Genomic DNA, 109,945 nt, shown 5'->3' on the forward strand with positions numbered 1-109,945 from the left:
AACGGCCTCATCGAGCTCCACCGCCGCGTCGCCCGCGGCTTCCGCAACTACAACAACTACCGGCTACGCATGCTCCTCATCGGCGGAGGACTCGACACCCTCATCCCCACCTGAAGTACGAAGAGCCCCTTTGGGCCACTCCGGTCCAAAACCCTTCCGGCTTTGCGCAAACGAGCGCAACCTGTCATCTGTGCACCGGTCTGGGAGGGCCGAGCACGACCCGTCGGTCAGGGAGGGCCGGCGGAGGGGAGCAACTGAGGGAGGCCCGCGTGGACAACGACGCGTGCAGCAGCAACGACTCGACCGGCGACGGACACCGCGACGACGACCCGATGCGTGAGGGGCTCGTCGTCGAGCACATGACGCTCGTGTCCCACATCGTCCGCGAGACCATGACCCGCGTCCCGGCCCACGTGAGCCGCGACGACCTGCAGTCCGCCGGCCTGACCGCCCTGGTCAAGGCGGCCCGGGCCTACGAGCCCGACCGTGGGGTGCCGTTCACCCGGTACGCCGCCAGCCGCATCCGCGGCGCGATCCTCGACGAGCTGCGTCAGGTCGACTGGGCCTCGCGCTCGGTCCGCCGCCGCGGCCGCGACCTCGACGCCGCCCGCAGCGCCCTGGCAACAGCCTGGGCCGGGCACCGGAGAACCACGAGGTGGCCGCCGCGCTCGGCATCTCGGTCGCCGAGGTCGAGAACAACGACGGCGACGTCGCCCGGGCCAACGTCTTGTCGCTGCAGGGCTCGGAGGTCTCCTTCGAGGAGATGCTCGTGAGCACCGCCCCGGCACCGGCCGACCTGGTCGAGCACCGCGAGAAGCTGGAGTACCTCGTCGACGCGATCGCCGAGCTGCCAGAGCGGCTGCGGATCGTGGTGCAGGAGTACTTCCTCGCCGAGCGACCGATGGCCGAGATCGCCGAGACTCTCGGGGTCACCGAGTCCCGGGTCTCCCAGATCCGCGCCGAGGCGCTGGTCCTGCTGCGCGACGCCCTCAACAGTGCGCTCGACCCCAGCCTGGTCGCGCCGCACGCCCGACCCCACGGCTGCGCCGCCCAGCGCCGCAACGCCTACTTCGAGGCCGTGGCCGCCCGCCATGCCGCCGGTCGGGTCAGCGTCCGGATCCCCCAGGCCGGCACCGCCTAGGAGAACCGCACCTCTGCTCGGCGCCGCGTCGGCCCCGGACGGAACTGCTCGAGAAAACTCCTCAAGCAGCTCCGACCGGGGCCGATGTGCTTCGTCGAGGCCCATGGACGGGCCGACCGACTCACATCCAGGAAGGGATCCATCATGAGTCTTCGCATCAACCAGAACATCGACGCCGTCAACAGCTACCGCAACCTGTCGGTCACGCAGGGCCAGATGAGCAAGTCCCTGGAGAAGCTCTCCAGCGGCTTCCGCATCAACCGTGCCGCCGACGACGCCGCGGGCCTGGCGATCTCCGAGGGCCTGCGCTCGCAGATCGGTGGTCTCAAGGTCGCGGTCCGCAACACCCAGGACGGTGTTTCGGTCGTGCAGACCGCTGAGGGTGCGCTCACCGAGACGCACTCGATCCTCCAGCGCATGCGCGACCTGGCCGTGCAGTCGGCCAACGACTCCAACGACACCAACTCCCGGAGTGCGATCAACGCGGAGGCAACTGCGCTGAAGGAGGAGCTGACCCGCATCGCGGACAAGACCACCTTCAACAACGTCAAGCTCCTCGACGGCTCGTTCACCGGCAAGGAGTTCCAGGTCGGCTACGCCGCCGGTGACACCATCACCGTGGACATCCAGGGTGGTCGCACGGCCGCTCAGAACCTCTTCACCGACAGCACGGTGTCGACAGCGAGCACCTTCACGTTCAACCAGGCGGCCGACACGACGGGGCCCGTCACCAGCGCAGCCATCGAGGTCACGACGGGAACGATCGGCGTGACGAACACGGCTCAGGAGACGGCGGACGCCCTCAACGCCGACACCGCGTTCAAGACCGCGTTCTCGGCGTCGGTCGACGGGGCGACGGGTCAGCTCCTCGTCACCGCCAAGTCGGGTAACGGCTCCGCGGTGACGGTTAGCGCGGCCGCGACGGGCACCACTGCTGGCGCCGGCACTGCCGAGGCCGCTACCGGTGGCGGCTTCTCCGCGGCCCACTTGGGTGTCGACACGCAGGTGGACCTGACCAGCCAGACGGCCGCCAACGCCTCGATCTCCGTCATCGACACCGCCATCAAGAACGTGTCGACCGCCCGCGCCAACCTCGGTGCCCTGCAGAACCGGTTCGAGCACACGATCAACAACCTGAACGTGACCGCCGAGAACCTCTCCGCCAGCGAGAGCCGGATCCGCGACACCGACATGGCCCAGGAGATGATGAGCTTCACCCGGGCTCAGATCCTCTCCCAGGCCGGCACGGCGATGCTCGCCCAGGCCAACCAGGCGCCCCAGGGCGTCCTGAGCCTGCTGCGCTGATCCACCCCAGCAGCACCTGAGTCCCGGTGACCGGGGCCCGACGGCGACCCCGTCGTCGCCCCGGTCCCCGGGACTCCCAGCACCACCCCGTACCACCAGCAGCACGGCACCACCCGGGAGCGCGAGAGGAGGCGACCTCGATGGCAGCAAGCATCTCCGGCCTGGCCAGCGGCCTGGACACCGCGACGATCATCAACCAGCTCATGCAGCTGGAGGCCGCCCCGCAGAACCGGCTCAAGACCCGCATCTCCGACGAGAAGCTGGTCCTCACCAGCCTCCAGGCGCTCAACAAGACCGTCGCCGGCCTGGCCACGAAGGCCGAGGCCTTGGCCAAGGACACCGCCTGGCGGCCGCTGACCGCCACCAGCTCGAACGCCGCCGTCGGCGTCAGCGCCACCAGCTCGGCCTCGCCCCGCTCGCTGACGGTCACCGTCACCGGGGTGGCGGCCACCCACCAGCTTGGCTTCGCGAACGCTGCCGGCCTCTCCGACGTCGTCACCGGCGCCTCCACCAAGGTGCGCCTGGACCGCTTCGACGGCTCGCCGGTCGAGCTCGAGAGCGGCGACGGCACGCTCCAGGGCCTGGTCTCCGCCATCAACAAGCCGGAGAACGCCACGGGGCTCACGGCCACCGTCGTCAAGCAGGCCGACAACAGCTACCGGCTGCTCGTCGAGTCGACCAAGACCGGCGCGGTGGAGGACTTCGACCTCACCGCGCTCGACGGCTCCCCCCTCCTCGGCGGTGCCACCGTCCGGGCCGGCAGCAACGCCTCGATCGACCTCGGCGCTGGCATCACGGCCACGAGCGCGACCAACACCTTCGCCGAGGTGGTCCCCGGCACGACGATCACCCTGGGGGCCGCCGCCACCACCGGCACGGTCTCCACCATCACCGTCGCCCGCGACACCAGCGGGATGTCGGCCAAGGTCAAGGACCTCGTCGACTCGATCAACGCCGCCCTCGGCGAGATCGACGTGAAGGCCGCCGCCGGTGGCGCGGGCAAGACCGCCGGACCGCTCGCCGGCGACGGCGCGGCGCGCCAGCTGCGCACGGCCCTGCTCGACACGATCCGCGGCGACGCCGGCGGCACCAGCCTGGCGGCGTACGGCATCCAGGTGACCCGCTCGGGACGCCTCGAGCTCGACGAGACGACGTTCAAGGCGGCGTACGCCGCGGACCCGGTCGGCACCGCGGAGATGTTCACCACGACGGGCGACGGCTTCGCCGCCCGGGTGGCCGCGGTCGCGAAGGGTGCCAGCGACTCGACCGAGGGCACGCTCAGCGCGGCCATCACCGGTCGGCAGTCCGGCATCGACCGGATGGAGGACTCCATCGACGAGTGGGACCGCCGGCTGACGCTGCGCCGGACCGCTCTCGAGCGGCAGTTCACCGCGCTGGAGACGGCGCTCTCACAGATGTCCAGCCAGTCCAGCTGGTTGGCCGGTCAGCTCAGCTCGCTTCCGTCGAGCAGCAGCTGACACCCACGGGAAGTCAAGGAAGGCACCCCATCATGTACTCAGACCCTCGCGCCGCATACATGGATGCATCCGTCGCGACCGCCAGCCCCGCCCGCCTGCTCGTCATGCTCTACGAGCGTCTCGTGCTCGACGTCCGCAGGGGCATGGCCGCCCAGCAGCAGGGCGACCACGCCGAGGCCCACACCCAGCTGCTGCACGCCCAGGACATCGTCCTGGAGCTGCGCGCCACGCTCGACGTGGACGCCTGGGAGGGTGGCCCCGGCCTGGCCTCCATCTACGACTTCCTGCACCTGCAGCTGGTCCGCGCCAACATCGGCCGCGACGCCGCCACCACCGAGGGCTGCCTCCGGCTGGTCGAGGACCTCTGCGCCACCTGGCGCGAGGCCGCCCTCGCCGCGGCCCAGGTCGCATGAGCGCCGTCCACGCCACCCATGCCGATGTCGACCACGCCACCGCACGTCTCCTCGACGTGCAGGTCGGCGACCCGACGGTCATGGCCCACGCCGACGTGACCGCGTGGGAGATCGTGCTCGACCGGATCGAGCTCGACGTGATGCGAGGTGAGCGCAACCTGGCGCGCGGCCTGGAGTTCCGCACCGACCCGTGGGACCTGCCCGACGACGACATCGGCCCGATCCCCGCGGTCCTCGTGGAGCGGGCGCTCGGCATCCACCGCCGCCAGCACGACCTCATCGAGAAGATGAGCCAGACCCTGCACCACACCTGGCGCCAGCAGGCGGTGGCGGAGGCCAACAGCCGGGACCAGGCGGTCACGCCCTACCCGGTGTACGTCGACGTCACGATCTGACGTCGTCTCCCGCTGCCGGCCGGCACGACCCGCCGCACCGCGCCGCCCGCGTCCGTGGGCAGCGCCCCAGGTCGACCCTCCACCTCCCCCCGGTCACCGCGACCCCTGCCCACTCTCCCGGGCAGGGGTCGCGGTGTTCCTGCGTCCGGGCGCGGCTGCCGGCGGGCCGGAGTGGGCCTGTGGACAGAGGGGACCAAGGTCCCGAGCCGTCCCACCCGCACCACAACCGGCTCCTACCGCTCAGGTCCTCGCCGGCCGCGCCGATGGGGGTCATCGACGCGCCGAGCCGCGACCGGGGTCACCCGGGTCCGCGGGCCGCTCGGGCAGGCGCTCCACTGACCGGCACCGGTCAGCACCGCAAGCGAAGGGGGAGGGATGGACGACGACGCCGAGATCGTGGCCGAGTTCCTCGTGGAGAGCCACGAGAACCTGGACCAGCTCGACCGCGACCTCGTGGAGCTCGAGCGCACGCCCGACTCCCGCGAGCTGCTGTCCAGCATCTTCCGCACCATCCACACCATCAAGGGCACCAGCGGCTTCCTCGCCTTCAACCGGCTCGAGGCGCTGACCCACGTCGGCGAGAACCTGCTCTCCCGCCTGCGCGACGGCAAGATGACGATGACCACCGCCACCACCGGCGCGCTGCTCACCATGGTCGACACCGTCCGGGCCCTGCTCGAGGCGATCGAGCACGGCACCGGCGACGCCGACCCGGCCGTGGACGTGGAGTCGGTCGTCGCGATGCTCGAGCGCGTGCTGGCCGGCGAGGCCGACGGCGACGCTGCGCCCGAGCCCGTGGCCCAGACCGCCGCCGAGGCGGTCGAGGAGCCTGCCGCCCCGGTCGTCGCCGAGCCCGCAGCCCAGGTCGTCGAAGCGGTCGAGGCGGTCGAGGAGGTCGTCGAGCACGTCCGGCCGGAGACCCTCGAGGACGCTCCGGCCGCGGAGGTCCAGCCCGTCACCGAGGAGGTGGCCGCCGTGGCCGCACCCGCACCGCCCCAGCCGGTCGAGCCGGTCGAGCCCCCGCCGGTCGTGCAGGAGGCGGCGCCTGCCGTCGAGCCGCCGGCACCCGTCGTACCCACGCCGGCGGCGACCGCCGCCGAGCCGGCGGTCGACGCCGAGCCGGAGGAGGGCCGCCGCGGGGTGGTCGACTCCTCGGTCCGCGTCGACGTCGACCTGCTCGACGGCCTGGTGCAGCTGGTCGGCGAGCTGGTGCTGACCCGCAACCAGATCCTGCAGCGCACCGAGACCGCCGACGACGTCGAGCTGGTGCGGGCCTCGCAGCGCCTGGACCTCGTGGCCAGCGAGCTGCAGGAGAGCGTGATGCGCACCCGCATGCAGCCGATCGGCCAGGTCTGGTCGAAGATGCCGCGGATCGTGCGCGACCTGGCCCACCAGCTCGGTCGCGAGGTCGACCTGGACATGCAGGGCCACGAGACCGAGCTCGACCGCTCGCTCCTCGAGGCGCTCAAGGGGCCGCTGACCCACCTGGTGCGCAACTCCCTCGACCACGGCATCGAGCCGCCGGCCGACCGGGTCGCCCAGGGCAAGCCGGCCGCCGGCAAGCTCTCCCTGCGCGCCTACCACGAGTCCGGTCAGGTCGTCGTCGAGATCACCGACGACGGCAAGGGCATCGACCCCGCGAAGATCGGCGACGTCGCCGTGAGCCGCGGCGTCGTCTCGCGCGAGCAGCTGGCCCGGATGGAGCCGCGCGCCGTGCTCGACCTCATCTTCAAGCCCGGCTTCTCCACCGCCGAGACCGTCACCAACGTCTCCGGTCGCGGCGTCGGCATGGACGTGGTGCGCACCTCGATCGAGCGGATCGGCGGCAGCGTCGACATGACCTCGACCGTCGGCGCCGGCACGATGATGCGCATCCGCATCCCGCTGACGCTGGCGATCATCCCGGCGCTCGTGGTCGGCCAGGGCGGGGAGCGCTACGCCATCCCGCAGGCCAACCTCGTGGAGCTGGTGCGCCTGGAGGGCCAGGACCTCCGCGACAACGTCGAGACCCTGGCCGGGGCCCCGGTGCTGCGCCTGCGCGGTCGCCTGCTCCCGCTGGTCTCCCTCTCCGAGGCGCTGGGTGGCGAGAAGGCGGCCCCCGACGGGCTGACCATCGTGGTCGTCCAGGCCGACGAGGTCCGCTTCGGCCTCTGCGTCGAGGAGGTCCACGACACCCAGGAGATCGTGGTCAAGCCGATCGGGCGCCAGCTCAAGGCGATCCCGATGTACGCCGGGGCCACGATCATGGGCGACGGGCGGGTCGCGCTGATCCTCGACGTGGCGGGCATCGCCCGCGACCGGGTCATCGGGGCCGCGCACGCGGCCGAGGCCGAGGTCGCCGTCGGGACCGTCGACGCCCGCGCCCTGCTCGTGCTCGAGGTCTCCCAGGGCCGCCGAGCGGCGCTGCCGCTCACGGCGGTCTCCCGGCTGGAGGAGTTCGACCTGGCCCGGATCGAGCGGTCCGGCGGGGCGGAGGTCGTGCAGTACCGCGACGGCATCCTGCCCCTGGTCCGGCTGGCCCCGGCGATCGGCCTCGCGGAGTCCCCGCCGACCGAGGACCAGATCAGCGTGGTCGTCCACGAGGACGGCAGCCACCGCGTGGGCATCGTCATCGACCGGGTCCTCGACGTCGTCGAGGAGCAGGTCGTGCCGACCGAGGTCGGCAAGCGCAACGGCGTCCTCGGCTCCGCCGTCGTCCAGGACCGGGTCACCGACCTGGTCGACCTCGACGCCGTGGTGCGTCCCCTCCTGGCAGGTGTGCGATGACCGCGACGACACTCACCCCGACCGCCGGAGCGCCGACCTCGGCGATGACCGGTCAGATGTGCACCTTCTGGGTCGACGGCCTCTACTTCGGCCTCCAGGTGGAGCACGTCCAGGAGGTGCTGCGCTACCAGCAGCTGACGGTCGTGCCCTGCGCACCCGACGCCGTCCACGGCCTCATCAACCTGCGCGGCCAGATCGTGACCGCGCTCGACCTGCGGTGCCGGCTCGGGCTCCCGCCGCGCCCCGAGGGCGAGCTGCCCATGAACGTCATCGTCCGCTCCCGCGGCGAGGTCGTCTCCCTGCTCGTCGACGACATCGGTGACGTCATCGACACCACCGACGTCCCGCTGCAACCCACTCCGGCCAACCTGCCCCCCACGGTGCAGGACGTGGTCGGCGGGGTGCTGCCCCTGCCCGGATCGATCCTGCTCGTCGTCGACGCCGAACGTGCCGTCGACGTCTCCTCACCCGACACCACCGGAGGAACGCCGTGACCGAGCTCCAGACCCGCGCCACCCAGAACGGCTCCGGCACCGCCTCCGCGCGGGCCAAGGCCGTGCGGACGGCGACGGCGAAGCCCGCCACCAAGACAACCGCACCCGACCTGACCAAGATGCGCTCGGTGCTCGACAGCCTGCCGACCCGCGTCATGCTGGCCGACACCGACCTGGTCATCACCTACGCCAACCCGGCGACCGTCGAGGGCCTGCGCGGGCTCGCCGACTGGATCCCGGTCTCGCCGGACAGGCTCGTGGGGTCCAGCCTGGACATCTTCCACAAGGACCCGTCCTACCAGCGTGGCCTGCTGGCCGACCCGGAGAAGTACCTGCCCCGCCAGGCGCTGATCCAGGTCGGCCCGGAGACCCTCGACCTCAACGTCGCGGCGATCTACGACGACGAGGGTGTGTACGTCGGCGCGATGGCGACGTGGGACCTGGTCACCGAGAAGCTGGCGCTGGAGCAGCAGGTCGCCCGGGTGACCTCGATGATGGAGAACAGCCCGACGAACATGATGTTCGCCGATCGCGAGTTCAACATCACCTACATGAACCCGGCTTCGCTGGAGACCCTGCGTGGGCTGCAGGAGTACCTCCCTGTCCCGGTCGACCAGATCGTGGGCACCAGCCTGGACGTCTTCCACAAGAACCCCGGCTACCAGCGCGCGATCCTGGCGGACGAGAACCAGCTGCCCCGCCGGGCCAACATCTCCGTCGGCCCCGAGACCCTTGACCTCAACGTCTCGCCCATCCGCGACAAGGACGGGGAGTACATCGGGGCCATGGCGACCTGGGAGGTCATCACGGACAAGCTGGCGCTGGCCAAGCAGGTCGCGCGGGTGACCTCGATGATGGAGAACAGCCCGACGAACATGATGTTCGCCGACCGCGACTTCAACATCACCTACATGAACCCGGCTTCGCTGGAGACCCTGCGTGGGCTGCAGGAGTACCTCCCCGTGCCCGTCGACGAGATCGTGGGCACCAGCCTGGACGCCTTCCACAAGACGCCGGACTACCAGCGCGCGATCCTGGCGGACGAGAACCAGCTGCCTCGCCGGGCCAACATCTCCGTCGGCCCCGAGACCCTGGACCTGCTGGTCTCTGCGATCCGCGACGACGAGGGCGAGTACATCGGTGCCATGGCCACCTGGGAGGTCATCACCGACAAGCTGAAGGCCGAAACCGACCGCGACAACACGATGATGGACGCCAACGCCTTCAACAAGACCCTGGCCGTCCTGGCCGCGGCCACGACGAAGGAGGAGGCCATCCAGCAGACCCTGGACACTGTCCGGGAGGAGTTCGGCTGGGCCTACGGCTCCTTCTGGGCCATCGACGACAGCGACGGCCTGCTGCACTTCGACTCCGAGTCCGGGGACGCCGGCCCCGAGTTCCGACAGGTCACGCTGTCCTCGACCTTCGCCGAGGGCGTGGGCCTGTCCGGCCGGGCCTGGGCGACGCGCGACCTGTTCTTCACCCTCGACATCGGCGAGATGACCGACTGCGTGCGGGCCCCCGTGGCCCAGCGTGTGGGAGTGAAGTCGGGCCTGTGCTTCCCGATCATCGTCGACGGCAGCGTCCGCGGGACCATGGACTTCTTCATGATGGAGAAGGTGCAGCCCAGCCCGCAGCGGCTCGACACCCTGCGCAACGTGGGGCGTTTGGTGTCGCAGTCCTTCTCCCGCATCACCAAGGAGACCCAGGAGCGCGAGCAGGCCGCCGAGCTGGCCGCCAAGGTCGAGGTCGTGCTCGACGTCGTGCAGTCGGCGGTGGACGGCGACTTCACCCGCGAGATCACCGTGTCCGGCGACGACGCGGTCGGCCAGCTGGCCGGTGGGCTCTCGAGCCTGCTCGGCACGCTGCGCGAGTCGATGTCGACCATCGGCCAGACCGCCGACGCCCTGGGCGTCGCGGCCGAGCAGCTGACCATCCTCTCCCAGGGGATGGGCGACGGCGCCAGCGTCACCTCTGACAAGGCCGCCAGCGCCAGCGCGTCCTCCTCCGAGGTCTCGGCGAGCATCCAGACCGTCGCCTCGGCGGCGGAGGAGATGACCGCCTCGATCCGCGAGATCGCCCAGAACGCCACGGAGGCCGCCTCGGTCGCCACCGGGGCGGTGGGGGTGGCCAGCCAGGCCCAGGACACCGTGGCCAGCCTCGGCGAGTCCTCGGCCGAGATCGGCCAGGTCATCAAGGTCATCACCTCGATCGCCCAGCAGACCAACCTGCTGGCCCTCAACGCGACCATCGAGGCGGCCCGGGCCGGCGACGCCGGCAAGGGCTTCGCCGTGGTCGCCAACGAGGTCAAGGAGCTGGCCAAGGAGACCGCCAAGGCGACCGAGGACATCGGGCGCAAGATCGAGGCGATCCAGGGCGACACCTCCGGAGCCGTCTCGGCGATCAGTGAGATCTCCGAGGTGATCGGTCGGATCAACGACATCCAGACCACCATCGCCTCGGCGGTGGAGGAGCAGACCGCCACCACCAACGAGATCGCCCGCTCGGTCACCGAGGCCGCCGGCGGTGCCAACGGCATCGCTGACGACATCTCCCAGGTGGCCTCCGCGGCCGACGACACCCGCCAGGGCGCGCAGAACACCCTGCAGTCGGCGACCGAGCTCTCCACCATGGCCGCCGAGCTCAAGGCCCAGGTCGGACGCTTCCGCGTCTGACCCCTGCCGCCGCGCGCCCTCCCAGCGCGTGGCAGCCCCCCGGACCGGACCCGGTCGCGCACCACCCCCCAGCGCGACCGGGTCCGTCCACGCCCGGACCCGCTGCCAGCCCCGCCGACCCGGCACTTCGGAACCGCCGAACCGGCACCTCGGAACCGCCGAGCCGTCTCTCTTGAACCGTCGAGCTGCGATCCGCGCTCGAGCGATTTAGTTACGGCGTCTCGAGCGTTCGGAACTGACAGGTCGGGGGTTCGGAAGTGACGGTTCGGCGGTGCCGTGTCCCCTACGATCGCCGGACCATGTGTGCCGCACCCCGTCCGGAGTCGCTCGTCCGGCTCGAGCAGGAGGTCGGCGTGCTCGTGCGCCGCATCCGCCGCGTCATCGCCGAGCGGGCCCGGCTGGTCCACCCGGACCTCCAGCCGGCGTCGTACCTCATGCTGAGCCACGTCGCGGAGAACGGTCCGATGCGGGCCTCGTCGGTCGCGGACCTGTTCACCGTCGACAAGGGCGCGATCAGCCGCCAGGTCGCCCACCTCATGGAGTTGGGGCTGGTCGAGAAGTCGCGCGACCCCGAGGACGGCCGGGCCTGGCTGCTCACGGCCACGCCGGACGCCGTCCAGCGGCTGCGCACCGTCGCCGAGCAGCGCCGCAGCTACCTCGCCGAGCGGCTCGACGGCTGGGAGGCCGGCGACCTCGAGCGGTTCACCGACCTCCTCGCGCGCTACAACGACTCGCTCGGCCAGGCCTGACCCGGGCCGCGCTCAGCGCAGCCAGACCGCCGTGTCGCCCGGCAGCTCCCGGTCGCCCTCGCGCAGCTCCCCGCTGGCCACCACGACCTCGCCCTCGGGCAGGGCGACGGGGGAGGAGCCGCAGTTGAGCAGCACCGTGAGGTCGCCGCGGCGGAAGGCCAGGACGTCCTCGCCGAGCCCGTGGTCGTCGAGGATCTCCACCGTCCCCGGCCCGCCGAGCAACGTACGCCGGGCCGCGATCGCCCGGCGGTAGAACGCCAGCGTCGAGGCGGGGTCGGCGTCCTGCGCCGCCACGCTGAGCGGCCCCCAGCCCTCGGGCTGCGGCAGCCACGGCTGGCCCGTGCCCGGTCCGAAGCCGTACGGCGGCTCCGACCCGCTCCACGGAATCGGCACCCGGCAGCCGTCGCGGCCGATCTCCGGCGCGTCGGTGTCGCGGGTGCGCAACCAGCTCGGGTCGGTGCGGTCGTCCTCGGGCACGTCGACCTGCTCCAGGCCCAGCTCCTCGCCCTGGTAGAGGTAGGCCGACCCCGGCAGCGCGAGCATCGTGAGCGTGGCCGCCCGGGCCCGGGCCAGGCCCTGGGCGCCGCCGCCGTAGCGGGTCACGTGCCGCACGACGTCGTGGTTGGACAGCACCCAGGTCGGGTCGGCGTGCACGTCCTCCAGCGCCTCGAAGGTGCTGGTGATGACGTCGGCGAAGGCGGTCGCCGACCACGAGGCCAGCAGCCAGGTGAAGTTGAAGGACTGGCTCATCTCGTCGTCGCGCACGAAGCGCGCCATCGACTCCGGCGTCTGGGTCCAGGCCTCGGCGACGGTCATCCGGTCGCCGTCGTACTCCTCGAGCACCTTGTGCCAGCGGCGGTAGACCTCGTGGACCTCCGGCTGGTCCCACATGGGCTCGTCGCGGTGGGTGCGCTCGACCATGGACTTCTGCTCGTTGACGTCGGCGCCGCCGCGCTGCCGCTCGCCCTCGGGCACGACCTGGTCGCGCAGCGACTCCTCCTTGAACAGCCCGTGCGCGACGTCGACGCGGAAGCCGTCCACACCGCGGTCCAGCCAGAAGCGCAGGACCTCCTCGAACATGTCGCCGACCTCGGGGTTGCGCCAGTCGAAGTCGGGCTGGGAGGAGTCGAAGAGGTGGAGGTACCACTGGCCGTCGGGCACCCGGTCCCACGCCGAGCCGCCGAAGACCGAGAGCCAGTTGTTGGGCGGCTCGGAGCCGTCGGGCCCGCGGCCGTCGCGGAACATGTAGCGCGCTCGCTCGGGGCTGCCGGGCCCGGCGGCCAGAGCCTCCTGGAACCACACGTGCTGGTCGGAGGAGTGGTTGGGCACCAGGTCGACGACGACCTTGATGCCGAGGTCGTGGGCGGTCGCGAGCAGGGTGTCGGCGTCCTCGAGGGTGCCGAAGAGCGGGTCGATGTCGCAGTAGTCGGAGACGTCGTAGCCGTGGTCCTTCTGCGGCGAGCGGTAGAACGGCGAGATCCAGACCGCGTCCACCCCGAGGTCGCGCAGGTAGGGCAGGCGGCTGGTGATGCCGGCCAGGTCGCCGACGCCGTCGCCGTCGGCGTCCGCGAAGGAGCGGGGGTAGACCTGGTAGATGACGGCGTGGCGCCACCACTCGACGTGCGTCTGCTCAAGGGCCATGGCGGACATGGTGGCACAGGCTGGTGTACCGGTAAAAGTCCGTCGGCGCGAGCGCCTCGGCCGGCTCAGCCGGCGACGTCGATCCACACCTGCCGGGTGACCCCGAGCAACTCGCCCGAGGCGTCGCGCAGCGTCGTGCGCGCGTGGTGCTTGCGGCCCTCCGAGCCCAGTGCCTCGCCCGTGACGACGTACGTCGCCCCCAGCTCGGGCAGCCGGTCCAGCCGCCCCGTGATCCGACCCAGCACGCGCGGGGTGTCCTCGAGGCCGGTGGCCCAGGCGCCGGCGCAGTCCAGCGCCGCCCAGGCGATCTCGTACGTCGAGGAGTGCGGCGTCCAGGTGGCCGCGACCGTCCCGGGCCGGCCGGGCACGGGGCCGGGGAAGATCCGCAGCCCGTCACCCTCCGCGCGGTCGGGCCCGCAGGAGAAGCAGCCCGGGAACGCGTGCGCGCGGTGCCCGACGAAGTCCGCCTCCGCCGCCCGGGCGACCTCGACCTCGACCGGGTCCGAGGGCTCGAGCCCGGCCTCCACGACCCGCGCGGACAGCACGGTGCGACCCTCGGGGTCGAGCGCGGTGACGGTCCCGTCCTCCTCCTGCACCGGCAGCGGGACCTCGAGCGGCGGTGGCAGGCGCAGCGTCACCTCGACCGTGCGGCCGAGGGCGGTGCCGCTGCCGCACACGGCCGCGATCGCGCCGGCGCACCACCCGCCGTTGCCGGAGCCGGGGGGACCGTGGAACGCGGAGGGGACGAGGAGGGTGCTCACCCGCGGATCTTCTCGTACCTGTCCAGCGCCTCGCGCCGCTCCTCCTTGTGGTCGACCATCGGGGGCGGGTAGCCGACGAGGTCGCGGGTGTCGGGGTCGGGGTCGTGGGGGTCCGGGACCCGGTCGGGGTCGGACAGCTCCTCGACCCAGCGACGGACGTAGTCGCCGGGCGGGTCGAACTTCTTCCCCTGGGTCGTGGGGTTGAAGACGCGGAAGAACGGCGAGGCGTCGGTGCCCGAGCCGGCCGTCCACTGCCAGCCGTGGTTGTTCGACGCCAGGTCGCCGTCGACCAGCCAGTGCAGGAAGTGCCGGGCACCGTGCTGCCACTCCACGTGCAGGTCCTTGACCAGGAAGCTGGCCACGATCATCCGCACCCGGTTGTGCATCCACCCCGTCGCGCGCAGCTGGCGCATGCCGGCGTCGACGATGGGGTAGCCGGTGCGCCCCGCGGCCCAGACCTCCAGCTGCTTGCCGGGGCGGTCGTAGGGCATCTTCGCGAACTCCGGCTTGTAGTACTCCCGCGCGCTGTCGGGTCGCGCGTGCAGCACGTCGGCGTAGAAGTCGCGCCACGCCAGCTCGGTGCGGTAGGTGCCGGCCCCCTTCCCGGTACGCCGGGACAGGTCGGCCAGCAGCTGGCGCGGGTGCACCTCGCCGTACTTCAGGTGCACCGACATCCGGCTCGTGCCGTCGACGCCCGGGCGGTCGCGGTCGTCGTCGTACGCCGCCACCTTGTCCAGGAAGCGCTCCCACTGCGCGTGCGCGGCGGCCTCGCCGGCCTCGGGCAGCTCGAGCCCGGCGGGCAGGTCGGGGTCGGGGATCTCGGTGGTGGACTCGTCGGTGTCGTCGAGGGAGACCCACGAGACGCCGGTGGGCGCGTCGACGGGGGAGGGCCAGCCGTGGTCGGCCCAGCGCCGGGAGAACGGGGTGAAGACCTTGAAGTTCTGCCCCGAGCCGTTGCGCACGGTGCCGGGGTCGACGGCGTACGGCGACCCCGTGCGCACGAACGCGATGCCGGCCTCCTCGAGGGCCTCCTCGACGCGGCGGTCGCGCTCGGCGCCGTACGGCCCGAAGTCCGCGGAGACGTGGACGCTCCCGGCTCCGACCGCCTTCGCGGCGAGGACCACCCGGCGGACCGGGTCGCCGCGCACGACCGACAGCCCGGTCTGCCGCTGCCGCAGCGAGGCGTCGAGGGAGCGCAGGGAGGCGCCGAGGTAGGCGCGCCGGCTCGGGCCGGCCGGCCCCCACAGCGCCGGGTCGAGCACGAAGAGCGGGAGGACCGGGCCCTCGTCCGCCGCGGCGCACAGCGCCGGGTTGTCGGCCAGGCGCAGATCGCGGCGGAACCACATCACCGACGTCATGGGTCCACACGGTGCCAGGTGGCCGGTGACGCGATGCTCACCCGAGCGGCCGCCCCAGGAGGCTGCCCGGACGGCCCGCTGGGGCGCCCACCCGCCGGATGGGATGATGGCCCCGTGAGCGACCTGATCGACACCACCGAGATGTACTTGCGGACCATCTACGAGCTGGTCGAGGAGGGCATCGTCCCGCTGCGGGCCCGGATCGCCGAGCGCCTGCACCAGTCGGGCCCCACGGTGTCGCAGACGGTGGCCCGGATGGAGCGCGACGGCCTGCTCACGGTCGAGGGCGACCGCCACCTCGAGCTCACCGAGGAGGGCCGGCGCCTGGCCACCCGCGTCATGCGCAAGCACCGGCTCGCCGAGCGGCTGCTGGTCGACGTCATCGGCCTGGACTGGGAGCAGGTCCACGAGGAGGCGTGCCGCTGGGAGCACGTGATGTCGGAGACCGTCGAGCGTCGGCTCCTCGAGATCCTCGACCACCCCACGCAGTCGCCCTACGGCAACCCGATCCCCGGCTTGGACGAGCTCGGCCAGGCCGCGCCGGCCGAGTCGTTCATGGACGGCGTGGAGTCGCTGTCGGCAGCCGCAGAGCAGGGTGAGGGCCGGGTGCTGGTGCGCCGCATCTCCGAGGAGATGCAGAAGGACGAGCTGCTGATGAGCGCCCTGCGCCGCGTCGGTGCGCTGCCCGACAAGACCGTCACCGTCGTCCGCACCGAGGAGGGCGTGCTCGTCGGCGCCGGCGGCGAGTCGGCCGAGATCGTGCCCGAGGCGGCCGACCACATCTTCGTCCGCCGGCTCTGATCTGGGCTGAGCCCGGCACCGGGCCGGGCGGTGGCCGCCCTCGAGCCGCCGCGAGGCTGCTGCAGGGGGATATCGGCAGGTCGACGGCGGACCTGAGGGCCGTCCAGACGGGTGCCGACCCCGCGTGACCACCTCCCGCACCGACTCGTTGTCGGTGCATGGAGGGAATGTCTACGGTGGTGGAGCGCCGAGCCAGCGGCGCAGGTCGTTGGGGGGGCCTCGTGGAGCTGATCGCGGTGCCGGTGCGTGCCGCCGTGCTCACCGACGGCCCCGGTGCGGGCGGGGAGTTCGTCGTCTCCCACTCCGAGAGCGGGCTGACCCGCGGGCTCGAGATCGACGAGCAGGTGGTCGTGGTCGACCCGGACGGCGAGTTCCACGCCGCGAGCGTCGTCGACCTGGAGTTCAGCCTCGAGGACACCCACTACGTCCTGGAGCTCGGGGTGCGACTGCCTCCCGACACGGTGCGGGAGCGGCTGTCCGGTGTCGACACCGGCGCCCCGGCCGGGGACGACCTCGGTGCGCTGCTCGACCTGCTCGGTCGGCTGCGCGACCGCCCCGAGCCCTCCTGACCCCGCTCGTCGGGCTGCCCACGCCGCCCGGGCAGGCGCTCAGGCCAGGGCGGTCAGGAACTCCGTGCAGCCGGTCTCGACGGCGTACGTCGCCAACGGGTCGCCGCGCGTCTCGCCGCGGTTGACGATCACCACCGGCACGTCGAGCGCGGCGGCGCGGCGCACGAAGCGCAGCCCGCTCATGACCGTCAGGCTCGAGCCGACCACCAGCAGCGCGCCGTCGGTGTCGGCCAGCGACTCGACGGCGGCGTAGCAGCGCTCGACCCGGTCCTTCGGGACGTTCTCGCCGAAGAAGACCACGTCGGGCTTGAGCACACCGCCGCACGCCTCGCACCCTGGCACCTCGAAACCCGCGGTGTCCTCGAGCTCGACGTCGCCGTCGGGGTTGATCCGCACACCCGTGTGCCGCTCGTGCCAGCCGGGGTTGAGGGCGTCCAGCCGCTCCTGCAGCGCCGCCCGCGGCGAGGTGCGGCGGCAGTCCAGGCACACCACGTCCGCGATCCGGCCGTGCAGCGCGACCAACCGGGGGGTGCCGACCCGCTCGTGCAGTCCGTCGACGTTCTGGGTGATGACCAGCTCCGCGTCCAGGCGGGCCACGGCCAGGTGGCCGTCGTTGGGGTCCGCGCGACGCATCCGACCCCAGCCGAGGTGGCTGCGCGCCCAGTAGCGGCGACGGGCCTCGGGCCCGGAGAGGAACTCCTGGAAGGTCATCGGCTTCCGCGCCGGCGAGCCGGGGCCGCGGTAGTCCGGGATGCCGGAGTCGGTGGAGAGCCCGGCGCCGGTGAGGACCACCAGCGGGCGCCCGCGTAGGAGGTCCACGGCCGGTGCCAGGAGCTGCTCGCTGCGCGGGAGGGCAGTCTGGGTCACCCGAGCCTCCCTCGGCCGTCCCCTCGGCCGGTCACCGGGCGTAGCGGACCGCAGCCCGAGCCCGGGCCTTTTCCGCCTCGACCTCGCGGTCCTTCGGCGGGGCGGTGGTGGTGAGCGCGTCGAGCAGGTGCTGGGTGGCGTGGGCGACCTCGGCCACGGCCCGGTCGAAGGCCTCCTGGTTGGCCTGGGAGGGCTTCGTGGAGCCACTGACCTTGCGGACGTACTGCAGCGCCGCCGCGGTGACCTCGTCGGTCGTCGCCGGGGGCTCGAAGTTGTGGAGCTGGCGGATGTTGCGGCACATGGGACGAGCGTACGTCGGTGGGCGCTGGCGGCTGCGTGCTGCTGCTTGCAAGCATCCTGCGCGCTAACCGGGTGCTAGCGAGCCCCGGTGTGGCGGAAAGCCAACGACGGTTGACTCGTTGGATCGGGTGTGACTCGATGCACGTGCTTGCCGACTTGCAAGTGCTTGCTCTTGCTAGCACCATGGAGGACATGGCCAAGGGAAAGGTGTCGACGGCGGTCGGCTCGCTGGGTGACTACCTCAAGGAGCAGCGCACGCTTGCGCAGCTCTCCTTGCGGCAGCTCGCCGAGCAGACCGGCGTGTCCAACCCCTACCTCAGCCAGATCGAACGCGGACTGCGGCGCCCGTCAGCGGAGGTGCTCCAGCAGATCGCCAAGGCGCTGCGGATCTCGGCCGAGCAGCTCTACCTGCGGGCCGGGATCGTGAGCCCCGACGAGGGTATCGGCGGCTCGGTCGAGCTGGCCGTCCTCGCGGACCCTGCGCTGACCGAGCGGCAGAAGCAGTCCCTGCTCGACGTCTACCAGTCCTTCCTCGCCATGAACGGCGCTGCTCCGGGCAGCGCCACCGCAGGCGCCGACCCGGCCCCGCAGGGCGAGGAGCACGAAGCCACACCCTGAGTCGCGGCACCCGCCACGACCGACCCGACGGGCCCTCCGGCCCACCGAAGGAGCAGTCCCACCATGGCCAAGGCCACTCTTCCCACCGTCCGCATCGAGGACCTCAAGACCGAGGCCACCAAGACCCTCTACGCCGGCGCCGGTGTCGTCGACATGGCCGTCGAGGCCGTGCGCGAGTACGTCGCCGAGGTGCAGGAGAAGCTCGTCGAGCTCCAGAAGGACGCCCAGTCCCGCCTCGAGCGCGTGCAGAAGTCCGTCAAGGACCTCGAGCCCACCACCCTGCGCACCCAGGTCGAGAAGACCGTCAACGCCCGTGTCGAGGCGCTGACCGACGAGGCCAAGGCCCGCCGCACCGCGATCGAGAAGCGCGTCGCCGAGCTCCAGGGCGAGGCCCTCGCGCTGCCGACCCAGGTCCGCAAGCAGCTCGACGAGACCACCGCCACCGCGACCGCCGCCTACGCCGACCTGGCCAAGCGCGGCGAGGTGCTCGTGGGTCGCATCCGCAAGCAGGAGTCCACCAAGGCTGCCGCGACCTCCGCCAAGACCACCAAGGCGAAGGCCAAGACCACCACGACGCAGGCCAAGAAGACCGCCAAGACCACCGCGAAGACCACCGCGACCTCGGCCAAGTCGACCGCCAAGAAGGCCGCCACCACGGCCAAGAAGTCCCCGGCCAAGAAGTCGGCCACCGCCACCAAGACCGCGGCCAAGAAGACCGCGACCGCCGCGGCCCAGGCCACCACCGAGGCGGCCGCCAAGGTCGGCGACTGACCCACGCCCCCGGCGCTCCGGCGCCGTGCACGTCCCGAGCCCCGTCGCCCTCCCCGGGCGGCGGGGCTCGACCCTTGTCCTGCTCCTCGGCGACGCCTCAGACCGGGAAGAACGACGCGTCGTCGCCGGTCACGAGCAGCACCCGGGTGTCGGGCAGCCGGACCAGCCGCACCCGCTCGACGTCCGAGCCGTGCTCGACCTCGACCAGCTCCTGGGAGATGACCCCGTCCCGGAGCCGGACGACCGAGACCCACCCCGTGCGCGCCCCCCAGCCGCGGGTGAGCACGCTGAGCGCCGTGCGGGATCCCGGCAGCCAGGTGAAGGCCCGCGGGTCGGTGGCCGCGACGTGCCGGGTGCCCGGTGCCCAGGACTCGACGTCCAGCCGCCGCGGCTCGGCGAGGTCGGCCAGGTCGAAGAGGCCGGCCTGGGCGCCCCAGGACTCCCCGCCCCGCCGGGACGGCACCGGCCCCTCACCGACCCCGAGCAGCCGGTGCGGTCCGAGCGGGTGGAGGTACGCCGAGAAGCCCGGGATCTTCAGCTCCCCGACGACCTGTGGCCGAGCCGGGTCGGCGAGGTCGACGGTGTAGAGCGGGTCGACCTGCCGGAAGGTCACGACCAGCGCCAGGTCCCCGAACCACCGCACGGCCTCGATGTCCTCCCGGGGACCGATCCGGTCGACCCGGCCGACCTCGTCGAGCCGGCCGTCCCCGGTGTCCTCCAGCACCACGATCGAGGACCAGTTGCCGGTCTCGACGGTGGGCCCGACCGCCACGCGCAGCACGCCGTCGTGCTCGTCCATGGACCAGCGGTCGCGGATCGCGCCGTCCACCTCGCCGGAGGCGGTGTATGTCGCGCCCGTCCCCTCCAGCACGAACTCGTGCAGCTCGCTGGTGCCGTCCGGCTCCGGCAGCGCGACCCGGCTGCCGGTGAGCGGTCCGCCGCGCCACGACGTGACCCCGTCGAACATCCAGCAGCACCCGCTGGCGGCACCGGACGTCGCGAGGTAGAGCCGCTCGGTCGAGGCGTAGACGAGGTCCGTGCCGACCGCGACGCCGACCCCCTGGGCCCCGCCGGCGTCCTCCGGGCCGGCGTCGTCGGAGCCGGAGTCGTCGGAGTCGTCGGTCGCACCGAGGTCGCCGAGCGGCTCGGCGGCATCCAGCCCGACGATCGCCACCGTCCCCGGGGTCGAGCCGTCGGCGCTGCCGGGGTCGGCAGGCAGCGCGACGTCCTCGCACGCGAGCAGCCGCGAGGTCCGCGACGTCCCGTCGGCGGCGTACGTCGTCACGTGGGGGAGCCAGTCGTCGACCGTCGTGGCACGGACCGCCTCGAGGTTGCGCTCGAGGGCCGCGTCCTCCTCCGCGCGCCCGCGCGGACCGCCGCGACCGGGGGCACCGAAGGGCAGGTCCGGCAGCCCGGACTCGACCACGAACCGCAGCACCGACCCGTGCTGGCGCACCGAGAGCAGCGCGGAGTCGAGGGTGACGGTGTCGGTCACGACCGGTGCGCCCGGGTCGGAGACGTTGACGCGGAGCAATCGGGTCCCCTCGGCGCCCCGCTCCGCCTCCCGATCGGCGCCGACCACGACGACGGCGTCGCCGACGAGCAGCAGCTCGGGGTCGACGACGTCGGGGAGGTCGAGCCGGGCGGTCTCCCGCACCGTCGCGCCGGTGACGTCGGCGACGACGAGCCTGCCTCCCCAGCCACCCGGCTCGACCCGCACGAGGAGCCGGCCGTCGGACTTCGCGACGTCCGGCTCGTCCACCCCGGCCTCCTGGACGTTGGTGCCGGTGCCGCTCTGGGTCGCGTTCGTCATGCCGTCGCCGCTGGCGTACGCCGAGTCCGACGCGGTGGACCGCATGGCGCCCCCGACCGACGCCAGGGCCTCCCCGCCCAGGTCCAGCGCGGCGACCGGCCAGCCGACGTGCCCGCCCCACCCCCAGGGGGTCACGAGCTCCTCCGCGCGGTCGACGTGCCAGGCCAGCAGGTCCTCGCAGGAGTCGGCCGGCACCAGTCCGTCCCCCTGCCACGCGACCGGTCTCGTCGAGCCGGCCGGACGACCCGGCTCGGCAGTCGGCTCGCCGACCGGGTCAGCGACCGGGGCGGCGTCCTGGTCGGCCAGGGAGACGCCGACCAGCACCCCTGCGGCGAGGAGTCCGCCCGCCGTCGCGGTGCTGAGCAGCAGGGTCCGAGGGCGTGCGCGCATGCTGCTGAGACGTACGACGCGGACGCGCGGTTCCCGGTGCCGAGGCCGCCTGCGACGATGGGCCCATGGCTGACGCGCAGACCCGTGACCTCGACCTGGCGCTCTTCGGGGCGACCGGCTTCACCGGCGGCCTGACCGCCGAGTACCTCGCCCGCCACGCCCCCAGCGGCCTGCGCTGGGCGCTGGTCGGCCGCAACCGGGGCAAGCTCGAGGCGGTGCGCCAGCACCTGGCGACCATCGACCCCGGGTGCCAGGACCTCGAGATCGTCATCGCCGACACCTCCGACCCCGTCTCGCTGGCGGCGCTCGCCCGCCGCACCAAGGTCGTCGCGACCACCGTCGGGCCCTACCAGCAGCTCGGTGAGCCGCTTGTCGCCGCGTGCGCCGAGGCCGGCACCGACTACGTCGACATCACCGGCGAGCCGGAGTTCGTCGACACGATGTACGTCCGCCACCACGCTGCGGCCGAGCGCTCCGGCGCCCGGATCGTGCACGCCTGCGGCTTCGACTCGATCCCGCACGACCTCGGCGCCTACTACACCGTCCAGCAGCTGCACGCCGCCGGGCCCGTGACCCTGCGCGGCGTCGTGCGCGCGGCCGGAACGTTCTCGGGCGGCACCTTCCACTCCGCGATGGGCGCCTTCGAGCGCAGCCGGCAGATGAGCCAGGCGCTCAAGGAGCGTCGCCGCGTCGAGCCCCGCCCCGAGGGTCGCAAGAGCCGCGCGGTGGCCGGCAAGCCCGGCAAGGACCCGGTGCTCGGCTACTACCTGCTGCCCATGCCGACCATCGACCCGCAGGTCGTCGCCCGCAGCGGAGCCGCGCTCGGGGTCTACGGCCCCGACTTCCGCTACTCCCACTTCGCCGGCACCAAGACCTTGCGGTACGCCGCCGGCGGCGCGCTCGGCGTCGGGCTGATCGGCGTCGCGGCGAAGATCCCGCCGGCGCGCAACCTGCTGAAGTCCCGCGTCAAGCAGGGCGAGGGCCCCTCGCCGGCGCGCCGGGAGAAGTCCTGGTTCACCGTCGACTTCGTCGGCGAGGGCGACGGCCGCACCATCCACACCCGCGTCTCGGGCGGCGACCCGGGCTACACCGAGACCGCCAAGATGCTGGCCGAGTCCGCGCTGTGCCTGGCCTTCGACGACAACCCGCCGACCTCGGGCCAGGTCACCACCGCCCAGGCGATGGGCGACAACTTGCTCGCCCGGCTGCAGGCGGCCGGGATGTCCTTCCAGGTCGTCGACGCGCAGACCGAGGGCTGAGCGCGCGCCGAGGGTTCATACTCCTCCCCATGACGTCAGGGGAGGGCGCGCGGGTGAGCCGCGCCTGGGCAGTGGTGGCCGTCGTGGCGTGGTTCGGGGTGGTGGCGACCGTGCTGCTGTCGGGGCTGGGGTGGTACGTCCAGGTCCCGCCGGAGCCCGGCCTCTACGGCGACACCGGCGACGGGGCGTACGGCGTGCTCCAGCGCGTCGTCGACACCTTCAGCTACTTCACGATCTGGTCCAACATCGTCGTGGCGGTCACTGCGACGCTGCTGGCCCGCGGCAGCGACGGCCGCCGCACCCAGGTGCTGCTGCTCGACGCGCTGCTGATGATCACTGTCACGGGGATCGTCTACCAGCTGCTGCTGGCACCCTCGATCGACGTGCAGGGCTGGTCGCTGCTCACCGACCCGGTCCTGCACGTCGTGACGCCGCTGCTCACGTTGGCGGTCTGGGCCTGGGCCGGTCCGCGCGGCTGGCTCACCGTGCGCCTGCTGCCGCTCTCGCTCGTCGTGCCGCTGCTGTGGGTCGTCTGGATGCTGGCCCGCGGCGCCGTGATCGACGCCTACCCCTACGCCTTCGTCGCGGCCAACGAGCGCGGCTACCCCGCAGCGCTCGCCACGATCGCGGCCATCCTGGTCTTCGGCCTCGTCGTCGCCGCGGTGCTCACTGCGGTCGACCGGGTCCTCTCGCGTCGGCGCGCGGTCCAGCCCGCCTAGGGACGGGGGTCACCGCCACTCGACGGCAGTGCCCTCCTGGTCGTCATAGGTGTCGTTGTCGTCGTAGCCGATCCGGTCCAGCGGTGCACCTCCGGGCTCCACGACGAAGGTGACGCAGGTGTCCATCGAGCTGCCCAGCGGCGGCTCTGGCGCGGTGAACCCGACGCGGGCGCACCCGTCGACGATGGCCGGCGAGGCGATGGGGCGCAGCTGCGTGTCCCCGGACCACCCCACGACGACGTCGGCGGGGAAGAACCGCTGGGCGTCGCCGGAGACTGCTGTGAAGGTGAGGCGCGCGAAGTACGGCGTGCCCGGGATGTCGTCGAACAGCGAGGGGTCCGCCCGGGCGACGGAGGTGACGGTGAGGTCGATGACGTTGGGCTCCCCGTCCGAGGCGGCGGTGCGCTCCTCCAGCGGGATCCGTGCGGTCTCGCCGATGTCCAGGACCGTGCCGGGAGCGGTGAGCCCCAGGGATGCGCCGGGTTCCGCCGGCGCGCTCGGTCCGGGGGTCTGCGGGTCCTCACCGCCGCAGGCGACGAGCGCGAGCAGTGCCAGGACGGTGCCGGCCGCCTTGTGGCTGCGCCTCATCCGTGCAGCCTCGACGCGAGCCGGTCCAGGCCGGTCTCGACCTGCTCGTCGGTGAGCCGGAGGTCGCTGGAGACCTGCAGGCAGTGCTCGGCGATGCGATGGGCGGTGCTGCCCCCCTCGTCGACCACGCGCTTCTCCTCGCCTCGAGATCCGAGAGCATCGTGGCCTGCGCCGGGCGTGCTCAAACACCGGTCTCAGTCGGCGCCGGGCGGCCAGACGTAGGGCAGGTCGTCAGGGACGTCGGGGAAGAACCGGCGGTAGTGCCCCGGGTCCTTGCGGACCAGGGCCGAGCGGTGGCTCTCGTGCACGGACGCCTTCCCCCACCAGGGAGGGAGGCCGCCGGTCCGGGCAAGCTCGTCCTCGTCGCGGATGGACGTGACGCCATGGGTGGCGAGCTCGGCTGTCACGGTGTCGGCGACGGTGTCGGCGCGACCGCTCTCGGCCCACTCCGCACAGCACTCGAGCGTGTAGCGACCCAGGGCCTCGAGCCGTCCGGCCCACATCCGTACGGCCGGGTGGTGCCGCCACCCGTAGTCGGGCACGGTCAGCCCGCGCAGCACCTGGAGGCACTCGACGCGCTGCTTGCCGAGCCGCCGGGCGTCGAGCACCTGCACGGAACGGCGCATGTCGGCGTACGGGAGGAAGGTCTGCACCGTGCGCAACCTACGGAGGGGTGGCGGCTGCTCGCCTCGTCCCTGGGTAGAGAGGGGGCATGGGAGCACCTGAGGTGATCGCTGGCCGCTACCGCGTCGAGCGGGCGATCGGGCGTGGCGGCATGGGCACGGTCTGGCTGTGCACCGACGAGGTGCTCGGCCGGGAGGTGGCGGTCAAGCAGGTCGGGCTGCTGCCGGGGGAGTCCGCACCGGACCTGGCGCGCGCCCTGCGCGAGGCGCGTTCGTCGGCGGCGCTGAACCACCCGAATGTGGTCTCGGTCTTCGACGCCGTCGAGGACGAGCAGGGCAGGTCGTGGCTGGTGATGGAGCACGTGGACGGCAGCACGCTCACGCAGCTGGTCGAGCGTGAGGGGCGCCTCGAGCCGCGGCGGGTCGCAGCGATCGGCGCCCAGGTCGCCGGCGGGCTCGCGGCGGCCCACGCCCGCGGGACGGTGCACCGCGACGTCAAGCCCAGCAACGTGCTGGTCGACGGGGACACCGCGAAGATCAGCGACTTCGGGATCGCCCGCACCGAGGGCGACGCCACGCTGACCCGCTCGGGCCTGCTCATCGGGACGCCGCTCTACTTCTCCCCGGAGCTCGCGCGCGGGGAGGAGCCGACGCCCGCCGCGGACGTGTGGGCGCTGGGTGCCACGTTGTACGCGGCCGTCGAGGGCCGGCTGCCCGTCGAGGACCGCGGCAACCCGATCGCGACCCTGGCCGCCATCGCCTCCGCGTCCGTGCCGCGGCCCGAGCAGGCCGGCCCGCTGACCCCGGTGCTCGCCCGGATGCTCGACCCGGACCCCGGGGCGCGCTCCACGATGGCCGAGGCCGCGGCCGAGCTGGCCCGGCTCGCCGACGAGCACCCGACACAGATGCTGGAGACACCGGTGACCGCGACCGCACCCCTGGCCGCTGCGGCGTCCGTCCCGTCCGCGCCGGTGGACCCCGAGCCGACGCCCGGAACGGAGTCGACACCGGTCGTGGCGGCGCCGCCGGCCGCCCCGAGTGCGGAGCGGTCGAGGCGGCGTACGCCGGTGCTCGTCGTCGCCCTGCTGCTCCTGCTGCTCGGGGGTGCGGTCGCGGTCGCGCTGCTGCCGGGCGAGGACGAGGAGCCCGCCGCCGCGCCGGACGGGCCCAGCAGCACCGCGCCCCAGGACCCCCGGCCCAGCGGGACGTCGGAGCCGTCCGAGGAGCCGTCGGAGGAGCCCTCGGCGGAGGGGGAGGACGCCGAGCCGAGCGAGGAGGCTGCGACGACCGCGCCGGCGGCCGAGGCCGAGGCGGGGTCCGGCGAGGCCGAGGCGCTGGTCTCCGAGTACTACGGCCTCCTGCCCGACGACACCCGCACCGCGTGGGGCTACCTCGGTGGCGAGGCGCGGTCCGACGCGGGTGGGTACGGGGGATACACCGGTTTCTGGTCGACCGTCGAGTCCGTCGTCGTCGAGGGGACCTCGTCCGAGGACGGGGTCGTGACCGTGGAGCTGGTCTACGACGGTGCCGAGTCCGAGGCCCGACGGCTGGTGGTCGGCGAGCAGGGCGGCGGGCTGGTCATCCTCGACGACCTCGGTCCGGCCTGAGCGCCACGCGGTCTGGTCCGGGCGGCTCGGCGTACGCCGGCGGTGGGGAGGACTGCGGGGTGCCCCAGGCAAGAGTCGAACTTGCGACCTTTCGCTTAGGAGGCGGCTGCTCTATCCACTGAGCTACTGGGGCGGCGCAGGCCATCTTGTCAGACCCTCACGGCGACCCCGGACTTGGATCCCAGGGGTGCACAGACGCACAATCATCCACTTGGGGGAGCCTCGTACCGTCGAGCAGGCGCAGCGCCGCGCCGCTCCCCGACCGGGTGGCCGACCCGCCTCGTCGTACGACGCGTCCGGGCGCCGCCGTCCCACAGCCCGCCACCGCAGGAGATCGACCACGTGAGCACGCCCCTCCCGCCCCCCGAGGGCGAGGTCGCGACCCCGGTTCCCCGGGTGACCACGCGGGGCAAGCGACGCGCGCGGCGGCGTCGTCGCCACACCGTGGCCAAGGTGCTGGTCGCGACGCTGGTGGTGCTGGGCCTGGTGACCGGGCTGTCGGTGACCTACCTCTACCGCAGCCTCAGCGGCAACCTCACGGTGCTCGACATCGAGGACAGCCTCGTGGGCGAGCGGCCGGAGAAGGTCGAGGTCGCCGGTCCGCAGGAGCCGCTCAACGTCCTGGTGATGGGCTCGGACACCCGCGAGGGCGAGAACAACATCGACGGGCTGACCGGCGACGGCGAGCGCTCGGACACCACGCTGCTGCTGCACTTCTCCGCCGACCGCGAGCGGGCCTACGGCGTGAGCATCCCGCGCGACTCCATGGTCAATCGGCCGCAGTGCAAGAACGAGGACGGCGAGACCACCCCGGCCGCGGACTACCAGATGTGGAACGTCGCCTACCAGGTCGGCGGTCCGGCCTGCACGATCCAGCAGTTCGAGTCGCTGACCGGCATCCGGCTCGACCACTTCGTCGTCGTCGACTTCACCGGGTTCCAGGACATGGTCGACGCCGTCGGCGGGGTCGAGGTCTGCATCCCCGAGACCATCGACGACCGCAAGCACGGCATGTACCTCGAGGCCGGCACCCGCAAGCTCGAGGGCATCCAGGCGCTCAACTACGTCCGGCAGCGCTACGCGCTGTCCGGCGGCTCCGACGTCGGGCGGATGAAGCGGCAGCAGGCGTTCATCGCCTCCATGGTCAACACGGTGCTGTCCTCCGGCACGCTCGCCCGACCGGACCGGCTGCTCAACTTCCTCCAGGCCGCGACCGAGTCCCTCACCCTCGACGAGGGCCTCGGCGACCTGTGGAAGATCGCCAAGCTCGGCTACGAGTTCCGCGGCATCGGACTGGACCAGGTGCAGTTCATGACCATCCCGATCGAGGTCGACCCCAACGACCCCAACCGGCTGGTGTGGACCGAGGACGCCGACGACGTCTGGAACAAGCTGAAGAACGACGAGCCGCTCAGCCGGCGTCTGGCCACCGACGTCATCACCGCCGGCAGCGTCCCGGGCGCCTCGGGCTCAGAGGAGCCTTCCGCCGGCGGGTCGGACACCGGCTCCCAGGCGAGCGGGTCCGGCTCGGGCGACGGACCCGGCGTGCCGACCGCCTCCGACGAGGCGCTCGCCGCGGCCGGGCTCTGCACGTGAGCGGGGAGGGCCCCGGCGGCACGGACGGCCCCGGTGGCACGGACGGCCCCGGTGGCACGGACGCGGCCGCCCGGCGGCGTACGTCGGAGTGGGAGCGGGCCCGGCGGCGGGCCGAGGTCTTCGGCGAGACCCTGCCGGAGACGACCTCGGACGAGCGCGACACCGGGGGCTCGCGCGGCCCGCGGGACGGCGACACCTGGCTCATCGAGCAGGTGCCGCCGCACCACGGCGACTGAGGAAGACCCACCGACCCGCCACCCGCGGACGTCATGCGCCCCGCGTCAGGGACCGTCCTGCCCGTATGACGTCCCGCGCCGGGGACGGTGGGACGTCATACGAGCCGAGGAGCAGGCCGTCCTGCCCGTATGACGTCCCGTGCGTCGAGACCGTCAGGCGGTGGGGCCGGCCTGGCCCGCGCGCAGGGCGTCGCGGATCTCGCGGAGCAGCAGGGTGTCCTCGGGGGTGCCCGGAGGGGCCGAGGGGAAGTACTTCTCCTTGGCCTTGGTGTAGGGCATGACGATGAGGAAGTAGACGACCGCGGCGAGGATCACGAACGAGATCACCGCGTTCATGAAGGCGCCGAAGGAGTTCGCCTCGTTGCTGAAGATGTCGTCGACCGACGAGGGCAGCTGGGCGGTCAGCCAGTTGGTGAAGGTGGTGACGACCAGGCCGAAGGCGGTGCCGATGATGACCGCGACCGCGAGGTCGACGAGGTTCCCGCGGAGCAGGAAGTTCTTGAAGCCGCTCATGTGTGGCGCCCTCTCTGTGCGGCGGCCCGAGTGGCCGCGTCCGGCCGCAGGCTAGCGGGACCAGGCGTAGGTCAGGAAGGTCGCCGCGGCGGCGGTGGACACGCGCGGCAGCTCGGCCGCGGCCACGCCCAGGACAACGAGCCTCCCACCGGCCGGACCGACCGGTCCGGCCGCACCGGTGGAGGAGTCGGGGCCGGGCAGCGCGAGGACCGGCACCCCCTGGGCCACCACCTCCGACGTCGCGCCCTGCGGGTCGGTGGCGACCAGGTCGATGCGATCGCCCACCTGCAGCAGCCCGACCGTCCCGGCGTCGGGCAGCCGCACCGGCAGCGCGAGCCGGTCGGTGCCGGCCAGCGCCTCCTCGGCCCACGGCGCCCCCACGACGCGTACGCCGGTCAGCGGCTCGCCCCGTGACACCGGCCCGGCCAGCGTGCGGCCGGCCGGGTCCGTGAGCAGGTCGTCCGGCAGCGTCTCCGGCGGCAGCGCGACGGTGGTCAGGTCGGTCGACGCCAGCACGGCCCCGGCCGGCAGGTCGCGCGCCGCCACCGTCACCGCGACCACCTCCGGGGGAGGGGCGGCCACGGCCCGCACGCCCGCGACCACCGCGAGCGCGGCACACGCCGCGGCCAGCAGCCGGCGTCGCCCCAGCACGGCACGGCGCACCCGCCGCCGGGCGAGGGCCAGGCGGCGGCGTACGTCGGAGGGAGGAGGGGTGCCGGGTGCGTCGAGGGACATGCCCGGACGCTAGGCCGATCGGTCCGAGGGTGCGCCGCCCTCTCCACAGGTCCGGTCATCCGACCCGGTGGTCGAGGTGCGAGCGCAGCGAGCCTCGAGACCGGCGGTGGCGGGGTCTCGTGGCTCGCCGCCGGCGCTCCTCGCACCTCGACCGGCGAGGACCGGAGTGGCGGTCAGGAGGCGGCGGCGCTGCTGGTGCTCGGGCCGCCGGAGGAGCCGGAGGAGCTGGTGCTGCTGGAGGACGACGCGGCGGCGCCGGCCTTCTCGCCCGAGCCGGAGCTGGCGGAGCTCGACGAGCCGGAGTCCGTCGAGCCGGAGCTCCCGGCCGTGGAGCTGCTCGAGCTCGAGCGGCTGTCGGTGCGGTAGAAGCCGGAGCCCTTGAAGACGACGCCGACGGCGTTGTAGACCTTGCGCAGCCGGCCCTGGCACTGCGGGCACACGGTCAGCGAGGCGTCGGAGAAGCTCTGGACCTGCTCGAAGGCGTGGTCGCACTCGGTGCAGGCGTACTGGTAGGTCGGCATCGGGTCCCCTTCGGTGCAGGCGGGTGGCCGGGAGGTGTGGGCCGAGGTCGGCTGGCACTCTGCCCTGGCGAGTGCCAATGGTACGGCACGGCAGAATGGCTCGCACCATGAGCGAGGACACGCGCGCGGCCGTCCCCCTGCGCTGGTGGCGCGCGTTCCGCGGGCTGCCTGACGGGCTGCGCGTGACGACGTACGTCGCCGTCGGCCTGGTCCTGGCGCTGGTGGTGACGGGTCTGTTCGCCACCGCGCTGGTGCGGCGGCCGCTGCCCCAGGTCTCCGGGGAGGTCGAGGTCCCAGGGCTGTCGGCACCGGTGACGGTCCTGCGCGACGCAGCCGGGGTGCCGCACGTCTACGCCGAGACGACCGCCGACCTCGCGCTGGCCCAGGGCTACGTCACCGCGCAGGAGCGGTTCTTCCAGATGGACGTGCGCCGCCGCAGTGCGTCCGGCACCCTCGCCGCGCTGGTCGGCGAGGGCGCGCTGCCCGGCGACCGCGCTGCCCGCACCCTCGGCCTGCGCCGGGTCGCCGAGCGCGAGCTGGCGCTGCTCAGCCCCGACGCCCGCGCGTTCCTGGAGGCGTACGCCGACGGCGTGAACGCCTACCTCGCGCAGTCGGCGCCCTCGCAGCTGGCCGTGGAGTACACCCTGCTCGACCTCGACGGTGCCGACCTGGCCCCGGCCGACTGGTCGGCGGTCGACACCCTGACCTGGCTCAAGGCCTGGGGCTGGGACCTCGGGGGCGCGGCCGCGGCCGAGGACGAGGTCGCCCGGGTCCTGACCGCCGACGCGGTCGGCTCGACGCGCGCGGCGACGCTGTGGCCGACCCCGCCCGACGACGTGGTGCCCGTGGTCCCGGGAGGGGCCGTCGTGGACGCTCGCTTCGAGCCCGACGCCACCGAGACCACGACCCGCAACCCGCTGCGTCCCGCGCCGGGTCCTCCCGGAGCGGCCGCTCTCGCCGCGGCCGGAGCTGCCCTCGACGCCCTCCCGACGTGGGCCGGGCGCGGTCCCGGCGCCGGCAGCAACGCCGTGGTCGTCTCCGGGGAGCGCACCTCCACCGGCGCCCCGCTGCTGGCCGCCGACCCCCACCTCGCCACCGAGGTCCCCGGTCCCTGGATGCAGGTGGGCCTGCACTGCCGCGAGGTCGGACCCGCCTGTCCCTACGACGTGGCCGGCTTCTCCCTGCCCGGCGTCCCCGGCGTGGTGCAGGGTCACAACGCCGAGGTCGCGTGGGGCGCGGCCGCCGCCGGTCCCGACACCGCCGACCTGGTGGTCGAGCGGCTGCGTGCGGGCGCGGCCGGTGACGAGGTGCTCGTCGGCGAGCGCTGGCGTCCGGTGCGCACCCGCACCGAGACCATCGAGGTCGCCGGGGCCGAGGACGTCGAGATCGAGGTGCGCAGCACCCGGCACGGGCCGTTGCTCTCCGACGTCGATCCCGACGCTGCCGCCACGGGGGAGGCCTCCACCATCGGCCGGGGTGCGGACCTCGACGAGGAGCTGGCGGTCGCGGTGCAGTGGGTCGGCCTGCGGCCCGCGCCCTCCCTCGACGGGCTGCTCGGGCTCGCGCTCGCCGACGACGTGGAGGAGGCGCGCCGCGCGACGGCCGCCCTCGCCGTACCTCCCCTCGACGTCGTGCTCGCCGACCGCGCCGGCACGGTCGGCGTCCAGGTCGCGGGGGCCGTGCCCGTGCGCAAGTCCGGCCGCGACGGCACCCTGCCCGCCGCCGGCTGGCGCCCCGAGGACGACTGGACGGGTGAGGTCCTGCCGGCCACCGCCCTGCCGTTCACCACCGACCCGCTCGACGGCGTGGCGGTCGCGGCCAACCAGGTCCCCGTCGACCAGGACTACCCCTACCTCCTCGGCCAGGGCTTCGACCCCGGCCAGCGCGCCTCCCGGCTCCGCGACCTGCTGGTCGCCGGCGAGCAGTCGGTGGCGAGCGTGGAGGAGGTGCAGCGCGACGAGGTCTCGACGCTGGCACCCGTGCTCGTCCCGGCACTCCTGCGCATCGACCTCGACGAGGGGTACGCCGACGACGGGCAGCAGCTGCTGCGCGGCTGGGACCTCGACCAGCCGGCCGACGGCCCGGGCTCGGCCGCGGCGGCGTACCTCAACGCGACCTGGCGCGAGCTGCTGGCCGCCACCTTCCACGACGAGCTCCTGCCGAGCACCTGGCCCGACGGGGGACCCCGCTGGATTCAGGTGGTCGGCGGGCTGCTCGAGGAGCCGGACGACCCCTGGTGGGACGACACCGCGACCGACCGGGTCGAGCGGCGCGACGACGTGCTCAGGGCCGCGATGCTCGAGGCGCGCGACGAGCTGGTGCGCCGCCAGGCCCAGGACGCCGAGCGGTGGACCTGGGGCCACCAGCACCTGCTGCGGCTCACCTCGCCCGGGCTGCTCGGCGACGGCGCGGCGGTGGGTCTGGCGCGGCGGGTCGTCGAGCCCGACCCGTGGCCGGTCGGCGGTGGGCCGGGCTCGGTCGACACCACCTCCTGGGACCCGGTGCTGGGCTTCGAGGTCACGACCGGCCCGTCGATGCGGATGGTGCTGTCGCTGGCGGACTGGGACGACTCGCGCTGGGTCGCGCTCACCGGCGTCTCGGGGCACCCCGCCTCCGAGCACTACACCGACCAGACCGACCTGCTGGTGCGCGGGGAGTCCCTGCCGTTCCCCTTCACCCCCGAGGCCGTCGCCGCGGCCGCCGAGGACGAGCTCACCCTCCTGCCGGCTCCCTGAGACCGCCGACGGCTCGAGGGTTCGGAGCTGACGGTTCGGCGGTCCCGGTCAGAAGCGGACGACCCGGGTGGGGGTGGCTGCGCCGGTGACGTGCCGGTCGTGGGGGGCGCCGGGGACGTCGAGGCCGACCTCGTCGTCGTGCAGCAGCACCCAGGTCGGCGTACCGACCGGGACCCGGAGCAGCGCCCGGTCGTAGGAGCCGCCGCCGCGGCCCAGCCGCAGCCCGGCGGGGGAGACGGCCAGGCCGGGGACGAGCACGACGTCGGCGGTGGCGACGGCGTCGGGGCCCAGCCGCGGGCCCTGCGGCTCGAGCAGCCCGCGCGGGGCGGGGGCCAGGTCGGCGTCGCTCGTGTGCACGGCCCAGTCCAGGTCGAGGTCGGGCAGCAGCACGGGCAGCAGCACCCGCCGCCCGGCCGCACGCAGCCCGGCCAGCAGCGGGCCGGTCGCGGGCTCGCCGCCGACCCCGACGTACGCCGCCACGGTGGCGGCCCGGCGCAGCTCGGGCGTGCCCAGCAGCACCGCGGCGAGGTCCTCGGCGACCTGCCGACGCTCGAGCAGCGGCCGGCGGCGACGGGCGGTGACCACCCGGTCGCGGAGGGCCGTCTTGCTCGCGGCGACCGGGTCGGCCGGGTGCGGCGGACGACCGGGTTCCGGAGGGGTTTGCGCGGAGGGCACGGACCGACCCTACGATCGTGGCCATGGGTTCACCTGGCTTGAAGGCCGCTCGCGAGAAGATGGTCGCCGAGGGCGTCGACGAGGTGGCGATCGAGACGTTCGCCCACTACTACCGGCTCCTCGAGCACGGTGAGACCGGGATGATCCCCGAGGCGAGCATCGAGCCGATCGACATGGAGTCGCTGGCCGACGTCGAGGTCGACCCGGAGGCCGCCGCCGCGGCCATCCGCACGACGGCGGTGATCAAGCTCAACGGCGGGCTCGGCACCTCGATGGGCATGGACCGCGCCAAGTCCCTGCTGTGCGTGCGCAAGGGGATGAGCTTCCTCGACATCATCTGCCGCCAGGTGCTGCACCTGCGCTCCGAGCACGGCGCCCCCCTGCCACTGATCTTCATGAACAGCTTCCGCACCTCCGAGGACACCATGGCCGCGGTCGCGCGCTACGACGCGCTGCCGGTGGCCGGGCTGCCGCTGGAGTTCCTGCAGAACAAGGAGCCCAAGCTCCTGGCCGAGGACCTCACGCCGGTCAGCTGGCCCAAGGACCCCGACCTCGAGTGGTGCCCGCCGGGCCACGGCGACATCTACACCGCGCTGGTCGGCACCGGGCTGCTCGACCAGCTGCTCGACGCCGGCTACGAGCGCGTCTTCGTCTCCAACTCCGACAACCTCGGCGCCGTCCCCGACCCGCGGCTCGCAGGCTGGTTCGCCCAGTCCGGTGCGCCCTTCGCGATCGAGGCCGTGCGGCGTACCGCCTCCGACCGCAAGGGTGGCCACTTCGCCCGGCGGAAGTCCGACGGGCGGCTGGTCCTGCGCGAGACCGCGCAGACCCTCGAGGAGGACAAGGCGGCGCTGGCCGACCTCGACCGCCACCGCTTCTGCTCCACCAACAACCTGTGGGTCGACCTGCGCGCGCTGCGTGAGGTGATGGACCAGCGCGGCAACATCCTCGGCCTGCCGCTGATCCGCAACACCAAGAACGTCGACCCGGGCGACAAGAGCAGCCCCGAGGTCATCCAGGTCGAGACCGCCATGGGTGCGGCGATCGAGGTCTTCGAGGGCGCCACCCTCATCGAGGTCGGTCGCGACCGGTTCGTCCCGGTGAAGACCACCAACGACCTGCTCGTCCTGCGCTCGGACGTCTACGACATCGGCCGCGACTTCGTCCTCGACCAGGCCGCAGACCGGGTGCCGTTCGTCGACCTCGACGACGCGGTGTTCAAGCTGGTGACCGAGTTCGACAAGCGCTTCCCCGAGGGCGCCCCCTCGCTCAAGGCGGCCAGCTCGTTGAGGGTCGCCGGTGACGTCACCTTCGGCCACGGCGTGCAGGTGGTCGGCGACGTGACCGTCGAGGGCGGCAAGGGCACCCGGGTCGACGCCGGGACCGTGCTCACCGGCGCGACGGACGCCTGAGCACGTGGGCGACCACGCGGCTCCCGCGCCGATCACCGTCGAGCAGCACCTCGAGCGGATCCTCGCCGCCGTCGAGCCGCTCCCCGCGGCCGCGCAGCCGCTGATGGACGCCCTCGGCCTGGCCGCCGCCGAGCCGGTCACCGCGCCGCACTCGCTGCCAGCCTTCGACAACTCCGCGATGGACGGGTACGCCGTCCGGCTGGCCGACGTGGTCACCGCGACCCCCGAGGCGCCGGTGCACCTGCCCGTGGTCGGTGCGATCGGGGCCGGTGCGGCCGACCTGCGGGTGCTCCCCGAGGGCACCGCCGCCAAGATCATGACCGGCGCCCCGGTGCCCGAGGGCTGCGACGCGGTCGTCCCCTACGAGTGGACCGACGCCGGCGCCGAGCACGTGCGGATCGAGCGGGCCCCCGAGCTGCGCCAGCACGTCCGTGCCGCCGGCGAGGACGTCACCGAGGGCGACCGGGTGATCGAGGCCGGCACCGTCCTCGGCCCGCGCCAGCTCGGCCTGCTCGCCTCGCTGGGCCACGCCCGGGTCGCCGTGCGGCACCGCCCCCGGGTCGTGGTGCTCTCCACCGGCTCCGAGCTGCGCGAGCCGGGTCAGCCGCTGGGCCACGACTCGATCCACGACGGGAACTCCTACCTCCTGGCCGCGGCCGCCCGCCGTGCCGGCGCGGTCGCCTACCGGGTGGGGATCGTCCCCGACCAGCCCGAGGCCTTCCTCGCGGCGCTGGAGGAGCAGCTGGTCCGCGCCGATGTCGTCGTCACCTCCGGCGGGGTCTCGATGGGTGACTACGACGTCGTCAAGGCGGCGCTGCGTCCGCTGGGCACGGTCTGGTTCGGGCCGGTGGCGATGCAGCCCGGCAAGCCGCAGGGCTTCGGCCACGTCGGCGAGGACCGGGTGCCGATCTTCACGCTCCCGGGCAACCCGGTCTCGGCGTACCTCTCCTTCGAGCTCTTCGTGCTGCCGGCGCTGCGCAAGATGATGGGCCTGACCCCGTGGTCGCGGCCCGCGGTCAGCGCGCGGCTCACCCACGCCATCACCTCCCCGCCCGGCCGCCGCCAGCTGCTGCGCGCGCACCTCGACCCCGCCGACGGCACCGTCAGCCCGGTCGGCGGCCCCGGCTCGCACCTCGTGGGCGGCCTGGCCGACGCCGACGCACTGGTCGTCGTGCCCGAGGACGTCACCGCGCTCGAGGCGGGCGCGGTCGTGAGCGTGCTGCCGATGGACTCCGGCCTCGAGGGAGGGCACTGAGATGGCCGAGTCCGATCGCCTCACGCACGTCGACGAGCACGGCGCCGCCCGCATGGTCGACGTCTCGGAGAAGGCGGTGACCGCCCGCTCGGCCACGGCGTCGGGCCGGGTGCTGGTCAGCCCGCAGGTCGTGGCGCTGCTGCGCGGCGAGGGCGTGCCCAAGGGCGACGCGCTCGCGGTCGCCCGGCTCGCCGGCATCATGGGCGCCAAGCGCACCCCCGACCTCGTGCCGCTGTGCCACCCGCTCGCGATCTCGGGCGTCGTGGTCGACCTCTCGGTCGCCGACGACGCCGTCGAGATCAGCGCCACCGTGCGCACGACCGACCGCACCGGCGTCGAGATGGAGGCCCTGACCGCGGTGTCGGTCGCCGCGCTCACCGTCGTCGACATGGTCAAGGCCGTCGACAAGGCCGCGGTCATCACCGACGTGCAGGTCGAGGCCAAGTCGGGTGGCCGCTCGGGGGAGTGGACCCGCTCGTGAGCGAGGAGCAGCCGGCACCCCTGGTGCTGCCCGCCGCCGTCGTCGTCGCCTCCAACCGCGCCGCGGCCGGGGTGTACGCCGACGAGACCGGCCCCCTGATCGTCGAGGCGCTCCGCGGCTGGGGCTTCTCGGTCGAGGCCCCCGCGGTCGTCCCGGACGGCGACCCCGTCGGGGAGGCGATCGCTGCGGCGGTCGCTGCCGGCGCCCGGGTCGTGCTCACCACCGGCGGCACCGGTCTCACGCCCACCGACCGCACCCCCGAGGCGACCCGCCCGTTGCTGGACCGCGAGGTCCCCGGCCTCGCCGAGGCGATCCGCGCCCACGGCGCCGCCAAGGGCGTCCCGACCGCGGTGCTGTCGCGCGGGATCGCGGGGGTCGCTGGCCACTGCCTGGTCGTGAACCTCCCGGGCTCGCGTGGCGGGGTCAAGGACGGGCTTGCCGTGCTCGAGCCCGTGCTGCGCCACGCGGTGGAGCAGGTCGTCGGGAGCGACCACTGACCAGCCCGCCGCGCGCACCCCGCGGCTCGTGGCCGGTGCGGCTGGCCGACCCCGCGCGCCCCGACGTGCTGCTGCGGCCGCTGCGCCTCACCGACGCCAGGGCGTGGCGTGAGACCCGGCAGCGCAACGCCACCTGGCTGGTGCCGTGGGACGCGACCGTCCCGCCGGGTTCCACGGAGCGCGCCACCACCTTCACCGCCCTCGTGCGACGGCTGCGCCACCAGGCGCGGCAGGGCTCGACGTACCCCTTCGTCATCGAGGTCGACGGCGAGTTCGCCGGACAGGTCACGGTCAACAACATCGTCGGCGGGTCCGCACGCTTCGCCTCGGTGGGCTACTGGATCGACCAGCGCCACGCTGGGCGCGGGATCGTGCCGCTGGCGGTCGCGCTGGTGATCGACCACCTCTTCTGGACCGTCAAGCTGCACCGTGTCGAGATCGCGATCCGCCCCGAGAACAGCAACTCGCTGCGGGTCGTGGAGAAGCTCGGCATCCGCGAGATCGGCTACGCGCCGAAGTACCTCCACATCGACGGCGAGTGGCGCGACCACCGGCTCTACGCGGTGACCGTCGAGGAGACCGGACCGCGCGGGTTGGTCGCTCGGGTCCTCGAGGGCTGAGCCGGCTGTTCCCGTTGGTCGAGGGGCGAGGAGCGTCGGCGACGAGCTACGAGACCCCGTCCGCCGTGCCGGTGCGTCCGGGGAGTGTCCGGACCGCGCCGGTCCGCTGTCCGGACTTGTCCGGGAACGCTGTTCCCGGTGGCGCAGCGCTCCGGATAGTCGCACGATCGTAGTGGTCGACCGGTGTGCTGCTCCTCCCTGGGTGGTGCCGGGACCGCTCCTCCCTGGGCGGCTCCGGACCGGACGACAGTACGCCCCGGCCGCCGCCCTCCGACCCGTCCCCACCGGTCGACGCGGCGGCCGGGGGCGGGGGTGGTGACGCTGGACCGCGTGGCAGCCACACCAGTCACACCAGCAATTTGCGACACACGGGTAGACATCCGCCCCACCCTGCGCTATCGCCCCTAGCCTTCCGTGCGTGGACCTCAGCCCCCTCATCTTCGTGGCACTCGCCGTCGCCTGGGCCGTCTACCTGGTCCCCCAGGCCTTGCGGCACCACGACGAGGTGGTGCGCAGCCGCTCGGTCGACCGGTTCTCCCACACCATGCGCGTGCTCGCGCGTAGGGAGCCGGTCAGCCGCTCCTCCTCCCGTCTCGTCGTCACCCCCGGGCGGGTCCCCTCCGCCCCGGTGGTGACGACGAAGGCCTCGGCCGCTCCCACGGCCGACGCCCCTGCCGCCGCCGAGGCCGCCCCCGTCCCCGTCCCGGTCTCCGTACGCCGGGAGGCGGCCCGGCGCGCCGCCCGACGGCGCCGGCGGGTGCTCTCGGTCCTCCTGCTGCTGCTGGTCCTCACCGGCGCCCTGGTCGCCGCCCGGCTGCTGGCCTGGCCGGTGCTGCTGCTCCCCGTCGTCCTGCTCCTCGTCTGGCTGGTCGCCTGCCGGCTCATGGTCCGCCGCGAGCGCGGGATCTCCGGACCGCTCGCGCGCATCCCGGACACCGTCCTCCCCGAGGCCGCCCCGGCCTTCGTGGCTGCGCCTGCCGGTCCCGCCGGCGAGGACACCCAGGAGGTGGCCGTGGTCTCCGCGCCCTTGGCCGAGGAGGCCGTCTCCGGCGTCCTGCCCCCTGTCGCCGAGGACGCGTCCCTCGACGCGCCGACGCCGCGCGCGCCAGCCGCTGCCGGGCTCTGGGAGCCGGTGCCGGTCACGCTGCCGACGTACGTCTCCAAGCCGGCGGCCGAGCGCCGCTCGGTGCGCACCATCGACCTCGACGCCACCGGGGTGTGGACCTCGGGCCGCACCGAGGCCGACGCCGCGCTGGTCCGCGACGCCGAGCAGCGGGCGCGCCGCGACGAGGGCGAGGCCCCCGGTCGCGCGGTCGGCTCCTGACCCGGGTCGGCCACCGGGTGCGAGGGTGGGGCGATTCGATCGGCCACCGGCCCCGGTGCTAACGTGAGCCTCCGCGTCGTGAGGCGCGAGAGCACAACCTGGGGCTGTGGCGCAGTTGGTAGCGCGTCTCGTTCGCAATGAGAAGGCCAGGGGTTCGAATCCCCTCAGCTCCACCAGGCACCCGCAGCCCTCGGCTGCGGGTTCGTCGTTGGTAGCGCACTCTGCCGGTTGGCAATGAGAAGGCCAGGGGTTCGAATCCCCTCAGCTCCACCAGGCACCCGCAGCCCTCGGCTGCGGGTTCGTCGTCGGTGGCGCCGGCTCAGCGCGACGTGGAGCGGATGAGCTCCTGCGCCAGGTCGCGGAGCTTGACGTTGCCGGTGGAGGAGGCGCGGGTGAGGAAGGCGAAGGCGCGCTCGGCGTCGAGGCCGAAGCGCTCCATGACGATGCCGGTGGCCTGGCCGATGACCGTGCGTGTCTCGAGGGCCTGGGTGAGCTGTTCGGCCTCCTGCGCGTGACCGAGCACGAGCGCGACGTGCCGGGCCAGGAGCCGGGCCGTCTCCAGCGATTCCGCGCCGATGACGTCGTGGCTGGTGGAGTAGAGGTTCAGTCCGCCGACATGGCGGCCGCGGCTGAAGAGCCGGATGCCCACCTGCGCCTGCACACCCCGGGCCAGGGCCGTGCGGACGTACGCCGGCCAGCGCTGCTCGTGCCGCAGCGGCGTGGACTCCACGACCGGCTCGGCCTCGGCCGCCTCCACGCACGGCCCTTCGCCGAGGTCGTACTGCACCTGGTCGAGCTCCCAGACCAGGGCGCTCGTGCCGGCGCGCGTCTCCAGCGCGCCGCCGCGACGCAGCGAGATGCTGACGTGCTCGAACTCCGGGACCGAGCTGGCGGTGGCATGGACGACCGCCTCGAGCGCCTCGGCCGTCGAGGCGCTCTCGTCGAGCCGCTCCGTGGTGAGGGCCAGTGCGGCTGCGGCGGAGAGATCGGTGTGCTCCATGGTGCCTCGTCTCCTCAACCCGAGCGGCTCTTCTCGACTGCCGACACCCGGTGCCCGTGCGCCGCACTCCCAGCCGGCTCGATGGGGTGAGCCGGCGAGGGGAGGGGCCGCGCGGCTCACCCGTCCGCGCGAGGGCCGATCGGGGAGGAGCGGGAACCACGGCTTCCGCGGCACGACCACGTGTCCCGGACCACGCGGACCGGCGTGGTGCCGGAGCGCCCGGGACGCGGAGCGACCTCGCTCCTGCCGGGGAGGGCGGGTGCTGCCGCGGATCAGGCGGCGATGCCCGCGTGCATCTCCCAGACCAGCACCTCGGCCGCCTCGGTCGCCGTCACGCGCTGCCCGCCGGTGGCGGTGAAGCGCACGGCGTCGCCGGTGCCCAGCGGACCCGCGCCCTCGAGCACGACCGCACCGACCGGCACGAACAGGTGCAGGTAGGGGGCGTCGGGCAGCTCGACCGTCTGGCCGGGCTGGAGTCGCGCGACGTGCAGCGCGGCGTACCGGTTGCGGATCCGGATCGCGGAGACGTCGCGGTGCTTGTCCATGCCCGAGGCGACCGGGACCAGGCCGCCGGAGAGCAGCTCGTCCTCGATCTCGAGCTGCTCGTAGCCCGGGACGATCCCGGGCTCGTCGGGCACGACCCACATCTGCACGAAGTGCACCGGGTCCTCGTGCCGCTCGCCCTGCAGGCGCCAGGCGTCGTTCTTCTCCGAGTGCAGGATGCCGGTGCCGGCGCTCATCCGCTGGGCCAGGCCGGGGTAGATGACGCCGTTGTGGCCCTCGGAGTCCTGGTGCACCAGGGAGCCGCGCAGGACCCAGGTCACGATCTCCATGTCGCGGTGCGGGTGGGTGTCGAAGCCGGTGCCGGGGTCCACGACGTCGTCGTTGTTGACCAGCAGCAGCCCGTGGTGGGTGTTGCGCGGGTCGTGGTGACGACCGAACGAGAAGGAGTGCTTGGAGTCCAGCCACCCGAACTGCGAGGAGAACCGGTCCTCGGCGCGGCGGACGTCGATCTCGGGGGTGAGCTGGATGGTCATCGGTGCTCCTGGGGTGGCGGTGCGGTCGTCACTCACTCAAGGTAGATGACCATTCAATTGTTCCGTGGCACGGCAGGGCGCTGGGGGAGGGTGCGGGTCAGGGGCTCAGGCGGTCGGTGCCGTGGGCGGCACGTGGGCCGGGCGCTCGGCCAGCTCCAGCACCTGGGCGACGAGCTCCATGATCTTGAACGGCTTGGGCACGAAGGCGTCGGCGCCCGCGCGCAGCGCGATGGCCCGGTCCTCGGCCCCGGCGTACGCCGTCAGCAGCATGGTCCGGGCCGGGTGGCCGGCAGCCCGCAGCGCGGCGAGCACGTCGAGCCCGTTGCGGTCGCCGGGCAGGGCGAGGTCGAGCACCACGACGTCGATGTCGCGGCGTTCGGCGAGTGCCAGCGCCTCCTCGCCGTCCCCCGCGCTGAGCACCTCGTCGACGGCGGTGCCCAGCAGGGTGGTGACCAGGTCGCGGATGTCGGGGTCGTCCTCGACGATGAGCACGGTCGTCATCCGGTGTCCTCCTGAGGGGAAGTGCGGCCCGGGTCGTGGCCCGGGACCGAGGTCGTGACCAGGCGGTCGGCGAGCTCGCGGATCCGCACCGCGAGGGCGGGCAGCCGCTGGAGGGCCGACTCCCGGGCCGCGGCGGAGACCCCCGCCTCGGCGCCCTCGGCGCCGACCATGAAGGTGGCGACCTCGAGCGCGGTGAGGGCGTTGTGCAGGTCGTGCGCGGCCCGCTCGGCCTCGGTGCGCCGGACCCCACTGCCGACGGCGGTGTCGGCGTGCGGGGCGGGTCCCGCAGCCGCGGCGGCGGACCCCGACGGTGCCGTGGGAGCTGCGACGGCCGGGCTGTGCGGGACCTGCCACCGGTAGCCGACGCCCGCCTCGGTCCGCAGCGGGGTGCTCCCCTCGGCGTCGGCGAGCTTGCTGCGCAGCGAGCGGATGTGGACGCGGAGCGACTCCACGGTCTCCGCACCGTGACGGTCCGACCAGCCGGCGTCGATGAGAGCACGGTGGCTGACCACGAGGCCGGCCCGCGCCACCAGGGCGTCCAGCAGCCGCCACTCGATGGGGGTGAGGTGGACGGGACGGCCCTCCACGGTGACGGTCCGCGCCACGCGGTCGACGGTCACCGCGCCGTGCACGGTGACGGAGGAGGAGCGCAGCTCGGGCCGGCGGGCCAGGGCCCGCAGCCGGGCCTCGAGCTCGGCGAGCCGGAACGGCTTGCCCAGGAAGTCGTCCGCGCCGGCGTCCAGCGCCTCGACCCGTCGCGCGGGGTCGGTCGAGCCGGTCAGCACCAGCACGGGCACCGCGGACTGGTCGCGGATCTCGCCGAGCAGCTCCAGACCGTCGGCGTCGGGGAGACCGAGGTCCACCACGACCACGTCGGGGTCGGTCTCGCGGGCCAGCTCGCGGCCGGTGGCCGCGGTGCGCGCCAGCCGCACCCGGTGGCCCAGGGACTCCAGTGCCGAGGAGAGGGCGTCCCCGAGGAGCTGGTCGTCGTCGACGACCAGGACGCGGACCGAGGTCGGCTCGAGGTGGGTGGTCGTCGTCATGCCTGCTCCCCGATCCGGACCCTGTCACGGCGTACGTCGTCGTGCTCCTGGGCGAGGGGCTCCGCCGGGACCGGTGCCGGTGCGACCGGGAGGCGGATCTCGAAGGTGGAGCCCGCCCCCTCGCGGGGGACGTAGCGCGCCGAGCCGCCGTGCGCCCGCGCGATCAGGTCCACGATCGGCAGACCGAGTCCGGTGCCCGGGATGGCCATGTCGGTCACGGTACGGGCTCGGAAGAAGCGTTCGAAGACATGACGTCGGTCGCCCTCGCTCACGCCGAGCCCGGTGTCGGTGACCGACCAGACGAGGCAGTCCCCGTCGTGGCGCGAGGCGATGCGCACGGCCCCGCCCTCGGGAGTGAACTTGACGGCGTTGCTGACCAGGTTGAAGAGCGCCCGCTCGAGCTCGTCGGCGTCCCCGAGCACGGTGGCGTCCGCGGCCAGGTCGTCGTACGTCAGCTCGAGGTCGCGCCCCTCGGCGAGGTCCACGGCCTGGTGGACCACGAGCTCCACCACGTCGCCGGCCCGCACGGCGACGTGCCGGGCAGCCGCGCGCGACTCCACCGCGGTCAGCGTCAGCAGGTCCTCCACCAGCATCAGCAGCCGGCGCCCGCTGCGGTGCAGCCGGTCCACGACCCGCTCCTGGTCCTCGGTCAGGGGGCCGGGGATGTGCGCGGCCAGCAGCTGGGTGTTGCCGAGGATGGTCGTGAGCGGGGTGCGCAGCTCGTGGCTGACCGCGGAGACGAAGTCGTTCTCCATCCGGTGGACCCGCTCCAGCTCGGCCACGGAGGCCCGCTCCCGGGCCAGGGCGTCGCGCAGCCGCTGCTTGACCTCGAGCCGGTCGGTGACGTCGGCGGCGACGGCGAGGTAGCCCTCGAGCTCACCCGTGGGGGAGCGGACCTCGGTCACGTTGACCGAGACCACCAGGGTGGAGCCGTCCTTGCGGCGCCACGTGCGGTCGGCCTTCATCACACCCGAGGTGACCACGGGTGGGACCAGCACCTCGGGGTCCGGGCCGATGACACCCATGAGGGCCGCGCAGGCCGTGGACCCCTCTGCCTCGAGGTAGACCTCGGCCGGGTGCCGGCCCACGACCTCGCTCGCCGACCAGCCGAGCATCCGCTCCGCACCGACGTTGAAGAACCGGATCACGCAATCACGGTCGGTGCCGATCATCGCGCTCTCGGTGGTCGAGGAGAGCACCGACTCCGCGGTGGTCAGCGCCGAGGTCCGCTGCTCGACCAGGATGACGAGCGGGATGGTGACCAGGAACAGCACCGCAAGGTAGAGCTGGGCCAGGATGTCGCCGTCGTCGCGGGTCAGCGAGGCCTGCAGGGCCAGGGGCCCCTGGCCCCGCGCGGTGGTGAAGGTGGTCACGAAGCCGACCGCGACCAGGAGGGCGGAGACCTCGCGCCGCGGGAGCTGGAGGCCGGCCCAGACCATGGCCGGCAGGGGGAGGAACGCGCTGGCGGCGACGCCCACGCCCGCGACGAAGGCGGTCCCGAAGACCAGCAGCGTCGCGAGGGCGATGCCGGCGCGGACGAGCACCGGGCGGGACAACGCGCCCGCACGCGCCTGCTCGTCCCCGCCCAGGGAGAGCACGAGGGGGAGGAGGAGCAGCTGCGAGGTGACGTGCGTGGCCAGCACGTGCTGCGCGGTGTCGAGGAGGGACCCGTCGAGCATCGCCCAGACGGTGAGGCCGGCGATGACGGCGATCACCGTGGCGCCTGCCAGCGCGGCGAGCACCAGCCGCACGATGTCGCTCCCGGTCCGGAGCACGGGCCGGTCGCGGTGGGCACCGAGCGCCCAGGCGGCCACGAGTGCCTCCAGGGCGTTGCCCACGCCGAAGATCGACGAGACCGCGACCGAGCGGCCGCCGAGGAGGTTGGCCAGGCCCGTGACCACGACCAGGCCCGCGACCAGGACCGCCCAGCGGCGTACGGGGCTGAAGACGAGCAGGGCCGTGGCCAGCCCGGCCGCCGGCCACCACGACGCCACCTGCGAGCCGCTCGGTGCCAGGCCCACGGCGCTGGTGCTCGCCAGCAGGATGGCGAGGTACGCCGCGGGCACGAGCACGCGTGGAGTGCCCAGCACCCGTCGCGCGGTGCTCCCCCCTGCATCCCTCACGTCCACCAGGGTGGCGGCAACTACCGGGTGCCGGAGCGGGTTCACACGATCTTCACCGCTCGGGCCCGCCCCGGGGTCCTTGGTCCCGCCGAGGGGTCGCGCACGGCGCAGAAGGACCGGAGGCCACCCGGACGGCGACGGATCCGGTCGGAAAACGGTTGCGAAGATCGTGTAAAGATCCGTCCACGCACCTTGGACGACGTGGTCGGCCGGCCGAAGGTGGGGAGGACCAGCCGGGACGCGCCACCGCGCTGCCCTCGGCGCCCCAGCCCAGGAGCAGGCATGCAGACCATCGACGTCCCCGCCGGGACCGACCACCTCGACCGCGCCACGCACGTGCGGGTCGACCACGCAGACCTCGGCGGGGCGGCACCGCTGGACGCCGGTCAGGTGCTGGTGCTGCGTGACCTCGACGGGAAGCTGCGCTTCGCCGCGGTGGACCGGCTGGAGTTCTCGGCCACGGAGACGACCTACCTGCTGCAGCTCGGTCACCCCACCGACGCCGCGACCGTCGCCCGGATCGCAGGGACGGTCGTGCCCCTCCCGCGACGCGCGGCCCGGGAGGCCGCCCGCTACGAGGTCGCCGACGTCGTCGCTGCGCTGCGGGCCCTGGCCGCCGAGCCGGAGCGCCTGCTGGCCCCCGGCCACCGCTGAGGCCTGCCCGCCGGGGCCCGCCGGGGCGTCCCCGGCGTGACCCGGGGGCTGTTCACTCGTTGGGTGATCACCGTCACAGACGGCCATCCCCCGTCCCCTTCGTGCTCCCGGAGGCCCTGGTGCGCTACGCCGTGCTGTCCCTCGCGCTCGCCCTCGCCGCGCTCACCTCGGCGTGCGGCTCGCGGATCGCCCCCGAACAGGTGCTCTCCGCCCAGGGCGGTGCGGCCGGCGGCGCCGCGGCCGCCGGCGGCGACCCGCTCGTCCCGGGCGCCGACCCGGGCGCGCTCGGCGGCACCTCGGGCAGCGTCGCCGACGGCACCACCTCCTCCTCGGGAGGTACGACGGGTGGCGCGGGCAGCACCGGCGCCGGTGGCTCCGCGGGCGGACCCGCGGGCGCGGCCGGGGAGGGCGACGCGACGGGAGGGGCCCGGGCCGGATCGTGCGACGGGTTCGAGAACCAGACCGGCATCACCGACGACGAGATCATCCTGGCCAACTCCTCCGACGTGAGTGGACCGGTGCCGGGCCTCTTCGAGTCCGCGCGCCTGGGCAGCGCGGCCTACATCGCGTTCTTCAACAGTCAGTCCGACATCTGCGGGCGCAAGCTGAAGATGCTCGAGCTGGACAGCAAGACCGACTCCGCCGCCGACCAGGCCGCCTACCTCCGGGCCTGCGCGGAGTCCTTCGCCGCCGTCGGCTCGGTCTCGATCTTCGACTCCGGCGGCGCCCGGACCACCGAGGAGTGCGGCCTGCCCGACCTGCGTGCCAACATCCTCACGAACGAGCGCTACGACTGCTCGACCTGCTTCGCGGCCCAGGCCCTCGAGCCGGGGGTCATCACCGACGCGGCGTACCAGTTCTACGCCCGCCAGAACAAGCAGGCCACCCAGTCCGCGGCCTTCCTCTACCTCAACCTCGGCGGCTCCCCGGCGCTGGCGCGCAGCTTCGCCGACACCGCCGAGTCCGCCGGCTTCGGCGTCAAGATCTACAAGGGCATCGAGTCCTCGGAGTTCAACTACGCGCCCTTCGTGCAGGAGCTCAAGGACGAGGGCATCACCTTCGTCTCCTTCACCGGCGCCACCCAGCAGGCGGTCCGGCTGGCCGACGCGATGGCCCAGCAGGGCTACAAGCCCGACCAGTTCGTGGTGACCCAGACGCAGTACGGTCCCGAGTTCGCGGCGCAGGGCGGCGCCAACGTCGACGGTGCGATGGCCCCGGTCCCGCACCCGGCCTTCACGGGCACCAACCCGCAGGTCGCGCTCTACACCCAGTGGCTCCAGCGGGTGAAGCCCGGCGCCTCGCCCACGACCTTCGGCCTCTTCGCCTGGTCGGCGACCCGGCTCTTCGTCGAGCAGGCCGTGGCCCTCGGCGGCAAGCTGGACCGCGAGACCCTGATCGAGTCGGTCCGGGGCGTGCAGAAGTGGACGGCCGGCGGACTGCACTCGGAGATGAACGTGGGCGGCAAGCAGTCCTTCACCTGCTCCACCGTCGTCCAGCTCCAGCGCGGGGAGTGGCGGCAGATCTCCGGCGACGGCTACGACTGCGGAAAGCTCGTGCGCACCTCGGTGGCGCGCTGAGCCGACGCGTCGGTCCGGCTCCCCGGGGGGTGGTGCCCCCCAGTCCTCGGGGAGCCGGTCCTGGGCGTCCTCAGCTCAGGCGTCCTCAGCTCAGGCGACCAGGTCGTCCCAGCCCGCGGCGAGGTAGTCCAGGAACCGCTCGCCCACCGACTCCGCGCGCAGCTCGTCGCGGGTGACCGGGCGCTCGCGGACCCGGAAGGCGGGATCGGCCAGTGCCCGGGCGGCGAAGTCGTGGTGCAGGATTGCGCCGACCCCGACGGTGACGAAGTCTGCGCCCTGCTCCAGGCACCACCGCGCGTCCTCGGTGGAGACGACGCCGCCGGCGACCCCGAGCCGGGTCGCGCCGCGCGGCAGGTCGGCGAAGTGCTCGACCAGCAGGCCGTCGGCGCCGCCCCGCGGGCGCATCCGCACGTCCCACAGGGACAGGTCGAGGTGGTCCAGCAGCCCCGAGGCCAGGAAGGTCCGGGTGGTCTCGACGCCCTCCTCCAGCGGGATGCCGAAGCCCTCGGGGGTCAGCCGCAGCCCGAGCTGGAAGTCCGGACCGGTCGCTGCGCGCACGCCCTCGAGCACCTCGAGGAGGGCCCGCTGCCGGTCGGCCAGCGACCCGCCGTACCCGTCGGTGCGGTGGTTGTGCCGGCCGTCGAGGAACTGGCCCAGCAGGTAGCCGTGCGCCCCGTGCAGCTGGACACCGTCGAAGCCGGCGCGCTCGGCGAGCACCGCTGCGGCCACGAAGTCCTCGACCATCCTGTGCACGTCGTCGGTCGTCATCGCGACCGCGTCCTTCTCGGGGGCGTCCCACGGGCACTGGTTGGGACCGCCGTGCAGCGCGGCGTCGGCCCGCTGGCCGCCGTGGTGCAGCTGCACCGAGGAGGTCGCCCCGCTCGCGCGCAGCGCCTCGGCGAGCCGGGCCAGGCCGGGCAGGTGCGCCTCGGAGGCGATCCCGAGCTGGCCGCCCCAGGCCTGCCCGGCCGGGGCGACGTACGCCGCCGCCGTCATCACCAGGCCGAAGCCGCCGCGCCCGCGCGCGGCCAGCCACTCGTGCTCGTCGTCGGTGAGGGTGCCGTCGGGGTTGCTCTGGGTGTTGGTCAGCGGGGCCAGCGCGAAGCGGTTGCGCCAGGTCGGGCCGTGCTCGAGGGCGAGGGCGTCGGCCAGGGACCGGTCGGTGCTCGGAGGGGTCACGGGCCTCATCCTCGACCACCACCCCAAGAGGCGAGGGCTGCGGGTCCGGGCCCCGGGGCACCTCACCTCCGTGTCGACGTCCACCCCCGCCGCGCCCCCCGCCGTCCCGCCCGCGGGGCTCAGCGTCCCGGCCCCCCGCCGCACCGCCGCCGAGCCGCTGCGGATCGCCTCGGTGCCCGCCGGCCACGTCTACGTCCGCCACCTCTCCCGGGAGGTCGGCCCGGCGCCCCACCGTCTCCCCGACCCCGAGCCGCCGGGTGTCAACCGGTACGCCGGCGCGCAGTGGTGGCCGCCGGTGATGCTCGACCCCGCGTGGGTCCGGGAGGCCGACATCGACCTCATGCACGTGCACTTCGGCTTCGACGGCTGCGAGCCCGAGACGCTGCGCGAGGTGGTGCGGACCCTGCACGGCCGCGGGATCCCGCTCGTGCTGACCGTCCACGACCTGCGCAACCCCCACCACGAGGACCGCTCCGTCCACGACGCGCAGCTCGACGTGCTCGTCCCGGCCGCCGACGCGCTGCTCACCCTCACCCCCGGTGCGGCCGACGAGGTGCGGCGCCGCTGGGGCCGCGAGGCGACCGTGGTGCCGCACCCGCACGTCGTGCCGTTCCGCCTGATGGCCGTGGCCCAGGACTGCCGCGCCCGTCGCCGGGTCGGCGACGTGCGCGTCGGTCTGCACGTGAAGAGCCTGCGGGCCTCGATGGACCCCGCCGCGGTGCTGCCCGTGCTCGCCCGCACGGTCGCGGAGCTGCCGGGCGCGGTGCTCCAGGTCAACGGGCACCGCGAGCTCCTCGAGCCCGACGGCGCCCACCACGACGCCGACCTCGCCGCCCTGCTGAGGACCGAGCACGCCGCCGGGCGGATCGACCTGCGCGTCCACGACTTCCTCGGCGACGACGCCTTCTTCGCCTACCTCGGCTCCCTCGACGTCTCGGTGCTGCCCTACCGCTTCGGCACCCACTCCGGGTGGCTGGAGGCCTGCCGCGACCTCGGGACCACCGTCGTCGCGCCCACCTGCGGCTACTTCGCCGAGCAGGGTCCGGTGCTCACCTACGGCCACGACGAGCACGGCCTGGACGCCGACTCCCTGGCCGACGCCGTGCGCACCGCCGTCCTCGAGCGGCCGGCGCTGGGCGCCACCATCGACGAGCGCCGGGCCCAGCGCGCGCTGGTCGCCGACGTGCACGACGAGGTGTACGCCGCCGCGATCTCCGCCCGACGGGGCGGCTGAGGCCGGTGCGTGTCTGCCTCGTCGCCTCGAGCCGCTACCCGGTCCGCGAGCCCTTCGCCGGCGGGCTGGAGTCGCTGACCCACCACCTGGCCCGGCTGCTCGCCGCGCGGGGGCACGAGGTGACGCTCTTCGCCGCGGGCTGCGACCCGCGCCTCCCGGTGCGGCACCTGCGCCCGGACCCGTTCGTCCCGACCCCCACCTCGATGCGCGACGTCAACGCGCCGTCGCTGGAGTGGATGGCCGAGCACCACGCCTACCTCGGGCTGATGCTGCACCTGGCCCGCGACGGCGCCGAGCGCTTCGACGTCGTGCACAACCACAGCCTCCACCACCTCCCGGTGGCCATGGCGGGTGCCGTCCCGGTCCCCGTCCTGACCACCCTCCACACGCCGCCGCTGCCGTGGATCGAGTCCGCGGCGACGGTGGCCCCCGGTGCCTCGTCGTGGACCGCGGTCAGCCGCGCGACGGCCGAGGCCTGGTCGGGCACCCTCACGGCGACGCCGGTGCTCAACGGTGTGGACGTGCACGCCTGGCGACCGGGCCCGGGGGGTGGCCCGGTCGTCTGGACCGGCCGGCTGGTGCCGGAGAAGGCGCCGCACCTGGCCGTCGACGCCGCGCGGGCCGCCGGACGGGAGATCGTGCTGGCCGGACCGGTGCAGGACGCGGCGTACGTCGCCGAGGAGCTGGCCCCCCGGCTCGGTCCGGACGCCCGGCTGCTCGGGCACCTCGACCACGCCTCGCTCGCGCGGCTGCTCGCCCGGGCCAGCGTGGCCCTGGTGACGCCGGTGTGGGAGGAGCCCTACGGCCTCGTGGCGGCCGAGGCGATGGCCTGCGGCACACCGGTCGCGGCCTTCGACCGGGGTGCGCTGCGCGAGGTCGTCGTGCCGGGCACCGGGGCGTTGGCGCCCGCCGACGACGTGGCGGCGCTGGCCGGCGCGATCGAGGTCGCGGCCCGCTGCGACCGTGGCGAGGTGCGCGCCCATGCCGAGCGGTCGCTGTCGGCCGAGCGGATGGTCCGCGAGTACGAGGCGGTCTACGCCGGGTTGGTGCCCCAGGAGCGCGCCGCGTGAGCCGGACCGGCGGCCTGGGTTGGTACGTGCACCACCACGGCCGTGGCCACCTGCACCGTGCCCTCGCGGTCGCCCGGGAGCTGGAGGAACCCGTGACCGGGCTGTCCTCGTTGCCGCGTCCCGAGGGCTGGGCGGGGGACTGGGTGCACCTCGCACCCGACGACCCGCCGTCGACCGTCGGGGACCCGACGGCAGGGGGGAGGCTGCACTGGGTGCCGCCGCACCACCCGGGCCTCTCGCGGCGCTCCCACCAGCTCTCCACGTGGTTGGACGCGGCCCGGCCGCGCGCGGTGGTCGTGGACGTCTCGGTCGAGGTGACCCTCCTGGTGCGCCTGCACGGCGTGCCCGTCGTCGGGGTCGTGCTGCCCGGCCGGCGCGACGACGCCGCGCACCGGTTGGCGCTCGACGTCTCCGACGTCCTGGTCGGCGCCTGGCCGGAGGAGGCGACCGTCGCGATGCTGCCGGGCCTGCCCCCGGAGGTCCACGAGCGCGTCCACGCGGTCGGCGCGCTCTCGCGGCACCCCGTCGCACAGCGGTCACCGCACGCCCGGACCGTCACGTTCCTCGGCGGTGCCGGTGGCCACGACCTCGCCCCCGAGGCCCTCGAGGACCTCCTGTCCCGCGCCCGCGCCTCCACCCCGACGTGGAGCTGGGAGGTCGCCGGGCCCGGCCGCTGGCACGACGACGTGGCCGGCCTGCTCGAGCGCTCCGCGGTGGTGGTCACCCACGCCGGGCAGAACGCCCTCGCCGAGGTCGCAGCCGCCCGCCGCCCCGCCGTGGTGGTGCCCCAGGCCAGGCCGCACGAGGAGCAGCTGACCTCCGCCGCTGCCCTCGCCGCGGGCGGCTGGCCGGTCACGGTGCTGCCCGCACTGCCCGAGGAGGGCTGGCCCGACCTGCTCGAGCGCACCGCCGGCCGGGACGGCGCGGGCTGGAGCCGCTGGGTCGACGGTGGCGCGGCCGGCCGGTTCGCGGGCCTGCTGCGGGACGTCGGGTGAGCGGCGCGCCCCGGGTCGCCGTGGTGACGACGGCCCACGGTCGGCACGAGCACCTGCGTCGGCAGCGGCGCTCGCTCGCCGTCGGCGCACGTCCTCCCGACCTGCACCTGGTGGTCGCCATGGACGACCCCGACCTGGCCCGGGTGGTCGCCGAGGAGCCGTTGCCGACGATGGTCGTCACCGTCGACAGCGACGGACGTGGCCTCCCGCTGGCGCGGGCCCGCAACACCGGCATGGCCCGGGCCGCCGCCGAGGGCTGCGACGTGCTCGTCGGGCTCGACGTCGACTGCCTCGCCGGACCCCACCTGGTCACGGGGTACGCCGACGCCGTCCGCGCCGACCCCCGCACCGTCTGGTCGGGGCCGGTCACCTACCTGCCCGCCGGGGTCCTGCCGCTCGACGCGGAGGCGATGGTCGCGCTCGACGCGCCCCACCCGGCGCGCCCCGCTCCCGCCGCCGGTGAGCGCTCCGCGGGCGGCGACCCGGACCTCTTCTGGTCCCTGTCGTACGCCGTCTCCGCGTCCGCGTGGCGCGAGCTCGGCGGCTACCACGAGGAGTACGTCGGCTACGGCTGCGAGGACACCGACCTGGGGCGCACCGTGGTGGCCCGGGGGCTCGGTCTGGGGTGGACGGGCGACGCCCGCGCCTACCACCAGCACCACCCGGTCAGCGACCCGCCGGTCGAGCACCTCGGCGCCCTGCTGCGCAACGCCCGGACCTTCCACGGCCGCTGGGGTGAGTGGCCGGCGCGCGGCTGGTTCGAGGCGTTCGAGGCGCTCGGGCTGGTCCGCCGGGTGGGTGAGGGCTGGGAGGCCGTCACCCGGGCACCGGTCTGAGCACACCGGCCCGCCCAGGGTCACGTCGCGAGAGAGGAACCGTGTCCATGGCCCACGTCGAGCGCACGCTCACCACCACGACCGACATCCACACGGTGTGGGACTACCTCACCGACTTCCGCACCACGGAGGAGTGGGACCCGCCGACCGTGAGCACCGGCGCCACGGCTGCTGACGGCTCCGGGGTCCAGTCATGAGCGAGGAGGCGCTGCGCCCGCCGCAGACCCAGGACCCGCCGGGGCTCCAGTCGCGCATGGACCCCCGGCCCGACTGCGGCGAGTCGTCCTACCGCGGCCACGACCGGCTGGCCGGCAAGGTCGCCCTCGTCACCGGCGGTGACAGCGGCATCGGCCGCGCGGTCGCGATCGCCTACGCCCGCGAGGGCGCCGACGTGCTCGTCTCCTACCTCGACGAGCACGAGGACGCCGAGGACGTCGCGCGGTACGTCGAGGCGGCCGGTCGCCGCGCGGTGCTGGTGCCGGGCGACGTCTCCGACCCGGCCCACTGCCGCGAGCTGGTGCGCCGCTGCGTCGAGGAGCTCGGCGCCCTGGACGTGCTGGTGGTCAACGCGGCGTACCAGATGACCCGCGAGTCCCTCCAGGACGTGCCGGACGAGGAGTGGGACCGCACGATCGGCACGAACCTCTCGGCGATGTTCCACCTCTGCAAGGCCGCCGAGCCGCACCTGCGCCCGGGGGCCTCGGTGATCGGCAGCTCGTCGGTGAACTCCGACAGCCCCAACCCCACCCTGGCGCCGTACGCCGCCACGAAGGCCGCGATCGCCAACCTCTGCGCGAGCCTGGCCCAGCTGTGGGGCGAGCGCGGGATCCGGGTCAACAGCGTGGCGCCCGGACCGGTGTGGACCCCGTTGATCCCCTCGACCATGCCGGCGGAGAAGGTCGCGGAGTTCGGGGCGAACACCCCGCTCGGCCGGGCCGGGGAGCCCGTCGAGCTGGCGCCGGTGTACGTCCTGCTCGCCTCCGACGAGGCCAGCTACGTCTCCGGTGCCCGGGTCGCCGTCACCGGCGGTCGCCCGGTCCTCTGACGGCGCACCCGTCGGTGGTCGAGGTGCGAGGTGCGCCGGCGACGAGCCTCGAGACCTCGTGAGGGAAGGACGCCCCGGCGCCCACCGGCACCGGCTGCCCGCGGGATCGGCTGCGTGAGTTCTCCGGCGGGCTGCCGGTGCCAGACGGACGGTGCCCAGCACCGGGCCGACCAGACTCGCCCGGACGGGTGTCCGGTCGTCCACGACCTCGCCCATCGGGGTGGAGCTGCCGCGGCTGGTGCCGGTCATCCCTCGGGGTGGGACTGCCCCCGGGCGAACCGGGGCACCTCGTCGGGCATGACCCGCCTGCTGGACCGCCTCGAGCACGCGCTCGGACGCACCCCCCTCCGCACGACCGCCGGGCGTCACCGGCGTGGCAGCTCGCGCCGCGTCGCCGTCGCGCGGCTGATCGTGCCTGCACCGCGGACGGCTCCCGACGCCGCCACGTCCCGCCGCTCCGCCGGCTTCACCGACTGCCGCGGGGAGTGGCACGCCTGGGAGGACGCCTCGTGAGGGGCGCCCCGCCGCTGCCGACGCCACGCGGGGAGCTGTCCGAGGCCCTCGTCGCCGCCCTGGGCGGCCGCGGCGTGACGCGTTGCCTGGAGCCGGACTCCGCCGCGGACGAGGCGCTCTCGCTGTGGATCCTCTACGAGCTGCACCACCGGGGCTTCGAGGGCGTCGACGACGCCCTGGAGTGGGATCCCGCGCTGCTCGTGTGTCGGGCCCACCTCGAGCACGACCTCGAGGCGCGCTGGCGACGCCGCGCCCGCGCGGTGGTCGCGCCCGCGCAGCAGCGGTGCGAGGCCGGTGAGGAGCTCGCCCCCGTCTTCTTCGACCTCTGCGAGACCGACACCGGCGGTGGGTCCATCGCCTCGTTCCTCCAGCGCGACGCGGACCTGGACCAGGTGCTGGCGGTGCTGCGGCAGCGCTCGATCTACCACGTGCGCGAGCAGGACCCCTCGATGTGGACCCTGCCGCGGCTCGACGACGAGACCAAGGCGCACCTGGTGGCGATCGCCGCCGACGAGTACGGCAACGGCGACCCCACGCGCCTGCACGCCCGCATGTGGCGGCGGGGGGTGGAGGCGTGCGGCCTCGACGGCGGCTACGCGGCGTACGTCGACGAGGCGCTGCCCGAGGTGCTGGAGCAGGTCAACCTGATGTCGATGCTGGGGCTGCACCGGCGGCTGGTGCCGGCGGCGCTGGGTCACCTGGCGGCCTTCGAGGTGACCAGCGCGGTGCCGTCGCGCCGGGTCGCGCGCGGGCTGGAGCGCGTGGGTGCGCCGGAGGAGATGGTCGACTACTACCGCGAGCACATGGTGGCCGACGCGGTGCACGAGCAGCTGGCCGTGCGCCGGATGCTCGGCTCGCTGGTCGCGCACGACCCCGACACGCTGCCCGACGTGCTGTGGGGCGGCGCGGTCTGCCTGCTCGCCGAGCAGGCCACCGCCACCGCCGTGCTCGCCCACGTCGGCGCCGAGCAGGAGTCGGCGGTCGCATGAGCAGCCGGACCGGACGAGCGACCGACGAGCGCGAGGTCATGCTGTGCGCCGACGGCCCGATCCTGCTGCCGGGCCCGGTCACCGTCGAGGACGAGGACGGCGTCAAGCACCACTCCGAGCGGCCGGTCGTCGCGGTCTGCCGCTGCGGTGCCACGGGCAGCTCACCGTGGTGCGACGGCTCGCACAAGCTCGTACGCCGCGACGCCGGCCCCCGGGCCGTCCCGCGCCCCCGGCGCAGCGGCTCCGATCGGCCGCTCGAGGACTACTGACCCCGCTTCCCCGCTCGCCGGACGGGCGCTCGTGCCGAGGTCGGTGCGCGACGTTCCGAACGCGATCCGTCGACGTGAGGGTGCAGAACGTCGCTCACCGAGAGGGCGAGGCGCGGTAGTCGCCTCAGTCGTTCGGTGCGGAGGACGTCAGCACGCAGAACTCGTTGCCCTCGGGGTCGGCGAGCACGGCCCACCCCCGTCCTCCGGGAGCGAGCCCCCGGCTAGGGCACCGTGACCTGGGTGCCGGTGGTGGCGGAGTTCCCGCCGTAGTCGGTGGCGGTCAGCTCGACCCAGATCTCGGTGCCGGACTCCAGCGGCTCGAAGTCGTAGAGCAGGTTCGGGATGTCGGCGTAGAGCCCGACGTCGGTCGTCGGCTCCCAGATCCCCGCGCCGTCGGCTTTGTAGGTCAGCACGTCGGGCACGATGATGCCCTCGGGGTCGGGCGGGAGCTCGCCGTACCCCTGGCTGTCGGGGTCGTAGCCGTAGAGCGTCTCGCTGACGAAGCCGCCGCCCTCCACGTCGAGCACCGCGGAGAGCAGGGCCTCCTGCGGCGTCTCCGGGTCGTAGGAGGGGTAGTAGGTCAGCGGGATGTCGAGGTAGCCGTAGGCCAGGTCGTCGCTGAGGTCCAGGGCGAGGTAGCCGTAGGCGGTGTCGACCTGGTCGTCGAGGACCAGCACCGTCAGGTCGTAGGTGCCGTAGACCTCGGCGGTGTCGGGGTCGACGTCGGCGATCTCCTCGCCGAGGTAGGTGATCGACCCGTCGCCGTTGACCAGCCCGTAGGAGATGGTGGCGTCGGTGAGGTTGCCGAGCGCGGCGTCGGCGAAGCTCGCCTTCAGCTCCAGCGTGCCGTCCTCGGCGAAGTTCAGCGTGGGTCCGCTGCCGGCGACGTCGAACTCCGGCAGCTCGTCCTCGGGGATCGCGTCCCCGGCCTCGTAGTACTCCAGGAGCAGCTCCTCCCAGGGGTCCGCCTCGGCCACCTCCTGGTACGCCGGGTCGGCGAGGTCCGCCGAGGGCGGGAGGTAGACCGACAACCCGGTCGCGGCCGCGGTCGCGGGTCCGTTCACCGCGTCGACGACCACGTCGTCGAGGGCGGTGGCGATCGCCTCGGCCGGGGCCGAGACCTCCTCGGCGTCCGCGCCGATGGCCTCGACCAGCAGCCCGAGGTCGGAGTGGTTGCTGTCCTGCATCGGGTCGGGGCTCTTGCCGAAGGCCAGCACCGTGCTCTCCGCACGGCCCACGGCCGGCGCGACCTCCGGGGTCTGGCCGAGCTCGTCGCTGAAGGCCTCGACCGCCTCGTCGAGCGCCGGCATCCGGGTCAGGTCGATCATCGAGAGGGTGATGTCGGCCTCCGTGCCGGACTCGATCGCCTGCTGCTCGAAGCCGTCGAGGATGGCCGAACCGAAGGTCTCGGTGTCGGTGGTCGGGTCCTCGGCCAGCACCGAGAGGCTGCGGTAGTCCCAGCCGTGGCCGGGCTCGAGCTCCTGGGAGGCGACCATCCGCCGGGCCACGGGCGCCATCGCGCTGGCGACCTCGTAGCTGGCCATGAGACAGGCGTCGAAGCCGAGCAGGTCCAGCTTGTCCACGCCGGCCTCCTCGAGGCCGGCGCTGATCCCGTCGCCGATGTCGATGAGGTCCAGCACGTCGTAGTCGGAGCCCTCGTCGGGTCCGATGCCCGGCCACCCGGCGCCGTGGTCGGAGATGATCAGGGCGTACTTGTCGGCGGGGTGGTCCGCGATGCCCTGGGCGATGAAGTCGGCCAGCGTCGCGGGGTCGGCGGAGTTCACGTCACCCAGGTCGGCCACCAGCTCGGTGCGGCCCGGCTCGGTGAGGTCCAGCACCCGCCCGCCCACCCAGTCGCCCTGGTCGAGCAGCGGCTCCTCGCCGTACCCGACGTTGCGGTCGACGAAGGCGCGCACCTTCAGCTTGTCGGTCGAGCCGACCTCGCCGGCCTCGTTGATGTCGGTGACCATGAAGGGCTCGAGGTCGGTGTCGGCCATCGAGTAGATGAGCACCGTCCAGCTCTCGCCGGGCTGCTCCACGTCGGCGGCCGGGGCCTGCGCCCCGCCCCCGCCGCTGTCGCCGCCGGACCCGCAGCCGGCCAGGGCCGGGGTGGCGAGGAGCGCGAGCAGGGCGAGTGCTGCCAGTGGGCGTGCGGAGGACAGTCGCGCGGTGCGGGTCGTGGTGCGGGTCGTGGTGCGGGTCGTGGAGCGGTGTGTGGAGCGGGGGAGGGAGCCGGCGCCGAGCCGCCGTGCACGCGCACGGGTCATGTCGGCAGGCTAGGGCGGCGCGAGCCCGGGAGGGGCGGATCGCGGCGCGGGCGCAGCCTGGTCCAGACCCCCGGTGGGACGCGGCTCACGTCTGCTCGACACCGGACTCACCCGCATGATCGAAGTCGCGGCGACGGCACCCGGGATGGACTGGGCAGGTGCAGACCCCGGCCCCCACCGCGACCGCTGACCAGACCGTCCTCCCCTCCGTCCCGAGCCCGGCAGGGGGCAGCCACGACCTCCTCGACGTCGGTGACGACGACCGACGCACCGCCTTCGTCGGACGGCTGGAGATCGCGTGGGACCCCCGCATCCTCGAGCCGCGGCCCTGGACCGCCGAGCAGTCCCGCTGGGCGGCCCGTCTGCTGACGACCCTGCCCCCGGGACCGGTGCTGGAGTTGTGCAGCGGGGCCGGGCACATCGGCCTGCTGGCCGTCGCCGGGACCCGCCGCCAGCTGGTCTGCGTCGACCGCGAGCCCGTCGCGACGGCGTACGCCGCCGACAACGCCGCACGCAACGGCATCGACCAGCAGGTCCACGCCCGGACGGCCACGATCGAGCAGGTGGCCGAGGAGCCGACCCGCTACGCGCTGGTGATCGCCGACCCGCCGTGGGTGCCGACGGCCGGGGTCGACCGCTTCCCCGAGGACCCGCCGGGCGCCATCGACGGCGGCCCCGACGGCACCGACCTCGCGGTGGCATGCGTGCGCACCGCTGCTCGGGTGCTGCTGCCCGGCGGGGCGCTGGTGCTCCAGCTCGGCACCGGCGAGCAGGCGACCGGCGCCGTCGCCGACGCTGCCGCCGCCCACGGGCTCACCGTCGACGAGGTCCGCCCCTGCCTCGGCGGGGTCCTGGTGCTCCTGCGCTGAGCAACCGCCGGACGCCGGACCGGTGCATCGTCCCGTACGAGCTGTCCGGAACGATGCGTCGGCCCGACGAGATGACGGTCGCGGCGGGGAAGGTCAGAGCAGGGCGGCGGCCGCGGAACCGGCAGCGAGGCCACCGATGACGGGGTTCTCCTCGCGGTCCACGTCGTCGCCGGAGACGAGCCCGACGACGAGCATGACGGCCAGACCGATCAGGAAGAACCCGACGACGATGGCGACGATCGCCTTGGTGCGGTCGTTCACGACGACGCTCCTTCCGGGCTGGGAGCCAGGTCGGGGCGGGCCTCGTGGTGGCGGCGGCCCTGGGTGCGGTGGGACTCCTTCATCTCCGCCTCGTGCACGTGGCGGCGACCCTGCACGAGCTGCTCGCGCACCTCGCGCTCGAGCCCGGTGAAGGCCGAGTAGTAGTGGTCGTCGTAGTCCTCGACGATCTGGAAGGTCCACCGGCCGGCGATGACGTTGCGGCCGACCAGCTCGTCGTCCAGGCGCTGCGCCAGCTCGTCGTGGCCGGCCTCGCGGAAGAGGTCCACGGCCTCGCGCAGGCAGCGCTCGGTGTCGCCGGTGCGGCGGTGGAAGGCGTAGAGGTGACCCCGGGACTCCTCGCAGAGGTCCAGGGCCTTGCTCAGCCGCCCGATCGCCTCGACGGTGGCGTCGCTGACGCCGTCGGGGCGCGTGTGCTCGGGAGCGGGTGCGTCGTCGTGCGGGTGCTCAGGCATGCCGGGAGGGTTCCCGCTAGGCCGGTGGCGGCACCCACCTCGGAGGGTGATGCCGCGCCGGCGCTCCTGCCGGACGGTCGAGCGGGCAGGTCCTCGCACGGTCCTGCCCGCCCGACCCGACTGCTCTGGTGCCGAGCGGGCAGTTCTTGGCGACGGTCCTGCCCGCTCGGCGTCTCAGGCGGCGCACCCGGGGCCGGTCCGTCCGCGCAGTGCGGGTCCGTCCAGCTGGTCGCGCAGGCGCCGCAGGATCCGGTGCAGCAGCCGTGACACGTGGGTCTGCGTGACCCCGAGCCGCTCGGCGATCTCGCCCTGGGTGAGCTCCTCGACGAAGCGCAGCTGCACCACGAGCCGGTCCCGCTCGCCGAGGCTGGCCAGCGCCGGGCGCAGGGAGAGCAGGTCGTCGATCCGGTCGAACCCGGCGTCCTCGCTCAATCGGCCGGCCAGGGTCGGGCCGGTCTCGCCGTCGCCGCCGTCGAGCGGCTTGTCGAGGGAGAGAGCGCTCCACGCGTGGTGCACGTTGAGCGCCTGGGCGCACTCGGCCACCGTGACGGCCAGGGCCTCGGCGAGCTCCTCGAGGGAGGGCTCGCGCCCGAGCAGCTGCAGGAGCCGGTCGGACTCCTTGCGGGCGCGGGCCTCGAGCTCCTGCAGTGCCCGTGGCGGACGCACCGACCACGAGCGGTCGCGGAAGTGTCGCTGCACCTCCCCGCGGATCGTGGGCACGGCGAAGCTCAACAGGTCCTCGGCCTTGGTCGGGTCGAAGCGCCTCACGGCCTTGACCAGGCCCTCGTAGGCGGCCTGGGTCAGGTCCTCGCCGTCGACACCACGACGGCGGTAGCGCGCGGCGACGGCCTCGGCCACGCCGGTGTTGAGCCGCACGACGCTGGTGAGCACCAGCTGACGGGCCGGCCGGTCGGCCGGGAGCCCGTGGGCGAACGCGACGAGCGCGGTCGTCGTACGTCGTCGGGCGTCGTCGCCCGGGTGGCCGGCCCGCGCGGGGCGGGTCGCGGGCTCGGCGTCGCCGGGCACGGGCAGGAACGGGCGGGTGGGGTCGGGGATGTGCTCGTCGTCTGCCGCGACGGGCAGAACCGGAGAGGACGGGAGATGGATCGCCATGGGGCGGCTCCTGGGTGGTGCCACGCTGAGAAGGTGGCTGCGCAGGGAACCGGCTGTTCTGCAGCTCCCGAGATCCCTCCACCGTAGGCGTCGACGTGGCTCCCGGCTAGGTGAGAGGGTGACCGAAAGGGTGATATGTCTGGTGGAGGCTGTCCCCCACCCGGACCATCGAACGCTCGGCCCCGTCTCGGCTCGCCCGCGACGGGGAGCCGTCCGCGGCCGCCGACGAGCTCCGAGGGTCCCGGCGCACGCCATCCCCCGACTCGGCCGGAGGTGCCGCACGATGACCACCGACTCCCTCGCCACCCCTGACGACGCCGCCGCGCACCTGGAGGCCCCAGCCGCCGGCACCGGTCTCGCAGCCTGGCTGGCGGAGGTCTCCCAGCACCTGCTGCCCGACGGCAACGCCGGGCTGACCACCGACCTGGTCGTCCAGCGGGCGCTCGAGGTCATCCCCAAGGCCGACGGGTGCGGGCTGACGCTGCGTGGGCGACGGGGGGTCCTCGGCACGGCGGCCTCGACCTCGGAGCAGGTCTCGCAGGCCGACCACGCGCAGTACGACCTCGACGAGGGACCCTGCCTGGAGTCGGCCGAGGGTGCGGGCAGCTTCCGCAGCCACGACCTCGCCGCGGACAGCCGGTGGTCGCGCTGGTCGCCGCGGGCCGTCGAGATCGGCTTCCGCTCCGTGCTCTCCATCCGCCTGAGCACCGAGCGGGAGGAGATCGGGGCGATCAACCTGTACGCCGCGGACCCGCACGCCTTCGACGACGACGCCTTCAACGTCGCCGAGGTCTACGCCAGCCTCGCGGCCTCGGCGCTGAGCCAGGCCAAGCTGGTCGAGGGCCTGCGGACCGCCGTGGACTCCCGGCACCAGATCGGGGTCGCGCAGGGCATCCTCATGGCCCGCTACGAGCTGCGCACCGACCAGGCCTTCGAGGTGCTGCGCCGGCTCTCCAACGACCACAACCTGCCGCTGCGGCAGGTGGCTGCCCGCATCGTCGAGGTGGTCGGCATCCCCGAGGAGATGGCCCGCTAGGAGCCGTCGCCCGGCCCGGGCACGGGACGGCCCGGCTGCCGAGGGCGGCGGTTCGGTCAGCCGGCCCGCGACCCGGTAGTAGCGGGTGGAGGTCGGTCAGACCGCGGCCAACCGGCTGCCGGGATCGATCGCGACCTCGTCGTCCGGCTCGGGGACCTCGCTGGTCTCCAGGTGCTCGGCCACCCACATGGCGGCGTCGACGCGACGCTCGACGCCGATCTTGCGGTAGGCCGCACGCACGAAGGTCTTGACCGAGTTGATGCTGAGGTAGCAGCGCGCCGCGATCTCGTCGTTGCTCAGCCCGGCGGCGATGAGCACGAGCATCTGCCGCTCGCGCTGGCTCAGGCTCTGGGCCGCGGACCCGCGGGCGCCGGTGCCGGGGCCGCTCACCTCGGGCGCGGGCTTGCGGAACGCGTGCCGGATGGCCGCGGCCAGCATCGGCCCGTCGGCGCTCTTGGGCAGCCAGCCGTCGGGGTCGGGACCGGCGGCGGGGGTCTTGAGCAGGCGACGCTGCTCCTCGGGCCACGCGAGCGCCAGGCAGGTCCAGCCGGCGGCGCGGGCGGCGGTCACCGCGGCGGCGTACGACGCCGGCGGGGCGCCCGCGTCGTGCAGCAGCACGCCGCGCTGCGGGGCGCTGCCGATGGTGGCGCTCGGCACCAGGTGCACGCCGGGCTGGTCGGAGAGCAGGGCGACCAGCCCCACGGACAGCGGGCTCTGCCACTCGGGCAGCGAGACCAGGACGGTGCCTGGTCCGGCGGTCGGGGACTCGGTGGGGCCGGCGCCGACGGTGCCGGCAGGGGTGGCGGCGACCCGGGTCGCCGGGGCAGGGGGGGTGGTGCTGCGGGGCATGGTGCTGGCCTCCTCTGGTGGGGGTGGACTGCTGGTACCCACGTCGCACGGATCCAGCCCCACCGGCCCACCGCAGCACCTGCAGGCGGAGCCAGGTGCCGTCGACACAGGCACGTCCGGGCGCGACCATCGGGCCGACGATCGGGCCGGGCGATCGGGCCGGACGACCGGGTCAGGCGATCGGGTTCCGTCCCGACACGGTCCGAGGCGTGTCGTGATGTGCGCACGTTCGGTGCGGCAGGGCATGATGCGCCCTGCCTGGAGAAGACGGGCGCAGCTGCAGAGCCTTTCTCCTAGGTGGTCCCGAATGTCGCGCGAGGATCTCGCGTCCCTGCTCGCCCAGGTCTCCCACGATCTCGCCGCCGAGCGCGACGAGTCCCAGACCGCCAGCCGCATCTGCGCGCTCGCGGTCGAGGTCGTCGACGGGTGCGAGCACGCCACCCTCACCGTCCGCGGCCGGCGCGGCCGCCTGGTCCCCGCGGGCGCCACCTCCCCGGTGGCCGAGCGGCTCGAGGAGCACCAGCTCAGCCGTGGCGACGGCCCCACGATCGACGCCTTCGCCTCGGCCGAGCCGGTGGTCGGTCTCGACCTCGGCGAGGAGCGACGGTGGACGCAGTGGCGCGACCTGGCCGTGCAGCACGGGGTCGCCTCGGTGCTCGCCCTGCCCATGGTCTCCGGCGACCGCACCCAGGCGGTGATCACGCTGCTCGGCGCCGAGGCGGGGGCCTGGTCGGGACCGGCGTACGACGTCGCGCTGCTCTACGCCACGCACGCGGCCGCCGCCCTGGACGCCGCCAAGGTGATCACCGGCCTGGAGAGCGCACTCGGGACCCGGCACCAGATCGGTGTCGCCCAGGGGGTGCTGATGGAGCGGCACCGGCTCACGACCGCCGGGGCGTTCGCGGTGCTGCAGCGCTACTCCAGCACCCGCAACGAGCGGCTGGCCGACGTCGCGGCCCAGGTGGTCGAGGACGCCGAGGAGGCCGCGCGCCGGCCGGACTGACTCCGGCCCCACGAACGGTCGCGGCCGCCGCAACACCCCCTGCGCGGCGGCCGCGACCCCCCTGACCCCCGACAGGGGTGCTCGCGGGACGGGCCTCAGCCCGCGCGGCGCTCGGCCACGAAGGCCAACCGGCGCAACGTCTCGGTGTTGCGCCAGGTCAGCGGCGGCTGGCGCAGCGGGGAGGGCACGAGCTTCCCCGGACCGGTGCGCGCGTCCTCGCGGATCGTGACCAGGGTGCCGGCGCCCTCGGGCGCCAGCGTGATCTCGACCTCCGCCTCGCCCGCGGGCCAGGCACGGGCGTGCAGGCGCAGCAGCGACCCGCTCCGGCACTCCACGGACTCCGTGGTGTCGTCGAGCAGCAGCGGCCAGGTGCCGACCGAGTGGTGCAGCCGGGTCCCGCTGGCGGGCCAGCCGGGGTCGACCTCGCGCATCCGGGAGGCGCCGACCACCCACAGCGGGTAGAGCCAGCCGTCGGCGAGGACGTCCCAGACCCGCTCGGGCGTGGTGTCGATGACGCGTCGGTTGGTGCTCATGTCCCACGGGGTTCCCCGCCCCAGGGCGGTCAAGCGCACTCGCTCGGGTGACCTCGCCGACCCTGGACCGGCCGAGGGGGTGGGGCTGCCGGGCTCCGCGCGGGGCACCACCCAGCCGCGCACACGCGCCCAGGCACCTCACGAGCACGCACGCAGCGGACGGGACGAAGACATGGCGGAGAGCATCTGGTGGAAGCAGCGTGGTGGTGCCGGGGCGGGTTCCGGCCCGGGCCACGGCGCGGACCTCCTCACCGCGGCGCACCACGACGTCGTCGTGGTCGGGGCCGGACTCACCGGCCTGACGACCGCGCTGCTGCTGGCCGAGGCCGGGCTCTCGGTGCTGGTCGTCGAGGCCCGGCACGCGGGCGCGGTCACCTCGGGTCGCACCACGGGCAAGGTCTCCGCGCTCCAGGGCACGCTGCTCTCCAGCGCGGCCCGCTCCGCGCGCTGGGAGTCGGTCCAGGCGTACGTCGGCAGCACGCTGGCCGCCCAGGAGTGGCTGCACCAGCGGGCCGGCGCCCTCGGGCTCGCGCTCCAGGAGCGGCCCGCGCTCACCTGGGGCGAGGGCCCCGACGGGGTGGAGGCGGTCGAGCGGGAGCACCGGGTCGCCCTCGACCTGGGCCTGCCCGTGGAGCTGGTCGAGGACCCGGACCTGCCGGTCCCTGCGGACCGGGCCGTCGTGCTGCGCGACCAGCTGCAGCTGGACCCGGTCGACCTCGTGACCGGCCTGGCAGCGGCGTACACCGCCGCCGGCGGCCACCTGGTCGCTGGCTGGCGGATGCGACGCGTGCGCCAGCGCAAGGACCGGGTGCGCGTCCAGCTGCACCCGACCGACGGGGGAGCAGCGACCGAGGTGAGCGCCCGGCACGTGGTGCTAGCGACGGGCGCACCGACCGTCGACCGGCGCCTGCACTTCGCGCGGGTGACCGCCCAGCGCAGCTACCTCCTGGCCTTCGAGGTGGGGGAGGAGCCGGTCGAGATGGCGCTGGCCGCCAGCGGCCCCTCCCGCAGCTTCCGCGGCGCGAGGATCGGTGGACGCCCGGTGCTGCTCGCCGGCGGCTCGGGCCACCCCACGGCCCGCGGCGGCCGGGAGCCGGGACAGGCCGACGCGGTCCGTGCCTGGGTCGACGAGCACTGGAGCGGCGCCCGTGAGCTGGGTCGCTGGTCGGCGCAGGACTACAGCACCACCGACCACCTCCCGCTCGTCGGCAGCCTCGGCGGGGCGTCCCCGGACGTCCACCTCGCCACCGGCTTCAACAAGTGGGGCATCAGCAGCGGCATCGCGGCCGCGCTGGCCCTGCGCGGCACCCTCACCGGCGAGCCCGTCGGTTGGGCCGACCCGCTCTACGACCGACCCTGGCGGTGGCGCGACGCACCGGCCCTGGCGGCGGTCCAGGCCGGTGTGGTCCGCGGCGGGGCGGAGGCGCTCGTCCGCGCTGTCGACCCCCGCACGCGCACGCCGCAGCGTGCCGTCTCGGGGGACTGCGCCGTGGCGCCCGTGTGCACCCACCTCGGCGGGCCGCTGCGCTGGAACGACCTGGAGGGCAGCTACGACTGCCCCCTCCACGGGTCCCGGTTCGGCCCGGACGGCGAGGTGCTGGAGGGCCCCGCCACGCGACCGCTGCTGCGTCGCCGGCGCGACTGACCCCGCCCGGCTGCGGGGGTCACCCGATGGAGCGGCATGCGTGCGGGAGCGGCGGTTACCAGTCGTGGGTCAGTCACCCATCCACGAGGAGGAGAACATGACGACCGCACGAGAGCTCATGACCGCGGGAGCCGAGTGCGCCCGCACCGACGAGACGGTGTCGCAGGCGGCGCAGAAGATGCGCGACCTCGGCGTCGGAGCCCTGCCGATCTGCGGCGAGGACGACCGGCTGGCCGGGATGATCACCAATCGCGACATCGTGCTGCGCTGCGTCGCGCAGGGCCACGACACCACGCAGATGACCGTGGCGGACTACGCCGACGGCAAGCCGGTCACGATCGGCGCCGACGACGACGTCGCCGAGGCGCTGCGCACCATGCTCGAGCACGACGTCCGGCGGCTGCCGGTCATCGACGGGCACGACCTGGTCGGCATCCTCAGCCAGGCCGACGTGGCGCGGGCGCTCCCGGCCCAGCAGGTCGGCGAGCTGGTCGCGGGCATCTCCAGCCCCTGACCCACGGACGAGGGCCGGGTCCAGCAGCGCGGCCCGGTCCTCCCGTCCGCGGGCCCCGGCAGGTCAGGCCCGACCGCGTGCTGCCCCGGTCCGCGCCCGGACCCAGGAGGTCGTGCCGGCGGGCAGCCCCTTGAGCTTCGGAGCGCCGTCGCAGGCGGTCACCAGCAGCGGCGGCGAGCCCTCGAAGGACCACTTCAGGTGGTGGTAGACGCGCGAGAGCGTGTCGTCGCTGTCCACCAGCAGCAGGTGGTCCTCGGCCCGCAGGACCTCGCGCCACGGCCCGTCGACCACGCCCGACAGACCGGGGTCGAAGGGCTCCGGCGACCAGGCGAGGTAGACCGTCACCGTCCCGGTCCCTGCGTCGCGTCCGCCCACCGGGCCACCACCTCGTCGGCGGTCAGCACCTCCTGGCGGTGCTGGTCGTGCAGCATGGCCAGCGTGTGGTCGTGCTCCTCCCAGCTGACCGACGCCGTCGCGTCCGAGACGAGCACGACCGCGAGGTCCCGGGCGAAGGCGTCGCGCGCCGAGGCGGCGATGCAGGACTCGGTGCTCACCCCGCACAGCACGACCCGGCGTACGTCCTGGGCGCGCAGGTCCTGCTCGAGCGTGGTGCCGAAGAAGACGCTGTCGCGGGTCTTCTCGACCACGGTCGCCGGTCCGGGCTCGAGGCCCGCGACCCGCTCGGCCCCGGGCGTGCCACGGACGGTGACCCCCTGGTCGTCCTCGAGCATCGTCAGCGTCCAGGTGCTCCGGTCGGGCTCGTGGACGGTGCGCACCTCCAGCACCGGTACGCCGCTGCGGTGCGCGGCTGCGACCAGTCGGTTGCACGTCGCGACGAGGTCCTCGCGGCAGCGGTCGAGCTCTGCGTCGGAGAACCAGTCGGACTGCAGGTCGATGAGCAGCAGCGCGTCGTGTGCCATGCGCGCCACGTACCCGCTGCCCAGCCGACGCGTGCGCACCCGGACGGGTGGCCACCCCTGAGGGCGGTGGTGGGGCCCGGGAGCGCCCCTACCGTCGAGGGATGACCACGATCGCATTCCTGACCGCGTCCGAAGGCATCGAGAAGGCCGAGCTGGTGGAGCCCTGGCAGGCGGTGACCGACGCCGGCCACGAGGCGGTGCTGCTCTCCCCGGAGTCCGGTGAGGTCCAGCTCTTCGAGCACCTCGACAAGGCCGAGACCCGACCCGTGGACAAGGAGGTCGCCAGCGCCTCGATCGACGACTACGCCGCCCTCGTGCTGCCCGGCGGGGTCGCCAACCCCGACGCCCTGCGGATGGACGAGGCCGCGGTGGCCTTCATCCGCGACTTCGTGGCCTCGGGCAAGCCCGTCGCGGCGATCTGCCACGCGCCGTGGACCCTCGTCGAGGCCGGCGTGCTCGACGGCCGCACCCTCACCTCCTGGCCCAGCCTGCAGACCGACATCCGCAACGCCGGTGGCACCTGGGTCGACGAGCCGGTCGTCACCGACGGCAACCTGATCACCAGCCGCAACCCCGACGACATCCCGTCGTTCAACAACGCGCTCCTCGAGGCGGTCGCGCACGGGGCGGGCAGCACCGGTTCCTGAGTGCCACCAGGACCTCGAACGGGGCGTCGGACCGACCGGTCCGGCGCCCCTGTCTCGTCATCGGCCCGGTCGCCCCGGCGGCGCCGGGAACCCGGACGCGCCCACGGGCCGGGCGTGGGAGCCCCCCGGCGCACGCTCGTCCCGTCCGGGCGCGGCGGTCTCGGACCCTGCTCCCAGGGGCCGCGACCGGGGAGGATTCCGGCCCCCGGCCGCGGCTGTCATCCGGCCATCACCCCTACGGGTGGAAGCACCACCCGGACGTGGTGATTCGGCGATCGGCGACATCGACAAGCCTGCGTCGCCGACGCGGTGCCCAATCACACCCAGCAGGGTGGAGCGACCGTGGACCAGGGACCGCGCGAGGTGTTCCCGCTCACGTCGCAGCGGACGCGGGTGCTGTGACGCGAGTCGTGGGGGATGCCGCGGCGCCGCGGGTCGTGTGAGACGATCGAGGAGTCCGCCCCACCGTGGCACCCCGCTCCCGGCAGCGCCCAGCAGCGCACCAGAGGCAGCGAGAGGACACCCGGTGCGGACACCGGCCCCGCCGAGGACCTGCGATCGGTCCCGGACAGCCGAACCCAGCCCGGCCGCACCTCGCCATCCGGGCCCACGGAGGAGGAGCGAGTGGCTCGACGAGCCCAGCGTCGTACCAACGGTCAGCGACCCCAGCGACGGGTGCGCGACCTCGACAACGAGGGGATCATCCCCGTGCTGGCCCGCGCCGTGCGCGAGGTCGAGGGCTCGGCCCAACGGGGCGCCGTGCCGCCGAGCGCGCGCACGAAGTTCCAGGTCGTGGCGCTGCTCGTCCGCGAGGAGCGGGCCCGGATCAAGGCCGACACCGAGGTCTCGGACTCCCAGCGCGCCGAGCAGCTCAAGCGCCTCGACGGCATCGCCACCATCCTCGCCAAGACCGCCACCCGCGACACGACCCTGCTGCACCTGCTGGCCGAGGACGCCGAGATCGGCGAGGCCGCCGAGGACCTGCGCCGCGACATGCAGCGCCGGGCGGGCCTCGAGGTCGAGGAGCCCGAGCCCGAGGAGGAGGCCGACGGCGAGGGCATGGTCGAGAAGCGGATCGTCCCGCAGAGCGTGGTCTCCCGCCGCCTCGCCAACCCCTTCCTCACCCCCGACTTCTCCGGCGCCGCCCTCAAGGCCCGCCCCCGCCGGCTCGCCGGCTGGGAGCTGCTCGGCCCGCTCTTCCGCTCCTTCGAGTACGGCGGCAACGCTGCGTGCATGCCGCTGCCCGAGCCCGGCTCGCTGGTCGCCCCGGGCGGGCGCGAGCTGATGAAGCACCAGTCGCAGGTGGTCGAGGCCGCCGCCCAGGGCCACCGCACCTTCCTCCTGGCCGACGAGCCCGGCCTCGGCAAGACCGCCCAGGCGCTGCTGGCCGCGCAGGCCGCCGACGCCTACCCCCTGCTCGTCGTCGTGCCCAACGTCGTGAAGACCAGCTGGGCCCGCGAGGTCGGCACCTGGACGCCGCAGCGCACCGCGACGGTCATCCACGGCGACGGCTGGGACGTCGACGGCTGGGCCGACATCGTCGTCGTGAACTACGAGATCCTCGACCGGCACGTGGGCTGGCTGGGCGACTTCGGGTTCAAGGGGATGGTCGTCGACGAGGCTCATTTCATCAAGAACAAGACCTCCCAGCGCTCCCAGCACGTCCTGCACCTCGCCGACCGCATCCGCGCCCGCTACGCCCGACCGCTGATGATGGCGCTCACCGGCACGCCGCTGATCAACGACATCGAGGACTTCCGTGCGATCTGGCAGTTCCTGGGCTGGATCGACGACACCATGCCGCTCGGCCCGTTGATGGAGGCGCTGGAGGAGACCGGGCTGACCCCCGCCGACGGCCCCTCCTTCTACGGCGCCGCCCGCAACGCCGTCGTCCAGCAGGGCATCGTGCGGCGCCGCAAGGTCGACGTCGCCGCCGACATCCCGGCCCGTCGCGTGGCCGACCTGCCGGTCGAGCTCGACGACGCTGTCGGCCGCTCCATCCGCGCCGCCGAGACCGAGCTGGCGCGCCGGATGGTCGCGAGGTACCACACGGCCCTGGAGACCCGGGTCTCCGGACGCGTCGTCGACGGCATCGACCACGAGCTGGTCCGCCGGGTCGCGGGCTGGGAGCTGGAGGACTCCTCGAACAAGAAGGACGGGGAGAACGTCTTCTCCATGGTCCGCCGCATCGGCCAGGCCAAGGCCGGGCTCGCCGCCGACTATGCCGCCCAGCTGGCGCGCAACGTCGGCAAGGTCGTCTTCTTCGCCAAGCACGTCGACGTCATGGACGCCGCCGAAGCCCTCTTCGCCGAGCGCGGCCTGAAGTTCACCTCCATCCGCGGCGACCAGACGCCCAAGGCCCGCGAGGCGGCGATCGACGCCTTCGTCAACGACCCCGAGGTCTCGATCGTCGTCTGCTCGCTCATGGCCGCCGGCGTGGGGCTCAACCTCCAGGTGGCCTCCAACCTGGTGCTGGCCGAGCTGTCGTGGACCGACGCCGAGCAGACCCAGGCGATCGACCGCATCCACCGCATCGGCCAGGAGCTCCCGGTCACCGCGTGGCGCGTCATCGCCGCGCACACCATCGACACCCGCATCGCCGAGCTGATCGACTCCAAGGCCGGGCTCGCGGCGCGGGCGCTCGACGGCTCCGACGAGGAGATCGGCGCCAGCTCCGACGTGCAGCTCGAGGCCCTGGTCTCGTTGCTCACCGAGGCGCTGGAGCGCGAGGAGGGGGCCGCCGCCCGGCGTACCCGTGCCTACGCCGAGGCGCTCGTCGACTGACCCGCGTCGCCACGTCCCGCGGGCTGCGGGGCGGCCGCACGAGGACATTCCAGCGGCCGGCCGCTGAAGCCGGCACGCGGTGCTGTGGTGGGGCCGTCCCGCTAGGTTCCACACCATGGCCTCCGACCGCAGCGACCTGCCCGACCTCACCGGCGCCACGTACGTCGTCACGGGGGCCAACTCCGGGATCGGGCTCGAGGCCGCGCGGAAGCTGGTCGACGCCGGCGGCCACGTCGTGCTCGCGGTCCGCGACTCCGCTCGGGGCGAGGCCGCGGCGGCGACCCTGACCGGGCGCGGCAGCACCGAGGTCGCCGAGCTCGACCTCGCCGACCTGTCCTCGGTGCGCCGCTTCGCCGCCTCCTGGGCCGACCGCGAGATCACCACGCTGGTCAACAACGCCGGGATCATGATGGTCGCCGAGGGCCGCACGGTCGACGGCTTCGAGCGCCAGATCGGCACCAACCACCTGGGCCACTTCGCGCTGACCAACCTGCTGCTGCCGCACGTCACGGACCGTGTCGTCACCGTCTCCTCCGGGCTGCACCACGGCCCGCAGGTCGACCTGGAGGACCTCGACCTGACCCGTGGCTACCGGCCCACCCGCGCCTACCAGCAGTCCAAGCTCGCCAACCTGCTCTTCACCTCCGAGCTCCAGCGCCGCCTCACCGCGGCGGGGCGTGGTGTCGTCGCGCACGCCTGCCACCCCGGCTACAGCGCCACCAACCTGCAGAGCCACCACGCCAACCCGCTGATGAACAAGCTGATGTGGATCGGCAACAAGATCGTCGCCACGAGCGCGGAGTTCGGTGCCCGGCCCACCGTCCATGCCGTCACTGCCGACCTCCCGCCGGACTCCTACATCGGTCCCACCGGCTTCCAGGGCCTGCGCGGGGCCCCGGGGCCCAACCCGCGCTCGGCCCAGGCGCGCGACGCCGATGCCGCGCGCCGGCTGTGGGAGGTCTCCGGGGAACGGACCGGCACCTCGTTCCCGTGGTGAGGTGACCCCGTTCGGTGACCCCGCCCGGGTGCGCCCGCTCCTGGACCCCACTCGCGGATGTCGGTGCCCGCCCGCACAATGGTGCGCGCACGGCACGACGGGCCGTGCTCGTGCAGCCTTGCGAGGGGGACGTCGATGAGCGCCAAGCGTGTCGGGCAGGCACTGCTGACCACCGTGCTGGCCGTGCTGCTGGTGGTGCTCACCACCGGTGCCAGCGGCGAGCGGCCGGCCGAGCAGGTGCGCGGCGTCCTCGACGGGCAGCGGGTGCGGGTCAACCTCCCGGCGACCAGCGACCCCAAGGGCGTCGCGATCTTCTTCCACGGCCAGGGCAGCAACTACAACCACAAGATGGACGGCACCTGGCTGGACGCGCTGCGGCGCGACGGGTGGGTCGTGGCCTCCTCGATGTTCCACCGGGAGAACTGGGGCAATCCGCTCTCGACGCAGGACACCATGGCGCTGTGGGACTGGGCCGAGGAGCAGGGCGGCGGTGAGGTCAAGCTCTACATCGGCGCCTCCATGGGCGGCACCACCTCCCTCAACGCCCTCGTCCACGCCGACCGTCGACCCCCGTGCTGGTACGGCGTGAAGCCGGCCGTCGACATGTCCACCATGGGCAACGTCCCCGGCGCCCGCCGCTTCATCTCCCAGGCCTACGGCGGCCAGCCCTACCCCCGCGACCGCAACCCGGTCGACGCCGCCTTCAAGCTGGCGCAGACCGGCACGACCTTCCGCTTCGTCGCCTCGCCGCGCGACCCCTTCGTGCCCTACGACACCAACAGCGAGGCGATCGTCGACCGGCTCACCGAGTTCGGCGCCGACGTCACCCTGCGCACCGTCGACGGCCCCCACGACGACCCCTCGCACTACAGCGCCCACGACCTGGTGACCTTCGCCAACGAGTGCGCCGGCTGAGGACGCGTCAGCGGACTCAGCGATGGTGGTCGAGCGAGCGGCACGGCTGAGCTTGCGAAGCCGTGACCCGCGTGTCGAGACCCAGTCGTCACGCGGACCGATCTGCCTCAGGTGCGCAGCAGCCCCGGGCCGAACAGGAAGCGCGAGACGGTGATGCGCAGGGCCACCCGCTCGGGATTCTCGCGGGGCTGGCGGTAGCGGCCGGCGTACCGCTCGACCGCGCGGGCGACGTCGGCGGGGTCGGTGGTCGCGACGGCGGTGCCCTCGAGGGTCGACCAGCGCGGGCCGTCGACCTGGCAGGCCGCGACCCGGCCGGGCGTGCGCAGGTGCCGCGCCTTCACCGACCCGCTGCCGGTGATGACCCAGGCGCACTCCTGCTCGAGGTCCAGGGCGACGCCGACCGGCACGACGTGCGGGGAGCCGTCCCTGCGCAGGGTCGTGAGCGTGCACAGGTGCCGCTCGGTCCAGAAGTCGAGGAGCGGGGCGGGCAGCTCGCCCCAGCCGGGCTCGAACGAGGCCACGTGTCGTCTCCTGCGGGTGCGTCGGGGGCGGGTGGGCGATGAGGGGGTAGCGGCGTCAGATCCACCGGGCGAACCAGATGCGGTCCAGCCAGGCGGAGTGGGTCATGAGCTCGTGGGTGAAGACCGGCCAGAACCACGCGAAGTTCAGCAGCACCAGCACCAGGAACGACCCGGCCACGACCACGCCGACGGTGCGCCGGGTGCTGGGCTCGCGCGAGGACCCGATCAACCGGCCGATCGCCAGGGTCAGCGCGAGCACCACGAAGGGCAGCGTGAGCACGGCGTAGAAGAGGAAGATCGGTCGGTCGTCGTAGAGCAGCCACGGCAGCCAGGTCGAGGTCACGCCGACGACCGCCACGCCGTAGCGCCAGTCGCGGGCGCCGATCCACATCGCGGCGGCGAAGAGCACCGCGACGATGCCGGCCCACCAGATCATCGGGGTGCCGATGAGCAGCACCTGGCGCAGGCAGTCGCTGCCGGCGGGAGCGGTGCAGCCGCGGGTGCCGGGCTCGATGCCGGTGTCGGCGGCGACGCCGACGGGCCGGTTGAGCAGCAGCCACCCGGACGGCTGGGACTGGTAGGTGTGCGTGGAGCAGTTCAGGAAGTGCGTGTGGAAGGTGTAGACGTCCTGGTGGTAGTACCAGAGCGAGCGCAGCGACTGGGTCACCTCGCCCAGGCCGCTGGCGTCCGGCTCGGTCGCCGTGGGCCAGCGGGCGTCGCGGTCCGGGGCGTCGTCGACGAAGGTCTCGCCGTCGCAGCGGCCCTCGCCGCTGAACTGGGTGTACTGCGTGGAGGAGAGTCCCTCCTCGTACTCCGCGGCGTTGGCCAGCCAGCCGGTCCACGAGAGCAGGTAGACCACGAAGGCCACCAGCACGAGGTGGGCGAAGGCGGTGGGCGCATCGGCGACCAGCGAGCGCAGCACCGGGCGGCGTACGCCGAAGGAGCGGCGCGCCCCCGCGCTCCACGCCCACGCCAGCAGCCCGAAGGCGGCCAGCGGGTAGAGCGCGGTCCACTTGGTGCCGATCGCCAGGCCCCAGCAGACCCCGCCCGCCAGCAGCCAGGGCCGGAAGAGCAGTGCCCGCACCGGTCCCCACGACGAGGGGTCGGGCGGGGAGGGGAGCCGGGCGGCGAGGCGCGAGCGGTACCAGTCGCGGTCGTTGACGACGCACGCGACCGCGCACAGGGTGAAGAAGGCGACGAAGATGTCGAGCAGCGCCAGCCGGGAGAGCACGAAGTGCAGCCCGTCGAGCATCAGCAGCAGGCCGGCGACCAGGCCGAGCAGCGTGGAGCCGGTCATCCGCCGCGCGAGCCGCACCATCACCACGACCATCAGCGAGCCGACCACGGCCGAGGCCACGCGCCAGCCGAACGGGTCGAGCCCGAAGGCCTTCTCGCCCAAGCCGATCAGCAGCTTGCCGACCTCGGGGTGGACGATCATCGACGGCCCGTCGGTCCACAGCCCGTCGGTGGTGCCCGACAGGACCTGGTCGTTGGCGTCCTCGACGTAGCCGCGGACGTAGCCGTTGTTGACCAGCGACCAGGCGTCCTTGGCGTAGTAGGTCTCGTCGAACTGGAACTCCCGCGGTGTGCCGAGTCGCCACAGCCGCAGGAAGAGCGCCAGCAGGCCGAGCGCCAGCGCGGCGGACCAGCCGATGAAGGGGTCCTCGGCGGGCAGCCGCCCGCGGGCGCGGGCCCAGGCGCTCGGGACCGGGCGCCCCTCGGCGGTGGCGGACAGGCCGACCTCCGGGGCGCGGGGGACCTCGCGCTCGGGCGACTGGCTCGTCACGGGCGCCACCCTACGTCGCCGTGCCTGCGGGGGAGGGCGACTCGGGGACGGTGCGCCCGGGATGGTCCGGGACGGTGCGGGCCGGGGCGGGAGGAGCCGGGATGGGAGGATGCCAGCCGTGAGCGGCACGGGAGGACGTACGTCGGGGGCCGCGGGCACCCTGGTGCTGGCCGCCACGCCGATCGGTCGGCCCGAGGACGCGCCCCCGCGACTGGCGACCGAGCTGGCGACCGCCGACGTGGTCGCCGCCGAGGACACCCGCCGGCTCAAGCGGCTCACCACCGACCTGGGCGTCACGATCACCGGCCGGGTCGTCTCCTACTTCGAGGGCAACGAGTCCGGCCGCACCCCGCAGCTGCTCGAGATGCTCCTCGCGGGCGACCGGGTGCTGCTCGTGACCGACGCCGGCATGCCGAGCGTCAGCGACCCCGGCTACCGCCTCGTCGCCGCCGCGGTCGAGGCCGAGGTGCACGTGACCGCGGTGCCGGGGCCGAGCGCGGTGCTGACGGCGCTCGCGGTCAGCGGGCTGCCGGTCGACCGGTTCTGCTTCGAGGGCTTCCTCCCGCGCAAGGCCGGCGAGCGCGCCCGACGGCTCGCCGGGCTCGCCGACGAGCAGCGCACGATGGTCTTCTTCGAGGCCCCGCACCGCACCCAGGCAGCCCTGGCCGCGCTGGCCGAGGCCTTCGGTGCCGACCGGCCCGCCGCGGTCTGCCGCGAGCTGACCAAGACCCACGAGGAGGTGCGCCGCGGCCCGCTCGCCGAGCTCGTGGAGTGGGCCGGCGAGGGCGTGCGCGGCGAGGTCACGCTGGTCGTCGCGGGAGCCGCGCCCGCGGCCGCGATCGGCTCCGCGCCGGCCGAGCTGCGCGCCGCGGTCGCCGAGCGCGAGGCCGCCGGCACACCGCGCAAGGCCGCCATCCTCGAGGTGGCGCAGGCTGCCGGCGTACCCAAGCGCGAGGTGTACGACGCCGTCCACAAGCCCCAGGAGGACTCATGAGCAGCGACAGCACTGCCGGGCGGGTCACCGAGGTGGGCCGCGACGGCCTGACCCTCGACGTGCTCGACGAGGGCCCGATCGACGGGCCGGCCGTCGTGCTGCTGCACGGCTTCCCGGAGCGCGCGACGTCGTGGCGGCTGGTCGCACCGCTGCTGCACCGCGCCGGCCTGCGCACCCTGACCGTCGACCAGCGTGGCCACTCCCCGCGAGCGCGCCCCCGCGGCCGCCGGGCGTACGCCGTCCAGGAGTTCGCCCACGACGCGCTCGCGGTCTCCGCGGCCGCGACGAAGGCCAGCGGTGGCGGCACGGTGCACCTGGTCGGCCACGACTGGGGGGCAGCGACCGCCTGGGTCGCCGCGACCCTGGCCCCGGAGAAGGTCGCCAGCCTCACCGCGCTGTCGGTGCCGCACCCCGAGGCGTTCATGCGCTCGTGGTTCACCTCCCGGCAGGGCCTCAAGTCCTGGTACATGGCGGCCTTCAACATCCCGCGCCTGCCCGAGTGGCTCGCCCGTCGCGAGGGAGGTCAGTTCGACCGGCTCCTGGGCGGCAGCTTCGGGATGACCCCCGAGGAGGTCGCGATCTTCCGCCGCGAGGTGGTCGAGGACGGGGCGCTGCCCGGCGGCCTGGGCTGGTACCGCTCGTTGCCCTTCATGGACCGCAGCCTGCTCGGGCGCAAGGTCACCGTCCCGACGACGCTGGTGTGGAGCGACGGCGACGCGGCCATCACGCGCGCGCCGGTCGACGCGACCGGGCGCTACGTCCACGCGCCCTACGAGCTCGTCGTGCTGCGGGGCGTCACCCACTGGATCCCCACCCAGGCCCCCGAGGCCGCGGCGGAGGCGATCATCGAGCGGGTGCTCACCGCGTGAGCGGCGGGGACCGGCCCGGGGACCGTGGCGGGCAGCAGGGACCCACCCGCGCCCGTGCCGCGACGGAGGAGAAGTCCGGCTCCCGGCGCAACCGCGAGCGACCACCCGCCCCCGAGCCGCTCCCGCACCCGGTCGTCGACAACCACTGCCACCTCGACATCGCCGACTCCGACGGGGAGTGGTTCGCCACCCGCGACGCCCTGGCCGCCTCGGCCGCGGTGGGGGTGCCCCGGATCGTGCAGATCGGGTGCGACCTGCCGGGGGCGCGCTGGGCCGTCGAGGCCGCGGCCGAGCACCCGGAGATCGTCGCCGGGGTCGCCCTGCACCCCAACGAGGCACCGCGGCTGGCCGTCGCGGGGCAGCTGCAGGCGGCGTACGACGAGATCGAGGCGCTCGCCCGGCACGACCGGGTCCGCGCCGTGGGGGAGACCGGGCTCGACCGCTTCCGCACGGGGGAGGAGGGTCGGACCGCGCAGGAGGAGTCCTTCCGCTGGCACCTGGACCTGGCCAAGCGGCTGGGCAAGACCGTGGTGATCCACGACCGTGACGCCCACGAGGACGTGCTGCGGGTGATCGACGCCGAGGGTGCGCCCGAGCGCTGGGTGATGCACTGCTTCTCCGGCGACGCGCTCTTCGCGCGGGCCTGCCTGGACCGGGGCGCCCACCTCTCCTTCGCGGGCACCGTCACCTTCAAGAACGCCGACCCGCTGCGCGAGGCGCTGGCCCTCGCGCCGCAGGACCGGGTGCTGGTCGAGACCGACGCGCCGTACCTGACACCGGTGCCCTACCGCGGCCGACCCAACGCCTCCTACCTCGTGCCGTTGACGGTCCGCACGATGGCGGAGGTGCGGGGTGAGGACCTGGGTGACCTGTGCCACGCCATCGACGTGAACACCGACACGGCGTTCGGCGGCCACTGGTAGCCGGTGGCGTCGCCACACCCGTCACAAACCCCAGGTCACCGGGGTGAGAGGGGTGCTCAGACGCCGCGGGGGCGCGGGGAACACCTCGCGCGACCCGTGCGAAAAAGATTCCGGGAAGAGTTGGCGCGAACGCCGCAGGCCTGTTGTCCTAGGTGACCGTCAGCCGGGATCGAGAGGTCCTGTCGGCGCCCCGGACGGCCCACCAGCCGCTCGGATCCCCCGCATCGAAGGCCCGCGCAGCACCCTGCCCGGGCGAGCGAGGCGGGTGCGCGCCGGCACTCCAGACCCGGGGAGCACCACGTTCGGAGAAGTGTGCAGAGCACCATCACCACCCTCGCCCGCAGCCGCGCAGTCATGGTCGGACTCATCGTCACGGTGGTCCTGGCCGTCGCCGGCACCACCCTGGGGTACGCCGCCCTCGCCGGCACCGTGACCCTCACCGTCGACGGCGAGACCCGCGAGGTCCGCGCCTCCGGTGAGACGGTCGCCGACGTGCTGGCCGAGGAGGGCATCGAGCTCGGCTCCCGCGACCTGGTCGCCCCCGAGGCGAGCGAGGAGATCGAGGACGGCAGCGCGATCACCGTGCAGTACGCCAAGCCGCTGACCCTCGAGGTCGACGGCGAGGAGCAGACTCACTGGGTCTTCGCCACCGACATCGACTCCGCGCTGGCCGAGATCGGGCAGCGCTACCGCGACGCCGAGCTCTCCCTCTCCCGCGGCGGCGACCTGGACCGCTCCGGCGCCACCCTCGAGGTGGTCACGCCGAAGAAGCTCACCCTGGTCATCGCCGGCTCCAAGGCCAAGAAGCGCACCCTGACCGTCGAGACCGTCCGGGACGCGCTCGAGCAGCTCGGTGTGCGGGTCGACAAGCGGGACGAGGCCAACTTCCGCTTCGACAAGCGCCTGCGCGGCGGCGAGCGGATCGTCTTCACCGACGTGCGCGTCGAGCGCCGCGCGGTCGACGGCGAGACCATCGCCTTCGACACGATCGAGCGCGAGGACTCCTCGATGCCCGAGGGCGAGACCGAGGTCGTCCAGGAGGGCCGCACCGGCCTGCGCGACGTCGTCTACAAGGTGACCCTGCGCAACGGTGAGGTCGCGGTCCGCGAGGTCGTCAAGGCCGACGTGCTGCGTGAGCCGGTCGACCGCGTCGTGCGCGTGGGCACCCAGCAGGCCGCGCCCACGACCAACTTCGCCGGCGGCAGCACCGTCTGGGACGCCCTCGCCCGGTGCGAGTCCGGCGGCAACTGGGCCATCAACACCGGCAACGGCTACTACGGCGGCCTGCAGTTCTCGCTGAGCACCTGGCGCGCCTACGGCGGCCCGGGCTACCCGCACCAGCAGAGCCGCGAGACCCAGATCGCGATCGCGACCAAGCTGCGCGACGCCTCGGGCGGGTACGGCGCGTGGCCCGGCTGCGCGGCCAAGCTGGGTCTGCCCCGCTGACGGCTCCCGTGATGGGGGTCGCCGACCCCCTGGCCACTAGCCTGGCCCCCATGTCTGACACCTCCGCCGGTCCGAGGCTCCTCGGGCCGGCGGAGGTGCGTCAGCTCGCGGCCGAGCTCGACCTCCGCCCCACCAAGCAGCGCGGCCAGAACTTCGTCATCGACCCCAACACGGTGCGTCGCATCGTCCGGGAGTCCGGCGTCGGCCCGGAGGACGTCGTCGTGGAGGTCGGTCCGGGCCTGGGGTCGTTGACCCTCGCGCTGCTCGAGGTCGTGGACCGCGTGGTGGCCGTGGAGCTCGACGAGCTGCTCGCCGCCCGGCTACCGCGCACGCTGGCCGAGCACGCCGGTGACCGCGCCGAGCACTGCGAGGTCGTGCTCGCCGACGCGCTGCGCGTCACGGAGCTGCCCGGCCCGCCGCCGACCGCGCTGGTGGCCAACCTGCCCTACAACGTCTCGGTGCCCGTCCTGCTGCACCTGCTGGCGCTGCTGCCCTCCCTCGAGCGCGGCCTGGTGATGGTGCAGGCCGAGGTCGCCGACCGGCTCGCGGCCCGCCCCGGCTCGAAGGTCTACGGCGTGCCCTCGGTCAAGGCCGCGTGGTACGCCGACGTGCGCCGCGCCGGCGCCATCGGCCGCAACGTCTTCTGGCCGGCCCCCAACGTCGACTCCGGCCTGGTGGCCTGGACCCGCCGCGAGCCGCCCACGACGAGCGTCCCGCGCGAGCACGTCTTCGCGATCGTCGACGCCGCCTTCGCTCAGCGCCGCAAGGCCCTGCGCGGGGTGCTGCGCGCCGTCGCCCCGGCCGAGGCGGTCGACACGGCCCTGGCCGAGGCCGGCGTGGACCCGCTGGCCCGGGGGGAGTCGCTGACCGTCGAGGACTTCGTGCGCATCGCCGAGGCCCTGCCGGTCGTCACCGACGTACGGGACAGCGAGGCGGGCCGATGAGCGAGGCGACCACCCACGACCCGCGCCGGGTGACGGTGCGGGCGCCGGCCAAGATCAACCTGCACCTGGGCGTCGGGGCCCCGCGGCCCGACGGCTTCCACCCGCTGGCGACGGTCTACCAGGCCGTCGGGCTCTACGACGACGTCACCGTCTCGACCTGGGACGAGTGGTCGGTGCAGGTGCGCTACGAGGGCCTGCTCGCCGACCCCTCGGCCACCGGGCGCCCCGCCGACCGGGGCGTCGAGCACACCGTGCCGCTGGGCGAGGACAACATCGCCGTGCGTGCCGGCCGGGCGCTGCTGGCCCACCACGGCATCGTGGACCTCGCGGCCGCCATCACCATCCACAAGTCGATCCCGGTCGCGGGCGGCATGGCCGGTGGCTCCGCGGACGCCGCCGCCACGCTCGTCGCGCTCGACCGGCTCTGGGACCTCGACACCGCCGACGACGACCTGCTGGCGCTGGCCGCGACCCTGGGGAGCGACGTGCCGTTCTCGCTGCTGGGCGGCACCGCCGGGGGCACCGGCCGCGGCGAGCTCGTCGAGCCGCTCGCCGACACCGGGTCCTGGTGGTGGGTCGTGGTCGGCAACGACACCGGGCTCTCGACGCCGGAGGTCTACCGCACCTTCGACGAGATGAGCGACCTGGCCTCGCTGCCCGAGCCGGAGCTCCCCGTCGAGCTGCTCGACGCCCTGGCCCGTGGCGACGTCCACGCGCTGGCCGAGCAGCTGGCCAACGACCTGCAGGACCCCGCCCTCGCACTGCGCCCCGACCTCCAGCAGACCTTCGACGACGGGTACGACGCCGGCGCGCTGGAGTGCCTGCTCTCCGGCTCCGGGCCCAGCGTGCTGCTGCTGTGCGCCGACGCCGACCACGCCCGCAGCGTGACCGCTGCGATGCACGAGGCCGGGCACGGCCGCGCCGTCGCCGTACCCGCTCCCGTGTCCGGCGTGCACGTCGTCTCCTACGACGGGCCGGTGGGCTGAGCCCGTGTCGAACCTGCTGAACCTCGAGCTGGTCTCGAAGTCCTACGGCGTGCGTCCGCTCCTCACCGAGGTCTCCCTCGGTGTGGGGGAGGGCGACCGGATCGGCATCGTCGGGCGCAACGGCGACGGCAAGACGACGCTCCTGGAGGTCATGACCGGCCTGGAGGAGCCCGACACCGGCCGGGTGTCGCGTCGTCGCGGGCTCGAGATCGGCTACCTCCACCAGGGCGACGAGCTCGTCGACACCCACAGCGTGCGCGAGGCCGTGCTCGGCGGGCTCGCGGACCACGAGTGGGCCGCGCGCACCGTGACCCGCGAGGTCGTCGAGGAGCTGCTCGCCGGCATCCCGCTCGACCGCGCCGTGGTCGGCCTCTCCGGTGGCGAGCGGCGCCGCTGCTCCCTGGCCGCGCTGCTGCTGGGCGAGCACGACCTGCTGGTCCTCGACGAGCCCACCAACCACCTCGACGTCGAGGCCGTCGCCTGGCTCGCCGCGCACTTGCGCGCCCGCGACAGCGCGCTGGTCGTCGTCACCCACGACCGGTGGTTCCTCGACGAGGTCTGCCAGTGGACCTGGGAGGTCCATGACGGGGTGGTCGACGTCTACGAGGGCGGGTACGCCGCGTTCACGCTCGCCAAGGCCGAGCGGATGCGCCAGGCCTCGGCCGCGGAGGTCCGGCGGCAGAACCTCGTGCGCAAGGAGTTGGCCTGGCTGCGCCGCGGCCCGCCGGCCCGGACGTCGAAGCCGAAGTTCCGCATCGACGCCGCCAACGCACTGATCGACGACGTCCCCCCGCCGCGCGACCGGCTCGAGCTCGAGCGCTTCGCGACCCAGCGCCTGGGCAAGGACGTCGTGGACCTCGAGGACGTCGACCTGGTCCGCGGCGAGCGCACCCTGCTCTCGCACGCCACCTGGCGGCTCGGCCCCGGCGACCGCGTGGGGATCGTGGGCGTCAACGGCGCCGGCAAGACCTCGGTGCTCAACCTGCTCTCCGGCGCCGTGGCACCGCAGGCCGGTCGGGTCAGGCACGGGCGCACGGTGAAGCTGGCGCACCTCACGCAGGCGATCGACGAGGTCGACCCCGACGCCCGGGTGCTCGCCACCGTCGAGGACATCCGGCGGGTGTCGAAGACCCTCGACGGCCGCGAGCTCTCCGCGACGTCGCTGCTGGAGCGCTTCGGCTTCACCGGCGACCGGCTCACCGCCCGGCTCGGCGACCTCTCCGGCGGCGAGCGGCGGCGCTTCCAGCTGCTCAAGCTGCTGCTGGAGGAGCCCAACGTGCTGCTGCTCGACGAGCCCACCAACGACCTCGACATCGAGACGCTGAACGTCCTGGAGGACTTCCTCGACGGCTGGCCGGGCACCCTCGTGGTCGTCTCGCACGACCGCTACTTCCTCGAGCGGGTCACGGACTCCACCTGGGCGCTGCTCGGCGACGGCCAGGTCTCGATGCTGCCCCGCGGGGTCGACGAGTACCTCGAAAGACGGGCTGCCTTGCTGCGTCAGGACGCCTCGCCGGTCGAGGTGCGAGCGGAGCGAGCCACGAGACCCGGTGACGCGGTCACCGAGGACGACCACGACGTCGCGCCCCCGAAGGCCAAGGCCGGCTCCGCCGAGGAGCGGGCGGCCCGCAAGACCCTGGCCCGCCTCGACAAGCGGCTGGAGAGGATCGCCGAGCGCGAGGCCGAGCTCAACGCCCTGGTGCTCGAGCACGCGACCGACCACCAGCGGCTCGCGGCGATCTCCGCCGAGCTCGCGACGCTGTCGGCGGAGAAGGACGAGGTCGAGCTGGAGTGGCTCGAGGCCGCCGAGCTGCTGGAGTAGCCCGCGGAGCCGGGCGGGGGGAGCAGGGCGCCGGGTAGTCAGAACGGGTCATCCCCGGCGTACCTCCCGGGCAGAACGGCCCCGACGACCCCGCCGATGCCTCCACGATCCTTCAGGTCGGGGCGCACGGAGCCGATGTGAAGGTCCCGGTGGACACGGAGGTCCGCCCCGGCCGAGGAGGCGAGATGCACCAGCTTCCGCACACCCGCGACGTGCTCGTCCTCAGCGGAGGCGCCTCGCGCGGCGCCGTCCAGGTCGGGATGATGCGGGCCCTCGTCGAGCGGGGCGTGCGCCCCGCGGCGTACGTCGGCACCTCCGTCGGCGCCCTCAACTCCGTCTTCCTCGCGGGGGCCGGCGCCGCGTCGCCCGGCGACCTCGCCGAGCGCGTGCAGCAGCTGGGCCGGCACTGGACGCGGATCCAGAGCCGCGACGTCTTCCCGGGCAGCCACTGGACCCGGATCGGCCATGTCGTGCGGCACCCGGCCTCGCTGTACTCCTCCGACGGCCTGCTGCGCCTGGTCCGCACCTGGGCCCCGTCGCACCGCCTCGAGGACCTCCCCGTCCCGGTGCGGGTGGTGACGACGCGGCTGGAGTCCAGCGACGCGGTCTACCACGACCGCGGCGACCTGCAGACCCTGCTGCTGGCCAGCACGGCGCTGCCCAGCATCTTCGATCCGGTCCGCCTCCTCGGCGAGGACGGACCCGAGACCCACGTGGACGGCGGCATCGCCGATCTCGTGCCGGTGGCCGGCGCTCCCTCGCTGGCCCCATCGCGGGTGTTCGTGCTCGACGCGAGCGTGCCCGCGCGGCTGCGGCGCGTCCGCACCCCCATCGACGTGCTGCTGGCGAGCCTGGCGGTCTCGATGCGGGTGCGGCCGACCGTGGCCATGCCGGGGGTCGACGTCGTGCACCTCACCGCCCCCGACCTCGGCGTGCGGATGCACGACTTCTCCCGCACCGCCGAGCACATCGCTCTCGGCTACCGCGCCGCCTGCGAGGCCCTCGGCCCGCTCGGCCAGGACCACACCGTCGCCGCCTGACCGTTCCCGCGATCGGTGACTCGGCGCTGGTTCGAGGGTGAGCCGTCGCTGGTTCGAGGGTGGGCCGTCGTCCCTGCCCTGAGGTGGGGTCAGTCAGCGAAGGGCGCGAGGAGCGTGCGGAGCAGCTCGGCGAGCCGGGCGCGGTCGCGCTCGGGGAGACCGGCGAGGAAATCCTGCTCGGCCTCGAGGAGCGCCTCGAAGGCGCTGTCGACGGCCGCCTTGCCCTCGGGCGTGAGTCGCACCAGGACGCCGCGCCGGTCCGCGGGGTCGGGGTTGCGCTCGACGTACCCCCGCGCGACGAGCCGGTCGACCCGGTTGGTCATGGTGCCGCTGGTCACGAGGGTCTCGCGCAGGAGCCGTCCGGGGGAGAGCTCGTACGGCGTGCCGGCGCGGCGCAGCGCCGCCAGCACGTCGAACTCCCACGACTCGATGCCCTGGGCCGTGAAGGCCGCGCGGCGGGCGAGGTCGAGGTGGCGCGAGAGCCGGCTGATCCGGCTGAAGACGGCGACGGGCCCCAGGTCGAGGTCGCTGCGCTCGCGCGCCCACGCCTCCACCAGCTCGTCGACCTCGTCCCGCATGCGTCCAGGGTACGGGACATCGAGATTCTCGATGTCGAGAGAGTCTGCCGGGTTCGGGTTTGTCGGCTCCCCGACAAACCCGGGAGCTCCACGGCAATACTTCGTCGTCGCACTTCCGGGTCTGTCGGGGCGCCGACGAACCTCCCGGCCGCCCGACCCGCCTACGCTGCCCCCGTGCCCCGCACCCAGCCCGAGACCCTGACCGTCGACCTGCCCTCCGGCCTGCACGTCTCGGCCCTCACCTGGGGCCCCGAGGACGGTCCGCTGGCGGTGCTGCTGCACGGCTTCCCGGACACCGCGCACACCTGGCGCCACCTCGGCCCGGTGCTGGCCGAGGACGGCTGGCGGGTGGTGGCGCCGTTCCTGCGCGGCTACGCGCCGACCGGGCTGGCCCCCGACGGCAGCTACCACGTGCCGGCGCTGGTCCACGACACGCTGGCCCTGCACGCGGCGCTCGGCGGCGACGGGCGCGCAGTCGTCGTCGGCCACGACTGGGGCGCACTGGTCGCCCACGGCACGGGCGCGGCCGAGCACACGCCGTACGCCGCCGCCGTGGCGATGGCCGTCCCGCCCGCCCCGGCGCTCTTCCCGCGCGGACTCGGCGACCTGCCGCTGCTGGCCCGCCAGTCGCTGCTGAGCTGGTACACCGTCTTCCACCAGCTGCCCCTGCTCCCGGAGCGGGTCTTCTCCGCGCACGTGGCTCGGCTGTGGCGTGCCTGGTCCCCGGGCTACGACCCCGGCGAGGACCTCGAGCACCTGGCCGCGGCACTGCCCGACCGCGCCCACCGCAAGGCCGCGATCGACTACTACCGGGCGGCGCCGCGTCGGGGTGCCCTGCCGTCGGCGTACGCCGACCTGGCCGACACCTGGCTCCAGCTGCCGCGGGTGCCGCTGCTCTACCTGCACGGTGCGCGCGACGGCTGCCTGGACTCCCGCTTCGCGGCCCGGCTGGTCGAGCTGCTGCCCGAGCTGCCGGCGCGCAGCCGGGTCGAGGTGGTCCCGAGTGCGGGGCACTTCCTTCAGCTCGAGCGGCCCGACCGGGTCGCCGCGCTGGTGCGCACCTTCCTCGCAGAAGTCTCTTGACGTCAAGATAAATGCGGGCGATGCTCGAGATGTCTTGACGTCAAGATATCTGGAGGAAGCCGTGCCGCTGGACGCACCGACCTGGGACCCCACCCGCTACCTCGCGTACGCCGACGAGCGGTCGCGGCCGTTCGGCGAGCTGCTCGCCCGGGTACCCGCCCCCGCCGACCGGGTCCGCACCGTGGTCGACCTCGGCTGCGGGCCCGGCCACCTGACGCCGCTGATCACCTCGCGCTGGCCCCGTGCCGCGGTCCACGGGCTCGACTCGAGCCCGCAGATGGTGGCGGCCGCGCGCGACCGCGGTGACGGTGCTGACGGGGCCACCTACGACGTGGCCGACCTGCGCGACTGGCTCGCCGGCGACGAGCGCGCCGACGTGCTCGTCACCAACGCGACGCTGCAGTGGGTGCCCGACCACCTCGCGCTGCTCCCCGCCCTCGTCGAGCACGTGACCCCGGGCGGCTGGCTCGCGATCGGGGTGCCGGCGAACTTCGACGAGCCCAGCCACGTGCTGCGCGAGCAGCTGGCCGCCGAGGAGCCGTACGCCGAGCACACCCGCGGTGTCGCCTCGCCGGCCGCGCCGGGGGCGCGCGCCTACCTCGAGGCGCTCGCCGCGCTCGGCTGCACGGTCGACGCCTGGGAGACGACCTACCTGCACGTCCTGGTCGGCGAGGACCCGGTCTTCACGTGGATCTCCGGCACGGGCGCGCGACCGACGCTCCAGGCGCTCCCCGAGGGCCTCCGCCCCGGGTTCGAGTCCGAGCTCAAGGCGCGGTTGCGGGCGGCGTACCCGCCCGGGCCGGCGGGGGTGGTGATGCCCTTCAGACGGGCGTTCGTGGTGGCCCAGGTCCCGGGCGCGGGTGCTGCCGCCGGGGGAGCGGCGTGATGCGGCTGCACCACATCCAGCTTGCCTGCCCGCCGGGTGGCGAGGACGCCGCCCGCCGCTTCTGGGTCGAGGGCCTCGGGCTGGCCGAGGTGCCCAAGCCGGCCCCGTTGGCCGGACGCGGCGGCGCCTGGTTCCGCTCGTACGACGGTGGGCTGGAGGTCCACGTGGGCGTCGAGGACCCGTTCACGCCCGCGCGCAAGGCCCACCCCGCCGTGCTGCTGGACGACGTGGCGGAGCTGGACCGGGTGGCGACCCGGCTCGAGGCGCTCGGCCACGAGGTCGACCCCTCCGAGCGCGACACCTTCCCCGGGCACGTGCGCTGGCACGTGCGCGACGGGCACGGCAACCGGGTCGAGCTGCTGGCACCCGGTCCGGTGACGTAACCCCCCGGGGTTTCCCGCGTTTGACACGTGTCGACCCGTTCGCCGCGCCCACCGGCGCGACGGCGGCACGGTCTTGGGGGGCCGAGGGGCGACGACCGCTTGCCGCGACGGCCCACAGGTCGTCTCCAGAAAGGGCCGACCCAACGATGGACGACCTCACCCGATCGAGCGACCCGTCACCCGTGGTGAACCGGGTCAAGCGCGCGCAGGGGCAGCTGGCCGGCGTGCTGCGGATGGTCGAGGAGGGCCGCCAGCTCGACGACGTCCTCAACCAGCTCAAGGCCGTGACCCGGGCGCTGGAGCGGGCCGGGTTCGCGATGATCACTGCTGACCTGCGACGCCAGGTCGCGAACGGCGAGGACATCACCGAGTCCGACCTCGACACCTACGAGCGGCACTTTCTCTCGCTCTCCTGAACCGCGGTGGCCCTGGCGCACGAAGGTTACCGGCGGGTAGCATCCGGCGCATGAGCCAGGTCCTCTCCCTGTGGCGCACCGCCAGCAGCCTCCCCGTCATCGGCAGCAGCATCGGCACGCGCGCCTTCAGCCTGGCCTTCGGCCAGAAGGCGCCGTACTTCAGCTCGATCCGCCCGCGCTTCACCGTGCTCGAGCCGGACCACGCCGAGCTGCTCATCCCCAAGCGCCGGGCGGTCCAGAACCACATCGGCACCGTCCACGCCATCGCCCTGTGCAACGGCCTGGAGGCCGCAATGGGCGCGCTCGCCGAGGTCACCATCCCGGCGGACCGGCGCTGGATCCCGAAGGGCATGGACGTGCGCTACACGGCCAAGGCGACCAGCGACATCACCTGCGTCGCCGAGACCGACCCCGAGCAGTGGACCGCCGAGCTCGGTGACGGCTACGACCTGCCCGTCCGCGTCCGCGGCACCCGCGACGACGGCACGGTCGTCATCGAAGGCACGATCAACCTCTGGGTCAGCCCGAAGGTGAAGCGGTAGGGCTCAGCCCGCCCCACCGGTGTTCTGCCCGCCGTCCATGTTGCCGGCGCGGGTGAGGTCGATCGGGTTGGTGTCCCCGACGTACTTGGCCTGGATCCAGGTCGCGACCACCGTCAGCACGGTGTTCATCGCGATGTAAAGCAGCGCGATCACCAGGATCGTGGGGACCTGGTTCTGGAACTGCTGGTAGATCGCCTCGCCGACCTGCGTCAGGCCAGGCGCGGCGACGGCGTAGCCGAGACTGGTGTCCTTGAGGGCCACGACGCACTGGCTGATGATCGCGGGGACCATGATCTTGATCGCCTGCGGCAGCTGGACGATCCACACGACCTGGCTCTTGCGCATGCCCAGGGCGTACGCCGCCTCCGGCTGTCCCTGGGGCACGGCGTTCATGCCCGCGCGGAAGATCTCGGCCAGCACCGCGCCGTTGTAGAGCGCCAGGGCGCCCACGACGGACCAGTACGCACCCGACTCCCCGCGCGTGATGCCCCAGGAGAAGAAGATCAGGATCATCAGGAGCAGCACCGGGACGGCCCGGAAGAACTCCACGACCACGAAGCTGACCCACCGCACCGGCCGGTGGTCCGACAGCTTGCCGAGACCGAGCGCCAAGCCGAGCCCGACGGCGCCCAGGACCGCGGCGCCCGCCATGGACAGCGTGGTCACGACGCCGTCGAGGAGCAGGGCGGAGAGGTAGCGCGGGGTCACGAACGGTTCCCACTTGTCGTACTCGAGCTGGTCCTCCACCCACAGCTTGTAGACCGCGAGAGCCAGCAGCGCGACGATCGCCAAGATCGAGACGACCGTGTACGCCCGGTGCCGCGCGATCGTGCGCGGTCCGGGGGCGTCGAACAGCACGGACCCGCTCATCGGGCCACCTTCCAGCGTCGCTCGATCGCGTAGGACAGTGCCGAGATCAGCTCGACCAGCACGACGAAGATGATGGCGAAGACGACGAAGATCATGACGGTCTGGGTGGTGTAGTCGTTGGTGAGGCTCCGCATGCGCGCGAAGGCCTCGAAGACACCGACCGCGCCGGCCACGGTGGTGTTCTTCAACAGCGCGATCTGGACACTGGTCAGTGGCGGCAGCGAGGCGCGGAAGGCCTGCGGGAGGATGACCTCGCGCATTGCGCCGCCGAAGGTGAGCCCGATGGCGCGGGCAGCCTCGGCCTGTCCCAGGGGGACGGCGTTGACGCCCGACCGCAACGCCTCGCAGACGAACGTCGAGGTGTAGACGGTCAGGCCCACGACGCACGCCGTGAAGATGTTGTTGAGGTTGAAGCCGGCGACCTGGACGTCGATGAAGTCGAAGCGCAGGCCCACCTTCGGCCCCGCGATGCGGAAGAAGAGCAGCACGACCAGCAGCGGCGTGTTGCGAATCAGCGTCACGTAGACGGCCACCGCGCGTCGCAGCACCGCTACCGGACCGACCCGCAACGCCGCGAGGACGGTGCCGACCAGCAGGGAGGCCAGGCCCGAGATCACGAAGAGCAGGCCGGTGTAGCCGAAGGCCTTGACCACCGCGTCGCTGTTCTCGAGGACCGCGTCCACTCAACCTCCCTGTCGTCGTTGTCGTCGTCGGCCGCCGTGCCGGGCCTGCTCGGAGCCGAGGGGCGGTGCGCCGACCTAGCGGGGTCGGCGCACCGCCTCTACCGGCGGGTCACTGCAGGATCAGGCCTGGCACTCGTCGAGGGCGGGGGGCTCCGGGGTCTCCACGTCCTCGCCTCCGAGGGTCGCCTCGAAGGCCGCCTCCCACGAACCGTCCTCGAAGGCCTCGGTGAGGGTCTCGTTGATCCACTCGCACATCTCGGGGTACTCCTGCGAGTAGCCCACGCCGATCCGCTCCTCGGAGAACTCCTCGCCCACGACCTTCAGCTCGCCGTCGTACTGCGCGGCGAGCCCGAGCAGGATCGCGCCGTCGGTCGACATCGCGCCGACGGTGCCGTTGACGACGTCCTCGGCGCACTGGCTGTAGGTGTCGGCCGGGACACCGATCGCACCGGCCGCCTCGACGTTGGAGAGGGAGGTGGAGCCGCTCACCGAGCAGACCTCCTCGCCCTCGAGGTCCTCGATCGACTCGACGTCGGAGTCGGCGGGGACCAGCACCTGCTGGCCCGTCAGGAAGTAGGGACCGGCCTGGCCGACGACCTGGCGGCGCTCGTCGGTGATGGAGTACGTCGCGAGGACCAGGTCGACGCGACCCTGCTGGAGGTAGGGCTCGCGGTTGTCGGAGATGGTCTCCTCCCACACCACGTCCTCGGGTGCGATGCCGAGGTCGGCGGCGAGGATCTTGGCGATCTCGACGTCGAAACCGGTGGGGATGTCCGACGAGGCGTCCTTGAACCCGAGCCCGGGCTGGTCGTACTTCACGCCGATCGTGATCTCGCCGGCCTCGGCGAGCTCGCGCATCCGCGTGCCCTCCTCGAACTCCTCGGCTGCGTTCTCGGCGACGTCGACCTCAGGGCTGTCGCCGGCCTCAGTACCGGCGTCACCGCAGGCGGCCAGCGACCCGGCCAGGACGAGGGCAGCCGCGGCGGCCCCGAGCTTGTTCAATCGCATCCTTCTCTTCTCCTTCTTCCGAGTCGACAGGTGTCGAGGTGGGGGACTGCGTGGGAGTGGACGGGCGGGCTGGCGTGGCGCGGTTGCCGCGTCAGTGCTTGAGGATCTTGCCGAGGAAGTCCTGGGCGCGCTCCGAGCGCGGGTTGGTGAAGAACTCCTCGGGAGTGTTCTCCTCGACGATGGCGCCGTCTGTCATGAAGACGACCCGGTCGGCGGCGGTGCGCGCGAAGCCCATCTCGTGGGTCACCACGACCATGGTCATGCCCTGCTGGGCGAGGTCGACCATGACGTCGAGGACCTCCTTGATCATCTCGGGGTCCAGCGCGGAGGTGGGCTCGTCGAAGAGCATGACCTTCGGGTTCATCGCCAGCGCGCGGGCGATCGCGACCCGCTGCTGCTGGCCGCCCGAGAGCTGGGCGGGGTACTTCTGGGCCTGGTGGGCGATGCCGACGCGGTCGAGCAGCTCGAGGGCGCGCTTCTCCGCGTCGGCCTTCTTCTGCTTGCGCACCTTGATCGGCCCGAGGGTGACGTTCTCGAGGATGGTCTTGTGCGCGAAGAGGTTGAAGCTCTGGAAGACCATGCCGACCTCGGCGCGCAGCTTCGCGAGCTCCTTGCCCTCCGCGGGCAGCGGCTCGCCGTCGAGGGTGATCGAGCCCTTGTCGATCGTCTCGAGCCGGTTGATCGTGCGGCACAGCGTGGACTTGCCCGAGCCCGACGGCCCGATGACCACGACGACCTCGCCGCGGGCGATGGAAAGGTTGATGTCCTGGAGGACGTGCAGGTCGCCGAACCACTTGTCGACGTGGTCGAGCACCACCAGGGGGGCGCCGGCGGCCGCGTTGACCCCCGAGTCGATCTGCGTCATGGACCAGCACCCTAGCCACACCGGAGTGACCCGTGCCACGGCTCGGGTCCGCGCAGCGGGTTCCGATCAGGTCACGATCCCGTCGCCGGCCCGGTGTCGGCCCCTCGGGCGGCCGCCGGCCGCGCGGGCCGGTCGCCGAGGAACACCGGGTTGGTCATCGCGACCATCGCCAGCCCCGGCACGCCTTGCAGCGGGTTCAGCACCGGGGCGCCGTCGAGGCGGCGTACCTCGGCGCGGACGAAGGACGCGAGCCCGGCGGGCACGCTGACGACGACCTCCGCGGCGCCCTCGGCGTCGGTGACCGCGCCGCCGAGCACGGTCAGCGGACCGCGCAGCTGGGCCAGGCAACCGGGCGCCCCGCCGACGGTGAGGCGTACGTCGACGAGGTCCGTGGCCGCGGCGCCCAGCGCCTCCCCGCAGGTGGCCGTGCGGTCCGCGAGCGAGGCGGTGAGGTCGAGGTCGACGGCACTGGACTCGGCGATCCATGCGTGCCCGGCGCGCAGCCCGCGCACGATCGCGGGCGTCGAGAGGGTGCCGGCACGCACGACGGTCTGGGGGAGGCCCACGACCTGGTCCTCGGTGTGGGAGTCGCTGTTGCCCATGACCGGCACGTAGGTGCCGGCGACGAGCAGCGTGTGCCAGGCCTCGACGGCGACCTGGTCGTCGAGGGTCCAGGGGCCGTTCCACATCTCGACGAGGTCCATGGCGGCGTACGTCGGGTCGAAGCCCCACGTCGACCCCGGCTCGGGCGCGAACGGGTGCGCGGTGACCGCGAGGCCGCCGACCCCGCGGACCCGCTCGGTGAAGGTGGCGAGTGCGTCGTCGTCGGGCCGGAACCGCCAGTCGACCCAGGTGCCGGCGGGCAGGCCCAGGGCGAGCCAGTGGCCGGCGCGGGTCGTGACCTCCTCGCCGTTGACGACGAGGAGGTCGTCCGGGGCGTGCCGCCCCCAGGTCAGCTGGGCGGAGGAGGTGTTGTGCTCGGTCGAGCCGATGAAGTCCAGGCCCGCTTCGCGGGCGAGCGCGGCGAGCGAGGCCTGCGTGTGCCGCCCGTCGGAGTGGACGGTGTGCAGGTGGCAGTCGCCGCGGTACCACCCCGGGCCCGTGCCGGGGACCCGTCGCGGTGCGGGCTGGGGTCGGAACCGGCGGCGCTCGCGGCCGAAGTGCAGCGTCACGCGCACCTCGTAGTCCACCCCCGGCGGCACGACCGCGAAGGGTCCCAGCGCGACGTGCCAGGTGCCCGGCGTGATCGGCCCGGCCAGGTAGCCCGGCGTCGCCCGCGCAGCGCTGATCCGGAAGGAGTCGCGCGCGCCACCGGACCAGCCGCGGAAGCCGGCCGCGTCACCCAGGTCGGACCCGCTCGGGTCGAAGATCCCGATGTCGATGACGTTGGCGCTGAAGCCGAGGCCGGTGTCGGTCTTCTCGTAGGCGTAGGACACCTCGATCTCGCGCACGCCGCGCGGCACCTCGACCGGCAGGTAGTGCCAGTCCGGCGTGTTGACGCCGCTGAAGGAGCCGGTGAAGGTCTGCGTGCGGCTCTCGCCCGCGGCGGCGGGCTCGAAGCGGGCCACGGCCGCGGTCGTGACCAGGCCCGACGTGCCGGCGAGCAGCGTGCGTCGGGTCGCCCGGGAGTGGTGCGCACAGGTGCACATGCCCGGTCCAACGAGGGACGGCACGATTCGGGACGGCCCGGGCCCCCGCCGTACGCTTGACGACTGTCATGCGCACCTACGAGGTCCGCACCTACGGGTGCCAGATGAACGTCCACGACTCCGAGCGGCTCAGCGGACTGCTCGAGGACGCGGGCTACGCGCGTGCCGCCACCGGCGAGCGGCCCGACGTGGTCGTCTTCAACACCTGCGCGGTGCGCGAGAACGCCGACAACAAGCTCTACGGCAACCTCGGCCACCTCGCGCCCGTCAAGGCCGAGCACCCCGGGATGCAGATCGCCGTCGGCGGCTGCCTGGCGCAGAAGGACCGCGACACGATCACCCGCAAGGCGCCGTACGTCGACGTCGTCTTCGGCACCCACAACATCGGCTCCCTGCCGGTGCTGCTGGAGCGCGCGCGGGTGCAGCAGGAGGCCCAGGTCGAGATCCTGGAGAGCCTCGACGTCTTCCCCTCGACGCTGCCCACCAAGAGGGAGAGCGCGTACGCCGCCTGGGTGTCTGTGTCGGTGGGTTGCAACAACACCTGCACCTTCTGCATCGTCCCGGCGCTGCGCGGCAAGGAGAAGGACCGGCGACCCGGCGACATCCTGGCCGAGGTCGAGGCCCTCGTGGCCGAGGGCGTCTCGGAGGTCACCCTGCTCGGGCAGAACGTCAACGCCTACGGCGTGGAGTTCGGCGACCGGCAGGCCTTCTCCAAGCTGCTGCGCGCGTGCGGCGAGATCGAGGGCCTCGAGCGGGTGCGCTTCACCAGCCCGCACCCGGCGGAGTTCACCGACGACGTCATCGACGCGATGGCCGAGACCCCCAACGTCATGCCCAGCCTGCACATGCCGCTGCAGTCCGGCTCGGACCGGCTGCTGAGGGAGATGCGCCGCTCCTACCGCTCGGCGAAGTACCTCGGCATCCTCGAGCGGGTGCGCGAGCGGATCCCGCACGCCGCCATCACCACCGACATCATCGTCGGCTTCCCCGGCGAGACCGAGGAGGACTTCCTCGAGACGATGCGGGTCGTGCGGGAGTCGCGCTTCGCCAGCGCCTTCACCTTCCAGTACTCCAAGCGCCCCGGCACCCCCGCCGCCGACCTGCCCGACCAGGTACCCGCCGACGTGGTCAAGGATCGGTACGGCCGGCTCGTCGACCTCGTCAACGAGATCGCCTGGGAGGAGAACAAGGCGGTCGTCGGGCGCACCGTCGAGCTCATGGTCGCCGAGGGCGAGGGCCGCAAGGACTCCGAGACCCAGCGGCTCTCCGGGAGGGCCCCGGACAACCGGCTCGTGCACTTCGCGGCGCCCGAGGAGCCGGTGCGGCCGGGCGACATGGTCACGGTCGAGGTCACGTACGCCGCGCCCCACCACCTCGTCGCCGACCGGGTGCTGTCGGTGCGTCGTACCCGCTCGGGGGACGCCTGGGAGGCCCGGGCGGCCGCGCCCGCGTCTGCGGGTGTGGGACTCGGCATGCCGACCGTCGGCGTGCCCGCGCCGCTCCCCGACGCCCCCGCCTGCCGCTAGGGCATCTCTTTACCTATAGTCCGGCGGGTGCCTGCCGACCAGCCCACGATCCTGGCCACCTCCGGTGGCGCCGTCGCCGCCGATCGCATCCGATGGGGCGTCGGACCTCTGACCGACCTGGCCGTCGACCTCTCCGGGGTCTCCGGCCGGGCGCCGAAGGTGTGCTTCCTGGGCACCGCCTGCGGTGACTCGCCCGCCCTCGTGCGCGACTTCTACGACGCCGCCCAGGCCCGCGGCTTCCACGGCAGCCACCTCCAGCTGTTCACGATGCCCAACGTCGAGGACATCACCGCCCACCTGCTCGAGCAGGACGTCGTGTGGGTGTGGGGCGGCTCGGTCGCGGGACTGCTGGCGATGTGGCGGCTGCACGGTGTCGACGAGGCGATGCGCACGGCGTGGGAGGCCGGGGTCGTGCTGACGGGTGTCTCGGCCGGGTCGATCTGCTGGCACGTCGGCGGCACCACCGACTCCTTCGGCCCCGAGCTGCGGCCCATCACCAACGGCCTGGGGCTGCTGCCGTGGAGCAACGGCGTGCACTACGACTCCGAGGAGCAGCGCCGCCCGCTCTTCCAGTCCCTCGTCGCCGACGGCACGCTGCCGACCGGCTACGCCACCGACGACGGCGCCGGGCTGCTCTACCGCGGCACCGAGATGGTGCAGGCCTACGCCGAGCGCGACGGAGCCGGCGCCTACCTCGTCGAGCGCGACGACGTCCGGGCCGTCGAGACCGAGCTGGACGTCACCCGCCTCTGACGCTCGGCCGCAGCCCGCCGGTCCGACGGCTCGCGCTTGCGCCGTCGCAACGGCCCCGGTCGACGCGGCCCACCGGCCACGCTGCAGTCGAGGTGCGGGTCGAGGTGCGGGTCGAGGCCCACGGACGCGGAGGAACGCGTCCTCAGGCCTCGACCCAGGCCTCGGGTCACACCTCGACCCACACCTCGACCCAGGCCTCGAGTCACACCTCGACCCGGGCCTCGGCAGCAACGCCCGGGGTCAGCGGCCGGTGTCGTAGGGCTGGTCCTCCGAGCGCGGGTCGAGCCGGGGGTAGCCGGCCTTCGGTGGCAGGCCGTCCGGGTTCTCCTCGACCCCGCCGGCGGACTGCTCGGGAGGTACGTCGCCGGCCGGCTCGGTGGGACCGGTGTAGCGGACCCCGTCGGTGCCGTGCTGGCCCGGCCCGGTCGGCCCCTCGCGCTCGCTGCTGACGCCCATGCCACCCGCGAGCTCGTCGTTGCTGTTGCGCACGTCGTCGGGCTCGCGGCCGGTCGCGGGGTCGACGGTTCCGCGCTGGTCGTCGCCGGCAGGCTCGGGGGACGGGTGGGTGCGGCTCATGCGGGTGACTCCTGGGGGTGGTTGCCGTCGCCGGCGTCCTCCTCGTTGCGCGTGGCCTTGGTGCTGGTGTCCTCGCCCTCGCGGGTCTCCGCGGGCGCACCCTCGGTGGCGGGGTTGGCGTCGGCGGAGACGTCCGGCACGAGCGGCTCGGTGATCCGGTCCAGGACGGCGTCGACGCCGCCCGCGTGCAGCTGTGGGGCCTCGGCCTCGGGCTCCGGCATGGGGCCGAGGTCGTCCTCGGCCCCGGCCGCCTCAGGCTGGGTCGTGCTCTCTGGTGTGCTCACGGGTGGCTCCCTTCCCGCCGGCCCCTCCGCCGGCGAACCCGAAGGTCGAGTAGGCACCGATGGTTCCCGCTCGCAGCCCGTCCAGAACCACCCGCTCGTGCGGCACGACCGGACCCGGGAGGGAGTCGAGCTCGTCGAGCGCCACCCACCGCAGCCCACCCGACTTGGTCGGCTCGGTCACCCGGGGCTCCCCGGTCCAGGTGCGGCTGGTGAAGAAGAAGTCGACCCGCTCGTCGATCGGCAGGTCGTTCGCCGTGCGCTGCATCGTGGTGAGGTGCTCCAGCTCGAGCCCGCCCACGCCGAGCTCCTCGCGGGCCTCGCGGTGCGCGGCGTCGTACGCCGTCTCGCCGCGCTCCACGTGTCCGGCCGCGCCGGAGGCCCAGTGCCCGTCCATGAAGGCGACGCCCTTGCGCAGCTGGAGCAGCACCTCGGTGCCGCTCGCCCCCTCGCGCAGGAGCAGGACGTAGGAGGCGGGCACGACGACGAAGCGACCCTCGTGCGGGTCGCCGGTGTGCGGGTCGGTCACTGGCTGGGCTCGTCCTCGGTGGTGCCCGCGTTGTGCTCCTGCTCGGCCTTCTCCCCGGCGCCGGGCTCGGAGCCGTCGGGCAGCTCGCCCTCGTGCTCGCCCGGGGGCGTGCCCTCGGTGGGGAGCGTGGGCTCCTCGCGCTCCTCCGGGATCGGTGCGGTCACGGTGTGTCGTCCGTACGGGGGTAGGTCCGCGGCGGGTTCTCGGGCGGCAGGTCGTCCTTCTTCCCGTCGAGCTTCTCCAGGCCGGACTTCGCGGCGGTCACACCCTTGGCGATCTTGTCGCTGTGCTTGCCCTTGGTGCGCTTGTCCGCCTCGGACGCGGCCTTGTCGAGCCCCTTGGCGATCTTGTCGCCGTGCTTGTCGACGGCCTCGGTCAGCTGCTTCTTCGCCTTGTCCAGAAAGCTCATCGGACCTCCTCGCAGGTGCGGACTGGGACGTTGCCACACTAACCGGGTGAGCCTCCCCCCTCCGGTCGTCGCGGTCGTGGGTGCGACCGCCGCCGGCAAGAGCGGGCTCTCCCTCGACCTGGCCGAGGCCTTGGGCGGCGAGGTCGTCAACACCGACGCCATGCAGCTCTACCGCGGCATGGACATCGGTACGGCGAAGCTGCCCGTCGCCGAGCGGCGCGGGATCCCGCACCACCTCCTCGACGTCCTGGAGGTGACCGAGCCGGCGTCGGTGGCGGAGTTCCAGGGGCAGGCGCGGGCGGTCATCGCGGAGGTCCGCGGCCGCGGCCGCACGCCTGTGCTCGTGGGCGGGTCGGCGCTCTACACGCGTGCGGTCCTGGACGAGTTCGCCTTCCCCGGCACCGACCCCGAGGTCCGCGCGCGGCTCGAGGCGGAGCTGGCCGACGTGGGCAGCGCCGTGCTGCACCACCGCCTGGCCGAGGTCGACCCGGAGGCTGCGGCGAACATCCTGGTCGAGAACGGGCGTCGGGTCGTCCGGGCGCTCGAGGTCGTCGAGATCACCGGGCGACCCTTCAGTGCGACGCTCCCGACGCTGACCTACGTCGACCCGCGCAGCGTGCAGGTCGGGGTCGACATCGACCGCCCGACCCTGGACGCCCGGATCGAGCAGCGGGTCTCCGAGATGTTCGAGACGGGACTCGTGGCCGAGGTCGAGGCGCTGCTCGGGCACGGCCTCGCCGAGGGGCGCACCGCCTCCCGGGCCATCGGCTACCCCGAGGTCATGGCGCACCTGGCCGGCGAGTTGTCCCTGGACGAGGCCCGCGAGCGGACCGTCATCGCGACCCGTCGCTTCGCCCGGCGCCAGGACGCGTGGTTCCGCAAGGACCCGCGGATCACCTGGGTCCGCTTCGACGACCCCGACCGCCTCGCGCGGGCGCTGTCGGCGGTCGCTGCTGTCATGGACGCGTGACCCGGACGCTCTTCTACACCGCCACCACCCTCGACGGCTTCCTCGCCGACGACCACGACTCGCTGGACTGGCTCTTCGTCCAGGAGCAGGAGGAGGGCGGGGCACTGGACTACGCGGACTTCATCGCCGGTGTCGGGGCGGTCTGCATGGGCGCGACGACCTACGAGTGGCTGGCGCGCCACCTCGCCGAGGGCGGCTCCGGCGAGCCGGGTGGTGAGTCCGGCGATGGCGGCTGGCCCTACTCCGTGCCCTGCTGGGTCTTCACCCACCGCGACCTGACCCGGGCCGAGGGGGCCGACCTGCGCTTCGTCCAGGGCGACGTGGAGCCGGTCTGGCAGCAGATGGCCGCGGCGGCCGGCGATCGCGACGTGTGGGTCGTGGGTGGCGGCGGCCTCGCTGCCGCGTTCGCCGAGGCGGGGCGGCTCGACCGGCTGCTGCTCTCGATCGCCCCGGTGACATTGGGGTCGGGCCGGCCGCTCTTCCCGCGCCCGTTCGACCTGCGGTTGGTGGAGACCGGTCGCAACGGGGCGTTCCTCTGCGCGACGTACGACGTCGTCGGGCCGCGGCCCGCGCCCGACCGCGTCGGGTGACCAGCGGGCGTGATGCCCGCGACAGCGGGCTCGGACGGTGCGCCCGGCGTCGTACCGTGTGCGGGTGAGCGCACCCCCCGCCGTCGAGTGGCCGACCATCGACTCAGTCGAGGAGCTGGTCGACCTGCTCGGCGAGCCGAACCAGCGCGCGCGGGACAAGGGCCGTGACCGGCTGCTGGAGGTCGACCGGGCGTGGCTGGCGGCCTCGCCGTACTGCGTCATAGCCACCGCGGACGAGCACGGTCGCTGCGACGCCTCGCCCAAGGGCGACCCGTCCGGGCAGCTGGTCCACGTGGTCGACGACGTGACGATCGCGCTGGCCGAGCGGCCGGGCAACCGACGAGCCGACGGGTACCGCAACATCCTGGCCAACCCCCACGTCGGCCTGCACTTCCTCATCCCCGGCCGCGGCGACACGCTGCGGGTCAACGGGCGCGCCCGGCTGGTGCGGGACGCGCCGTTCTTCGACGAGATGGTCGTGCGGGGTGGGCGGCCGCTGCTGGCGGTGGTCGTCGACGTCGAGGAGGTGTTCTTCCACTGCTCGAAGGCGTTCCTGCGCTCGGGGCTGTGGGACCCCGAGACCTGGGACCCGACCGGGGTCGTGCCGCGCCGCGCGGTGATCGCCTCGACGGTCGAGGGCGCGGGCACCGTCGAGGAGCTCGACCGGTACTACGGACCGTCCTACGCCGACGGTCTCTACTGAGGGGCACTGCTGATGACCTACCCCTTCCTCAAGGGCCACGGCACCGAGAACGACTTCGTCCTGCTGCCCGACCACGACGGCTCTGTCCACGGGTCCCTGTCCGCCGAGGAGTGGTCGGCTCGGGTGCGTGCGCTGTGCGACCGGCGCGCCGGGATCGGCGGCGACGGGGTGCTGCGGGTGGTGCGCGACGGCGCCCTGTGGTTCATGGACTACTGGAACGCCGACGGCTCGGTCTCGGAGATGTGCGGCAACGGCATCCGGGTCTTCGCACGACACCTGCTCGAGGAGGGCCTGGTCGCCGCCGACCAGCCGCTGCCCGTGCAGACCCGCGACGGGGTCAAGACGATCACCTTCGACGCCTCGGGGCAGATCACGGTCGACATGGGGGAGCCGCGGCTGCTCGGTGAGACCTCGGTGTCGATCGGTGCCTCGTCCTGGGCGGCCACGCACGTCGACATGGGCAACCCGCACGCGGTGGCGTTCGTGGAGTCCCTCGACCCTGCGGGTCCGGTGGGCACGCTCGCGACCAGCCCGGTCTTCGACGAGACGGTCTACCCGCACGGGGTCAACGTCGAGCTGGTCGTCCCGGTCGGCCCGGGCCACGTCGCGATGCGCGTCCACGAGCGCGGCTCGGGGGAGACCCGCTCCTGCGGCACCGGCGCCTGCGCCGTGGCGGTCGCTGCCGCCGTACGCGACGGGGCGGGGGCGGCCGGGGACGGCCGCGGCTCGACCTACACCGTGGACCTGCCCGGCGGGACGCTCGTCATCGAGTGGACCGAGGCCGGCCGGGTGCTCATGGCCGGGCCGGCGGTCATCGTCGCCCGGGGTGAGACAGCCCTTTAGGTGGTCACCGCTGTGAGTTTCAGCGGCGCCCCGCTGAACCTGACGGCGCCCCGATGCACCTGCGTGGGGGCGGCGTGAGTTTCAGCGGCGCCCCGCTGAAGCTGACAGCGCCCCGCTGAACCTCCGTGACCCAGGCCAGAGGCTCACCCCCCGTCCGACGCCCGACCACCCGGTGACGCGTGTCACCCCGGGCGCTAGGTTCCGGACCATGGACATCACCGGATCCACCGCCATCGTCACCGGCGGCGCCTCGGGCATCGGCGCGGCCGCGGTCCGCCAGCTCGCCGCCAAGGGTGCCACCGTCGTCATCGCCGACCTCCAGGCCGACAAGGGCGAGGCCCTGGCCGAGGAGGTGAAGGGCGTCTTCGCGCAGGTCGACGTCACCAACACCGACCAGGTCAAGGCCGCCGTCGACGCCGCCGTGGCCATCGCGCCGCTCCGCGCGGTCGTCAACTCCGCCGGCATCGGCTGGGCCCAGCGCACCATCGGCCGCGACGGGGAGTACAACTCCGCGCACGACCTCGAGGCCTACAAGAAGGTCATCGCGATCAACCTGATCGGCACCTTCGACATGGTCCGCCTCGCCGCGACCGCCATGAGCCGCAACGAGCCCGACGAGGACGGCTGCCGAGGAGCGATCGCCAACCTGACCTCCGTGGCGGCCTTCGACGGCCAGATCGGCCAGGCGGCGTACTCCTCCTCCAAGGGCGGCGTCGTCGGCATGACCCTGCCGGTGGCGCGCGACCTCTCGGCCGCCGGCATCCGCCTCAACACCATCGCCCCCGGTCTGATCGACACCCCGATCTACGGCGAGGGCGAGGCGTCGGAGGCGTTCAAGGCCAACCTCGGCCAGAACGTGCTGTTCCCCAAGCGCCTGGGCCGGCCCGAGGAGCTGGCGAGCATGGTCGTGGAGACCATCACCAACTCCTACATGAACGCCGAGGTCATCCGCGTCGACGGCGGCATCCGGATGCCTCCCAAGTGAGCTGACCCGCAGCACCCGACCGTGCCCCCCACTGCGCTCGCACCAGCGCGCTGGGGGGCACGGTCGCGTCTAGGCTCGGCACCGTGAGCGACGACGAGGACTTCTTCGAGCCGAGCAGCTGGGACGAGCGCTACTCCTCCGAGCAGAAGATGTGGAGCGGCAACGCCAACCCGCAGCTGGTCGCGGAGGCGGGTCGCCTGGAGCCGGGTACGGCGCTGGACCTCGGCTGCGGGGAGGGTGGCGACGTCATCTGGCTGGCCCGCCAGGGCTGGACCCCCACCGGAGCCGACTTCTCGGCCAAGGGCCTGGAGCGGGCGGCCGCCCACGCCGCCGAGGCCGGGGTCGCCGAGCGCTGCGACTGGTGGCAGGTCGACGCCCGCACCTTCGAGGCGGGCGGGCGCACCTTCGACCTGGTCACGACCCACTTCCTGCACCCGCCCGAGGGCAGCATCACCGACGTCGTCCGTCGCCTCGCGCCCGCCGTCGCACCCGGCGGCCACCTGCTCGTGGTCGGTCACGCGCCGTCGGCGACCTTCCACCACCACGACGGGAAGCGGCTGCGCGCCATGTGGCACAGCGCCGACCTCGTCCCGGTGCTGGAGGAGCTCGGGGGCTTCGAGGTGCTCGTCGCCGAGGAGCGACCCCGCACCGTCACGCGCGACGGGCGTGAGATGGAGATCGAGGACGCCACGCTCCTGGCCCGCCGCACCGCGTAGCACCCGGCACCCGGGAGGGCGGGGGTCGTCTCCCGCGACCCGGGCACCATGGTCGCGTGGACCTCGCACCCCGACTGATCGACACCGCGACCCCGCGCGCCCCCGAGGCAGTGGCGCTGGTGCTGCACGGCGGAGCCGACCGCCCCGACATGCCCGGGGTCAGCCCCACCCAGCTCTCGGTGCTGCGGATGGTCCCGACCGCCAAGGCCCTCGCCCGCGCCGGTGGCCGCCGCCTCGCGGTGCTGCGGCTGCTCAACACCCGCCGCGGCTGGGACACCCACACCACTCCCGTCGACGACGTGCGGTGGGCGCTGGGCCAGGTGCAGGAGCGGTACGGCGACCTGCCGGTCGGCCTGGTGGGGCACTCCCTCGGCGGCCGGGCCGCGCTGCTGGCGGGTGCGCTGGACCCGGTGCGGTCGGTGGTGGCGCTGAACCCCTGGGTGTACCCCGACGACGGGGTGCCGCTGCCGGGTCGCCGCGTCCTGGTCGTGCACGGCACCGCGGACCGGATCGCGCCGATCGGGCGGGCCGAGCGGGTGGTCGAGCGACTGCGGCGCGCCGGCACCGACATCGCGCTCGAGCGGGTCGAGGGCGGCAAGCACGCGATGCTGCGCCAGGCCCGTGCCTTCGACGGGCGGGCTGCGGCCTTCACGGCCGAGACGCTGCTCCAGCGGGCCGGCCGGCGCTGAGCCGGGCGCCTCCCGCGAGGCGGGCGGGGACGTCATACGTCGCGCAGGGATGGACGTCCCGTCCGCATGACGTCCGTGGGCGGCAGCGGAGCGTGGGGGGCTCAGCCCGACAGGTCGAGCACGAGGTCCGCGCGGACGGCGGCCGCCTCGACCAGCGCCGCGTTCGGGTCGTCGACCCGGGACACCCAGGCCTCGGCGGCGGCCGGGTCCTTGCCGAACTCCACGTGCCGCGCGAGCAGCCGCCGACGGCGTACGTCCTGCGGCAGGCGGAGGTGCCAGACGCCGTCGAGCAGCGCCCGCACGGCAGCCCAGCGGGGCTGGTCGAGCAGCAGGTAGCTGCCCTCGACCACGACCAGCTCGGCGTCACCCGGCACGGGCAGCGCGCCGGCCAGCGGCTGCTCGAGGTCCCGCTCGAACATCGGCGCCAGCACCAGCTCCTCGCGCCCGCGCACCCGGCGCAGCAGGGCGGCCAGCCCCTCGGCGTCGAAGCTGTCCGGGACCCCCTTGCGGTCCAGCAGCCCGCGACGCCGCAGCTCGACGTCGGCGCAGTGGAACCCGTCCATCGGCACCACCACCGCGCCCCACTCCGCGGCCAACCGGGTCGCGAACGTCGACTTCCCGGCTCCCGGCGCCCCGGTCACACCGAGCACCCGACCCGGGACGAGCGGGCGCAGGTCGTCGAGGGCGGGAGGACGCACCCCGCCAGGTTGCCAGAGCAGCGGCGATGCCGGCCGGCGACGCACCCTGCTCCTGCCGGTCGCCCGGCGGGCGCCTGCCGCCGGTGTCCGCGGACCACCGTGGCGGGTGGGCCCGGGAGTAAACGTGTTCGCCGCGGCGTTGGAACCGACCTACGCTGGAGGCATATGACGAACGCACGTGAGACCACCCCCGACTTCTCCCTCGCCGACGAGCTCGAGGAGACCGACGCCTGGGAGGACGACGCCGACCTCGAGGAGGACGGCTTCGAGTCGGGGTACGCCGACGACGAGCCGGACCCCGAGGAGGTCCCCACCGTCGGGGCCATGGAGCTCGCCGAGCGCCACCAGCTGCGCCGGGTGGCGAGCCTGCGCACCGAGCTCGAGGACATCACCGAGGTCGAGTACCGCCAGCTCCGCCTGGAGCGGGTCGTCCTCGTCGGGGTCTGGACCGAGGGCACCACCCAGGACGCCGAGAACTCCATGGCCGAGCTCGCGCTGCTGGCCGAGACGGCCGGCTCGGAGGTGCTCGAGGCGATCTACCAGCGGCGGCAGAGCCCCGACCCGGCGACGTACGTCGGTCGCGGGAAGGTCGAGGCGATCGGTGAGATCGTGCGCGCCACCGGCGCGGACACCGTGATCTGCGACGGCGAGCTGGCGCCCAGCCAGCTGCGCAACCTCGAGGACCGGCTCAAGGTCAAGGTCGTCGACCGGACCGCGCTGATCCTCGACATCTTCGCCCAGCACGCGAAGTCCAAGGAGGGCCAGGCGCAGGTCGAGCTGGCGCAGCTGCAGTACATGAAGCAGCGCCTGCGCGGCTGGGGTGGAAACCTCTCGCGCCAAGCCGGTGGCCGCGCCGCCGGCGGTGACGGCATCGGTGGCCGTGGCCCCGGTGAGACCAAGATCGAGACCGACCGCCGTCGGATCAACGACCGGATCGCCAAGCTGCGCCGCGAGCTGAAGCAGATGAAGGTCACCCGCGACGCCAAGCGCTCCCAGCGCCAGGCCGGCCAGGTGCCGAGTGTCGCGATCGCCGGCTACACCAACGCCGGCAAGTCCTCGCTGCTGAACCGGTTGACCAGCGCCGGGGTGCTCGTCGAGGACGCGCTGTTCGCGACCCTCGACCCGACCACCCGCAGGACGACGACCGCCGACGGCCGGGTCTACACGATGAGCGACACCGTCGGGTTCGTCCGGCACCTGCCGCACCAGCTGGTCGAGGCGTTCCGCTCGACGCTGGAGGAGGTCGCCGACGCCGACCTGCTGCTGCACGTCGTCGACGGCTCCCACCCGGACCCCGAGGGGCAGATCGCCGCGGTGCGCGAGGTGCTCGCCGACATCGACGCCCTCGACGTGCCCGAGCTCATCGTCATCAACAAGGCCGACGCGGCCGACCCGATGGTCATCGCCCGCCTCCAGGCGCGCGAGCCGCACTCGGTGGTCGTCTCCGCCAAGACCGGCCAGGGCATCGCCGAGGCGCTGGCCCGGGTCGAGGCCGAGCTGCCGCGGCCGGCCGTCGAGTTCGAGGTGCTGCTGCCCTACAGCCGCGGCGACCTGGTCGACCGGATCCACCGGGCCGGGGAGATCGAGTCGCTCGAGCACACCGCCGACGGCACGCTGGTGAAGGGCCGGGCGTCGGAGTCGCTCGCGGGTGACCTCGCGGCGTACGCCGTCGCGGCCAGCTCCTGAGGCTGCTGCAGGCCCTGTAGGCCCTGTAGGCCCTGTAGGCCCGCTGGCGACCCTGGGTCGCAGGCCGGCGGTCACGTGCCGGTGACGATGTCGTCACCGTCCGCCCCGTTCCCCTGCGCGCAGGGCCGGCAGGCCCCAGGATGGGCGCATGGTCCACCGGGGGACCGCCCCGGCTGGTCGGGCGGTGAGCGCCGCGCCCCCGCGCGCCGTCGCCGGGGTCTCTCCCGCGAGCACCGCCGGCGACGAGCAGGGGTCGAGACCGCGACGCCGCGCCCTGGCGCTGCTCTGCGCCGTGGTCCTCGTCGGCCTCGTCGGCGTGGTGACCGTCGAGCGCGCCACCGGCACCAAGCCGGCCCGCTGCGACCAGTACGCCGCGGACTCGCTGGCCCGCGCCGAGGCCGTGACCGGCTCCGGGGCGGACGTGCTGGTGGTCGGCGACTCCTGGACCGCCGGCCTCGGCCTCGACGACCCCGCCCGCTCGTGGCCCTCGCGGCTCCCCGGCCGGGTGCACGTCGCCGGCTTCTCCGGGTCCGGCTTCGGCTCCGGCGCGTCCGGGTGCGGGCCGAGGGTCTCGTTCGGCGCCCGGGCCGCTGCCGCGGTGCGCAGCGTCCCGCCCGGCACCCCGGTCGTGGTCGCAGGCGGACTCAACGACTGGGACAGCACCGACGCGGAGATCACCGCCGGCCTCGACCGCGTCCTGGCCGCCACCGCCGAGCACCCCGTGACCGTCGTCGGCCCCGCGGCCGCGCCCGCCCGGGCGGTGTACGTCGCCAGGGTGGAGGGGCTGCTGGAGCGGCTCTGTGCGGAGCGGGACGTGCGGTTCCTCGCGGTCAGCGACCTGCGGCTGGACTACCTGCCGGACCTGCTGCACCTGACCCCGGCCGGGCACGCGACGTTCGGCGATGCGGTGGCAGCGCGGCTGTCCACAGGCAGCTGACGCCGAGGCCGGGAGCGTCCCCGGCCGCGGCTAGGGTGCTCGTCGTGACGGAGCCGAGGACCAGCGTGGGTGAGCTGCTGGCCACGGCCGTCCAGGCGCTGGGTGGCGCCACCCGCGAGGGCCAGGTGCAGATGGCCGCGGAGGTCGGGCGGGCCCTCGCCGAGGAGCAGCACCTGCTCGTGCAGGCCGGCACCGGCACCGGCAAGTCGCTGGCCTACCTCGTGCCCTCGCTGCTGCACGACAAGCGGGTCGTGGTCGCCACGGCCACGCTCGCGCTGCAGCACCAGCTCGTGGAGCGTGACGTGCCGCGACTCATGGAGGCCGTCAAGGGCAGCCCGGGGGTCGACACGTCGTACGCCGTGCTGAAGGGACGCTCCAACTACGCCTGCCTCCACCGCATCCGCGAGGGCGTCCCCGACGACCAGGGCGCGCTCGTGCAGATGCCCGAGGGGTCGATGGGCCAGAAGGTCCTCGAGCTGCGGGCGTGGGCGGAGGAGGAGGCCGAGCAGGGTGGCTCCGGCGAGCGCGACAACGCCCCGCGGCACACCGACCGCGAGTGGCGCCAGGTCTCCGTGGGCCATCGCGACTGCCTCTCCGCCGCGCGCTGCCCCTTCGGTCAGGAGTGCTTCGCCGAGCTGGCCCGGGAGAAGGCGCACCGCTCCCACCTGGTCATCACCAACCACTCGCTGCTGGCCATCGACGCCATCGAGGGCGTGCCGATGATCCCGGAGTACGACGCCGTCGTGATCGACGAGGCGCACGAGCTGGTCGCCCGGGTGACCCAGGCTGCGACCGACGAGCTGACCGCGCCCGACGTCGAGCGCGCCGCGCGCCGGGCCCGCAAGCACGTGCAGGCCGAGGGCGCCTCGAACCCCGCCGACGACCTGGCCGACGCCGGGGAGACCCTGCGCGACGCGCTCTCCGGCACGGCACCGGGACGGATCGACGTCCTCACCGAGGAGCTCGGCGACGCGCTGCAGCTGGTGCGCGACGCGGCCCGCGCCTGCCTCTCCGGCTTCCCCCGGGAGAAGCCGGGCGAGGGCGACGCCGACCCCGGTCGCCAGCAGGCCAAGGGCTCGGTGCAGGACGTCTTCGCCGTCGCCGAGCGGATGGCCGCCGACCTGGAGTCCGACGTGCTGTGGCTCTCGGAGGGCACCGAGCGGATGGCGCCGCGGCTCTGCGTCGCGCCGTTGCAGGTGTGGGGGCAGATGCGCTCCAAGCTGCTCTCGGACAAGACCGTGGTCATGACCTCGGCGACCCTCATGCTCGGCGGCGACTTCGGGTCGGTCGCGGCCTCGGTGGGGCTCAAGCCCTCGGAGCGGGTCACGTCCGAGGACGCGCCGGTCGAGCCGCGCACCGACGACGGGGTGCTGCCGTGGCGCGGCGTGGACGTCGGCTCGCCGTTCGACTACGGGCGCCAAGGCATCCTCTACGTCGCCAAGCACCTGCCGTCCCCGGGCCGCGACGGCCTGGGCCAGGCCCAGCTCGACGAGATCGCCGAGCTGGTCGACGCCGCCGACGGCCGCACGCTGGGGCTGTTCTCGTCGCGCCGAGCCGCCGAGGCCGCCGCCGAGGCCGTCCGCGCGCGGCTGCCGCACCTGACCACGCTGGCCCAGGGCGACGCCCAACTGCCGGAGCTGGCCAAGCAGTTCGTCGAGGACCACCACACGGTCCTGTTCGGCACGCTCTCGCTGTGGCAGGGCCTCGACGTCCCCGGCGACACCTGCCAGCTCGTGCTCATCGACCGCATCCCGTTCCCGCGGCCCGACGACCCGCTGATGTCCGCGCGGCAGCGGGCCGCCGACAAGGCCGGCGGCAACGGCTTCATGCAGGTCGCCGCCACCCACGCGGCCCTGCTCATGGCCCAGGGCGCCGGGCGGCTGATCCGCACCACCTCCGACCGTGGCGTCGTGGCCGTGCTCGACCCGCGGCTGGCCACCGCCCGCTACGGCTCGTTCCTCAAGGCCAGCCTGCCGCCCATGTGGACCACCACCGACCCCGCCGTCGTGCGGCAGGCGCTCACCCGGCTCGCCGCCTCCGCCGGCTGATCGGCCTGCTCAGAGACGCGACTTCCCGTCGTACCTCCGCCTGCCGACCGGGAGCCCGAAGAAGTCCGCGATCGTGGGTGCGACGTCGACGGTGCGGGCGTGCTTGGGCGAGACCTTGCCGGGCTCGACGACCGGGTGCCCGCCACCGATGAAGAACGGGATGGCCCGGGTGGCGGGGTGTCCGTGGTTGCCGGGGATCGGGTTGTTCGTGACCGGGTCGGGGTCGGAGAAGCGCCACCCGGCCTGGCAGAAGACCACGACGTCGCCGGACTCCGGCCCCAGCCGCAGCCACGGGGTACGTCGGTCCCAGGCCTTGAGGACGCCGGGGGTGGCCTCGGCGATCTCCTGGATGCGCCGCACGGCCCGGTCGAGACGGTTGCCCGGCCCGGTCCAGTAGACGAGGTCGGCGCCGCCGTTGTCGGCGATGACGACGTTGCCGGCCAGCAGGGGGTCGGCGTCCATCGCGGACTGCAGTGACACGACGTTGGTCGGGATCGACCAGTCCATCGAGTGGTCGGCCAGGACGATGACGATCGACCTCTCCCACCGACCGCTGGACCTCAGCGAGTCGATGAACTGGCCGACGAGGGTGTCGGTCTGCAGCAGCGCGGCCCGGCGCATGACCTGGAGCGTGGTGCCGGTGAGGTCGGTGTGTCCCCAGCGGTCGATGTCGCCGAGGTTCACGAACACCAGGTTCGGGTCGAGCTCGTCGACCATCGAGGTGAGCGCGTTGTAGGTGAGCAGGTCCGGGGCGTGCTCGGAGATGGGGATGTAGAGCTCGGGCTCCCATCGGTGGGTAGCCCGCTCGCCGAAGATGCCGACGAGGTACTCCTTGCTGAGCACCGTGCCGGTGGTCAGGCCGCGGCGGTTGAGCCGCTCGATGACGGTCGGCACCTTGATGTCGCTCGGCTGGTCCATCTCGCGGATCTCGCCGAGCTCGCGGTCGAAGAAGGAGTTGGCCGGCACGCCGGAGCGGTCGGGGCGCACGCCGGTCATCATCATCACGTGGTTGGGGATGGTCTCCATCACCGGCATCGAGGTCGCGCGGGGCCACCACATGCCCTCCTCGCGCAGCGCGAGCAGGTTGGGTGTGAGCCCGCTGTCGATCTCGTCGGGGCGGCAGCCGTCGACGACGAGCACGTAGCAGCGCAGGTCCGCGGCGTCCCCGGCCGACCTCCGGCCCGCGGCGGCGGCCGGAGCGGTGCCGGCGGCCAGCGCCGAGGAGAAGGCCAACCCGGACGCGGCGGTCAGGACCGTACGTCGGGAGGCGCGCAGCTCCGCGAGCCGGCGCTCGCGGGTCGCCGGACCGTGCTGGACGTCACCGCAGCCGCACATCAGGCCTCCAGGGGGGCGTCGACGGGGGTGACCCGGCCGGTGCCGGCGCGGGTCTCGTAGCTCACCGACCAGGTGATCGGGGTGTCGGCGACCGCCCGGTCGCCGATGACGTACCAGTCCATCTGGGCGCGCTCGGCGGTGATGTCCAGCACGGAGAACCCGTGGGAGTCGAAGTCGAGGTACTTGATGTGCCGGTTGTTGGCCAGGATCGTGGTCTCCACCAGCGGCGAGGCCTGCGGGGCCCCGGTGATGTCCTTGAGGTTGTTGGAGGTCACCGAGGCGCAGACGAACTCCACCCCGTAGGAGTCGCCGACCACCGGCACCGTGGAGGTGTCCAGCGGCAGCTCGCACGCCCACCCCGAGTGGATGTCACCGGTCACGAACAGCACGTCCTTGACCTGCTTGTCGCGGATGTGGCCCAGCACCTCGCGCCGGTCGGCGGTGTAGCCGTCCCACTGGTCGACGTTGTAGGGCAGCCCGTCCTTCGGGAGCAGACCGGTCACGTCGCTGATCGGGTCGAGCAGCTGGTTGGGCAGGTCGGCGAAGGTGACCGGCGCGATCATCACCGGGTTGCCGATGACCTTCCACTGCGCGGTGCGGTTGCCGCGGCTCAGGGCGTCCTTGAGCCACTCCATCTGCCGCGTACCGGTGATGGTGCGCTCGGGGTCGCTCACCTCGGCCTCGAGGGCAGGCACGGGGGTCGGGAGGGCGGTCGCGACCTGCTCGTCGCGGTAGGTGCGCAGGTCGAGCATCGAGATCTCGGCCAGGTCGCCGAAGCGCAGGCGCCGGTAGAGCCGGGCGCCGTCGTCGAGCCGCGCGGTGCCGTCCATCCGGACCGGCATCCACTCGTCGTACGCGCGGTGGGCGCGGGCGCGCCGCACCTTGTAGTCGCCCTCTCCTCCTTCGGAGGCAGGGCCCGGCTGGTGGTTCTCCGCGCCGGCCTTCCACTGGTCGTTGGTGACCTCGTGGTCGTCCCAGGTCACGATCCAGGAGTAGCGGGCGTGCAGCGCCTGCAGGTCGGGGTCGCTCTTGTAGTTGGCGTGCCGGCGGCGGTAGTCCTCGAGGCTGACCATCTCGGTGGGCGGGTCGTGGGGACGCACGACGACGTTGTCCGGGCCCAGCCCGTAGTCGCCGGTGGGGTACTCGTAGAGGTAGTCGCCCAGGTGCAGCACCGCGTGCAGGTCGTCGCGCTCGGCGAGACCGCGGTAGGCGCTGAAGAAGCCGGCCTCGAGGTTGGCGCAGGAGACCACGCCGAGACGCAGGTTGTCGGGGGTGGCCCGCTCGCCCGGAGCGGTGCGCAGCCGACCGATGGGGCTGCGCTGGCCCAGCGCGCTGAACCGGTAGAAGTACTCGGTCTCCGGCCGCAGGCCCTTCGCGTCCAGCTTGACCGTGTGGTCGCGGGCGGCGCTGGTGCGGAAGCGTCCGCTGCTCACGACCTTCCGGAACCGTGCGTCGCGGGCGACCTCCCACCGCACGGTGACCGGCCCGCCCCTGCCCGAGCCCGGCGTCGCCTCGGGAGTGGGCGTGACGCGGGTCCAGAGCAGGACGGCCTCGGGGAGCGGGTCGCCGGAGGCGACGCCGTGCTGGAAGACCCGGTGCTCACGCTTCCCCAGCGTGAACGTGTCGCCGGCCCGGTCCGCGGTGCCGTCGGCCGCGCGGGCCGGGCTGCTCGCGAGCGCGGCACCCGCAGCGGTCACCGCGGTGGCGGCGACGGCTCCGGTGGCCAAGACCGTACGTCGGGGGAGGGCCTGACCCTGTCGTGCCGGCTCGCTCGACGCGTGCTCG

The 109,945-nt window shown here is 73.7% G+C and carries 114 protein-coding genes and 2 tRNA genes; 72 read left to right on the plus strand and 44 right to left on the minus strand.

All coding sequences use genetic code 11. The features are described 5' to 3' along the window. The first annotated feature begins 392 nt into the window (after positions 1–392). From ACYVID_RS12665 to ACYVID_RS12710, 10 genes are all read left to right on the plus strand, one after another. On the plus strand, positions 393–773 hold the full coding sequence (locus ACYVID_RS12665) for a sigma factor (protein ID WP_460737785.1): 381 nt from the start codon (positions 393–395) through the stop codon (positions 771–773). After that, on the plus strand, positions 656–1,141 hold the full coding sequence (locus ACYVID_RS12670; protein WP_460737548.1) for a sigma-70 family RNA polymerase sigma factor: 486 nt from the start codon (positions 656–658) through the stop codon (positions 1,139–1,141). Before ACYVID_RS12665 ends, ACYVID_RS12670 begins: the two co-directional genes overlap by 118 nt. Before the next feature lie 144 nt (positions 1,142–1,285). Continuing rightward, positions 1,286–2,446, plus strand: coding sequence for a flagellin N-terminal helical domain-containing protein (locus tag ACYVID_RS12675; RefSeq protein ID WP_460737550.1), 1,161 nt, complete (start codon positions 1,286–1,288; stop codon positions 2,444–2,446). A gap of 140 nt (positions 2,447–2,586) precedes the next feature. Beyond that, positions 2,587–3,924 (plus strand): flagellar filament capping protein FliD, encoded by a 1,338-nt coding sequence (gene fliD / locus ACYVID_RS12680; protein ID WP_460737552.1) that lies wholly within the window; start codon positions 2,587–2,589, stop codon positions 3,922–3,924. 32 nt (positions 3,925–3,956) lie between these two features. Next, positions 3,957–4,337: a flagellar export chaperone FliS gene (fliS, locus tag ACYVID_RS12685; RefSeq protein WP_460737554.1), complete on the plus strand. Its 381-nt coding sequence runs from the start codon at positions 3,957–3,959 to the stop codon at positions 4,335–4,337. Next, entirely contained in the window at positions 4,334–4,732 is a 399-nt protein-coding gene (locus ACYVID_RS12690; RefSeq protein ID WP_460737555.1) for a hypothetical protein, read from the plus strand. The genes fliS and ACYVID_RS12690 overlap by 4 nt, the downstream gene beginning before the upstream one ends. Before the next feature lie 375 nt (positions 4,733–5,107). Continuing rightward, positions 5,108–7,498 (plus strand): chemotaxis protein CheA, encoded by a 2,391-nt coding sequence (locus ACYVID_RS12695; RefSeq protein ID WP_460737557.1) that lies wholly within the window; start codon positions 5,108–5,110, stop codon positions 7,496–7,498. Beyond that, a complete protein-coding gene (locus ACYVID_RS12700; RefSeq protein WP_460737559.1) occupies positions 7,495–7,992 on the plus strand; it encodes a chemotaxis protein CheW in 498 nt (165 codons plus the stop codon). Before ACYVID_RS12695 ends, ACYVID_RS12700 begins: the two co-directional genes overlap by 4 nt. Further along, positions 7,989–10,667 carry a methyl-accepting chemotaxis protein gene (locus ACYVID_RS12705; protein WP_460737561.1) on the plus strand — a complete coding sequence of 893 codons (2,679 nt, stop codon included), beginning with the start codon at positions 7,989–7,991 and terminating at the stop codon, positions 10,665–10,667. The genes ACYVID_RS12700 and ACYVID_RS12705 overlap by 4 nt, the downstream gene beginning before the upstream one ends. A 299-nt stretch (positions 10,668–10,966) precedes the next feature. Next, complete coding sequence (locus ACYVID_RS12710) at positions 10,967–11,416, plus strand: MarR family winged helix-turn-helix transcriptional regulator (protein WP_460737563.1); 450 nt, start codon at positions 10,967–10,969, stop codon at positions 11,414–11,416. 12 nt (positions 11,417–11,428) lie between these two features. On the opposite strand, the gene ACYVID_RS12715 is transcribed toward ACYVID_RS12710, so the two are convergent. The 3 genes from ACYVID_RS12715 to ACYVID_RS12725 form a co-directional block, all read right to left on the minus strand. After that, positions 11,429–13,057 carry a glycoside hydrolase family 13 protein gene (locus ACYVID_RS12715; protein WP_460737565.1) on the minus strand — a complete coding sequence of 543 codons (1,629 nt, stop codon included), beginning with the start codon at positions 13,055–13,057 and terminating at the stop codon, positions 11,429–11,431. Positions 13,058–13,122: 65 nt separating this feature from the next. Then, positions 13,123–13,818 (minus strand): hypothetical protein, encoded by a 696-nt coding sequence (locus ACYVID_RS12720; protein WP_460737567.1) that lies wholly within the window; start codon positions 13,816–13,818, stop codon positions 13,123–13,125. After that, entirely contained in the window at positions 13,815–15,176 is a 1,362-nt protein-coding gene (locus ACYVID_RS12725) for a cryptochrome/photolyase family protein (protein WP_460737569.1), read from the minus strand. The genes ACYVID_RS12720 and ACYVID_RS12725 overlap by 4 nt, the downstream gene beginning before the upstream one ends. Before the next feature lie 114 nt (positions 15,177–15,290). On the opposite strand from ACYVID_RS12725, the gene ACYVID_RS12730 reads away from it, so the two are divergent. Continuing rightward, entirely contained in the window at positions 15,291–15,977 is a 687-nt protein-coding gene (locus ACYVID_RS12730; RefSeq protein WP_460737571.1) for a metal-dependent transcriptional regulator, read from the plus strand. A gap of 221 nt (positions 15,978–16,198) precedes the next feature. Then, positions 16,199–16,546 (plus strand): hypothetical protein, encoded by a 348-nt coding sequence (locus tag ACYVID_RS12735; protein WP_460737573.1) that lies wholly within the window; start codon positions 16,199–16,201, stop codon positions 16,544–16,546. A 39-nt stretch (positions 16,547–16,585) separates the two neighbouring features. Here the strand turns inward: ACYVID_RS12735 and ACYVID_RS12740 are convergent, their stop codons facing one another. Together ACYVID_RS12740 and ACYVID_RS12745 are read right to left on the minus strand one after the other, a co-directional pair. Beyond that, positions 16,586–17,413, minus strand: a complete 828-nt coding sequence (locus tag ACYVID_RS12740) for an NAD-dependent protein deacetylase (protein ID WP_460737575.1) — start codon at positions 17,411–17,413, stop codon at positions 16,586–16,588. A gap of 31 nt (positions 17,414–17,444) precedes the next feature. After that, positions 17,445–17,714: a DUF2277 domain-containing protein gene (locus ACYVID_RS12745; protein ID WP_460737577.1), complete on the minus strand. Its 270-nt coding sequence runs from the start codon at positions 17,712–17,714 to the stop codon at positions 17,445–17,447. Positions 17,715–17,905: 191 nt separating this feature from the next. Between ACYVID_RS12745 and ACYVID_RS12750 the strand changes: the two genes are divergently transcribed. Continuing rightward, a complete protein-coding gene (locus ACYVID_RS12750; protein ID WP_460737579.1) occupies positions 17,906–18,331 on the plus strand; it encodes a helix-turn-helix domain-containing protein in 426 nt (141 codons plus the stop codon). A 63-nt stretch (positions 18,332–18,394) separates the two neighbouring features. Then, positions 18,395–19,102 carry a hypothetical protein gene (locus ACYVID_RS12755; RefSeq protein ID WP_460737581.1) on the plus strand — a complete coding sequence of 236 codons (708 nt, stop codon included), beginning with the start codon at positions 18,395–18,397 and terminating at the stop codon, positions 19,100–19,102. A gap of 97 nt (positions 19,103–19,199) precedes the next feature. Here the strand turns inward: ACYVID_RS12755 and ACYVID_RS12760 are convergent, their stop codons facing one another. Further along, the gene (locus ACYVID_RS12760; RefSeq protein WP_460737582.1) at positions 19,200–21,305 is read right to left on the minus strand and encodes a beta-propeller domain-containing protein; all 2,106 of its coding nucleotides are present in this window, start codon (positions 21,303–21,305) and stop codon (positions 19,200–19,202) included. Positions 21,306–21,370: 65 nt separating this feature from the next. On the opposite strand from ACYVID_RS12760, the gene ACYVID_RS12765 reads away from it, so the two are divergent. Together ACYVID_RS12765 and ACYVID_RS12770 are read left to right on the plus strand one after the other, a co-directional pair. After that, complete coding sequence (locus ACYVID_RS12765; RefSeq protein WP_460737584.1) at positions 21,371–22,564, plus strand: saccharopine dehydrogenase family protein; 1,194 nt, start codon at positions 21,371–21,373, stop codon at positions 22,562–22,564. 29 nt (positions 22,565–22,593) lie between these two features. Then, positions 22,594–23,283: a Pr6Pr family membrane protein gene (locus ACYVID_RS12770; RefSeq protein WP_460737586.1), complete on the plus strand. Its 690-nt coding sequence runs from the start codon at positions 22,594–22,596 to the stop codon at positions 23,281–23,283. A gap of 9 nt (positions 23,284–23,292) precedes the next feature. On the opposite strand, the gene ACYVID_RS12775 is transcribed toward ACYVID_RS12770, so the two are convergent. The 3 genes from ACYVID_RS12775 to ACYVID_RS12785 form a co-directional block, all read right to left on the minus strand. Then, entirely contained in the window at positions 23,293–23,871 is a 579-nt protein-coding gene (locus ACYVID_RS12775; RefSeq protein ID WP_460737588.1) for a hypothetical protein, read from the minus strand. Further along, the gene (locus ACYVID_RS12780; protein ID WP_460737589.1) at positions 23,868–23,999 is read right to left on the minus strand and encodes a hypothetical protein; all 132 of its coding nucleotides are present in this window, start codon (positions 23,997–23,999) and stop codon (positions 23,868–23,870) included. Before ACYVID_RS12780 ends, ACYVID_RS12775 begins: the two co-directional genes overlap by 4 nt. 66 nt (positions 24,000–24,065) lie before the next feature. Then, positions 24,066–24,524 carry an MSMEG_6728 family protein gene (locus tag ACYVID_RS12785; protein WP_460737591.1) on the minus strand — a complete coding sequence of 153 codons (459 nt, stop codon included), beginning with the start codon at positions 24,522–24,524 and terminating at the stop codon, positions 24,066–24,068. Between the two features lie 59 nt (positions 24,525–24,583). Between ACYVID_RS12785 and ACYVID_RS12790 the strand changes: the two genes are divergently transcribed. Beyond that, on the plus strand, positions 24,584–26,101 hold the full coding sequence (locus ACYVID_RS12790) for a serine/threonine-protein kinase (protein WP_460737592.1): 1,518 nt from the start codon (positions 24,584–24,586) through the stop codon (positions 26,099–26,101). Positions 26,102–26,161: 60 nt separating this feature from the next. Here the strand turns inward: ACYVID_RS12790 and ACYVID_RS12795 are convergent. Next, positions 26,162–26,234 (minus strand) — tRNA-Arg (locus tag ACYVID_RS12795). A 209-nt stretch (positions 26,235–26,443) separates the two neighbouring features. Here ACYVID_RS12795 and ACYVID_RS12800 point away from each other — a divergent pair. Beyond that, positions 26,444–27,697, plus strand: coding sequence for an LCP family protein (locus ACYVID_RS12800; RefSeq protein ID WP_460737594.1), 1,254 nt, complete (start codon positions 26,444–26,446; stop codon positions 27,695–27,697). Further along, entirely contained in the window at positions 27,694–27,933 is a 240-nt protein-coding gene (locus ACYVID_RS12805) for a hypothetical protein (RefSeq protein WP_460737596.1), read from the plus strand. The genes ACYVID_RS12800 and ACYVID_RS12805 overlap by 4 nt, the downstream gene beginning before the upstream one ends. A gap of 153 nt (positions 27,934–28,086) precedes the next feature. Here the strand turns inward: ACYVID_RS12805 and ACYVID_RS12810 are convergent, their stop codons facing one another. The 3 genes from ACYVID_RS12810 to ACYVID_RS12820 all read right to left on the minus strand — a co-directional run bounded on the left by ACYVID_RS12810 (position 28,087) and on the right by ACYVID_RS12820 (position 29,702). Continuing rightward, positions 28,087–28,446, minus strand: a complete 360-nt coding sequence (locus ACYVID_RS12810) for a large conductance mechanosensitive channel protein MscL (protein ID WP_300644270.1) — start codon at positions 28,444–28,446, stop codon at positions 28,087–28,089. Positions 28,447–28,497: 51 nt separating this feature from the next. Beyond that, positions 28,498–29,181, minus strand: coding sequence for an SAF domain-containing protein (locus ACYVID_RS12815; RefSeq protein WP_460737598.1), 684 nt, complete (start codon positions 29,179–29,181; stop codon positions 28,498–28,500). Between the two features lie 173 nt (positions 29,182–29,354). Next, positions 29,355–29,702, minus strand: a complete 348-nt coding sequence (locus tag ACYVID_RS12820) for an FmdB family zinc ribbon protein (RefSeq protein WP_460737600.1) — start codon at positions 29,700–29,702, stop codon at positions 29,355–29,357. A 107-nt stretch (positions 29,703–29,809) separates the two neighbouring features. On the opposite strand from ACYVID_RS12820, the gene ACYVID_RS12825 reads away from it, so the two are divergent. Then, on the plus strand, positions 29,810–32,437 hold the full coding sequence (locus ACYVID_RS12825) for a penicillin acylase family protein (RefSeq protein ID WP_460737602.1): 2,628 nt from the start codon (positions 29,810–29,812) through the stop codon (positions 32,435–32,437). A 48-nt stretch (positions 32,438–32,485) separates the two neighbouring features. Here the strand turns inward: ACYVID_RS12825 and ACYVID_RS12830 are convergent, their stop codons facing one another. Next, a complete protein-coding gene (locus ACYVID_RS12830) occupies positions 32,486–33,112 on the minus strand; it encodes a 5-formyltetrahydrofolate cyclo-ligase (protein ID WP_460737604.1) in 627 nt (208 codons plus the stop codon). Between the two features lie 23 nt (positions 33,113–33,135). Between ACYVID_RS12830 and ACYVID_RS12835 the strand changes: the two genes are divergently transcribed. The 7 genes from ACYVID_RS12835 to ACYVID_RS12865 all read left to right on the plus strand — a co-directional run bounded on the left by ACYVID_RS12835 (position 33,136) and on the right by ACYVID_RS12865 (position 38,877). Then, a complete protein-coding gene (locus ACYVID_RS12835) occupies positions 33,136–34,524 on the plus strand; it encodes a UTP--glucose-1-phosphate uridylyltransferase (protein WP_460737606.1) in 1,389 nt (462 codons plus the stop codon). A gap of 4 nt (positions 34,525–34,528) precedes the next feature. After that, a complete protein-coding gene (glp, locus tag ACYVID_RS12840; protein ID WP_460737608.1) occupies positions 34,529–35,779 on the plus strand; it encodes a molybdotransferase-like divisome protein Glp in 1,251 nt (416 codons plus the stop codon). Between the two features lies 1 nt (position 35,780). Continuing rightward, the gene (moaC, locus tag ACYVID_RS12845) at positions 35,781–36,260 is read left to right on the plus strand and encodes a cyclic pyranopterin monophosphate synthase MoaC (protein ID WP_460737610.1); all 480 of its coding nucleotides are present in this window, start codon (positions 35,781–35,783) and stop codon (positions 36,258–36,260) included. Then, positions 36,257–36,757: a MogA/MoaB family molybdenum cofactor biosynthesis protein gene (locus tag ACYVID_RS12850; RefSeq protein WP_460737612.1), complete on the plus strand. Its 501-nt coding sequence runs from the start codon at positions 36,257–36,259 to the stop codon at positions 36,755–36,757. Before moaC ends, ACYVID_RS12850 begins: the two co-directional genes overlap by 4 nt. Positions 36,758–36,792: 35 nt before the next feature. Then, positions 36,793–37,377, plus strand: a complete 585-nt coding sequence (locus tag ACYVID_RS12855; protein WP_460737614.1) for a GNAT family N-acetyltransferase — start codon at positions 36,793–36,795, stop codon at positions 37,375–37,377. A 418-nt stretch (positions 37,378–37,795) separates the two neighbouring features. Beyond that, positions 37,796–38,701 (plus strand): divisome protein SepX/GlpR, encoded by a 906-nt coding sequence (gene sepX, locus ACYVID_RS12860; protein WP_460737616.1) that lies wholly within the window; start codon positions 37,796–37,798, stop codon positions 38,699–38,701. Between the two features lie 100 nt (positions 38,702–38,801). Further along, positions 38,802–38,877, plus strand: a tRNA-Ala gene (locus ACYVID_RS12865). Between the two features lie 143 nt (positions 38,878–39,020). Here ACYVID_RS12865 and ACYVID_RS12870 read toward each other — a convergent pair. From ACYVID_RS12870 to ACYVID_RS12890, 5 genes are all read right to left on the minus strand, one after another. Next, positions 39,021–39,701 carry an ANTAR domain-containing protein gene (locus ACYVID_RS12870; RefSeq protein ID WP_460737618.1) on the minus strand — a complete coding sequence of 227 codons (681 nt, stop codon included), beginning with the start codon at positions 39,699–39,701 and terminating at the stop codon, positions 39,021–39,023. A 272-nt stretch (positions 39,702–39,973) separates the two neighbouring features. After that, on the minus strand, positions 39,974–40,738 hold the full coding sequence (locus ACYVID_RS12875; RefSeq protein ID WP_460737620.1) for a pirin family protein: 765 nt from the start codon (positions 40,736–40,738) through the stop codon (positions 39,974–39,976). Positions 40,739–40,843: 105 nt separating this feature from the next. Continuing rightward, entirely contained in the window at positions 40,844–41,239 is a 396-nt protein-coding gene (locus ACYVID_RS12880) for a response regulator transcription factor (RefSeq protein ID WP_460737621.1), read from the minus strand. Then, complete coding sequence (locus ACYVID_RS12885) at positions 41,236–42,282, minus strand: response regulator transcription factor (RefSeq protein ID WP_460737623.1); 1,047 nt, start codon at positions 42,280–42,282, stop codon at positions 41,236–41,238. Before ACYVID_RS12885 ends, ACYVID_RS12880 begins: the two co-directional genes overlap by 4 nt. Then, positions 42,279–44,405 (minus strand): ATP-binding protein, encoded by a 2,127-nt coding sequence (locus tag ACYVID_RS12890; RefSeq protein ID WP_460737624.1) that lies wholly within the window; start codon positions 44,403–44,405, stop codon positions 42,279–42,281. The genes ACYVID_RS12885 and ACYVID_RS12890 overlap by 4 nt, the downstream gene beginning before the upstream one ends. A 282-nt stretch (positions 44,406–44,687) precedes the next feature. Here ACYVID_RS12890 and ACYVID_RS12895 point away from each other — a divergent pair, with 282 nt between their 5' ends. After that, on the plus strand, positions 44,688–45,059 hold the full coding sequence (locus ACYVID_RS12895; protein WP_460737626.1) for a hypothetical protein: 372 nt from the start codon (positions 44,688–44,690) through the stop codon (positions 45,057–45,059). Between the two features lie 101 nt (positions 45,060–45,160). Then, a complete protein-coding gene (locus tag ACYVID_RS12900) occupies positions 45,161–46,636 on the plus strand; it encodes an ABC transporter substrate-binding protein (RefSeq protein WP_460737628.1) in 1,476 nt (491 codons plus the stop codon). Between the two features lie 90 nt (positions 46,637–46,726). On the opposite strand, the gene ACYVID_RS12905 is transcribed toward ACYVID_RS12900, so the two are convergent. Continuing rightward, a complete protein-coding gene (locus ACYVID_RS12905; protein ID WP_460737630.1) occupies positions 46,727–47,815 on the minus strand; it encodes an NADH:flavin oxidoreductase in 1,089 nt (362 codons plus the stop codon). A gap of 70 nt (positions 47,816–47,885) precedes the next feature. Between ACYVID_RS12905 and ACYVID_RS12910 the strand changes: the two genes are divergently transcribed. The 9 genes from ACYVID_RS12910 (at position 47,886) to ACYVID_RS12950 (ending at position 54,766) form a co-directional block, all read left to right on the plus strand. Continuing rightward, positions 47,886–49,049, plus strand: a complete 1,164-nt coding sequence (locus ACYVID_RS12910; protein ID WP_460737632.1) for a glycosyltransferase family protein — start codon at positions 47,886–47,888, stop codon at positions 49,047–49,049. A 5-nt stretch (positions 49,050–49,054) separates the two neighbouring features. Then, a complete protein-coding gene (locus ACYVID_RS12915) occupies positions 49,055–50,119 on the plus strand; it encodes a glycosyltransferase (RefSeq protein WP_460737634.1) in 1,065 nt (354 codons plus the stop codon). Further along, positions 50,116–51,114, plus strand: a complete 999-nt coding sequence (locus tag ACYVID_RS12920) for a glycosyltransferase (RefSeq protein ID WP_460737636.1) — start codon at positions 50,116–50,118, stop codon at positions 51,112–51,114. The genes ACYVID_RS12915 and ACYVID_RS12920 overlap by 4 nt, the downstream gene beginning before the upstream one ends. Beyond that, the gene (locus tag ACYVID_RS12925; protein ID WP_460737638.1) at positions 51,111–51,950 is read left to right on the plus strand and encodes a glycosyltransferase family 2 protein; all 840 of its coding nucleotides are present in this window, start codon (positions 51,111–51,113) and stop codon (positions 51,948–51,950) included. Before ACYVID_RS12920 ends, ACYVID_RS12925 begins: the two co-directional genes overlap by 4 nt. A 47-nt stretch (positions 51,951–51,997) precedes the next feature. Further along, the gene (locus tag ACYVID_RS12930; protein WP_460737640.1) at positions 51,998–52,147 is read left to right on the plus strand and encodes an SRPBCC family protein; all 150 of its coding nucleotides are present in this window, start codon (positions 51,998–52,000) and stop codon (positions 52,145–52,147) included. Continuing rightward, positions 52,144–52,995, plus strand: coding sequence for an SDR family oxidoreductase (locus tag ACYVID_RS12935; protein WP_460737642.1), 852 nt, complete (start codon positions 52,144–52,146; stop codon positions 52,993–52,995). The genes ACYVID_RS12930 and ACYVID_RS12935 overlap by 4 nt, the downstream gene beginning before the upstream one ends. Positions 52,996–53,292: 297 nt before the next feature. Beyond that, positions 53,293–53,508 (plus strand): hypothetical protein, encoded by a 216-nt coding sequence (locus tag ACYVID_RS12940; RefSeq protein ID WP_460737644.1) that lies wholly within the window; start codon positions 53,293–53,295, stop codon positions 53,506–53,508. After that, a complete protein-coding gene (locus tag ACYVID_RS12945; RefSeq protein WP_460737646.1) occupies positions 53,505–54,497 on the plus strand; it encodes an iron-containing redox enzyme family protein in 993 nt (330 codons plus the stop codon). The genes ACYVID_RS12940 and ACYVID_RS12945 overlap by 4 nt, the downstream gene beginning before the upstream one ends. Next, positions 54,494–54,766 (plus strand): CDGSH iron-sulfur domain-containing protein, encoded by a 273-nt coding sequence (locus ACYVID_RS12950; RefSeq protein WP_460737648.1) that lies wholly within the window; start codon positions 54,494–54,496, stop codon positions 54,764–54,766. Before ACYVID_RS12945 ends, ACYVID_RS12950 begins: the two co-directional genes overlap by 4 nt. Positions 54,767–54,987: 221 nt before the next feature. Here the strand turns inward: ACYVID_RS12950 and ACYVID_RS12955 are convergent, their stop codons facing one another. After that, the gene (locus tag ACYVID_RS12955; protein ID WP_460737650.1) at positions 54,988–57,033 is read right to left on the minus strand and encodes a clostripain-related cysteine peptidase; all 2,046 of its coding nucleotides are present in this window, start codon (positions 57,031–57,033) and stop codon (positions 54,988–54,990) included. Positions 57,034–57,191: 158 nt separating this feature from the next. On the opposite strand from ACYVID_RS12955, the gene ACYVID_RS12960 reads away from it, so the two are divergent. Then, on the plus strand, positions 57,192–57,902 hold the full coding sequence (locus tag ACYVID_RS12960) for a methyltransferase (RefSeq protein ID WP_460737652.1): 711 nt from the start codon (positions 57,192–57,194) through the stop codon (positions 57,900–57,902). 93 nt (positions 57,903–57,995) lie between these two features. Here the strand turns inward: ACYVID_RS12960 and ACYVID_RS12965 are convergent, their stop codons facing one another. The 3 genes from ACYVID_RS12965 to ACYVID_RS12975 all read right to left on the minus strand — a co-directional run bounded on the left by ACYVID_RS12965 (position 57,996) and on the right by ACYVID_RS12975 (position 59,749). Beyond that, on the minus strand, positions 57,996–58,163 hold the full coding sequence (locus ACYVID_RS12965; RefSeq protein ID WP_460737654.1) for a hypothetical protein: 168 nt from the start codon (positions 58,161–58,163) through the stop codon (positions 57,996–57,998). Continuing rightward, complete coding sequence (locus tag ACYVID_RS12970; protein ID WP_460737656.1) at positions 58,160–58,636, minus strand: hypothetical protein; 477 nt, start codon at positions 58,634–58,636, stop codon at positions 58,160–58,162. Before ACYVID_RS12970 ends, ACYVID_RS12965 begins: the two co-directional genes overlap by 4 nt. 174 nt (positions 58,637–58,810) lie before the next feature. Further along, complete coding sequence (locus ACYVID_RS12975) at positions 58,811–59,749, minus strand: sigma-70 family RNA polymerase sigma factor (RefSeq protein ID WP_460737658.1); 939 nt, start codon at positions 59,747–59,749, stop codon at positions 58,811–58,813. A gap of 283 nt (positions 59,750–60,032) precedes the next feature. On the opposite strand from ACYVID_RS12975, the gene ACYVID_RS12980 reads away from it, so the two are divergent. After that, positions 60,033–60,785: an ANTAR domain-containing protein gene (locus tag ACYVID_RS12980; RefSeq protein ID WP_460737660.1), complete on the plus strand. Its 753-nt coding sequence runs from the start codon at positions 60,033–60,035 to the stop codon at positions 60,783–60,785. Positions 60,786–60,881: 96 nt separating this feature from the next. Here ACYVID_RS12980 and ACYVID_RS12985 read toward each other — a convergent pair whose 3' ends face one another. After that, entirely contained in the window at positions 60,882–61,634 is a 753-nt protein-coding gene (locus ACYVID_RS12985; protein ID WP_460737662.1) for a LuxR C-terminal-related transcriptional regulator, read from the minus strand. Between the two features lie 307 nt (positions 61,635–61,941). On the opposite strand from ACYVID_RS12985, the gene ACYVID_RS12990 reads away from it, so the two are divergent. Continuing rightward, positions 61,942–62,637, plus strand: coding sequence for a GAF and ANTAR domain-containing protein (locus tag ACYVID_RS12990; protein ID WP_460737664.1), 696 nt, complete (start codon positions 61,942–61,944; stop codon positions 62,635–62,637). Positions 62,638–62,732: 95 nt separating this feature from the next. On the opposite strand, the gene ACYVID_RS12995 is transcribed toward ACYVID_RS12990, so the two are convergent. After that, positions 62,733–63,170, minus strand: a complete 438-nt coding sequence (locus ACYVID_RS12995) for an SRPBCC family protein (RefSeq protein WP_460737666.1) — start codon at positions 63,168–63,170, stop codon at positions 62,733–62,735. A 172-nt stretch (positions 63,171–63,342) separates the two neighbouring features. On the opposite strand from ACYVID_RS12995, the gene ACYVID_RS13000 reads away from it, so the two are divergent. Next, positions 63,343–64,815: an FAD-dependent oxidoreductase gene (locus ACYVID_RS13000; RefSeq protein ID WP_460737668.1), complete on the plus strand. Its 1,473-nt coding sequence runs from the start codon at positions 63,343–63,345 to the stop codon at positions 64,813–64,815. Positions 64,816–64,912: 97 nt separating this feature from the next. Beyond that, positions 64,913–65,329: a CBS domain-containing protein gene (locus tag ACYVID_RS13005; RefSeq protein ID WP_460737670.1), complete on the plus strand. Its 417-nt coding sequence runs from the start codon at positions 64,913–64,915 to the stop codon at positions 65,327–65,329. A gap of 63 nt (positions 65,330–65,392) precedes the next feature. Here ACYVID_RS13005 and ACYVID_RS13010 read toward each other — a convergent pair whose 3' ends face one another. Together ACYVID_RS13010 and ACYVID_RS13015 are read right to left on the minus strand one after the other, a co-directional pair. Beyond that, on the minus strand, positions 65,393–65,674 hold the full coding sequence (locus ACYVID_RS13010) for a hypothetical protein (protein WP_460737672.1): 282 nt from the start codon (positions 65,672–65,674) through the stop codon (positions 65,393–65,395). Beyond that, a complete protein-coding gene (locus ACYVID_RS13015; protein WP_460737674.1) occupies positions 65,671–66,249 on the minus strand; it encodes a cysteine hydrolase family protein in 579 nt (192 codons plus the stop codon). Before ACYVID_RS13015 ends, ACYVID_RS13010 begins: the two co-directional genes overlap by 4 nt. Positions 66,250–66,350: 101 nt before the next feature. Here ACYVID_RS13015 and ACYVID_RS13020 point away from each other — a divergent pair, with 101 nt between their 5' ends. The 4 genes from ACYVID_RS13020 (at position 66,351) to ACYVID_RS13035 (ending at position 71,592) form a co-directional block, all read left to right on the plus strand. Then, positions 66,351–66,896: a type 1 glutamine amidotransferase domain-containing protein gene (locus ACYVID_RS13020; RefSeq protein ID WP_460737676.1), complete on the plus strand. Its 546-nt coding sequence runs from the start codon at positions 66,351–66,353 to the stop codon at positions 66,894–66,896. Between the two features lie 624 nt (positions 66,897–67,520). After that, positions 67,521–69,680 (plus strand): DEAD/DEAH box helicase, encoded by a 2,160-nt coding sequence (locus ACYVID_RS13025; RefSeq protein WP_460737678.1) that lies wholly within the window; start codon positions 67,521–67,523, stop codon positions 69,678–69,680. Between the two features lie 115 nt (positions 69,681–69,795). After that, on the plus strand, positions 69,796–70,677 hold the full coding sequence (locus ACYVID_RS13030; protein WP_460737680.1) for an oxidoreductase: 882 nt from the start codon (positions 69,796–69,798) through the stop codon (positions 70,675–70,677). Between the two features lie 135 nt (positions 70,678–70,812). Beyond that, positions 70,813–71,592, plus strand: coding sequence for an alpha/beta hydrolase family protein (locus ACYVID_RS13035; protein ID WP_460737682.1), 780 nt, complete (start codon positions 70,813–70,815; stop codon positions 71,590–71,592). Positions 71,593–71,699: 107 nt separating this feature from the next. Here ACYVID_RS13035 and ACYVID_RS13040 read toward each other — a convergent pair whose 3' ends face one another. Beyond that, positions 71,700–72,113 carry a pyridoxamine 5'-phosphate oxidase family protein gene (locus ACYVID_RS13040; RefSeq protein WP_460737684.1) on the minus strand — a complete coding sequence of 138 codons (414 nt, stop codon included), beginning with the start codon at positions 72,111–72,113 and terminating at the stop codon, positions 71,700–71,702. 55 nt (positions 72,114–72,168) lie between these two features. Beyond that, a complete protein-coding gene (locus tag ACYVID_RS13045) occupies positions 72,169–73,899 on the minus strand; it encodes a dolichyl-phosphate-mannose--protein mannosyltransferase (RefSeq protein WP_460737686.1) in 1,731 nt (576 codons plus the stop codon). Between the two features lie 118 nt (positions 73,900–74,017). Between ACYVID_RS13045 and rsmI the strand changes: the two genes are divergently transcribed. The 8 genes from rsmI to ACYVID_RS13085 all read left to right on the plus strand — a co-directional run bounded on the left by rsmI (position 74,018) and on the right by ACYVID_RS13085 (position 82,923). Beyond that, on the plus strand, positions 74,018–74,893 hold the full coding sequence (rsmI, locus tag ACYVID_RS13050; protein ID WP_460737688.1) for a 16S rRNA (cytidine(1402)-2'-O)-methyltransferase: 876 nt from the start codon (positions 74,018–74,020) through the stop codon (positions 74,891–74,893). Continuing rightward, the gene (locus ACYVID_RS13055; protein WP_460737690.1) at positions 74,890–75,762 is read left to right on the plus strand and encodes an alpha/beta fold hydrolase; all 873 of its coding nucleotides are present in this window, start codon (positions 74,890–74,892) and stop codon (positions 75,760–75,762) included. Before rsmI ends, ACYVID_RS13055 begins: the two co-directional genes overlap by 4 nt. After that, the gene (locus ACYVID_RS13060; protein ID WP_460737692.1) at positions 75,759–76,685 is read left to right on the plus strand and encodes a TatD family hydrolase; all 927 of its coding nucleotides are present in this window, start codon (positions 75,759–75,761) and stop codon (positions 76,683–76,685) included. The genes ACYVID_RS13055 and ACYVID_RS13060 overlap by 4 nt, the downstream gene beginning before the upstream one ends. A 312-nt stretch (positions 76,686–76,997) precedes the next feature. Continuing rightward, complete coding sequence (locus ACYVID_RS13065; protein WP_460737694.1) at positions 76,998–78,131, plus strand: transglycosylase family protein; 1,134 nt, start codon at positions 76,998–77,000, stop codon at positions 78,129–78,131. Positions 78,132–78,181: 50 nt separating this feature from the next. Further along, the gene (rsmA, locus tag ACYVID_RS13070; protein WP_460737696.1) at positions 78,182–79,075 is read left to right on the plus strand and encodes a 16S rRNA (adenine(1518)-N(6)/adenine(1519)-N(6))-dimethyltransferase RsmA; all 894 of its coding nucleotides are present in this window, start codon (positions 78,182–78,184) and stop codon (positions 79,073–79,075) included. Next, positions 79,072–80,061 carry a 4-(cytidine 5'-diphospho)-2-C-methyl-D-erythritol kinase gene (locus tag ACYVID_RS13075; protein ID WP_460737698.1) on the plus strand — a complete coding sequence of 330 codons (990 nt, stop codon included), beginning with the start codon at positions 79,072–79,074 and terminating at the stop codon, positions 80,059–80,061. The genes rsmA and ACYVID_RS13075 overlap by 4 nt, the downstream gene beginning before the upstream one ends. Before the next feature lie 4 nt (positions 80,062–80,065). Continuing rightward, complete coding sequence (locus tag ACYVID_RS13080) at positions 80,066–81,883, plus strand: ABC-F family ATP-binding cassette domain-containing protein (protein ID WP_460737700.1); 1,818 nt, start codon at positions 80,066–80,068, stop codon at positions 81,881–81,883. A gap of 185 nt (positions 81,884–82,068) precedes the next feature. Beyond that, positions 82,069–82,923: a patatin-like phospholipase family protein gene (locus ACYVID_RS13085; RefSeq protein WP_460737702.1), complete on the plus strand. Its 855-nt coding sequence runs from the start codon at positions 82,069–82,071 to the stop codon at positions 82,921–82,923. Positions 82,924–83,012: 89 nt separating this feature from the next. On the opposite strand, the gene ACYVID_RS13090 is transcribed toward ACYVID_RS13085, so the two are convergent. Beyond that, on the minus strand, positions 83,013–83,501 hold the full coding sequence (locus ACYVID_RS13090; protein WP_460737704.1) for a MarR family winged helix-turn-helix transcriptional regulator: 489 nt from the start codon (positions 83,499–83,501) through the stop codon (positions 83,013–83,015). 174 nt (positions 83,502–83,675) lie between these two features. Between ACYVID_RS13090 and ACYVID_RS13095 the strand changes: the two genes are divergently transcribed. The 5 genes from ACYVID_RS13095 to ACYVID_RS13115 all read left to right on the plus strand — a co-directional run bounded on the left by ACYVID_RS13095 (position 83,676) and on the right by ACYVID_RS13115 (position 86,811). Beyond that, on the plus strand, positions 83,676–84,584 hold the full coding sequence (locus ACYVID_RS13095) for an alpha/beta fold hydrolase (protein WP_460737706.1): 909 nt from the start codon (positions 83,676–83,678) through the stop codon (positions 84,582–84,584). 61 nt (positions 84,585–84,645) lie between these two features. Then, positions 84,646–85,470 carry a methyltransferase domain-containing protein gene (locus ACYVID_RS13100; protein ID WP_460737708.1) on the plus strand — a complete coding sequence of 275 codons (825 nt, stop codon included), beginning with the start codon at positions 84,646–84,648 and terminating at the stop codon, positions 85,468–85,470. Beyond that, complete coding sequence (locus ACYVID_RS13105; RefSeq protein WP_460737710.1) at positions 85,470–85,853, plus strand: VOC family protein; 384 nt, start codon at positions 85,470–85,472, stop codon at positions 85,851–85,853. The genes ACYVID_RS13100 and ACYVID_RS13105 overlap by 1 nt, the downstream gene beginning before the upstream one ends. 182 nt (positions 85,854–86,035) lie before the next feature. Further along, the gene (locus tag ACYVID_RS13110; protein WP_460737712.1) at positions 86,036–86,269 is read left to right on the plus strand and encodes a metal-sensitive transcriptional regulator; all 234 of its coding nucleotides are present in this window, start codon (positions 86,036–86,038) and stop codon (positions 86,267–86,269) included. A 50-nt stretch (positions 86,270–86,319) separates the two neighbouring features. Then, the gene (locus tag ACYVID_RS13115; protein WP_460737714.1) at positions 86,320–86,811 is read left to right on the plus strand and encodes a hotdog fold domain-containing protein; all 492 of its coding nucleotides are present in this window, start codon (positions 86,320–86,322) and stop codon (positions 86,809–86,811) included. Positions 86,812–86,814: 3 nt separating this feature from the next. Here ACYVID_RS13115 and ACYVID_RS13120 read toward each other — a convergent pair whose 3' ends face one another. The 5 genes from ACYVID_RS13120 to ACYVID_RS13140 form a co-directional block, all read right to left on the minus strand. Next, positions 86,815–87,681: an amino acid ABC transporter permease gene (locus ACYVID_RS13120; protein WP_460737716.1), complete on the minus strand. Its 867-nt coding sequence runs from the start codon at positions 87,679–87,681 to the stop codon at positions 86,815–86,817. Continuing rightward, positions 87,678–88,364: an amino acid ABC transporter permease gene (locus ACYVID_RS13125; protein WP_460737718.1), complete on the minus strand. Its 687-nt coding sequence runs from the start codon at positions 88,362–88,364 to the stop codon at positions 87,678–87,680. Before ACYVID_RS13125 ends, ACYVID_RS13120 begins: the two co-directional genes overlap by 4 nt. 120 nt (positions 88,365–88,484) lie before the next feature. Further along, positions 88,485–89,372 carry a glutamate ABC transporter substrate-binding protein gene (locus tag ACYVID_RS13130; RefSeq protein WP_460737720.1) on the minus strand — a complete coding sequence of 296 codons (888 nt, stop codon included), beginning with the start codon at positions 89,370–89,372 and terminating at the stop codon, positions 88,485–88,487. A gap of 91 nt (positions 89,373–89,463) precedes the next feature. Then, the gene (locus ACYVID_RS13135; protein ID WP_460737722.1) at positions 89,464–90,237 is read right to left on the minus strand and encodes an amino acid ABC transporter ATP-binding protein; all 774 of its coding nucleotides are present in this window, start codon (positions 90,235–90,237) and stop codon (positions 89,464–89,466) included. 71 nt (positions 90,238–90,308) lie between these two features. Beyond that, positions 90,309–91,886: a CehA/McbA family metallohydrolase gene (locus ACYVID_RS13140; RefSeq protein ID WP_460737724.1), complete on the minus strand. Its 1,578-nt coding sequence runs from the start codon at positions 91,884–91,886 to the stop codon at positions 90,309–90,311. Positions 91,887–91,954: 68 nt separating this feature from the next. Between ACYVID_RS13140 and miaB the strand changes: the two genes are divergently transcribed. Beyond that, positions 91,955–93,412, plus strand: a complete 1,458-nt coding sequence (gene miaB, locus ACYVID_RS13145) for a tRNA (N6-isopentenyl adenosine(37)-C2)-methylthiotransferase MiaB (RefSeq protein ID WP_460737726.1) — start codon at positions 91,955–91,957, stop codon at positions 93,410–93,412. A 27-nt stretch (positions 93,413–93,439) separates the two neighbouring features. Next, a complete protein-coding gene (locus tag ACYVID_RS13150; protein ID WP_460737728.1) occupies positions 93,440–94,165 on the plus strand; it encodes a Type 1 glutamine amidotransferase-like domain-containing protein in 726 nt (241 codons plus the stop codon). A gap of 240 nt (positions 94,166–94,405) precedes the next feature. Here ACYVID_RS13150 and ACYVID_RS13155 read toward each other — a convergent pair whose 3' ends face one another. Genes ACYVID_RS13155 through ACYVID_RS13175 form a run of 5 tightly spaced genes read right to left on the minus strand, consistent with a single transcriptional unit; the run spans position 94,406 to position 95,960 of the window. Further along, a complete protein-coding gene (locus ACYVID_RS13155) occupies positions 94,406–94,741 on the minus strand; it encodes a hypothetical protein (RefSeq protein WP_460737730.1) in 336 nt (111 codons plus the stop codon). Beyond that, complete coding sequence (locus ACYVID_RS13160) at positions 94,738–95,025, minus strand: hypothetical protein (RefSeq protein WP_460737732.1); 288 nt, start codon at positions 95,023–95,025, stop codon at positions 94,738–94,740. The genes ACYVID_RS13155 and ACYVID_RS13160 overlap by 4 nt, the downstream gene beginning before the upstream one ends. After that, positions 94,994–95,551, minus strand: coding sequence for an NUDIX domain-containing protein (locus ACYVID_RS13165; protein ID WP_460737734.1), 558 nt, complete (start codon positions 95,549–95,551; stop codon positions 94,994–94,996). The genes ACYVID_RS13160 and ACYVID_RS13165 overlap by 32 nt, the downstream gene beginning before the upstream one ends. Beyond that, a complete protein-coding gene (locus ACYVID_RS13170; RefSeq protein WP_460737736.1) occupies positions 95,548–95,715 on the minus strand; it encodes a hypothetical protein in 168 nt (55 codons plus the stop codon). Before ACYVID_RS13170 ends, ACYVID_RS13165 begins: the two co-directional genes overlap by 4 nt. Beyond that, positions 95,712–95,960 carry an antitoxin gene (locus ACYVID_RS13175; protein ID WP_460737738.1) on the minus strand — a complete coding sequence of 83 codons (249 nt, stop codon included), beginning with the start codon at positions 95,958–95,960 and terminating at the stop codon, positions 95,712–95,714. The genes ACYVID_RS13170 and ACYVID_RS13175 overlap by 4 nt, the downstream gene beginning before the upstream one ends. Positions 95,961–96,006: 46 nt before the next feature. Between ACYVID_RS13175 and miaA the strand changes: the two genes are divergently transcribed. The 7 genes from miaA to ACYVID_RS13210 all read left to right on the plus strand — a co-directional run bounded on the left by miaA (position 96,007) and on the right by ACYVID_RS13210 (position 101,456). Beyond that, on the plus strand, positions 96,007–96,930 hold the full coding sequence (miaA, locus tag ACYVID_RS13180; RefSeq protein WP_460737740.1) for a tRNA (adenosine(37)-N6)-dimethylallyltransferase MiaA: 924 nt from the start codon (positions 96,007–96,009) through the stop codon (positions 96,928–96,930). Continuing rightward, a complete protein-coding gene (locus ACYVID_RS13185; RefSeq protein ID WP_460737741.1) occupies positions 96,927–97,520 on the plus strand; it encodes a dihydrofolate reductase family protein in 594 nt (197 codons plus the stop codon). Before miaA ends, ACYVID_RS13185 begins: the two co-directional genes overlap by 4 nt. 64 nt (positions 97,521–97,584) lie before the next feature. Then, positions 97,585–98,223, plus strand: coding sequence for an MSMEG_1061 family FMN-dependent PPOX-type flavoprotein (locus ACYVID_RS13190; RefSeq protein ID WP_460737743.1), 639 nt, complete (start codon positions 97,585–97,587; stop codon positions 98,221–98,223). 12 nt (positions 98,224–98,235) lie between these two features. Next, complete coding sequence (dapF, locus tag ACYVID_RS13195) at positions 98,236–99,066, plus strand: diaminopimelate epimerase (protein ID WP_460737745.1); 831 nt, start codon at positions 98,236–98,238, stop codon at positions 99,064–99,066. A 208-nt stretch (positions 99,067–99,274) separates the two neighbouring features. After that, a complete protein-coding gene (locus ACYVID_RS13200; RefSeq protein ID WP_460737747.1) occupies positions 99,275–100,051 on the plus strand; it encodes an SDR family NAD(P)-dependent oxidoreductase in 777 nt (258 codons plus the stop codon). 83 nt (positions 100,052–100,134) lie between these two features. Then, on the plus strand, positions 100,135–100,767 hold the full coding sequence (locus ACYVID_RS13205) for a class I SAM-dependent methyltransferase (RefSeq protein WP_460737749.1): 633 nt from the start codon (positions 100,135–100,137) through the stop codon (positions 100,765–100,767). Positions 100,768–100,823: 56 nt separating this feature from the next. Then, a complete protein-coding gene (locus tag ACYVID_RS13210) occupies positions 100,824–101,456 on the plus strand; it encodes an alpha/beta hydrolase (RefSeq protein WP_460737751.1) in 633 nt (210 codons plus the stop codon). Positions 101,457–101,557: 101 nt separating this feature from the next. Here ACYVID_RS13210 and ACYVID_RS13215 read toward each other — a convergent pair whose 3' ends face one another. After that, positions 101,558–102,154, minus strand: coding sequence for a nucleoside/nucleotide kinase family protein (locus ACYVID_RS13215; RefSeq protein ID WP_460737753.1), 597 nt, complete (start codon positions 102,152–102,154; stop codon positions 101,558–101,560). Positions 102,155–102,319: 165 nt separating this feature from the next. Here ACYVID_RS13215 and hflX point away from each other — a divergent pair, with 165 nt between their 5' ends. The 3 genes from hflX (at position 102,320) to ACYVID_RS13230 (ending at position 106,825) form a co-directional block, all read left to right on the plus strand. After that, positions 102,320–103,840: a GTPase HflX gene (gene hflX / locus ACYVID_RS13220; protein ID WP_460737755.1), complete on the plus strand. Its 1,521-nt coding sequence runs from the start codon at positions 102,320–102,322 to the stop codon at positions 103,838–103,840. A gap of 148 nt (positions 103,841–103,988) precedes the next feature. Then, complete coding sequence (locus tag ACYVID_RS13225; RefSeq protein WP_460737756.1) at positions 103,989–104,777, plus strand: SGNH/GDSL hydrolase family protein; 789 nt, start codon at positions 103,989–103,991, stop codon at positions 104,775–104,777. 131 nt (positions 104,778–104,908) lie between these two features. Next, positions 104,909–106,825: an ATP-dependent DNA helicase gene (locus tag ACYVID_RS13230; protein WP_460737787.1), complete on the plus strand. Its 1,917-nt coding sequence runs from the start codon at positions 104,909–104,911 to the stop codon at positions 106,823–106,825. 9 nt (positions 106,826–106,834) lie between these two features. On the opposite strand, the gene ACYVID_RS13235 is transcribed toward ACYVID_RS13230, so the two are convergent. Both ACYVID_RS13235 and ACYVID_RS13240 read right to left on the minus strand, forming a co-directional pair. After that, the gene (locus ACYVID_RS13235; RefSeq protein ID WP_460737758.1) at positions 106,835–108,160 is read right to left on the minus strand and encodes an alkaline phosphatase family protein; all 1,326 of its coding nucleotides are present in this window, start codon (positions 108,158–108,160) and stop codon (positions 106,835–106,837) included. Beyond that, entirely contained in the window at positions 108,160–109,887 is a 1,728-nt protein-coding gene (locus ACYVID_RS13240) for an alkaline phosphatase D family protein (RefSeq protein ID WP_460737760.1), read from the minus strand. The genes ACYVID_RS13235 and ACYVID_RS13240 overlap by 1 nt, the downstream gene beginning before the upstream one ends. Positions 109,888–109,945 lie beyond the last annotated feature (58 nt).

The organism is Nocardioides ginkgobilobae, from assembly GCF_054781275.1.

What these genes read in the sequence shown, in the direction of transcription:
- ACYVID_RS12970 (WP_460737656.1), bottom strand. Translation starts at nt 58,636, where the DNA reads ATGCCTGAGCACCCGCACGACGACGCACCCGCTCCCGAGCACACGCGC.
- ACYVID_RS13035 (WP_460737682.1), top strand. Translation starts at nt 70,813, where the DNA reads ATGAGCGCCAAGCGTGTCGGGCAGGCACTGCTGACCACCGTGCTGGCC.
- ACYVID_RS13030 (WP_460737680.1), top strand. Translation starts at nt 69,796, where the DNA reads ATGGCCTCCGACCGCAGCGACCTGCCCGACCTCACCGGCGCCACGTAC.
- ACYVID_RS12820 (WP_460737600.1), bottom strand. Translation starts at nt 29,702, where the DNA reads ATGCCGACCTACCAGTACGCCTGCACCGAGTGCGACCACGCCTTCGAG.
- ACYVID_RS13120 (WP_460737716.1), bottom strand. Translation starts at nt 87,681, where the DNA reads ATGAGCGGGTCCGTGCTGTTCGACGCCCCCGGACCGCGCACGATCGCG.
- ACYVID_RS13090 (WP_460737704.1), bottom strand. Translation starts at nt 83,501, where the DNA reads ATGCGGGACGAGGTCGACGAGCTGGTGGAGGCGTGGGCGCGCGAGCGC.
- ACYVID_RS12715 (WP_460737565.1), bottom strand. Translation starts at nt 13,057, where the DNA reads ATGGCCCTTGAGCAGACGCACGTCGAGTGGTGGCGCCACGCCGTCATC.
- ACYVID_RS12895 (WP_460737626.1), top strand. Translation starts at nt 44,688, where the DNA reads ATGCAGACCATCGACGTCCCCGCCGGGACCGACCACCTCGACCGCGCC.
- ACYVID_RS12870 (WP_460737618.1), bottom strand. Translation starts at nt 39,701, where the DNA reads ATGGAGCACACCGATCTCTCCGCCGCAGCCGCACTGGCCCTCACCACG.
- ACYVID_RS13135 (WP_460737722.1), bottom strand. Translation starts at nt 90,237, where the DNA reads ATGACGCAGATCGACTCGGGGGTCAACGCGGCCGCCGGCGCCCCCCTG.
- ACYVID_RS12885 (WP_460737623.1), bottom strand. Translation starts at nt 42,282, where the DNA reads ATGACGACGACCACCCACCTCGAGCCGACCTCGGTCCGCGTCCTGGTC.
- ACYVID_RS12760 (WP_460737582.1), bottom strand. Translation starts at nt 21,305, where the DNA reads ATGCGCGCACGCCCTCGGACCCTGCTGCTCAGCACCGCGACGGCGGGC.
- ACYVID_RS13055 (WP_460737690.1), top strand. Translation starts at nt 74,890, where the DNA reads ATGAGCAGCGACAGCACTGCCGGGCGGGTCACCGAGGTGGGCCGCGAC.
- ACYVID_RS12875 (WP_460737620.1), bottom strand. Translation starts at nt 40,738, where the DNA reads ATGACCATCCAGCTCACCCCCGAGATCGACGTCCGCCGCGCCGAGGAC.
- ACYVID_RS13235 (WP_460737758.1), bottom strand. Translation starts at nt 108,160, where the DNA reads ATGTGCGGCTGCGGTGACGTCCAGCACGGTCCGGCGACCCGCGAGCGC.
- ACYVID_RS12755 (WP_460737581.1), top strand. Translation starts at nt 18,395, where the DNA reads ATGGCCAAGGCCACTCTTCCCACCGTCCGCATCGAGGACCTCAAGACC.
- miaB (WP_460737726.1), top strand. Translation starts at nt 91,955, where the DNA reads ATGCGCACCTACGAGGTCCGCACCTACGGGTGCCAGATGAACGTCCAC.
- ACYVID_RS12935 (WP_460737642.1), top strand. Translation starts at nt 52,144, where the DNA reads ATGAGCGAGGAGGCGCTGCGCCCGCCGCAGACCCAGGACCCGCCGGGG.
- ACYVID_RS13155 (WP_460737730.1), bottom strand. Translation starts at nt 94,741, where the DNA reads ATGAGCCGCACCCACCCGTCCCCCGAGCCTGCCGGCGACGACCAGCGC.
- rsmA (WP_460737696.1), top strand. Translation starts at nt 78,182, where the DNA reads ATGTCTGACACCTCCGCCGGTCCGAGGCTCCTCGGGCCGGCGGAGGTG.
- ACYVID_RS12745 (WP_460737577.1), bottom strand. Translation starts at nt 17,714, where the DNA reads ATGTGCCGCAACATCCGCCAGCTCCACAACTTCGAGCCCCCGGCGACG.
- ACYVID_RS12975 (WP_460737658.1), bottom strand. Translation starts at nt 59,749, where the DNA reads ATGGCGATCCATCTCCCGTCCTCTCCGGTTCTGCCCGTCGCGGCAGAC.
- ACYVID_RS13175 (WP_460737738.1), bottom strand. Translation starts at nt 95,960, where the DNA reads ATGAGCTTTCTGGACAAGGCGAAGAAGCAGCTGACCGAGGCCGTCGAC.
- ACYVID_RS13105 (WP_460737710.1), top strand. Translation starts at nt 85,470, where the DNA reads ATGCGGCTGCACCACATCCAGCTTGCCTGCCCGCCGGGTGGCGAGGAC.
- dapF (WP_460737745.1), top strand. Translation starts at nt 98,236, where the DNA reads ATGACCTACCCCTTCCTCAAGGGCCACGGCACCGAGAACGACTTCGTC.
- ACYVID_RS12790 (WP_460737592.1), top strand. Translation starts at nt 24,584, where the DNA reads ATGGGAGCACCTGAGGTGATCGCTGGCCGCTACCGCGTCGAGCGGGCG.
- ACYVID_RS13225 (WP_460737756.1), top strand. Translation starts at nt 103,989, where the DNA reads ATGGTCCACCGGGGGACCGCCCCGGCTGGTCGGGCGGTGAGCGCCGCG.
- ACYVID_RS13005 (WP_460737670.1), top strand. Translation starts at nt 64,913, where the DNA reads ATGACGACCGCACGAGAGCTCATGACCGCGGGAGCCGAGTGCGCCCGC.
- ACYVID_RS12985 (WP_460737662.1), bottom strand. Translation starts at nt 61,634, where the DNA reads ATGCCCCGCAGCACCACCCCCCCTGCCCCGGCGACCCGGGTCGCCGCC.
- ACYVID_RS13200 (WP_460737747.1), top strand. Translation starts at nt 99,275, where the DNA reads ATGGACATCACCGGATCCACCGCCATCGTCACCGGCGGCGCCTCGGGC.
- ACYVID_RS13000 (WP_460737668.1), top strand. Translation starts at nt 63,343, where the DNA reads ATGGCGGAGAGCATCTGGTGGAAGCAGCGTGGTGGTGCCGGGGCGGGT.
- moaC (WP_460737610.1), top strand. Translation starts at nt 35,781, where the DNA reads ATGGCCGAGTCCGATCGCCTCACGCACGTCGACGAGCACGGCGCCGCC.
- ACYVID_RS12725 (WP_460737569.1), bottom strand. Translation starts at nt 15,176, where the DNA reads ATGACGTCGGTGATGTGGTTCCGCCGCGATCTGCGCCTGGCCGACAAC.
- ACYVID_RS12880 (WP_460737621.1), bottom strand. Translation starts at nt 41,239, where the DNA reads ATGACGACCGTGCTCATCGTCGAGGACGACCCCGACATCCGCGACCTG.
- ACYVID_RS13015 (WP_460737674.1), bottom strand. Translation starts at nt 66,249, where the DNA reads ATGGCACACGACGCGCTGCTGCTCATCGACCTGCAGTCCGACTGGTTC.
- ACYVID_RS12950 (WP_460737648.1), top strand. Translation starts at nt 54,494, where the DNA reads ATGAGCAGCCGGACCGGACGAGCGACCGACGAGCGCGAGGTCATGCTG.
- ACYVID_RS13115 (WP_460737714.1), top strand. Translation starts at nt 86,320, where the DNA reads ATGAGCCAGGTCCTCTCCCTGTGGCGCACCGCCAGCAGCCTCCCCGTC.
- ACYVID_RS13085 (WP_460737702.1), top strand. Translation starts at nt 82,069, where the DNA reads ATGCACCAGCTTCCGCACACCCGCGACGTGCTCGTCCTCAGCGGAGGC.
- ACYVID_RS13020 (WP_460737676.1), top strand. Translation starts at nt 66,351, where the DNA reads ATGACCACGATCGCATTCCTGACCGCGTCCGAAGGCATCGAGAAGGCC.
- ACYVID_RS12980 (WP_460737660.1), top strand. Translation starts at nt 60,033, where the DNA reads ATGACCACCGACTCCCTCGCCACCCCTGACGACGCCGCCGCGCACCTG.
- ACYVID_RS12765 (WP_460737584.1), top strand. Translation starts at nt 21,371, where the DNA reads ATGGCTGACGCGCAGACCCGTGACCTCGACCTGGCGCTCTTCGGGGCG.
- ACYVID_RS12675 (WP_460737550.1), top strand. Translation starts at nt 1,286, where the DNA reads ATGAGTCTTCGCATCAACCAGAACATCGACGCCGTCAACAGCTACCGC.
- ACYVID_RS12690 (WP_460737555.1), top strand. Translation starts at nt 4,334, where the DNA reads ATGAGCGCCGTCCACGCCACCCATGCCGATGTCGACCACGCCACCGCA.
- ACYVID_RS12770 (WP_460737586.1), top strand. Translation starts at nt 22,594, where the DNA reads ATGACGTCAGGGGAGGGCGCGCGGGTGAGCCGCGCCTGGGCAGTGGTG.
- ACYVID_RS12835 (WP_460737606.1), top strand. Translation starts at nt 33,136, where the DNA reads ATGGGTTCACCTGGCTTGAAGGCCGCTCGCGAGAAGATGGTCGCCGAG.
- ACYVID_RS12940 (WP_460737644.1), top strand. Translation starts at nt 53,293, where the DNA reads ATGACCCGCCTGCTGGACCGCCTCGAGCACGCGCTCGGACGCACCCCC.
- ACYVID_RS13130 (WP_460737720.1), bottom strand. Translation starts at nt 89,372, where the DNA reads ATGCGATTGAACAAGCTCGGGGCCGCCGCGGCTGCCCTCGTCCTGGCC.
- ACYVID_RS12990 (WP_460737664.1), top strand. Translation starts at nt 61,942, where the DNA reads ATGTCGCGCGAGGATCTCGCGTCCCTGCTCGCCCAGGTCTCCCACGAT.
- ACYVID_RS12955 (WP_460737650.1), bottom strand. Translation starts at nt 57,033, where the DNA reads ATGACCCGTGCGCGTGCACGGCGGCTCGGCGCCGGCTCCCTCCCCCGC.
- ACYVID_RS12995 (WP_460737666.1), bottom strand. Translation starts at nt 63,170, where the DNA reads ATGAGCACCAACCGACGCGTCATCGACACCACGCCCGAGCGGGTCTGG.
- ACYVID_RS13140 (WP_460737724.1), bottom strand. Translation starts at nt 91,886, where the DNA reads ATGTGCACCTGTGCGCACCACTCCCGGGCGACCCGACGCACGCTGCTC.
- ACYVID_RS12750 (WP_460737579.1), top strand. Translation starts at nt 17,906, where the DNA reads ATGGCCAAGGGAAAGGTGTCGACGGCGGTCGGCTCGCTGGGTGACTAC.
- fliD (WP_460737552.1), top strand. Translation starts at nt 2,587, where the DNA reads ATGGCAGCAAGCATCTCCGGCCTGGCCAGCGGCCTGGACACCGCGACG.
- ACYVID_RS12665 (WP_460737785.1), top strand. Translation starts at nt 393, where the DNA reads ATGACCCGCGTCCCGGCCCACGTGAGCCGCGACGACCTGCAGTCCGCC.
- ACYVID_RS12695 (WP_460737557.1), top strand. Translation starts at nt 5,108, where the DNA reads ATGGACGACGACGCCGAGATCGTGGCCGAGTTCCTCGTGGAGAGCCAC.
- ACYVID_RS12710 (WP_460737563.1), top strand. Translation starts at nt 10,967, where the DNA reads ATGTGTGCCGCACCCCGTCCGGAGTCGCTCGTCCGGCTCGAGCAGGAG.
- fliS (WP_460737554.1), top strand. Translation starts at nt 3,957, where the DNA reads ATGTACTCAGACCCTCGCGCCGCATACATGGATGCATCCGTCGCGACC.
- ACYVID_RS13075 (WP_460737698.1), top strand. Translation starts at nt 79,072, where the DNA reads ATGAGCGAGGCGACCACCCACGACCCGCGCCGGGTGACGGTGCGGGCG.
- ACYVID_RS12930 (WP_460737640.1), top strand. Translation starts at nt 51,998, where the DNA reads ATGGCCCACGTCGAGCGCACGCTCACCACCACGACCGACATCCACACG.
- ACYVID_RS12815 (WP_460737598.1), bottom strand. Translation starts at nt 29,181, where the DNA reads ATGTCCCTCGACGCACCCGGCACCCCTCCTCCCTCCGACGTACGCCGC.
- ACYVID_RS12775 (WP_460737588.1), bottom strand. Translation starts at nt 23,871, where the DNA reads ATGAGGCGCAGCCACAAGGCGGCCGGCACCGTCCTGGCACTGCTCGCG.
- ACYVID_RS13230 (WP_460737787.1), top strand. Translation starts at nt 104,909, where the DNA reads ATGGCCGCGGAGGTCGGGCGGGCCCTCGCCGAGGAGCAGCACCTGCTC.
- ACYVID_RS12810 (WP_300644270.1), bottom strand. Translation starts at nt 28,446, where the DNA reads ATGAGCGGCTTCAAGAACTTCCTGCTCCGCGGGAACCTCGTCGACCTC.
- hflX (WP_460737755.1), top strand. Translation starts at nt 102,320, where the DNA reads ATGACGAACGCACGTGAGACCACCCCCGACTTCTCCCTCGCCGACGAG.
- ACYVID_RS12825 (WP_460737602.1), top strand. Translation starts at nt 29,810, where the DNA reads ATGAGCGAGGACACGCGCGCGGCCGTCCCCCTGCGCTGGTGGCGCGCG.
- ACYVID_RS12700 (WP_460737559.1), top strand. Translation starts at nt 7,495, where the DNA reads ATGACCGCGACGACACTCACCCCGACCGCCGGAGCGCCGACCTCGGCG.